Origin of the sequence: Flavobacterium cheonhonense, from assembly GCF_035671315.1 — a bacterium.
GTDB classification, from domain to species: domain Bacteria; phylum Bacteroidota; class Bacteroidia; order Flavobacteriales; family Flavobacteriaceae; genus Flavobacterium; species Flavobacterium cheonhonense.
Map to the genome: position 1 here is coordinate 1 of NZ_JAXAVY010000005.1, position 115,343 is coordinate 115,343.

103 protein-coding genes, 4 tRNA genes and 1 riboswitch (1 of these 108 running past the window's edge) are annotated in these 115,343 nt (G+C 38.1%); of the genes, 52 read left to right on the forward strand and 55 right to left on the reverse strand.

All coding sequences use genetic code 11. The features are described from left to right. Positions 1 to 592: 592 nt before the first annotated feature. Together SK086_RS10890 and SK086_RS10895 are read right to left on the reverse strand one after the other, a co-directional pair. Positions 593 to 1,324, reverse strand: a complete 732-nt coding sequence (locus tag SK086_RS10890) for a hypothetical protein (RefSeq protein WP_324691640.1) — start codon at positions 1,322 to 1,324, stop codon at positions 593 to 595. A gap of 30 nt (positions 1,325 to 1,354) precedes the next feature. Continuing rightward, positions 1,355 to 1,660: a helix-turn-helix domain-containing protein gene (locus tag SK086_RS10895; RefSeq protein WP_324691641.1), complete on the reverse strand. Its 306-nt coding sequence runs from the start codon at positions 1,658 to 1,660 to the stop codon at positions 1,355 to 1,357. 128 nt (positions 1,661 to 1,788) lie between these two features. Here SK086_RS10895 and SK086_RS10900 point away from each other — a divergent pair, with 128 nt between their 5' ends. Together SK086_RS10900 and SK086_RS10905 are read left to right on the forward strand one after the other, a co-directional pair. Further along, a complete protein-coding gene (locus SK086_RS10900) occupies positions 1,789 to 2,934 on the forward strand; it encodes an RHS repeat domain-containing protein (protein ID WP_324691642.1) in 1,146 nt (381 codons plus the stop codon). A 14-nt stretch (positions 2,935 to 2,948) separates the two neighbouring features. Then, positions 2,949 to 3,296, forward strand: coding sequence for a hypothetical protein (locus tag SK086_RS10905; RefSeq protein ID WP_324691643.1), 348 nt, complete (start codon positions 2,949 to 2,951; stop codon positions 3,294 to 3,296). A gap of 276 nt (positions 3,297 to 3,572) precedes the next feature. Here the strand turns inward: SK086_RS10905 and SK086_RS10910 are convergent, their stop codons facing one another. Continuing rightward, positions 3,573 to 3,833: a helix-turn-helix domain-containing protein gene (locus SK086_RS10910; RefSeq protein WP_324691645.1), complete on the reverse strand. Its 261-nt coding sequence runs from the start codon at positions 3,831 to 3,833 to the stop codon at positions 3,573 to 3,575. Between the two features lie 114 nt (positions 3,834 to 3,947). Between SK086_RS10910 and SK086_RS10915 the strand changes: the two genes are divergently transcribed. The 3 genes from SK086_RS10915 to SK086_RS10925 all read left to right on the forward strand — a co-directional run bounded on the left by SK086_RS10915 (position 3,948) and on the right by SK086_RS10925 (position 6,794). After that, positions 3,948 to 5,027: an RHS repeat domain-containing protein gene (locus SK086_RS10915; protein ID WP_324691844.1), complete on the forward strand. Its 1,080-nt coding sequence runs from the start codon at positions 3,948 to 3,950 to the stop codon at positions 5,025 to 5,027. A 3-nt stretch (positions 5,028 to 5,030) separates the two neighbouring features. Continuing rightward, positions 5,031 to 5,363: a hypothetical protein gene (locus SK086_RS10920; protein WP_324691646.1), complete on the forward strand. Its 333-nt coding sequence runs from the start codon at positions 5,031 to 5,033 to the stop codon at positions 5,361 to 5,363. 390 nt (positions 5,364 to 5,753) lie between these two features. Beyond that, positions 5,754 to 6,794 carry a tyrosine-type recombinase/integrase gene (locus SK086_RS10925; protein ID WP_324691647.1) on the forward strand — a complete coding sequence of 347 codons (1,041 nt, stop codon included), beginning with the start codon at positions 5,754 to 5,756 and terminating at the stop codon, positions 6,792 to 6,794. Between the two features lie 87 nt (positions 6,795 to 6,881). On the opposite strand, the gene SK086_RS10930 is transcribed toward SK086_RS10925, so the two are convergent. The 5 genes from SK086_RS10930 to SK086_RS10950 form a co-directional block, all read right to left on the reverse strand. Then, on the reverse strand, positions 6,882 to 7,163 hold the full coding sequence (locus SK086_RS10930) for a hypothetical protein (RefSeq protein ID WP_324691648.1): 282 nt from the start codon (positions 7,161 to 7,163) through the stop codon (positions 6,882 to 6,884). Continuing rightward, complete coding sequence (locus SK086_RS10935) at positions 7,156 to 7,623, reverse strand: hypothetical protein (RefSeq protein ID WP_324691649.1); 468 nt, start codon at positions 7,621 to 7,623, stop codon at positions 7,156 to 7,158. The genes SK086_RS10930 and SK086_RS10935 overlap by 8 nt, the downstream gene beginning before the upstream one ends. Positions 7,624 to 7,632: 9 nt before the next feature. Further along, entirely contained in the window at positions 7,633 to 9,387 is a 1,755-nt protein-coding gene (locus SK086_RS10940; RefSeq protein ID WP_324691650.1) for a polymorphic toxin-type HINT domain-containing protein, read from the reverse strand. A gap of 155 nt (positions 9,388 to 9,542) precedes the next feature. Further along, positions 9,543 to 13,223: a phosphoribosylformylglycinamidine synthase gene (gene purL / locus SK086_RS10945; protein WP_324691652.1), complete on the reverse strand. Its 3,681-nt coding sequence runs from the start codon at positions 13,221 to 13,223 to the stop codon at positions 9,543 to 9,545. Positions 13,224 to 13,302: 79 nt separating this feature from the next. Then, on the reverse strand, positions 13,303 to 14,799 hold the full coding sequence (locus SK086_RS10950; RefSeq protein ID WP_324691654.1) for a hypothetical protein: 1,497 nt from the start codon (positions 14,797 to 14,799) through the stop codon (positions 13,303 to 13,305). Positions 14,800 to 15,007: 208 nt separating this feature from the next. On the opposite strand from SK086_RS10950, the gene SK086_RS10955 reads away from it, so the two are divergent. The 4 genes from SK086_RS10955 to SK086_RS10970 all read left to right on the forward strand — a co-directional run bounded on the left by SK086_RS10955 (position 15,008) and on the right by SK086_RS10970 (position 17,462). After that, entirely contained in the window at positions 15,008 to 15,430 is a 423-nt protein-coding gene (locus SK086_RS10955) for a PaaI family thioesterase (protein ID WP_290876589.1), read from the forward strand. Beyond that, positions 15,431 to 16,495, forward strand: coding sequence for an isochorismate synthase (locus SK086_RS10960; RefSeq protein WP_324691655.1), 1,065 nt, complete (start codon positions 15,431 to 15,433; stop codon positions 16,493 to 16,495). It begins immediately after the preceding gene. An 89-nt stretch (positions 16,496 to 16,584) separates the two neighbouring features. Then, positions 16,585 to 17,301: a bacillithiol biosynthesis deacetylase BshB1 gene (bshB1, locus tag SK086_RS10965; RefSeq protein WP_324691657.1), complete on the forward strand. Its 717-nt coding sequence runs from the start codon at positions 16,585 to 16,587 to the stop codon at positions 17,299 to 17,301. Positions 17,302 to 17,386: 85 nt separating this feature from the next. Further along, positions 17,387 to 17,462: transfer RNA gene (locus tag SK086_RS10970), tRNA-His, on the forward strand. Between the two features lie 53 nt (positions 17,463 to 17,515). Here the strand turns inward: SK086_RS10970 and SK086_RS10975 are convergent. Together SK086_RS10975 and SK086_RS10980 are read right to left on the reverse strand one after the other, a co-directional pair. Then, complete coding sequence (locus SK086_RS10975; protein ID WP_324691658.1) at positions 17,516 to 18,541, reverse strand: M28 family metallopeptidase; 1,026 nt, start codon at positions 18,539 to 18,541, stop codon at positions 17,516 to 17,518. A 2-nt stretch (positions 18,542 to 18,543) separates the two neighbouring features. Beyond that, the gene (locus SK086_RS10980; protein WP_324691660.1) at positions 18,544 to 19,647 is read right to left on the reverse strand and encodes a DUF3667 domain-containing protein; all 1,104 of its coding nucleotides are present in this window, start codon (positions 19,645 to 19,647) and stop codon (positions 18,544 to 18,546) included. A gap of 72 nt (positions 19,648 to 19,719) precedes the next feature. Here SK086_RS10980 and SK086_RS10985 point away from each other — a divergent pair, with 72 nt between their 5' ends. Genes SK086_RS10985 through SK086_RS10995 form a run of 3 tightly spaced genes read left to right on the forward strand, consistent with a single transcriptional unit; the run spans position 19,720 to position 21,637 of the window. Then, positions 19,720 to 20,175, forward strand: coding sequence for a DUF1801 domain-containing protein (locus tag SK086_RS10985; protein ID WP_324691661.1), 456 nt, complete (start codon positions 19,720 to 19,722; stop codon positions 20,173 to 20,175). 3 nt (positions 20,176 to 20,178) lie between these two features. Further along, positions 20,179 to 20,676 carry a GNAT family N-acetyltransferase gene (locus SK086_RS10990; RefSeq protein WP_324691662.1) on the forward strand — a complete coding sequence of 166 codons (498 nt, stop codon included), beginning with the start codon at positions 20,179 to 20,181 and terminating at the stop codon, positions 20,674 to 20,676. 4 nt (positions 20,677 to 20,680) lie between these two features. Then, a complete protein-coding gene (locus tag SK086_RS10995) occupies positions 20,681 to 21,637 on the forward strand; it encodes an ion channel (protein WP_324691663.1) in 957 nt (318 codons plus the stop codon). Positions 21,638 to 21,687: 50 nt separating this feature from the next. On the opposite strand, the gene SK086_RS11000 is transcribed toward SK086_RS10995, so the two are convergent. The 3 genes from SK086_RS11000 to rmuC all read right to left on the reverse strand — a co-directional run bounded on the left by SK086_RS11000 (position 21,688) and on the right by rmuC (position 26,757). After that, positions 21,688 to 24,138, reverse strand: a complete 2,451-nt coding sequence (locus SK086_RS11000) for an FG-GAP-like repeat-containing protein (protein WP_324691664.1) — start codon at positions 24,136 to 24,138, stop codon at positions 21,688 to 21,690. A gap of 28 nt (positions 24,139 to 24,166) precedes the next feature. Beyond that, positions 24,167 to 25,297 carry a hypothetical protein gene (locus SK086_RS11005; RefSeq protein ID WP_290877185.1) on the reverse strand — a complete coding sequence of 377 codons (1,131 nt, stop codon included), beginning with the start codon at positions 25,295 to 25,297 and terminating at the stop codon, positions 24,167 to 24,169. 134 nt (positions 25,298 to 25,431) lie between these two features. Further along, positions 25,432 to 26,757, reverse strand: a complete 1,326-nt coding sequence (gene rmuC / locus SK086_RS11010; RefSeq protein WP_324691665.1) for a DNA recombination protein RmuC — start codon at positions 26,755 to 26,757, stop codon at positions 25,432 to 25,434. A 154-nt stretch (positions 26,758 to 26,911) separates the two neighbouring features. On the opposite strand from rmuC, the gene SK086_RS11015 reads away from it, so the two are divergent. From SK086_RS11015 to SK086_RS11025, 3 genes are all read left to right on the forward strand, one after another. Further along, positions 26,912 to 27,865: a DUF4476 domain-containing protein gene (locus tag SK086_RS11015; RefSeq protein WP_324691666.1), complete on the forward strand. Its 954-nt coding sequence runs from the start codon at positions 26,912 to 26,914 to the stop codon at positions 27,863 to 27,865. Positions 27,866 to 27,932: 67 nt separating this feature from the next. Then, the gene (locus tag SK086_RS11020; protein WP_324691668.1) at positions 27,933 to 28,502 is read left to right on the forward strand and encodes a pseudouridine synthase; all 570 of its coding nucleotides are present in this window, start codon (positions 27,933 to 27,935) and stop codon (positions 28,500 to 28,502) included. Positions 28,503 to 28,535: 33 nt separating this feature from the next. Then, positions 28,536 to 28,988: a tRNA (cytidine(34)-2'-O)-methyltransferase gene (locus SK086_RS11025; RefSeq protein ID WP_324691670.1), complete on the forward strand. Its 453-nt coding sequence runs from the start codon at positions 28,536 to 28,538 to the stop codon at positions 28,986 to 28,988. 4 nt (positions 28,989 to 28,992) lie between these two features. Here the strand turns inward: SK086_RS11025 and SK086_RS11030 are convergent, their stop codons facing one another. The 3 genes from SK086_RS11030 to SK086_RS11040 are packed head-to-tail and all read right to left on the reverse strand — an operon-like array spanning position 28,993 to position 31,944. Then, positions 28,993 to 29,778: an ABC transporter ATP-binding protein gene (locus SK086_RS11030; protein WP_290877132.1), complete on the reverse strand. Its 786-nt coding sequence runs from the start codon at positions 29,776 to 29,778 to the stop codon at positions 28,993 to 28,995. After that, complete coding sequence (locus SK086_RS11035) at positions 29,778 to 30,806, reverse strand: iron ABC transporter permease (protein ID WP_324691671.1); 1,029 nt, start codon at positions 30,804 to 30,806, stop codon at positions 29,778 to 29,780. Before SK086_RS11035 ends, SK086_RS11030 begins: the two co-directional genes overlap by 1 nt. A gap of 1 nt (position 30,807) precedes the next feature. Beyond that, on the reverse strand, positions 30,808 to 31,944 hold the full coding sequence (locus SK086_RS11040; RefSeq protein ID WP_324691673.1) for an ABC transporter substrate-binding protein: 1,137 nt from the start codon (positions 31,942 to 31,944) through the stop codon (positions 30,808 to 30,810). Between the two features lie 262 nt (positions 31,945 to 32,206). Beyond that, a riboswitch (cobalamin riboswitch) is annotated at positions 32,207 to 32,515 on the forward strand. A gap of 157 nt (positions 32,516 to 32,672) precedes the next feature. Here SK086_RS11040 and SK086_RS11045 point away from each other — a divergent pair. Next, positions 32,673 to 34,625 carry a TonB-dependent receptor plug domain-containing protein gene (locus SK086_RS11045; RefSeq protein ID WP_324691675.1) on the forward strand — a complete coding sequence of 651 codons (1,953 nt, stop codon included), beginning with the start codon at positions 32,673 to 32,675 and terminating at the stop codon, positions 34,623 to 34,625. A gap of 67 nt (positions 34,626 to 34,692) precedes the next feature. Here SK086_RS11045 and SK086_RS11050 read toward each other — a convergent pair whose 3' ends face one another. Continuing rightward, the gene (locus tag SK086_RS11050) at positions 34,693 to 36,093 is read right to left on the reverse strand and encodes a S41 family peptidase (protein WP_324691676.1); all 1,401 of its coding nucleotides are present in this window, start codon (positions 36,091 to 36,093) and stop codon (positions 34,693 to 34,695) included. 122 nt (positions 36,094 to 36,215) lie between these two features. Here SK086_RS11050 and SK086_RS11055 point away from each other — a divergent pair, with 122 nt between their 5' ends. The 4 genes from SK086_RS11055 to SK086_RS11070 are packed head-to-tail and all read left to right on the forward strand — an operon-like array spanning position 36,216 to position 38,256. Further along, positions 36,216 to 36,725, forward strand: coding sequence for an RNA polymerase sigma factor (locus SK086_RS11055; protein WP_290874532.1), 510 nt, complete (start codon positions 36,216 to 36,218; stop codon positions 36,723 to 36,725). Further along, positions 36,712 to 37,158 (forward strand): hypothetical protein, encoded by a 447-nt coding sequence (locus SK086_RS11060; protein WP_290874529.1) that lies wholly within the window; start codon positions 36,712 to 36,714, stop codon positions 37,156 to 37,158. Before SK086_RS11055 ends, SK086_RS11060 begins: the two co-directional genes overlap by 14 nt. Positions 37,159 to 37,175: 17 nt before the next feature. Next, on the forward strand, positions 37,176 to 37,715 hold the full coding sequence (locus SK086_RS11065; RefSeq protein WP_290874527.1) for a DUF4252 domain-containing protein: 540 nt from the start codon (positions 37,176 to 37,178) through the stop codon (positions 37,713 to 37,715). A 7-nt stretch (positions 37,716 to 37,722) separates the two neighbouring features. After that, entirely contained in the window at positions 37,723 to 38,256 is a 534-nt protein-coding gene (locus SK086_RS11070; protein ID WP_324691678.1) for a DUF4252 domain-containing protein, read from the forward strand. Positions 38,257 to 38,296: 40 nt separating this feature from the next. On the opposite strand, the gene SK086_RS11075 is transcribed toward SK086_RS11070, so the two are convergent. From SK086_RS11075 to SK086_RS11105, 7 genes are all read right to left on the reverse strand, one after another. Continuing rightward, positions 38,297 to 38,740 carry a sterol desaturase family protein gene (locus SK086_RS11075; protein WP_290874521.1) on the reverse strand — a complete coding sequence of 148 codons (444 nt, stop codon included), beginning with the start codon at positions 38,738 to 38,740 and terminating at the stop codon, positions 38,297 to 38,299. Positions 38,741 to 38,744: 4 nt separating this feature from the next. Beyond that, positions 38,745 to 39,584, reverse strand: coding sequence for a phytoene/squalene synthase family protein (locus SK086_RS11080; RefSeq protein WP_290874518.1), 840 nt, complete (start codon positions 39,582 to 39,584; stop codon positions 38,745 to 38,747). A gap of 13 nt (positions 39,585 to 39,597) precedes the next feature. Next, positions 39,598 to 41,055 (reverse strand): phytoene desaturase family protein, encoded by a 1,458-nt coding sequence (locus SK086_RS11085; protein ID WP_324691680.1) that lies wholly within the window; start codon positions 41,053 to 41,055, stop codon positions 39,598 to 39,600. Positions 41,056 to 41,103: 48 nt separating this feature from the next. Beyond that, positions 41,104 to 42,000, reverse strand: a complete 897-nt coding sequence (locus tag SK086_RS11090) for a MerR family transcriptional regulator (RefSeq protein WP_324691681.1) — start codon at positions 41,998 to 42,000, stop codon at positions 41,104 to 41,106. Positions 42,001 to 42,199: 199 nt separating this feature from the next. Then, positions 42,200 to 42,281 (reverse strand) — tRNA-Leu (locus tag SK086_RS11095). A 39-nt stretch (positions 42,282 to 42,320) separates the two neighbouring features. Then, a tRNA-Lys gene (locus tag SK086_RS11100) sits at positions 42,321 to 42,393 on the reverse strand. Positions 42,394 to 42,416: 23 nt separating this feature from the next. Beyond that, positions 42,417 to 42,489 (reverse strand) — tRNA-Lys (locus tag SK086_RS11105). Between the two features lie 127 nt (positions 42,490 to 42,616). Here SK086_RS11105 and SK086_RS11110 point away from each other — a divergent pair. Next, on the forward strand, positions 42,617 to 43,135 hold the full coding sequence (locus SK086_RS11110) for a shikimate kinase (protein WP_324691682.1): 519 nt from the start codon (positions 42,617 to 42,619) through the stop codon (positions 43,133 to 43,135). Here SK086_RS11110 and SK086_RS11115 read toward each other — a convergent pair. Continuing rightward, on the reverse strand, positions 43,127 to 43,621 hold the full coding sequence (locus SK086_RS11115; RefSeq protein WP_324691683.1) for a phosphoribosyltransferase family protein: 495 nt from the start codon (positions 43,619 to 43,621) through the stop codon (positions 43,127 to 43,129). The genes SK086_RS11110 and SK086_RS11115 overlap by 9 nt on opposite strands. A gap of 345 nt (positions 43,622 to 43,966) precedes the next feature. Between SK086_RS11115 and SK086_RS11120 the strand changes: the two genes are divergently transcribed. After that, a complete protein-coding gene (locus tag SK086_RS11120; protein ID WP_324691684.1) occupies positions 43,967 to 49,822 on the forward strand; it encodes a fibronectin type III domain-containing protein in 5,856 nt (1,951 codons plus the stop codon). Between the two features lie 52 nt (positions 49,823 to 49,874). On the opposite strand, the gene SK086_RS11125 is transcribed toward SK086_RS11120, so the two are convergent. Further along, positions 49,875 to 50,249 (reverse strand): RNA-binding S4 domain-containing protein, encoded by a 375-nt coding sequence (locus SK086_RS11125; protein ID WP_324691687.1) that lies wholly within the window; start codon positions 50,247 to 50,249, stop codon positions 49,875 to 49,877. A 78-nt stretch (positions 50,250 to 50,327) separates the two neighbouring features. On the opposite strand from SK086_RS11125, the gene SK086_RS11130 reads away from it, so the two are divergent. Beyond that, the gene (locus tag SK086_RS11130) at positions 50,328 to 51,362 is read left to right on the forward strand and encodes an FKBP-type peptidyl-prolyl cis-trans isomerase (RefSeq protein ID WP_324691688.1); all 1,035 of its coding nucleotides are present in this window, start codon (positions 50,328 to 50,330) and stop codon (positions 51,360 to 51,362) included. Positions 51,363 to 51,414: 52 nt separating this feature from the next. Here the strand turns inward: SK086_RS11130 and SK086_RS11135 are convergent, their stop codons facing one another. The 3 genes from SK086_RS11135 to SK086_RS11145 all read right to left on the reverse strand — a co-directional run bounded on the left by SK086_RS11135 (position 51,415) and on the right by SK086_RS11145 (position 53,832). Next, the gene (locus SK086_RS11135; RefSeq protein ID WP_324691689.1) at positions 51,415 to 52,368 is read right to left on the reverse strand and encodes a transketolase family protein; all 954 of its coding nucleotides are present in this window, start codon (positions 52,366 to 52,368) and stop codon (positions 51,415 to 51,417) included. 4 nt (positions 52,369 to 52,372) lie between these two features. Further along, on the reverse strand, positions 52,373 to 53,218 hold the full coding sequence (locus tag SK086_RS11140) for a transketolase (protein ID WP_324691691.1): 846 nt from the start codon (positions 53,216 to 53,218) through the stop codon (positions 52,373 to 52,375). A 107-nt stretch (positions 53,219 to 53,325) separates the two neighbouring features. Further along, the gene (locus tag SK086_RS11145; protein ID WP_290874490.1) at positions 53,326 to 53,832 is read right to left on the reverse strand and encodes a GNAT family N-acetyltransferase; all 507 of its coding nucleotides are present in this window, start codon (positions 53,830 to 53,832) and stop codon (positions 53,326 to 53,328) included. A gap of 145 nt (positions 53,833 to 53,977) precedes the next feature. Between SK086_RS11145 and tgt the strand changes: the two genes are divergently transcribed. The 6 genes from tgt to SK086_RS11175 all read left to right on the forward strand — a co-directional run bounded on the left by tgt (position 53,978) and on the right by SK086_RS11175 (position 61,248). Then, complete coding sequence (gene tgt, locus SK086_RS11150; RefSeq protein ID WP_324691692.1) at positions 53,978 to 55,108, forward strand: tRNA guanosine(34) transglycosylase Tgt; 1,131 nt, start codon at positions 53,978 to 53,980, stop codon at positions 55,106 to 55,108. Positions 55,109 to 55,204: 96 nt separating this feature from the next. Continuing rightward, the gene (locus SK086_RS11155) at positions 55,205 to 56,290 is read left to right on the forward strand and encodes an LptF/LptG family permease (protein ID WP_324691694.1); all 1,086 of its coding nucleotides are present in this window, start codon (positions 55,205 to 55,207) and stop codon (positions 56,288 to 56,290) included. Beyond that, entirely contained in the window at positions 56,277 to 57,161 is an 885-nt protein-coding gene (locus SK086_RS11160) for a DMT family transporter (RefSeq protein WP_324691696.1), read from the forward strand. The genes SK086_RS11155 and SK086_RS11160 overlap by 14 nt, the downstream gene beginning before the upstream one ends. Positions 57,162 to 57,265: 104 nt before the next feature. Then, a complete protein-coding gene (locus tag SK086_RS11165) occupies positions 57,266 to 58,219 on the forward strand; it encodes an acetyl-CoA carboxylase carboxyltransferase subunit alpha (protein ID WP_290874477.1) in 954 nt (317 codons plus the stop codon). Positions 58,220 to 58,360: 141 nt separating this feature from the next. Continuing rightward, a complete protein-coding gene (gene dnaB, locus SK086_RS11170) occupies positions 58,361 to 59,905 on the forward strand; it encodes a replicative DNA helicase (protein ID WP_290874474.1) in 1,545 nt (514 codons plus the stop codon). Between the two features lie 83 nt (positions 59,906 to 59,988). Beyond that, positions 59,989 to 61,248 (forward strand): asparagine synthetase B, encoded by a 1,260-nt coding sequence (locus tag SK086_RS11175; protein ID WP_290874471.1) that lies wholly within the window; start codon positions 59,989 to 59,991, stop codon positions 61,246 to 61,248. Positions 61,249 to 61,445: 197 nt separating this feature from the next. Here SK086_RS11175 and SK086_RS11180 read toward each other — a convergent pair whose 3' ends face one another. The 8 genes from SK086_RS11180 to SK086_RS11215 form a co-directional block, all read right to left on the reverse strand. Then, positions 61,446 to 63,578 (reverse strand): S9 family peptidase, encoded by a 2,133-nt coding sequence (locus SK086_RS11180; protein WP_324691697.1) that lies wholly within the window; start codon positions 63,576 to 63,578, stop codon positions 61,446 to 61,448. A 57-nt stretch (positions 63,579 to 63,635) separates the two neighbouring features. After that, the gene (locus SK086_RS11185; RefSeq protein ID WP_324691699.1) at positions 63,636 to 64,097 is read right to left on the reverse strand and encodes a DUF1569 domain-containing protein; all 462 of its coding nucleotides are present in this window, start codon (positions 64,095 to 64,097) and stop codon (positions 63,636 to 63,638) included. A gap of 61 nt (positions 64,098 to 64,158) precedes the next feature. Next, positions 64,159 to 66,783 carry a cyanophycin synthetase gene (cphA, locus tag SK086_RS11190; protein ID WP_324691700.1) on the reverse strand — a complete coding sequence of 875 codons (2,625 nt, stop codon included), beginning with the start codon at positions 66,781 to 66,783 and terminating at the stop codon, positions 64,159 to 64,161. 251 nt (positions 66,784 to 67,034) lie between these two features. After that, positions 67,035 to 67,877 carry an alpha/beta fold hydrolase gene (locus tag SK086_RS11195; protein ID WP_324691702.1) on the reverse strand — a complete coding sequence of 281 codons (843 nt, stop codon included), beginning with the start codon at positions 67,875 to 67,877 and terminating at the stop codon, positions 67,035 to 67,037. 31 nt (positions 67,878 to 67,908) lie between these two features. Continuing rightward, complete coding sequence (locus tag SK086_RS11200; protein ID WP_324691704.1) at positions 67,909 to 68,688, reverse strand: zinc ribbon domain-containing protein; 780 nt, start codon at positions 68,686 to 68,688, stop codon at positions 67,909 to 67,911. 3 nt (positions 68,689 to 68,691) lie between these two features. After that, positions 68,692 to 69,786: a Nif3-like dinuclear metal center hexameric protein gene (locus SK086_RS11205; RefSeq protein WP_324691706.1), complete on the reverse strand. Its 1,095-nt coding sequence runs from the start codon at positions 69,784 to 69,786 to the stop codon at positions 68,692 to 68,694. A gap of 3 nt (positions 69,787 to 69,789) precedes the next feature. After that, complete coding sequence (locus SK086_RS11210) at positions 69,790 to 70,449, reverse strand: hypothetical protein (RefSeq protein ID WP_324691707.1); 660 nt, start codon at positions 70,447 to 70,449, stop codon at positions 69,790 to 69,792. Next, entirely contained in the window at positions 70,437 to 71,003 is a 567-nt protein-coding gene (locus SK086_RS11215; RefSeq protein WP_324691709.1) for a hypothetical protein, read from the reverse strand. The genes SK086_RS11210 and SK086_RS11215 overlap by 13 nt, the downstream gene beginning before the upstream one ends. 111 nt (positions 71,004 to 71,114) lie before the next feature. On the opposite strand from SK086_RS11215, the gene lpxK reads away from it, so the two are divergent. Further along, complete coding sequence (gene lpxK, locus SK086_RS11220) at positions 71,115 to 72,134, forward strand: tetraacyldisaccharide 4'-kinase (RefSeq protein WP_324691710.1); 1,020 nt, start codon at positions 71,115 to 71,117, stop codon at positions 72,132 to 72,134. Next, positions 72,106 to 72,918: a purine-nucleoside phosphorylase gene (locus tag SK086_RS11225; RefSeq protein WP_324691711.1), complete on the forward strand. Its 813-nt coding sequence runs from the start codon at positions 72,106 to 72,108 to the stop codon at positions 72,916 to 72,918. The genes lpxK and SK086_RS11225 overlap by 29 nt, the downstream gene beginning before the upstream one ends. On the opposite strand, the gene SK086_RS11230 is transcribed toward SK086_RS11225, so the two are convergent. From SK086_RS11230 to SK086_RS11245, 4 genes are all read right to left on the reverse strand, one after another. Then, a complete protein-coding gene (locus tag SK086_RS11230) occupies positions 72,915 to 75,092 on the reverse strand; it encodes an ATP-binding protein (RefSeq protein ID WP_324691712.1) in 2,178 nt (725 codons plus the stop codon). The genes SK086_RS11225 and SK086_RS11230 overlap by 4 nt on opposite strands. 44 nt (positions 75,093 to 75,136) lie before the next feature. After that, positions 75,137 to 76,132: a type I glyceraldehyde-3-phosphate dehydrogenase gene (gene gap / locus SK086_RS11235; RefSeq protein ID WP_324691713.1), complete on the reverse strand. Its 996-nt coding sequence runs from the start codon at positions 76,130 to 76,132 to the stop codon at positions 75,137 to 75,139. 104 nt (positions 76,133 to 76,236) lie between these two features. After that, the gene (lipA, locus tag SK086_RS11240) at positions 76,237 to 77,106 is read right to left on the reverse strand and encodes a lipoyl synthase (RefSeq protein ID WP_290873398.1); all 870 of its coding nucleotides are present in this window, start codon (positions 77,104 to 77,106) and stop codon (positions 76,237 to 76,239) included. Between the two features lie 88 nt (positions 77,107 to 77,194). Then, complete coding sequence (locus SK086_RS11245) at positions 77,195 to 78,439, reverse strand: MFS transporter (RefSeq protein WP_324691715.1); 1,245 nt, start codon at positions 78,437 to 78,439, stop codon at positions 77,195 to 77,197. 158 nt (positions 78,440 to 78,597) lie between these two features. Here SK086_RS11245 and ygiD point away from each other — a divergent pair, with 158 nt between their 5' ends. Continuing rightward, positions 78,598 to 79,431, forward strand: a complete 834-nt coding sequence (gene ygiD, locus SK086_RS11250) for a 4,5-DOPA-extradiol-dioxygenase (RefSeq protein WP_456151912.1) — start codon at positions 78,598 to 78,600, stop codon at positions 79,429 to 79,431. Between the two features lie 27 nt (positions 79,432 to 79,458). Here the strand turns inward: ygiD and SK086_RS11255 are convergent, their stop codons facing one another. Further along, positions 79,459 to 80,550 carry a C1 family peptidase gene (locus SK086_RS11255; protein WP_324691717.1) on the reverse strand — a complete coding sequence of 364 codons (1,092 nt, stop codon included), beginning with the start codon at positions 80,548 to 80,550 and terminating at the stop codon, positions 79,459 to 79,461. A 127-nt stretch (positions 80,551 to 80,677) separates the two neighbouring features. On the opposite strand from SK086_RS11255, the gene SK086_RS11260 reads away from it, so the two are divergent. From SK086_RS11260 to SK086_RS11290, 7 genes are all read left to right on the forward strand, one after another. Then, positions 80,678 to 81,520 (forward strand): 1,4-dihydroxy-2-naphthoyl-CoA synthase, encoded by an 843-nt coding sequence (locus SK086_RS11260; protein WP_324691719.1) that lies wholly within the window; start codon positions 80,678 to 80,680, stop codon positions 81,518 to 81,520. 31 nt (positions 81,521 to 81,551) lie between these two features. Beyond that, a complete protein-coding gene (locus SK086_RS11265; protein ID WP_324691721.1) occupies positions 81,552 to 82,067 on the forward strand; it encodes a PH domain-containing protein in 516 nt (171 codons plus the stop codon). After that, positions 82,067 to 83,566 carry a PH domain-containing protein gene (locus SK086_RS11270; protein WP_324691723.1) on the forward strand — a complete coding sequence of 500 codons (1,500 nt, stop codon included), beginning with the start codon at positions 82,067 to 82,069 and terminating at the stop codon, positions 83,564 to 83,566. Before SK086_RS11265 ends, SK086_RS11270 begins: the two co-directional genes overlap by 1 nt. A gap of 91 nt (positions 83,567 to 83,657) precedes the next feature. Beyond that, complete coding sequence (gene menA / locus SK086_RS11275) at positions 83,658 to 84,581, forward strand: 1,4-dihydroxy-2-naphthoate octaprenyltransferase (protein WP_324691725.1); 924 nt, start codon at positions 83,658 to 83,660, stop codon at positions 84,579 to 84,581. An 18-nt stretch (positions 84,582 to 84,599) separates the two neighbouring features. Next, a complete protein-coding gene (locus tag SK086_RS11280; RefSeq protein WP_324691727.1) occupies positions 84,600 to 85,277 on the forward strand; it encodes a metal-dependent hydrolase in 678 nt (225 codons plus the stop codon). A gap of 73 nt (positions 85,278 to 85,350) precedes the next feature. After that, positions 85,351 to 86,550 carry a hypothetical protein gene (locus tag SK086_RS11285; protein ID WP_324691729.1) on the forward strand — a complete coding sequence of 400 codons (1,200 nt, stop codon included), beginning with the start codon at positions 85,351 to 85,353 and terminating at the stop codon, positions 86,548 to 86,550. A gap of 2 nt (positions 86,551 to 86,552) precedes the next feature. After that, positions 86,553 to 87,596, forward strand: a complete 1,044-nt coding sequence (locus tag SK086_RS11290) for an o-succinylbenzoate synthase (RefSeq protein WP_324691731.1) — start codon at positions 86,553 to 86,555, stop codon at positions 87,594 to 87,596. A 92-nt stretch (positions 87,597 to 87,688) separates the two neighbouring features. Here SK086_RS11290 and creD read toward each other — a convergent pair whose 3' ends face one another. The 5 genes from creD to SK086_RS11315 are packed head-to-tail and all read right to left on the reverse strand — an operon-like array spanning position 87,689 to position 90,792. After that, positions 87,689 to 89,044: a cell envelope integrity protein CreD gene (creD, locus tag SK086_RS11295; RefSeq protein WP_324691732.1), complete on the reverse strand. Its 1,356-nt coding sequence runs from the start codon at positions 89,042 to 89,044 to the stop codon at positions 87,689 to 87,691. 11 nt (positions 89,045 to 89,055) lie between these two features. Then, the gene (locus SK086_RS11300; RefSeq protein ID WP_290873434.1) at positions 89,056 to 89,373 is read right to left on the reverse strand and encodes a hypothetical protein; all 318 of its coding nucleotides are present in this window, start codon (positions 89,371 to 89,373) and stop codon (positions 89,056 to 89,058) included. A gap of 2 nt (positions 89,374 to 89,375) precedes the next feature. Further along, on the reverse strand, positions 89,376 to 89,831 hold the full coding sequence (locus SK086_RS11305; RefSeq protein WP_324691733.1) for a hypothetical protein: 456 nt from the start codon (positions 89,829 to 89,831) through the stop codon (positions 89,376 to 89,378). Positions 89,832 to 89,885: 54 nt separating this feature from the next. Next, positions 89,886 to 90,182, reverse strand: coding sequence for a winged helix-turn-helix domain-containing protein (locus SK086_RS11310; RefSeq protein WP_324691735.1), 297 nt, complete (start codon positions 90,180 to 90,182; stop codon positions 89,886 to 89,888). Position 90,183: 1 nt separating this feature from the next. Continuing rightward, a complete protein-coding gene (locus tag SK086_RS11315; RefSeq protein WP_290873443.1) occupies positions 90,184 to 90,792 on the reverse strand; it encodes a hypothetical protein in 609 nt (202 codons plus the stop codon). Positions 90,793 to 90,878: 86 nt separating this feature from the next. Between SK086_RS11315 and SK086_RS11320 the strand changes: the two genes are divergently transcribed. Both SK086_RS11320 and SK086_RS11325 read left to right on the forward strand, forming a co-directional pair. Next, on the forward strand, positions 90,879 to 92,252 hold the full coding sequence (locus SK086_RS11320) for a M28 family peptidase (protein ID WP_324691737.1): 1,374 nt from the start codon (positions 90,879 to 90,881) through the stop codon (positions 92,250 to 92,252). Further along, on the forward strand, positions 92,253 to 92,603 hold the full coding sequence (locus SK086_RS11325; protein ID WP_324691739.1) for a DUF1801 domain-containing protein: 351 nt from the start codon (positions 92,253 to 92,255) through the stop codon (positions 92,601 to 92,603). It abuts the gene before it with no gap. Positions 92,604 to 92,640: 37 nt separating this feature from the next. On the opposite strand, the gene SK086_RS11330 is transcribed toward SK086_RS11325, so the two are convergent. The 5 genes from SK086_RS11330 to SK086_RS11350 all read right to left on the reverse strand — a co-directional run bounded on the left by SK086_RS11330 (position 92,641) and on the right by SK086_RS11350 (position 102,517). Beyond that, the gene (locus tag SK086_RS11330) at positions 92,641 to 99,735 is read right to left on the reverse strand and encodes a T9SS type B sorting domain-containing protein (protein ID WP_324691741.1); all 7,095 of its coding nucleotides are present in this window, start codon (positions 99,733 to 99,735) and stop codon (positions 92,641 to 92,643) included. A 41-nt stretch (positions 99,736 to 99,776) separates the two neighbouring features. Beyond that, positions 99,777 to 100,622, reverse strand: coding sequence for a hypothetical protein (locus tag SK086_RS11335; protein ID WP_407652326.1), 846 nt, complete (start codon positions 100,620 to 100,622; stop codon positions 99,777 to 99,779). Between the two features lie 17 nt (positions 100,623 to 100,639). Next, complete coding sequence (gene kdsA / locus SK086_RS11340) at positions 100,640 to 101,458, reverse strand: 3-deoxy-8-phosphooctulonate synthase (RefSeq protein ID WP_290873456.1); 819 nt, start codon at positions 101,456 to 101,458, stop codon at positions 100,640 to 100,642. Between the two features lie 68 nt (positions 101,459 to 101,526). Further along, positions 101,527 to 101,985 carry a 2-dehydro-3-deoxyphosphooctonate aldolase gene (locus SK086_RS11345; protein ID WP_324691743.1) on the reverse strand — a complete coding sequence of 153 codons (459 nt, stop codon included), beginning with the start codon at positions 101,983 to 101,985 and terminating at the stop codon, positions 101,527 to 101,529. Between the two features lie 40 nt (positions 101,986 to 102,025). Beyond that, positions 102,026 to 102,517: a DUF4199 domain-containing protein gene (locus tag SK086_RS11350; RefSeq protein WP_324691745.1), complete on the reverse strand. Its 492-nt coding sequence runs from the start codon at positions 102,515 to 102,517 to the stop codon at positions 102,026 to 102,028. A 95-nt stretch (positions 102,518 to 102,612) separates the two neighbouring features. Between SK086_RS11350 and SK086_RS11355 the strand changes: the two genes are divergently transcribed. Continuing rightward, the gene (locus SK086_RS11355; protein WP_324691747.1) at positions 102,613 to 103,170 is read left to right on the forward strand and encodes a YeeE/YedE family protein; all 558 of its coding nucleotides are present in this window, start codon (positions 102,613 to 102,615) and stop codon (positions 103,168 to 103,170) included. A gap of 3 nt (positions 103,171 to 103,173) precedes the next feature. After that, the gene (locus tag SK086_RS11360; protein WP_290873468.1) at positions 103,174 to 103,587 is read left to right on the forward strand and encodes a DUF6691 family protein; all 414 of its coding nucleotides are present in this window, start codon (positions 103,174 to 103,176) and stop codon (positions 103,585 to 103,587) included. Positions 103,588 to 103,790: 203 nt separating this feature from the next. Here SK086_RS11360 and SK086_RS11365 read toward each other — a convergent pair whose 3' ends face one another. Further along, positions 103,791 to 104,471 (reverse strand): Crp/Fnr family transcriptional regulator, encoded by a 681-nt coding sequence (locus tag SK086_RS11365; protein WP_324691749.1) that lies wholly within the window; start codon positions 104,469 to 104,471, stop codon positions 103,791 to 103,793. A gap of 111 nt (positions 104,472 to 104,582) precedes the next feature. On the opposite strand from SK086_RS11365, the gene SK086_RS11370 reads away from it, so the two are divergent. The 9 genes from SK086_RS11370 to SK086_RS11410 all read left to right on the forward strand — a co-directional run bounded on the left by SK086_RS11370 (position 104,583) and on the right by SK086_RS11410 (position 113,527). Continuing rightward, positions 104,583 to 106,958, forward strand: coding sequence for a heavy metal translocating P-type ATPase (locus SK086_RS11370; RefSeq protein ID WP_324691751.1), 2,376 nt, complete (start codon positions 104,583 to 104,585; stop codon positions 106,956 to 106,958). Positions 106,959 to 107,031: 73 nt separating this feature from the next. Beyond that, positions 107,032 to 107,226, forward strand: a complete 195-nt coding sequence (gene ccoS, locus SK086_RS11375; RefSeq protein ID WP_121313422.1) for a cbb3-type cytochrome oxidase assembly protein CcoS — start codon at positions 107,032 to 107,034, stop codon at positions 107,224 to 107,226. Between the two features lie 2 nt (positions 107,227 to 107,228). Continuing rightward, entirely contained in the window at positions 107,229 to 109,406 is a 2,178-nt protein-coding gene (gene ccoN, locus SK086_RS11380) for a cytochrome-c oxidase, cbb3-type subunit I (protein ID WP_324691753.1), read from the forward strand. Positions 109,407 to 109,414: 8 nt separating this feature from the next. Continuing rightward, the gene (locus SK086_RS11385) at positions 109,415 to 109,582 is read left to right on the forward strand and encodes a CcoQ/FixQ family Cbb3-type cytochrome c oxidase assembly chaperone (RefSeq protein WP_290877955.1); all 168 of its coding nucleotides are present in this window, start codon (positions 109,415 to 109,417) and stop codon (positions 109,580 to 109,582) included. Positions 109,583 to 109,607: 25 nt separating this feature from the next. Further along, positions 109,608 to 110,531 (forward strand): cbb3-type cytochrome c oxidase N-terminal domain-containing protein, encoded by a 924-nt coding sequence (locus SK086_RS11390; RefSeq protein WP_324691756.1) that lies wholly within the window; start codon positions 109,608 to 109,610, stop codon positions 110,529 to 110,531. A 78-nt stretch (positions 110,532 to 110,609) separates the two neighbouring features. Beyond that, positions 110,610 to 112,034, forward strand: coding sequence for a cytochrome c oxidase accessory protein CcoG (gene ccoG / locus SK086_RS11395; RefSeq protein ID WP_324691758.1), 1,425 nt, complete (start codon positions 110,610 to 110,612; stop codon positions 112,032 to 112,034). An 11-nt stretch (positions 112,035 to 112,045) separates the two neighbouring features. Further along, positions 112,046 to 112,492, forward strand: coding sequence for a FixH family protein (locus SK086_RS11400; RefSeq protein ID WP_324691759.1), 447 nt, complete (start codon positions 112,046 to 112,048; stop codon positions 112,490 to 112,492). Positions 112,493 to 112,555: 63 nt separating this feature from the next. Continuing rightward, positions 112,556 to 113,257, forward strand: a complete 702-nt coding sequence (locus SK086_RS11405; protein WP_324691761.1) for a sulfite exporter TauE/SafE family protein — start codon at positions 112,556 to 112,558, stop codon at positions 113,255 to 113,257. Positions 113,258 to 113,296: 39 nt separating this feature from the next. Then, a complete protein-coding gene (locus tag SK086_RS11410) occupies positions 113,297 to 113,527 on the forward strand; it encodes a YdcH family protein (protein WP_324691763.1) in 231 nt (76 codons plus the stop codon). 194 nt (positions 113,528 to 113,721) lie between these two features. Here SK086_RS11410 and SK086_RS11415 read toward each other — a convergent pair whose 3' ends face one another. Together SK086_RS11415 and SK086_RS11420 are read right to left on the reverse strand one after the other, a co-directional pair. Beyond that, positions 113,722 to 114,081 carry a hypothetical protein gene (locus SK086_RS11415; protein ID WP_324691765.1) on the reverse strand — a complete coding sequence of 120 codons (360 nt, stop codon included), beginning with the start codon at positions 114,079 to 114,081 and terminating at the stop codon, positions 113,722 to 113,724. 682 nt (positions 114,082 to 114,763) lie between these two features. Continuing rightward, positions 114,764 to 115,343 carry the 3' portion of a hypothetical protein gene (locus SK086_RS11420; RefSeq protein ID WP_324691767.1) on the reverse strand. The gene runs 251 nt beyond the window's last position, so the window shows 580 of its 831 coding nt (coding positions 252-831); its start codon lies off the right edge, out of view; it ends in the stop codon at positions 114,764 to 114,766.

A 115,343-nucleotide genomic window follows, 5' to 3' on the forward strand; every position in this document is an offset into this window, starting at 1 on the left:
TTAGTGAGTCCTGACTTTATAGTCAGGACTCATTTTTTTTATAGGTGCGGCGTGTCCCTTCGGTCGATTCGCCGCCTTTTTTGTGGAAAGCCTGTCTTTAGACAGGCTTTCTTGTTTTTAAGCGGTTCGGCGCAGTCGCAAGCTCGTGTGCTTCGCCAGTTCGGGCAAAGCCCTCGGGCCGCCGCCCTGCCTAGCTGCAGGCAGGCTTTTTTTAGACCCGAGCGAAGCGAACTGACGAAGTAAACCCTGTTCATTTATTTGGATAGGTTTTTTGTTTTAAAAGCCCTTCGACAAGCTCAGGGTGACATTGTGCAGGTTTATTGGTGTTTGTTTAGCGGAGTGAGTTTTCTTTTTACAGTGATGTGATATCTTGTTGCAATAAGGAGTTTTCTTTTTGCAGTAGTGAGAAATCTAATTGCAGTAGGTATTTTTCTTTTTGCAGTAGTGAGATATGTAGTTGCAGTAAACGGGTTTCATTTTGAAGTAACAAAAAACCTTACTGCAGTTAGGATTTTTAACAGAGCAGTAAGGTGTTTTCTTCTCGTAGTGACGAGTTTACTTAAAGGAGTGGTAATAGATCTGATTTTGATTTTTACATTTTTATCTTTTTGAATTGTATTCCTTTTACTTGTGCGTATTCTTGGCTGGTAGCTCCGAATATGGATTTTATGTATTTTTTTACTTCGGTAGCGGTTTGTACTAGGCTTGTTTCATTGTTATAGAGTGTGTTATTGCGTGTTATTCTTGAATTGCTTACATTGGCATAGGCTACAGAAACGGCATTATTTTTTGCGTTTAGATTGGCTTGCTTGGCTGATAGACTAGCAATGGTTAAGTCTGTTTCGTTAGGGGTATAGCTCGCTTCGGTTTGGAGTACTGCTATTAAACCGGTAAGATGTTGTATTTGTTGGTCGTATGATTGTTGGCTTGCACTGATGGTATTGGGTGCAGGTGCGTTTGTGTCCGCTGCAGTTGTTGTTTGCGAAGCTCTTTTGCCTTGGAGTTTTCGGTTGAATGTTTTTGCGTTATTGACTTTTTCTTTTGTAGCGTCTGTAGTTTCGAGAGCATTTATGATTCTAGTTGATAGCCCTTTTAGGTTGGCGAATTCTATTATTCTTTCATTTACAGCATTGTTGTAGATAGTGTTTTTTGTAATTACTTCTTCCAGATGTGTTTGAGACAGTGTGACCAGTGCATTTAGTTGTGGAAGTTTTAAGGCGTTTTTTGATGGGTTGTAGATGGAACCGTAGCTTTCTACGAAAGCGATTAGGTCTTGAAAGTTTGCTATGTTTTTAGCGTGTCCGATTTCTGAAAATGTTGCCATAGTTTTAAAGATTTTTGGTTAGACATTATATTATTTTGTATTGATTTCTTTATTGTCAGTAGCGCTTGGGATGACAAACTTATCGACAGCCTTGAGGATAAGTTCTTTTTTGATTTTTACATTACTGTTTGATTTGTGGTTTTGATAAATTTCGATTTTATCAATGTCGAGAAGTATAGCTATCTTTAATAGGTTTTTTACGGATAGTTCTGTTTTACCGTTTTCTATTTTATTGTAAAAGCTTTGTGAAATATTGAGTTGGGACGCCATATAGTTTTGTGAAAATTTCTTTTCGAGGCGTTTTACAGTGATTTTGATTAATAAGCTTTCAAGCATTGTACACAAATTTATTGAACGGACTAGTTTGTCGTTCTAGTTGTTTATAATAAATTGTGGTATTTGAAACAAGATTAATAAAAAGGTTTTATCTTACAAAACGATATATTCAAAACTTTATTCCTTATGTGAATTATTTTGCATTTCTTATTTTTACTTTGTATAGAAAGATAAGAAGCTTTAAACTTTTTAGACTTTTTAATATATTTACCAAACGTTCTTTGCTATATGATTACACTCCGTTCGGTAGTTTAGTACCTAACCGCCACCGCAGCACCGATGATTACAGATATGGTTTCCAAGGGCAAGAGAAAGACGATGAATTAAAAGGGGAAGGCAACTCTTTAAATTATACTTTTAGGATGCATGACCCGCGAGTTGGTAGGTTTTTTACAATCGATCCTTTATTTAGAGATTATCCTCAATATACTCCATATTCTTTTAGTGGAAATAAAGTTATTAATGCTGTTGAAATTGAAGGTTTAGAAGAACAAGTAATAGTTAATAATACGAATGGCGGTAAAAGGACTAAACAAAATTATTTTGTTCTAAACGGAAAAACAGCTTTAGCAGATGACTTTATAGGTCCAGTTATTCAATCACTAAAAGATATAGATTTAGTTAATAACAAATCTAAAATTACTTTTGTTTATCACGGTTTTACAACTAGAACAGTTAAGTCTGGTCCTTGGTATTGGCGTTCAATGGATACATATTGTTTGGCTAAATATGACATTCATTTAGTTGTTGATGGGGTGACTTTAAAAATACCAGTAGAACTTAATACAGGTGAGGGTGTTAATCATCCTGGTGGCAATGCATTGGATTATGCTTTATTAACTGTAGGATCTGGTGTTTGGGGAGAGCTATTTGAAAAAGCTGTTAAGGTTAAAGTGCAACAAGCTATTGTTAAACATTTTACAGGAATATTAGCAAAAGAAGGGGTAAAATTTACTATTCAAGATATCATAAAGATTGGTAGAAACCAATTAAACAAAATTGTATTTTTAGAAAAAGGAAATGCAAAAGCTGGCTTAGAACACATTATGAAACACGCAGATGATTTTTCTAAAAATGGTATTGCTAAGGATGATATTGCAGATTTTGTATTTGATGCTACAACAAAAGGAAAAATAGTAGGTTATCAAGGAGAAGGAACTGGAAGACCAATATACGAGTATTTGTATAAAGGAGAAGTAAAAAGAGTTGCCGTAACCACCTCGGAAAATGGTTTTATAGTTGGAGCAAATCCTGTATCAGTTCCTAAAAATTAATTTTTGCAATAAATATGAATATTAAAATTTCACCTGAATATGGTTGTTTCCCTCTTTGGATAAGTGAAAAAGATGAGATTTACAGTAATGTTAATCATTATGATTTAAATTTTTCAGAAGACTTAAAAAAGAATATTGAGAACTGGAATATCAAATTCCAACAAACATTAAATAAAGAATATCCACCAGACTCTTCGTTTGGTAGTTTAACAGACTTAATAGAATTTGAAAATGAAGGGATTTTAGTTTGGAGAGATATTAATAAACAAATGTCTAACGTTAATGTCAGTTATTTTAGTTTATTAAAAGACAGGTATTATTACAATCTTGATGAATTAATTTCCGAAATTAATAATGCTTAAGCTAACCCCTTAAAATATTTTGGCTTTTAAAATAAATAGACAAAAATAAAACACGCTTACGGGCGTTTTTTTTATGAGTATAAACTGTAAAACAGATATAAAAATAAACACTATGAGTATTAAATACTCCTAATCAATGCTAAAAAATAAAATAGTTAAAATTTTGTTAAAACTACAAAGAAGAAACGTTTTTAGCGAAGAAATCTTTAAAACCGTAGGTAAGCATTTTATCAATCATTTTAAACACAATACTTTTATCTTCTTCATCGAGTTGTTCTAGGTGTTGCATTTGCTAATAATGGTTTTGACTTCAATAACTACTTCTTTAGGAATTATATTTTCGTCATAGTTCAAAATCTGGTCAGTAGTTAAATTAAAGAGTTTAGTAAGCTTTTGTAGTTCGGCTACGGTTACTTCTCTTGTTCCTCTTTCAATCTTACTATACGTTGATTTATCTACATCAATATGATTAGAGATTTCTTTTTGGAGTAGTCCTTGTTTTTCTCTTATAATTTTAATGTTATCAGCTAAACTCACAGTACCGCGATAGCTCGGATTTACAATCCCTGCCTATAAAAAACCCGATAACTCAGAAATCCTTTCTACCTTTTAAAAATTAAAAAAACTACAACTCTTTAGGTTTTAGTTTTTATATTTACAGAACGTTCTTTTACAAAAAAGTATTACCCGTTCGGTAGTTTAGTACCTAACCGCCACCGTAGCACCGATGATTACAGATACGGTTTCCAAGGGCAAGAGAAAGACGATGAATTAAAAGGGGAAGGAAATTCCTTGAATTATACTTTTAGAATGCATGACCCGAGGGTGGGAAGGTTTTTGAGTTTGGATCCTCTTGCTCCAAAATTTCCTTGGAATAGTCCTTTTTCATTTAGCGAAAATAGAGTTATTGATATGCTTGAATTGGAAGGTGCGGAAACGAAGCCATCGAAATCAAACAGCAGTAATGTTGTTGAAACAACAAAAAAAGCATGGAAATGGCTTGGCGAATATTTTGATGCCCTCCTCGAAGAAGCGTTGCCTAAAGGACGCCTCAATAAACCGGGACAATCACTTTCAATGTTTCAGGAACCAAAACAAATGAAAAAGGAGATTGAAGATGATGCAAAAGCAAAAATAAGAAAGGTTAAAGTAGTAGCTAAAAATCCAGTCAAGTCAGCCAAAAATGTTGTAACAGCTGTTATAGATAAGCATGTTAATGCATACAGGGACTTAAAAAGTGGTGATCCTAAAAGAGTTGCTCAAGGCACTATTGTAGTCGCACCCTTATTAATACCTTTAGTAGCTCCTGAGGCAGAGGCTATTACACTTGAAGAAACAGTAGGTGTATCATTAGAAACAAGAGGAGCTATTGCAGTTGAAGAAGGAGTTGCTTTATCTACAGAAGTATCTTTATCAAAAGAGGTTGAAGTAACTATAAAATCATTTGATGACTTAGTAAATAATCCTAAAGAAATTTGGGGAAAATCTGTTGATGATGTAGAGCAAATATTAGGTTCTGGATGGGAACGGCAAGCATTGAATTCGGGCGAAGGATGGAAATTTATTGAAAAAGGAGGAGATGGATTTGTTTCCTTCACAACCGGTAATTCACATCACCCTGGTTCAACCTATTATAAAATCAATAGTGGAAAGTATGGTAAAACAAAAGTTGTTGGAAAAGATTATAAACCAACAAAAGAAGATAAATCTAAAATAATTCAAGCAGAATAAATTATGGTTGAAAGGTACGCCAATTTAATTGATACGTTAATTTTATTTCTTTTACCTGAAAAAGAATTAAATACTGATTATCATTTTTTAATACAAAACCGATTAAGTGAAATTGAAGGAGATTATTATACGTTCTTACACGAAAATAACTTGGCAATATTAAATTCCGAAGGATTAATTACACAAGACAACGCAAAAAAAATCAAACAAGTTCGTTCAATGGTTTTAGGGATTGAAAAAGAATTATGGACTCCACAAAGTTTTGTAAATAATATTAAATGGCAATCCGTCAGAAACTTAGTTAAAGAAATTCTTAATTCAATCGAAATAGATTGAATTATAAAACCCTACTTAAAAGAATCAGGTTTTCTTTTTTATATTTTAGTACACATACTCCCCCTCCAGTATTAAATACTGCGAGAACCCTTTTCCATTAATAAATAATAAATATAAGTAAAAGCAACTTTTAAACGAGTTGCTTTTTTACTAAATTTATAAATGTTCTTCTTCATTTTTCACGCTATACACTCTGGTTAAAAAACATTTTTGCTAAGTATTAATTTTACATAAACTTTAGTTTTAATATTTTTTTCTCTGTTAAACTAGTTTTATGAAATTAATAAAATGAGCAATAATACCTTGTTGTTTATTGTATTTAAAATAGAACTTTACATGTAAAAGTTAATTTTATTTTGCTTTTGGTGTATTTTTGGTAAAAACCACATCATGAAAAAGGTCAAACCATTAATCCCTTTGTTCAAACAGTTTATCAAAGAATCAGAATCAGGAAAAAGACTTAAAAAAAACGGTGAGCGAATTACTAAAAATTCAATAAACAATTACAATTATGTTTTAAGAAACCTAATTCTTTTTTCAGAGGAGTTAAAAACTGATATTCGAGTATGTGATGTTATGAAACTCACCAAAAGAGAGTTACAATCTGAAAAAAATTATTGGAAAAAATTCTATAAAAATTTTACCGATTTTCTATACAAGAAGGGGTGCTATGATAATTATGTTGGTTCACAAATAAAAATTATCAGAGTTTTTTTTAATTATTTAAAAGAGGAAAAAGAAATTTATATTGGTGATTTTCACAAACAATTTTATGTCAGAAAAGAAGAAATTGACGTATTAGTTTTAACACCGGAGCAATTGAAATTTTTGATTCATGACAAAGAGTTTGAGAGTCAATTAACCCCCAGCTTAAAAAAAGTAAAAGATATTTTTGTATTTGGGTGTACTACAGGTTTGCGGTACTCCGATATTTTTTTATTAACCAATAAAAACTTTGAGCAATCGGGTGAGGATTGGTATTTAAAAATAAAATCAAAGAAAACAAAAACTTATTCAAGCATTAAGCTTCCGGCTTATGCCGTTTCTATTTACAAAAAGTATAGGCCCACAAAGGCTGGGGTAAATGTATTTGGAGAAATAGGCTTGTATACTTTTAATAAAGTATTAAAAACTATAGGTGAGAAAGCCGGGTTTACTAATGATCTTGAAGTTACAAGGGAACGTCTTGGCAAAGCCAAAAAACAAAGAGGCTCACAAAAAGGGATTCGATTTTGCGACAAAATGAGTTCACACATGATGCGCCGTACGGCAATTACAACACTTTTAATTTTAGGAATGCCGGAGCATCTTGTAAGAAAGATAAGTGGCCACAGTGCCAGTAGCAGTGCTTTTAACAGATATGTACATTATGCGCAAGTGTATATTGATAGGGAGATTGATAAGGTGCATAGTAAGTTGGAGAGTTATTGAGTTTACTTATTTCTCCACCAAAACACACAAAAAGAACACGCTCACGAGCGTGTTCTTTTTTTAATTGATCATTAAGACGCGAAAGGATTAGTGCGGAAGCGGGTTAAAGCCTTTATAAGTAAAATCCATATTCTCATTATAGGATGTAATTCTAAACATTTTATATTTGACGATGTTTTTACCTTCAATACCAACAGTTATTTTTGCATGATTATAACTCAAAACCAATATCTCACTTAAATCATATTTATTAGCACTATTTGATTTTTGAGTTATAAATGGAGTTAGATCTGAGCTCAAAAACTCTCTTGTAGAGATATTCATTAGCTTCTCCTTTTCAATAAAATCATCTAGAATGAATTTATACATTAGAAATTTTATTATATAAATCCATATCAAAAACATAGGCTTTACATAAAATATCTAATTGAGGATTTATAAATTTCAAAATAATATTACTTTTTAAGAGATGCAATTCAGTACTTTCTACTTTTTCACATTTAAAAATTTTATATTCTAAATTAAAATAGTCAAGCATTTTTTGGACATCATTTAAATTAGATTTGTAGCCAATCTTTCCGCTTAAAGTTCCATGTTTTATCTCATAAAATTTGTTTGGTGTATACTCAAAATCATAAGAAATCCCTATTACAACACTTCTGAAAGAAGTTATTTGAAAATCAATTCTTTCATATTTTAATTCAAGTAAGGCGGGAGTGCCGCCATCTTCTGATTGAATAACATCAAAATTCATTTTAGAATAAGATATATCTACTCCAATTTCTATGTCACCTACTTTACTGTCAATAATAAATTCTGATAATCCCATCTTTCAATTTTATAATTCATCAACTATTTTTTGAAGCTTTTTTTCTCTGTCTTTACCTTTAAACGCTCCACTATCTAAAAATTCTTTAGCTTTTTCTTTTAGTTCACTTTTAAAATTTGGATTTTTTAATTGAGCTTGGAAAGCTTGCTCTACTATTTTCTCTTGTTCTCTAGATACTTTTTTACCAACAATATTATAAATAACATCTCCAGATTCATTAACCTCAAAACCAATTTCAGTCAACTTTTTACCTTTAAAAAAGACATTACCATGTACCCCTTTTGTTAAAACATCTGTTAGAACAGTTTTTGCCTCTTGCCACATAAATCCAAAATCACAAGGATTCCCATTATGAACAAGCACATTAGATTTAGAAACATAATAAGTGTGGTATTCATCAACTGTAAAATTATAAACTTTAAAGTCTCCCTCCACAAGTTCAATTTTTGTTATGGGTAATGTAGTTTCATCATATAAAGTTAAGTTATCCCCAACTTTTAATTCATCCACTTTTAGCCATTTTCCGCCAATAAAAAAAGGATGTTCATTTGTGGCTTCTATGACCTCATCTCCATAGTAAATTTTATAAACTTGACTAAAGTCTCTACTGAATGTATCAATTACTTTCTTTAGTTCTAATTCACCATTTTTATCATTGTAGGCCCAAACTTTATCACCAACTTTAATCTCCTCAATATTTTTATAACCTTCCTCAACAAAAACTAAAGTACCCGCTGTAAAACAGCCACAAGGCTTCATTTGTTTAATAAGGGTCTTAGCATTCTTTTTGAGAAGATCTAATGTTTCTTTTGAAAATTTACCACTTTTACTAGCCAATTGCAACTCTTCGACTCCAACAAAAGTAGCGACGACTTCAAAAACTAGTTTACCATGAGTATATCCGGCAACGTCCATTCCCTTCTTTCCTGTTGCATCATCAATCCAAGTTCCTATGCCTTCTTCAACGGCTTTCAAGAGATTTTCTCTGGCTGTATCATCAGTCAAAATAGTTACCATTACTCTTGGTAAAGAAAGAGCTTCTTTAGTTTTCCTCCATTGATTACTAGGATCAGTAACCCAGTTTAGAGGATGCCAGTCAACTGCATGCTGTACAACTCCTTCACCTGCATCCCACATACCGTCAATAAATCCTGCTGTAAAAGCTACATCATAAGCTTTTCCTTGCCATAACCACTTAGGTACAATTGGTCCTCGTCCCATTTCGTCAATAAGCACTAAAGGGCTATTTGCAGCAAAAAGATATGGTGAAAGATCAGTATATAATTTTTTGTCAGGGTCTAGACTTAAAAACCTTCCAATCCTCGGATCATAAAACCTTAAATCAAATGCATAGCTATTTCCTTCCCCTTTTAATTCATCATCTTTCTCTTGCCCTTGGAAACCGTATCTGTAATCATCGGTGCTGCGGTGGCGGTTAGGTACTAAACTACCGAACGGATAGTAATCATTATAACTCAGAACGTCCGGTAAAAATAGTGAAACATAATCATTACTCAAACTAGGTTGCGTATAAACATAAAAATTATCAATCGTAATTCCTATATCATTTCCGGTTGTGTTATTAACTGAGAGTACAATTTTATAATCTGCAGAAATAGGCGCAGTAAATGAACCCGATACAACACCAGCAGCACTAATTGTAGTACTCCAAAAAACAGTTGTACCGGCTAAATTTCTAATCTCTAAGTTTATAGGAACATTTGATGGGAAGCCCTCTAACATATTGAGTTCAAAATTAAACATGACCGTTTGTCCCTCTTCAAACTTTAACTGTATATTGTAGGTCTTACACCTTTTACTATCCAATGTTCTATATAGGGTTGCCCTTCGACAAGCTCAGGGTAGGCCAAGGGAACACGCCATATTAAAAAACCCACTCCAAGGAGCGGGTTTTCTGTTTATTTATTTTGATTTTCTATCCATTTTCGGGCATTAACAAAGGCTTCAAGCCAAGGTGAAACTTCGTCTTTTTGTCCTCTGTCAGGGTAATATGCCCAGTTCCAAGGGAAGGTGGAGCGTTCAATGTGAGGCATCATGACTAAATGGCGCCCGGTTTTATCACACAACATGGCCGTGTTATAATCGGAACCGTTGGGGTTGGCGGGATAACCTTCGTAAGCGTATTTGGCTACGATGTTGTACTTGCTTTCTTCATAAGGTAAGTGGAATTTACCTTCGCCATGCGACACCCAAACGCCTAAGGTTGCTCCGGCAAGGGTTTTCAGCATTACGGAATGGTTTTCTTGAACCGTAACTGAGGTAAAGATGCTCTCATGTTTGTGAGAATCGTTGTGTTTCATTTTACCGTGAACTTCATGTTCAGGGTTAATGACTTCTAATTCCATAAACAATTGACAACCGTTGCAGATGCCTACTGATAAAGTGTCTTCTCTTTTAAGGAAGTTTTTCAAAGCCGTGTTGGCTTTTTCGTTGTATAAAAAAGCCCCGGCCCAACCTTTAGCAGAACCCAAAACATCGGAATTAGAAAAACCACCCACAGCACCAATAAATTGGATGTCTTCCAAAGTTTCGCGTCCCGAAATCAAATCGGTCATGTGAACGTCTTTTACGTCAAATCCGGCTAAGTACATGGCATTCGCCATTTCGCGTTCGGAATTGCTGCCTTTTTCACGGATGATGGCTGCTTTTGGCTTCTCGATACGATTCCGATTAACATCGGAATCACTCGAAGTGACGTCTTTTAGTTTTCCAGTGAAGTGGGCAGGGAATTGGTATTGTAAAGGTTGGTGACTGTAATTATTATAACGCTCTGTGGCCGTGTTGTTTTTGGATTGTTTTAGGTCTAATAAATAAGAAGTTTCAAACCAAATATCGCGTAAACTCGCAATATCTAAATTCCAAATTCCAAATTCCAATGATGGAGTCGTTGAGACTTCTCCGATTTTGAAGATTTCGATTCCTTCTAATGCTTTTTCAAAGACTGCATCGTCTTTAGCTTGCAATACCAATCCGATGTTTTCTGCAAATAGGATTTTAACCAAATCATTTTCTTCCAATGACGAGAAGTCGATTTTAGCTCCTAAATGGTTATCGGCAAAGCACATTTCCAATAGCGTTGTGATTAAACCACCGCTTCCGATATCATGTCCGGCAAGGATTTGTCGGTCTTTGATTAAATTTTGCACAGCATTGAAGGCCTTTTTAAAGAACGCGGCATCTTTAATGGTTGGCGTTTCAGCACCAATTTTATTTAAGGTTTGGGCAAAAGAACTTCCACCCAATTTAAATTCGTCTTGAGACAAATTGATGTAATAAATCGAACCACCATTTCTTTGCAACACCGGTTCTACCACTTTGGTAATATTGGAACAATTTCCGGCCGCCGAAATAATTACCGTTCCCGGTGCAATCACTTCGTCGTTCGGGTATTTTTGTTTCATGGAAAGTGAATCTTTTCCCGTAGGAATGTTGATGCCTAACTCGATAGCAAACTCAGAGCAAGCCTGAACCGCTTCGTACAAACGGGCATCTTCGCCTTCGTTTTTACAAGCCCACATCCAGTTGGCAGACAACGAAACGCTTTTTAAATTGTCTTTTAAAGGGGCAAAAATGATGTTAGATAAAGCTTCGGCTATGGCATTTCGGCTACCGGCTTTCGGGTCGATTAATGCCGAAATAGGAGCGTGGCCAATGGAAGTGGCAATACCTTCTTTTCCGTTAAAATCTAAGGCCATTACGCCCACATTGTTTAGCGGCAATTGTAAAGGTCCGACACATTGTTGTTTGGCTACTCTTCCGCCTACGCAACGATCGACTTTATTGGTCAACCAATCTTTACAAGCTACGGCTTCGAGTTTCAAAACGTCTTTTAGGTAGTCTTGAATATAATCGGAACTATACTCTAAATCAGTATAATTTCTTTGTATGGTTTTATCCGCCATGATGGTTTTGGGCGAACTGCCGAACATGTCTTCCAAGGCGAGGTCCATAGGTTTACAGCCTGTTTTTTGGCCTTCAAAAGTAAAACGTTTGTTGGCTGTTACGTGTCCCACTTGGTACATAGGCGAACGCTCTCTTTCTGCGATGCGTTGTAAGGTATCAATGTCTTTTTGACCAATGACCAATCCCATTCGTTCTTGCGATTCGTTGCCGATGATTTCTTTGGCCGATAAAGTTGGATCACCAACAGGTAATTTATCTAAGTCTATCACCCCCCCGGTTTCTTCTACCAATTCGGATAGACAGTTCAAATGACCGCCGGCGCCGTGATCGTGTATGGAAACAATCGGATTTTCATCGCTTTCTACCAAACCGCGAATGGCGTTTGCGGCGCGTTTTTGCATTTCAGGATTGGAACGTTGGATGGCGTTCAGTTCGATTCCGGAACCAAAAGCACCGGTATCGGCAGAGGAAACTGCAGCACCGCCCATTCCGATTCGGTAATTTTCCCCGCCAAGGATAACGATTTTGTCTCCTTCGCTAGGTTTCTTTTTGATGGATTGGTCGAGCTTTCCGTAGCCAATGCCTCCGGCTTGCATGATGACTTTATCGTAGCCGAGTTTTCTGTCTTCTTCCTCGTGTTCGAAGGTTAGAATGGAACCAGTGATAAGCGGTTGCCCGAATTTATTTCCGAAATCTGAAGCGCCATTTGAGGCTTTGATTAAGATGTCCATGGGTGTTTGGTACAACCATTGTCGCTCGGTCATGCCATTTTCCCATTCGCGGTTATCTTTTAATCGGGAATAAGCCGTCATGTAAACAGCAGTTCCGGCCAAAGGCAATGAACCTTGTCCACCGGCCAAACGGTCACGGATTTCACCACCTGAACCCGTTGCTGCTCCGTTGAAAGGCTCTACAGTAGTAGGGAAATTATGGGTTTCGGCTTTTAGCGAAATCACTGAATCAAATTCCTTAGTCTCGTAAAAATCCGGTTTGTCGGCACTTTTAGGGGCGAATTGAGTTACTTTCGGCCCTTTGATAAATGCGACATTATCTTTGTAGGCCGAAACGATATCGTTAGGATGTTCGGCCGATGTTTTTTTGATGAGTTTGAATAGGGAAGTTTCTTTTTCTTGTCCGTCAATCACAAAAGTGCCGTTGAAAATTTTATGGCGACAATGTTCTGAATTGACTTGAGAAAATCCAAAGACTTCAGAATCGGTTAGTTTTCTTCCTATTTTTTGAGAAACACTGTTTAAATAGGCAACTTCTTCTTCGCTTAACGCTAATCCTTCTTGTTGGTTGTAAGTGGCGATATCCTCGATTTCCAAAATCGATTCCGGTTGGATGTTGATGGTGAAAATATCTTGTGTTAACTCGTTGTACTTTTGCGAAAGCATTGGGTCGAAATCGGTAAAGTTTTCAGTTACTTTTTCGAATTCCTCAATTCGGATAATGCCTTCAACTCCCATATTTTGGGTGATTTCTACGGCATTGGTACTCCAAGGCGTAACCATAGCGGCACGTGGACCAACAAAAAAATCCGTCATGACGGATTTTTCTATTTTATGAGCGTTGCCAAAAAGCCAGTTTAATTTTGAGATGTTTTCTGCCGAAAGTTCGTTTTGCGTTTGTACGGCAAAAACAGTAGTACTTTCGTTTCCGAAGAAATGAATCATTGTGTAGTTATTAATGTTGTTGTTGTTACTGCAAATTTAGACTAAAAAATGCGAATATGGAAAAAGGTTTTTCAACAAATTAGTCTTGAAAAGTTGTCCAATTATAAGCGCCGGCATCAAAAGGAGTTGTTCTTGGATTTCCTAAAATATCAAAAGGTACGCTAACATCATCTCCAAATCCTCTGGCAGCCGAATCATCGCCGATGTTAAGTTGGTTATTTTGTATGTTTAAAAATTTAGGATTTTCGTTGCGTTTGACTTCAGGATTATCGAACAGGAAGCTGTACAACGGATTGCTACTGCTACCGAATTTCAATAAACATTTGGTGAAAGAATGGTTGAATAGGCCTGAAGTAGCCGGATCAAGTGATAGTTCATAAGTATTGCTTCCATAAATGATGCAGTTTTTAAAGTCCGCTTGCACCAAATCGAAGGGTACTTGAGCACCATTTTCATCTTCGTAATAATTATTCAGCAAAACAGCCACTTGTCGGGAACTCGACCAATTGTTGTTAAACGTACACTGTTTGAATTCGTAACTTCCACCCAAAGTACAAGCTAACGAAGCGATACCGGCGTAATTAATAACCACGTTTTCACCTCTAATCTTTGCAGTTTTGGCGTATAATCCAATCAATGATGAATTGTATATCTGGGTGTTTTTAATCGTCATAAAATTACCATCATTGCTATCGATGTTCAAACCGACTGCTGCATTTTTGATGATGACGTTATCGATTTCATTTCCGGTACTTCCGGCAGTCAGCCAAATGGTTTGCCATTGACCGGCAACATCTGAAAATCCGGGTTCTAAACGATCGCCTTCAAAAATGATATTGTTTTCTAAAGTTCCATTGGCTTTGAATGAAGCGCCGTTACCCACAATTAATCCTGAGTCGGCATGGAAATGTATACGAGCACCGGGTTGAACGTTCAAAGTTTTTCCTCCGGGAACGGCTGCATAACCATAAACGACGTAAGGTTTATCGTTGCCCCAAACGTATTCATTGCCGTTAACGGGATCATTTTCATCTAAAAAGAAACCATACACCGGTTCTTCTATACCTTCAATGGTGAGCGTTTCGGTAGTGCCGTCGGAAAATCGTTTCGGATATAAGAAATACGCATCTTGGATTAGTGTCACTAAATCTACATCTTGCACTTCTCCGTTGGCGTGGCGAAATTCGATAATATCGGTATATAAGAAATCGGTTGGATTGGCTTCGGCTACATCCGCAGTCACTTCGATGAAGATGTACATGCTGTCTTTGGCCAACAACTCTACATCATTAAACACTCGGTTGTTATTGCCTACCATACCATCAACGGTCATGCGGTATTTAGAAGCTTGTCCTTTTCCTAATTGTATGGTTGGTATTTTGATGTCTTTATCGCTTCGGTTATACACTTTTAGGGTGTAAGTGCTCGATCCGATATTGGTAAAAACAGTATCTAAATACACGGTATCTTTCGAGAAAAACAAACCGCCTGTACTGGGTTCAAATTCAAAATCTTGTCGACAAGAACTGGTGAATAAAGTTAAACCAATTATAAAAAAGAATATAAGATAGCGCATCAGTATTATGAATTTTTACTTTGTACAATTCGACCTAACAGTCTCCGGTCGTAAATGTAGGTATTATAGTTTAATTTGAAAATAAGTCGATTTGAAAATTTGACTATAGTCTTGGTAAATAACGGTAAAAATACCATTATAGTATATTCGTGGTGTTGGCTTTTTTCCTTGTGGGAAATAAGTAGTAATTTCGTGAAAAATTTAAGCTATGGCATTGGATAGAGAAAAAGTGTTACAACTGTGCAACGAATGGAGCAAAAACACTTTGATGGAAACCTTAGAAATAGAATATATAGACGCCGGTGAAGGCTTTTTAAAAGCTAAAATGCCGGTAAATTCAAGAGTGCATCAACCCATGGGATTGTTGCATGGCGGTGCCACAGTGGCTTTAGCAGAAAGTGTTGGTAGTGCGGCTTCACTCATGTTTATCAATACTGAAAAGCAAGAAGTGCGCGGGATTGAAATTTCGGCTAATCATTTGAAAAGCAAACGCGAAGGAACTGTATTTTGTACTGCCAAAATTATTCATCAAGGAAGAAGTATTCATTTGTGGGAGATTAAAATAACGGATGAAAACGACAAGCTGATTTCGTTGTGTAAGTTGACTAACATGATTTTACCCAGGAGATAAATGACAGATGTGTTTGTAAAAGTCAAAGCGCAACTGGAAAAACAATTGCCGTTTGTGCTGTATGCGAAGCCCAAAGCTGACCGCATGATTGCTTTATTTCAGGAGAACGACAGCTTACACTTTTTAAAAGATTTTAGTGAGAAAGGTTTTGTTTTTGCCCCTTTTGAGGGCGATGCCATTCCTTATATTCCACAAGCCGAATCAGAAGTTTATGTCGAGAAGATAAAGGAAACAGACTTTTTAATAGCTCCTAATCCGATCATTGAGGCTGACGAAGCCGCTAAAAGAGATTTTGAAGCCTTGGTGACAGCAGGAGTCGATGCCATTGGTCAAGGCGCATTTGAGAAAGTGGTTTTGTCTCGTAAAGCGATGGTTGCTATACCTTCTTTTGAGTTGGAAACTGTATTTAAAAAGTTGGTGGCTTTTTATCCGACCGCTTTCAAATATTGTTTTTTTCACCCCAAAATAGGGCTTTGGTTGGGCGCCAGTCCGGAACAGTTTTTAAAAATCAATCAGGTAACATTGCAAACCGTGGCTTTGGCCGGAACGCAAGCGGTAACTGAATCTACAGATGTCGTTTGGCAAGAAAAAGAAATTGAGGAACAACAATTGGTAACCGATTTTATTACCCAAAGTTTGAGCGATAAAGTGTCAGAACTCACTGTTTCGAGTCCGTATTCGGTGCAAGCCGGAAATTTGTGGCACATCAAGACTGATATTGCAGCGACTATTGGTAGCGATAGCAACTTGGAGGAAATTATTAAATCTTTGCATCCGACATCAGCTGTTTGCGGATTGCCGAAAGCGGCGGCAAAGGATTTTATCTTGCAAAACGAATCGTATGACAGAAGTTATTATTCGGGATTTTTGGGTGAGTTGAATATCGATTTGGCCACATTCCGAACCGAGCAAACGGATTTGTTTGTTAATTTGCGTTGTATGAAAATCAACGACAAGCACGTCGAATTATTCATCGGTTGCGGCATTACTAAAGACAGTGTGCCGGAAGCGGAATTTATCGAAACGGTCAACAAATCGATGACCATGCGGAAGGTTTTGAATTAAAGCAGTTGTATGTTGTGGGTTCTATGTTGTAAGTTAAAAGTAATAGACTACGACTCATAGTTTACATGATACTATAAAAAATAAAAAGTATGAAATTAGATATTTTAGCGTTTGGCGCACATCCTGATGATGTAGAATTGGGCTGTAGCGGCACAATTGCCAAAGAAGTTTCCTTAGGAAAAAAAGTAGGTATAATCGATTTAACGCGTGGCGAACTCGGAACTCGAGGATCGGTGGAAATTCGTGATCAGGAAGCTGCTTTGGCGGCTGAAATTTTGGGGATTTCCATGCGAGAAAATTTAAACATGCGCGATGGTTTTTTTGTGAATGACGAAGCCCATCAGTTGGAAATCATTAAGCGAATTCGCAAATACAAGCCTGAGATTGTAATTTGTAATGCCATCGAAGACCGTCACATCGATCACGGCAAAGGCAGTAAGTTGGTTTCTGACGCCTGTTTTTTATCGGGTTTGCGAAAAATTGAAACCGAGCATGAAGGCGTGCAACAGGAAGTGTGGCGTCCGAAAGTAGTGTATCATTACATCCAATGGAAAAATATAGAGCCTGATTTTGTGGTAGATATTTCTGAATTCATGGATATAAAAACAAAGTCTATTTTGGCTTATGCCTCTCAGTTTTATTCTGAAAACTCTAATGAACCGATCACACCGATAGCTACTAAAAACTTTTTGCAAAGTATTCATTACCGCACGCAAGACTTCGGTCGATTGATTGGTGTGGATTATGCTGAAGGTTTTACAACCGAGAGATACGTGGCAGTCAAGAGCTTAGGAGATTTGATTTAAAAAATCTAAAAAACCTTTGCAAAAGTTAAGTTTTGCACTATATTTGCACTCGCAAAAGCAACTTAGGTTCTTTGCAAAAATAAATGGTGATTGTAGCTCAGTTGGTTAGAGCGTCGGATTGTGGTTCCGAAGGTCGCGGGTTCGAGACCCGTCTTTCACCCAAAATTCAAAAGCCCCGTATTTCGGGGCTTTTTTTGTAACTGTAATTTACCGTTTATTTATCGGTTTTGTCTACTACTAAACGTTGCTCTCGGTTGGCAATTTCCCAGGCAATAGCAAAAGCGTATTGCGTTCTTTTGGTGAGCGCGTCGAATTCAATTTTTCCCACTTCATCGCTTGGTTTGTGGTAATCGGCGTGCGTTCCGTTAAAAAGGAAAACCGATGGGATATTGTGTTTGGCAAAGTTGTAATGGTCGGAGCGGTAGTAAAATCGATTCGGATCTTTTTTGTCGTTGTATTTGTAATCAATAGCGAGCTTAATGTATTGTTGGTTCACACTCTCGCAAATGTTGTATAAATCGGTCGATAAATAATCGGAACCGATGACATATACATAATTATTGCTGTCTTTGTGAAAATCATCACGGCGGCCAATCATGTCAATGTTCACATCAGCCACTGTATTTTTTAACGGGAAAAGCGGATTTTCGGAATAGTAACGAGATCCGTGTAAGCCATGTTCTTCACCGGTTACATGTAAAATTAAGATAGATCGTTTCGGACCGTTGCCTTCGTTTTTGGCTTTTTGAAAAGCAGCAGCCATTTCCATTAAAGCTACAGTTCCCGAACCGTCATCGTCGGCTCCGTTATAAATCTCACCGTCTTTAACTCCTACGTGATCGTAATGTGCTGAAATTACAACAATTTCATCCGGTTTTTCAGAACCTTCTATAAAGGCCCAGATGTTCTCTGAGTCGGGTAAGTTTTCGTTTCTTTTGGCATTTAAAAACGCGGCCGGTACTTTTTGGTAGTAATCGTCGGCACCTTTGGGATTCGAAATACCGTTTTTCTTGTAAAAATCGATGATAAACTTGCCGGCTTTCTTTTGGCCTTCGCTGCCTGTTTCCCGTCCTTCGGTTTCATCGGAGGCAATATAGGTAAGGTTGGTGCGCAAACTTTCAGTATTAATTGCAGAGAGATAAGTACTAACATCAGCCAACTTTTTATTGCCGGATTTTGAAGGGCTACAGCTGGTTACTAATGTAAATAGTGCTAATAAGAATAATATTTTTTTTGACATGATTAATGTATGTTAATGAATGAAAAGAAGAAAAGCCCAATCAGGATAAAACTTAAGATGAACATGTTGATGAAGAATATTAAAATACCCTTGATGATGGTCTTGAATCTGCTTTGCTCATAAAAGCGATGATGCGCCGGGAAAAAGTAATACAGCATATAAATAATGATAACTGTATCTGCTATAGTAATAATGGTGTCTAAAAACCAATGATTCCCAAATAATCCTACGAAAAAGTTAATTAATTCCAAGATTAATGACGCAAGCAGCAAAAAGGAAAAATAATGCAAAGTAAAAATACCATGGTCAAAATAGTACCAGCGTTTTTTACTTTGGAACAACCATAATACAAAGGCAAATAAAGGCATATAAATGAACAAAGCCTTTGGGATGTTGTGGATAAATGCTTCGGAGAGTTTGTCGAAAATTTCATCTTTGGTCTTTCCTTTTTTGGCTAACAGTATCTTTTTGTGAAACCAATAGCCAAAATCTCCGAGCTTTTCCTCCGGTTTACCATATTGCTGGATCGAATCTAATTCTTTGATGGAGCGGTATCCGAAGTTCATATAATCGCCGTTTTCATATTCTTGATTTCTTTTGGAAGCTGACAGTTGCAAAGAATCGGCTGTCTGTTTATCAATATGTCCGTCTTGTTCCAACTTTTTAATCCATGCTTCTTTTTGAAGCGTGTCTTTAGCATGCGCAACGGTATCAATAGGAGCTGCAGTGATTTTTTCGGTAGATTTATGGTTGTTGACTTCGTTAACATTAGTCACTTCTTCCCCTGAGCTATCAGGTAGAATTGAGAAAAGAAAGAAGGTCACAAAACTGATAAAAATGTACAATCGAATAGGCGCCAAATAAGACATTCGCTTACCGGAAAGGTATTCTTTAGTCAGGGATGCAGGCTTAAAGATTAAGTTTCGAATAGTTTTCCAAAATGAATTTTCGTAATGGGTTAAATCTTCGAAGAAGTGGACAAATAACTGTACAAATGTTTTTCGGGTATCTGTATTTTCCTGACCGCAGTTTGGACAAAAACGGTTTTCTACCACATGCCTACAGTTCAGGCAGGTTTTATCTTTTCTTAATGGGCTTTTAGACATACTACAGTAATGTGATTGGATACGTAAAACTATTAAAATAATTTCTATTTTTGAGGAACTAAATACAAAACGATGCAATCAAAAGCACTTACACCATCAGACTATATCGCCGAATTGCCGGAAGACCGTAAAAAGGTTATGGAGCAACTCAGAAAAACCATTACGGATAATTTACCTGAGGGTTTTCAAGAAGGAATGGGTTACGGGATGTTGGGTTATGCTGTACCACATTCAATTTACCCAAAAGGCTATCACTGTAATCCCAAAGATCCGCTACCGTTTATGGGATTGGCTTCGCAAAAAAACTTTATCGCATTTTACCATATGGGCGTTTATGCCGATAAAAATTTGTATGATTGGTTTGTGGCTGAATATGGTAAACGTTGCAAATACAAGCTCGATATGGGTAAAAGCTGTGTTCGTTTCAAAAAGATGGAAGATATTCCGTATGACTTGATTGCCGAATTGACTCAGAAAATATCAGTTCAGGATTGGATTGCCCTATATGAATCTGCTTTCAAAAAATAGCAGATGTTTACAATTGTTCCCAACACTGATAACCAATTTACAGCCGTAAGAGCTATTGCTTTCGAAGTTTGGCCTAAAACCTATGGTGCAATTTTAACGGAAGCGCAACTAGCTTACATGCTTGAAATGATGTATAGTGTTGCCGCTCTTCAAGAACAATCTACTCTTAAGCAACATCATTTTGTGCTGATTTATTCTAATGATGAAGCCGTTGGATTTGCTTCTTACGAACACAATGTAAACAATTCCGGCAAAACTAAAATTCACAAAATTTACATTTTATCTTCCCAACAAGGCAAAGGAACCGGTAAAGCTTTGGTAGATTATATTGAACAACAGGCTTTAGCTTTTGGAGATGAGGCTTTGTTTTTAAACGTTAACAAATACAATTCCGCTATTCAATTTTATCAAAAAACAGGCTTTGAGATTGTAAAAGAAGAAGTAATCGATATAGGCAACGGATTTGTAATGGATGATTATGTAATGGGAAAACAACTGTAACTACATGGCATTTTTAAAAAAAATTAACGCGAAAGCAAAAACAGATAGCAATACCGGTTTTGGTGTCAACCCGGGAAGTTACGGAGGTCGTTTTTTGACGAAAAACGGAAACGCCAACATTAAAAGAACCGGGATTGGTTTTTTTGACGGCATTAGTTGGTTTCATACCATGGTTAACATCCCAAGATGGAAATTCATGCTCATTATACTATTGTTTTATTTTGTTGTAAACCTATGTTTTGCAACTGTATATTACTTGATTGGAGTGGAGCATCTTAAAGGAATCAATGCTGAAAATGCTATGGATCAATTTGGTCAAGCTTTTTTTTTCAGCATTCAAACGTATACTACTGTCGGGTATGGTCATATTAGTCCGAGTGGTTTTTTAACCAGTTTTGTGGCTGCCTTTGAGGCTTTGTTTGGCTTGTTGAGTTTTGCCATAGCTACCGGTTTGTTTTATGGGCGATTTAGTATGCCAAAAGCTTTTTTGCGTTTTTCTGAAAATGCCTTGATAGCACCTTATCAATCAGGCACTGCTTTAATGATTAGAATGAGTCCTTATAAAAATACCCATTTAACAGATGCTGAAGCAAAAATGACAGTGGGTTTGACCGTTGAGGAAAATGGTAAAATGGTCAATAAGTTTTATAATCTTGACTTAGAGTTGTCTAAGATTAATGCCTTAACTTTGAGTTGGACTTTGGTACATCCCATTACCGAAAGCAGTCCTTTTTATAATTTATCTAAAGAGGATTATGTTAATATCAAGGGAGAAATAATGGTTTATGTCAAAGTTTTTGATGATCGTTTCAGTACCACGGTTGTTAAACGAACGTCTTATATATTTCAAGAAGTGGTGTATGGTGCCAAGTTTGTCCCGATGTTCTCCAGAAGTCATGATGACAATCATACTTTACTGCACCTTAATAAATTGAATGCTTTTGAAAATGTAGCCATATAAAAAAGTCCCGAACTATATTCGGGACTTTTTTTATTGTATTTCAAAGAAATTTATTCTTTGATGAATTTCTGAGAGTAATCTTTACCGTTACTGTCTCTTAACATCAAGATGTAAGTTCCTTTGGCAAGATGATTAACAGTTACAGTTTGATTAGCCACTTGTGTTTGGTGAACCATTCTTCCGCTTAAATCGTATACTTGAGCCGTAACAAATTCAACAGGATTGGCTGTATTGATTGCAATGTTGATGGTGTTTTTTACAGGGTTTGGATATACTGTAAATACAGAACTTTCAAAAGCATCAATTCCTAAAGTAGCACCTTCCACTGCGCTTAATGGTTGGTTGGCTGTAACGTTGTTGTAAGTGTCAACTATACCGGATGGCCATTTGATAATTACTTGGTTGATTACTGTGGAAGTTCCAAGGCCGAAGTGTGCATTTAATGAACTCATATAACGGAAACCTTCACCACTACGGATATCTCTGATTTGTTTGCCCCATGGGCCATAAATTTCAACGCGAGCACCAATACCGTTTCTGTTGCTTTGAATACCTTGTAAGGTTACTTTCAGCCAGTTGTTGCCATTAGGCACACCGTAACGAATAGTAGAACCGTTTTGAATGTCTAAGAAACCGTCGTTATTCAAATCGCCAACGGCACCAACACTAATAGCGTTGTAGCCTACAGGAGTGAAAGAGTTGTTTCCTTGGTTGAACATGATTTTGTTACCACCGCCTAAAACATCAACTTTACCATCGTTGTCAAAATCGTAAGCAATATTGTCAATGTTTGTTGCTGTATTGGTATCCCAACCTGAACCGGCTGTGATATTAGTAAAGGCAACTGTATTGGTGTCTTTGTTGTTTCTGAAGAATTTATGAGTTCCTGCACTTGCCGTGATGATTACGTCCATATCGTCATCGTTATCAAAATCAGCAATAGCTGAAGACCAGGTTTGAATAGGCGTAACATTAATCCCGGCTTGGGCAGAGATGTCTGTGAAAACTCCATTACCGTCATTTCTGTGTAGTTCACAAGGAGGTCCTGAACATTTGGAAATAAACATATCTAAATCACCGTCATTATCGAAATCTGTCCATAATGAAGCATAGTTACCACCACTGGCAGTAACACCTAACATATAAGCACCCGAAGTACCTGATTGGTAGTAATTCATATTAGCACTTCCATCGTTCATGTAGTACACATTTGGAGCAATATCATGACAAGAGAAAGCATCTAAATGACCGTCGTTGTTGATGTCAACAAAGTTAGTTCTTTGACAGAAAATGTAATCTGAAGGGTTGATGTTGGTATAAGAAGTACCATTGTTGGCAGATCTCCAAAATGTTAATCCTGATCCGCTTCCTAATAGTAAGTCATTGTATCCGTCTTTGTTGTAATCTCCGGCAGCCATACTCCAAGACGGCATATCGCTGGTTCCTGTAATTGGGAAATCAGTAACTGTGAATGTACCCGGAGTGTTTCCTTGGAAATGAACTCTTAAGTTATTCCCACTTACGCCTACAATATCATCTTTATAGTCGCCATTCATATCTACAATACAGATGTTATAGCTACTGTTGATAGTTGAAACAGTTTGGTTGTTATAAGTAATCGGTATTACGATTGGCGTTTCATTGATTTGGAAATCAAATCCGTTAGCACTCCATTTATTGTCCCAAACAATGTAATAAGTAGTACCTGCAGAAGCAATAAAGGAATAAGTTGATAAATATGAATTGGTATTTCCGAAATTACAAGCTAAAACACCTGAATTGTCATCACTTCCAACACAAGTTAAACCTGAGGTACAGTTTCCGGAATATACACTTACGTTAGTATCCTTGCATAGGTTAACAGCTAAATCAGAGGTAATAGTCACGTTAGCATTTACAGCTGGTGTATAAGAATACCATTTGGATAAAGTTGCTGTAGAACAACTGGTGTTGATATTGGTTTGATCAATAGCAGCAACAGTGGTAGTTCCTGCGCTAACTGCAACGGCTCCATTACATGGATTGTATCCGGCTGGGATTTCACTTACCTGAAAGTTGAATCCGGTTGATTCATAACGGTTGTCCCAAACGATATAATAAGTTTGACCCGCGACAGCATTAAAAGTAGCTTTAGATAAATACGAATTAGTATTTCCTGAATTACAAGCTAAAACACCGGAGTCGTCATCTGCCACAACGCAAGTCATTGTGGTACAATTACCTGTGTAGATTCTTACCCTCGTGTCTCTACATAAATTTTCTTGTAAATCTGCTGATACTGTAACGGTGTAGTTTTGAGTTGGTGTGTAAGCATACCACTCAACTGCTGTTACATTTGCATTCGTGTAATTACAAGTTGTCGCCGGTAAACCGGTACCATCTATGGTACTAATAGTAAAAGTTCCTGCAGCTGTGATTGGTATTGCCGTTGCACAAGTATTTTGTGCAAAAGTTAAACTGCTCACCGCTAACAAAAAAAATAAAAATGTAATTTTCTTCATGTTTCTAGTTATAAGGTTGGTTTTAATATTATGGACAGTTTTGTAGTGAATTAATCCACTCTTCAATTAAGGCAACACCTTCGTCATGTATTAAAGATCGGCCGTGTAATGGCATCATATAGCTTTCATTAGTGGTGTTAATTCTGAAGAACAGCATCGATTGCGAAGGTTTACTTGGTGTTATCAAGTTGCTCAATTCAGGGTCAAAGTCTTGCATGTCAACAGTAGGCACACAAACCCCCATGTTACTGTGACCATTAACACCACCTGTTTCTGTAAAGCTCAATCGAAGCGGTCTGTAATCACAATGACCTGTTTCTTTGTGGCAGTGGGCACAGTTGATGTCGAAATAAGAACGAACCCTTTTTTCCAAAGGTTGTGTAGCATCACTGTAATTTATGGTAGTATGTTCCGGAGTAGGGAATGCAAAATTGTTTTCCAAATATCCTTGTTCAATCCACTTGGTTAATTGGTTTTTGGTTTCATTACCGTAGTTGTAATTGAAGTTTAAATTTTGTGGTTTGATACCAATCGGAATGAAAGTAGTCACTTCTTGTCCGCCAACATCTTGTTTGTATTTATGACAAACTATACACTGCGCTTCGGAAGGAATTCTGTAGTTTACATTGCGAACCACGTTATTGTCATCTTTAAAAGTAAGCTGTTTGTAGCTTCCGTTCAAGTCTAAATAGGCTTCTGTTTGATCGTCATTCCATACATAATCCGCAAAAATCCATCCGTCAACTTTGCGAATCATAATTCGTGTTTCGATGATTAAAGGTGTATCAGTAGGTTGGATTTTATCGTAGTAGAAATTTTTAATGATGGCTGCCCCAACCGGTAATTCTAAAATTTTATCATCACCATTGAAGGTAGCTTTTGTACCTTCCGGCATCCAAACAAAACGTTTCTTGTGCGCATAATCACTGAATAAAATGCTGGCAGGCTCATAAGGAATTACATTTAAGGAAGGCGTTAGGTTTTTTAAATCACCTTCAAAAAAATGATAATCGGATAATTTAGGATAAGGAACCTGGGTTAAATCAACAACTACAGGTGAAACCGGCGTGTAACTCTCTTCGTCGTCGTTGTCAGAACAAGAAGAGAAAATGGTGAGTGTAAAGACTAAAAGCAGCGCTTGTAAGTAATTCTTTTTCATATGATTTTTAAAATGCTGACCAAATATAATAATATTTTGGTAACAATCTAAAAATTAACAAATTTCCCTATGTTAAGTTCGAAATTTTTATGAAAAAAATGCGTTTTGTGTTTTTTTGTGCAGAATAATGGATTTTATTCAGAATCCTTATTGGCGCGCTGTAGTATGTTCTCCGGTAAGGCTTTTTTGGCTTTGGCACCCATCTTTTTCAACTTTTCAACGCTGTTAATTAAGTTTCCTTTACCGTCAAAAAGTTTGTTCATGGCATTGCCGTATTCTGCTTTTGCTTCATCCATTTTTTTACCAATTTTTACTAAATCGGATACAAAGCCTTCAAATTTATCATATAAAGCACCGGCTTGACGTGCAATTTCCACTGCATTTTCCTGTTGTTTTTGGTTGGTCCACATGCTGTCTATGGTTCGCAAGGTAGCCAACAGAGTGGAAGGCGTTACGATTACTATGTTTTTTTCAAAAGCTTTATTGTACAAGCTGGTATCTTCGTTTAAAGCCAAGGCAAAAGCCGATTCAATCGGGATGAAAAGCAAAACGAAATCCGGACTTTCCATTTGGTACAAATCGTGATAATTTTTTTCACTTAGTTGATCCACGTGTCGTTTGATGGCGATGAGGTGTTCTTTAAGAAATTGCACTTTTTCAGTCTCATCTTCAGCGTTGATATATCGTTCATAAGCGGTTAAGGTTACTTTCGAATCGACTATCATTTTCTTGCCATCGGGCAAATTAATCACTACGTCAGGAAACAAACGATTGCCTTCTTCGGTTACAAAACTTTGCTGTACTTCGTATTCTCGCTCTTTTTCCAGTCCGGATTTTTCTAAAACGCGTTCTAAAACCAATTCGCCCCAATTGCCTTGCATTTTACTGTCGCCTTTAAGTGCTTTGGTCAAGTTTAATGTTTCCTTACTCATTTGTTCGTTCATCTCACGCAAGCCCAAAATTTGTTGGCGTAAAGCGGCGTGATAATCAATACTTTCTTTATGCGTGTCTTCAACTTTCTTTTCGAATAATTGGATTTTATCTTGTAAAGGGGAAAGTATGTTTTTGAGGTTTTCCTTGTTTTGCTCAGTAAATTTAACCGTTTTTTCTTCTAGGATTTTATTCGCCAAATTTTCAAACTCTTTGGTGAATTTTTCCTGAAGTTTTTCCACTTCTTCCTTTTGTTCTTTATGGCGTTCCCAAAGATGATCAAAGTCAGTTTCTTTTTTCGACAATTGAATGGCTAGTGTTTCTTTTTCGGTGCGAATTTTTTCGCGCTCCTGAACAATTTGATTCATTTGGTTTTTGAGTTGCTCTATTTGTTGCAACAAACTGTTTGTCTTTTCTTCTAACGAAGCTTTATCCGATTTGGATTGAGCGGCAAATAGTGTTTTACCCAAGAAAAATCCAATAGCTAGGGCAATAATAAAGGCGATGATTATCATTAGATTATCGTTCATGTCATTCCACAAAATTAAGGTCTAAATATACAGCGTTTTATGAGATAAAGTTATAGTAATTTCAAAATTGTTTCCTAAATTGGCATCGTTTTTGAAAAATGCTTTTTTAGAGAAAACAAACTAATAATAAACCTATTTAAAACCACAGTAAGCTATGATTAAAAAAATTACTTTTTCAGCCTTAATGCTCTTTGCTTCGCTTTCTTTTGCACAATTAGGACCTGTAGGTCATTTGACCATCTTTTCGGAAGACGGCGACAAGTTTACCTTAATCCTTAACGGAGAAGTGATTAATGATGTTCCGCAAACCAATTTGAGAGTGGAAGATTTGAACCAGCCTTATTACAATGCTAAAATCAAGTTTGAAGACAAGTCCTTAATGGATATCTCCAAAAACAATTTGATGTTAACTGATGTTGACGGAATTTTTGCCGATGTGACTTATAAGATTAAGAGAGACAAAAACAACAAAACCAAAATGAAGTTGAATTATTTCTCTTCTATTCCAGTGCGTCCGGATTTTATTCCACCTTCCAACGTACATGTAATTCATTACGGTCAGCCTCGCCCAGTTCAGGTAGTTGCTCCGGTGCAACAACCGGTTAGAGGTGTTACTCAAACAACCACGACTACCACTACTCAAACCGGCGGTACTGCTGTAGGTGTTGGTGTAAATGTAGGTGGTGTTAATATGGGTATTTCTATCAACGACAACATGGGTGGCGGAGCTGTTACTCAAACTACTACTACCACTACCACTGTAGGTGGAGGTCACGTAGTGGAAACAGTTGAACCAGTTAGAGGTTGTAACGGAAGAAGTTGTATGACTGCCGGGAATTTTAATGCAGCTTTAGCCACTATTAAAAAGCAAAGTTTTGAAGACACTCAACTAAAAACAGCCAAACAAGTAATTGCGGCTAACTGTTTGAATGTTGACCAAATTATCCAAATTGCTAATACTTTTAGCTTTGAAGATAACAAATTGGAGTTTGCCAAGTTCGCCTACGATTACTGTATCGAACCAAGAAACTATTTCAAGTTAAATGGCATTTTCTCTTTCAGCAGCAATGTAGATGAGTTGTCTGATTACGTCCAAAGCAGACAATAACAGAAAAATATTTTAATCTGAAGACCATCCTTAGTGATGGTCTTTTTATTTTTGCTCAAATTCTGTCATGAAACACCATCATTTTTTACTCCACAAACCGCATGGTTTTTTAAGCCAATTTGTTTACGAAAAAAAACGGCACAAGAAGCTTTTGGGCGAACTGTATAATTTTCCCGAAGGCACTATGGCTATCGGCCGTTTGGATGAAGATTCGGAAGGCTTACTATTGCTAACCACTGATGGGATGATGAGTGAAATCGTGCGCAGCCAAACCATCGAGAAAGAATATTATGCCCAAGTGGACGGCATTATCACACCGGAAGCAGTAACACAGTTGGAGAACGGAGTTGAAATTGGTTTTAAAGGGATTCGCTATACTACGAAACCATGTCAATCCAAAATTATTACTCAGCTACCCGAATCTATAGGCGAGGGCAGGAGAATACGTGATGAACGCCACGGGCCAACCAGTTGGGTTTCTATTACTTTAACGGAAGGTAAATTCCGTCAAGTACGAAAAATGACAGCAGCGGTTGGATTTCCTACTTTGCGATTGGTCCGAATTCGAGTAGGAAGCCTAACTTTGCAAAACTTAAAAGCAGGAGAAGTACTGCCGGTAAGTCAATTCAATCTTTAAATTGTCTAACAATCTAATCATCTAACAATCTAAATGCTTAACATAGTTTTAGTTGAACCAGAAATCCCCAACAATACCGGTAATATCGGTCGACTGTGCGTGGGAACCGAAAGTCGTTTACACTTAATCAAACCATATGGTTTTGAAATTACTGATAAAAATCTAAAGCGTTCCGGTTTGGATTATTGGGTGCACTTGGATTGGAAGGAATACAATAATGTTGAGGAATGGATTGCCCAAATTCCGGACAAATCAAGAGTGTTTTTAATGAGCTCTCATGCTGCAAAATCGATATATGAAGTTGTCTTTCAAGACGAAGATTGGCTGGTTTTCGGCAAAGAAAGCGTAGGATTAAGTGAGGAAGTTTTAGCCCAATTTGAAAACCACTTGACTATACCGATGTCGAAACTTATTCGCAGTTATAACATCGCTAATTCTGTCGCGTTTGTGGTTGGTGAAGCCAAGCGACAAATCGGTACAAAGTAATCGATTAGGAAATAATAAACTTCCCTTTTTCACCATCAAACGCAATGGATTCATCTTTGAAAAGCGAGCTGAAAACACCTTGCGTAATCAAATTACAAGGTTGGTCTTGGTGAACTTGGTTTTCAGTCATCACTATCATTTGGTCACTGAGTTGAATGGCCAAATCAATGTCGTGTGTAGAAAACAAGATGCACTTATTCGTTTCTGAAGACAGTTTTTTCAGCAATTTAAAGACCGATACTTTGTGAACTAAATCTAAGTGCGTAGTCGGTTCATCTAAAATAATTATTGGCGTATCTTGTGCCAAAGCCCTGGCAATAAGTACAATTTGCAGTTGCCCGTCACTGATTTCGTAATATTTTTTATTAGTCAAATGCTCAAGTTGGGTGAGTGCAATGGCTTGCTTTATTTTTTCGCGATCTGTTTCCGAGAGTTGTCCCAGCCAATTGGTGTAAGGTTGTCTGCCTAAGGCAATCAGTTCATATACAGTTAGGTTGTTTGACGGTAACTTTTCGGTTAAAACCAAACTTAGCTCTTGTGCTATTGCTGTCGTTGGAATATCATGAATGTTTCTTTCATGCAAAAAAACGGAACCCTGTAATGGTTTTTGAATACCTGTAATGGTGCGTAGTAAAGTTGATTTTCCCACGCCGTTCGCACCAACTAAAGAATAGAGTTGCCCCGAAGTTAATTCTAAATTCAAGTTGGAGGCAATGGTGTTGGTTATCCTTTTGGAGTGGTAACCAATACTCAATTCTTGGGTGCTAATGATGTTGGTGTTGGTACTCATTAAGACATACTTTTTTTGCTGACAATTAACCAAACTACTACAGGTGCTCCGATTATAGAGGTTATGGCATTGATGGGTAAGGTAAACTCAAAGCCGGGCATCTGGGAAACGGTATCGCAAACCAACATGATGATAGCCCCGATGAACAATGTACCCGTAAATAAAATTCGGTGGCTACTGGTTTGGAATATTAATTTCGACAAATGTGGTACCGCTAACCCAACAAAGGCAATAGGTCCGGCAAAAGCGGTAATACTTCCGGCTAAAATACTGGTCGCCAAAATCAGTAATAATCGGGCTTTTTTGATATTCAAGCCCATACTTTTAGCATAGTTTTCACCCAACAATAGCGCATCTAATGGTTTTAAGGTGAGTAAACTCAGCAGCAAACCAAATGCGACAGAAACGCTGAGTATCATGATGCTTTCCCACGACAAATTACCGATGCTTCCCATCGACCAAAAAGTGTATTTCTGCAATTGTTCGGCCGAGCTGAAGTAGCTGAAAACACTCACAATAGCGCCGGTAAAACTACTGAACATCAAACCAACGATAAGTATCGACATCGTATCTCGCAATCGTTGAGAAACCACTAAAATCATTAGTAAAACAAACAGACTTCCTAAGCAAGATGCTAAGATGATTCCGTAAGATGACAATAAGAATTCTGAAAAAAATGAAGGCAAAAATCCGGCACCCAACAACACAAAAGCCACGCCCAAACTCGAACCCGAACTCAAACCCAATACATACGGTCCGGCCATTGGATTTCGGAAAAACGTTTGCATCAATAAACCGCTGACAGACAATCCCATGCCAACTAAAATTGCGGCAATGGCTTTGGGTAATCTGAAATTCATTATGATGTATTCCCAAGTTTCTTTTTCGGCTTGGCTGCCCAACAAACTTTTAAAGACTTCTTTCATCGGAATAGCGACTTGTCCCATGGAGATATTCAGAAGCAATGTCAGTAACATCGTTAAAGACAAAAGGGAAAAGAGTAATGTATTTCGACTTCGATTGTTCAAATTATTGTAATTTCTGGAAAAAATAAGGCTTGTAGCTTTTTAGGAGTTCCGGATGTAAAATTGCAACGATGTCTTTTAAAACAATATCCGGTCGGTTAGGCGCTAATTCATAATATACGATGCCACCGGTTTTACCTTTTCTACCGCTAAACGAATATACATTTTTATTTTGGAATGCTTTAAACTGACTGTAATGAGGATTGGCGGAAGTCATTTCTCGCAATGAAGAAAATTGTCCCGAGGTTATCCAAATTTCGGCATTTTTGGCTTTTTCCAATACGGTTTCAAATGAGAGCGATAAGCTACCGGTTCCTGAGGTTTCAGCCCATAAGTACTGACCTTTAGCTTCTTTCAACAGCAAACTTCCCCAGCTGTTGCCTTTGGGTAAATACCAACGGTCTTCAAACATGTCTCCGGCCAATATGGTTGGTGTTTCTTTGGCGTTTTGGGCAATTCGGATGGTTTTTAAATACTCTTTTTCTATTTTGCTGAAGATTTGCTCAGCCTTTTTTTGCTGTCCGTATAAAGCACCGAAAAACTTGATCCATTCGGCTTTACCCAAAGGAGTTTCTTCATTCCAATCGCCATTCAGCAGTACTTTTAAACCGCTTTTTTGCAAATTATCCAAGGTTGGATTGTTGTTGTCGATGCCGTAACCAATGATCACATCGGGTTGTAAATTGAGCAGTACTTCAGTGTTTAAATTTTGATTCATCCCCAATTCTTTCACTTTTCCGGCTTCAATTCGAGCTCTGACTTTTTCTGAAGAAATGTAATCAAGATTTGGGAAACCGACCAAGGTTTTTTCCTTTTCCAACATTTCCAACGATGGAATATGTGTAGTTGAGGTTACCACGATACTTTTTATCGGAACAGCAATAATTGGGTTTTGTTTAAGGCTGTCCGGGACTATACCGTTTTTTTCTTTTAAGACATAAGTATAGGTTTTAGTCGCATTAGGCCATGGATTTCGAACCGTTAGTACGGTAAAACCTTCATAATTTTGAATCGAAAAACCTTTGGCGTGGCGAATGGTATTTTGGGAATCGATTTGCTCAACAGTTACAATTTCTTTTTTGCATTGTGCGAATAGGATACTTAGCGCCAAAACGAACAACAGTCGAAAATAAGTTTTCATTCAATTATTTTTTGCAAAAATAGAAGATTGTTACCGAATATTTTGACTCTTGTAACATTTGATGCCAAACCAAAGTTTTTATCTGTGTAATTTTACATAAAAATAAAACCATGAGAGACGATTCAAATACCTTTATGTACCTCGTTGGCGGAATTATCCTATTGCATTTTTTGATTGGCTTCATTTGGTTGATTGTCAAGTTTTCTAAGAAAAAAGACGAATAAATTCGGCTTGTTGGGATTAAATTACATTATTTCTACTACATTTGCAGCCGAATTATGGTTGCGCATTTTGAAATTCAAAATCGCATTAAAAGGGAATCGGGTGATTGATTAAGTAAGATGAACAATTGAAGATGGCAGAGCTCTAATCTGAAATCAGCAATAGAAAATCAACAATCAAAAATCCCGAGCTGTTCCCGCAACTGTAAGCTATCAAGCTTGTTGTTATCTGCAACACCACTGTTCATGTTGTTTGATTTTAAATATCAAAAATTTAATATCTAATATTCAGGACGGGAAGGTCAACAACAAGACGCAAGCCAGGAGACCTGCCTAATTCATTGAGTAACAAACTTTCGGGAAAAAAGGTTTGGGTATGGGTAAATTCTATGCTTTTCTCCCAAGATTAGTAATTCAGTAAAATTAAAAATTAGTTTTCGGGCTTTTCTGAGTTTTCAGTCTTGCAGTAAATGATGGTTTGATTTTATTGAGAGTGTTTAATTTAAAATGAAAAAAAACAGTACAACCAGTGCATTCTTCGCATTGGTCGCAACTTGTGCTTGGGCGCAAGAACAGGATTCGGTAAAAGTGAATCCTTTGAAAGAAGTGGTCATTTCTGATACCAAATTTGCACAACGCAAAGAAAAATCGGGAAAAATCATTGAAGTCATTTCGGCTAAAGACTTAGCGCAAAAAACGGGTCAAAGTTTGGCCACCGTTTTGTCGCAAGTTACCGGAGTAGAAATCAATGGTAACCAATCGGCCAACGGTAAAAACCTCGGCTACTATATTCGCGGTGGTAAAAACCGACAAGTTTTAATTTTAATTGATGGTATTCCGGTGACTGACGCTTCAGGCATTAGTTTAGAATACGATTTGCGTTTGCTTCCGGTAGAGCAGGTGGAAAGCATCGAAGTAATGAAAGGCGCTGCCAGTACTTTGTATGGAACCGGAGCAGCAACCGGAGTAATCAATATTACTTTGAAAAAAGGGTCGAAAAAAGAAATTGAAGGCAACGCTTATCTGAACATAGGTTCCAACAATACTTCGAACAATAAAAAATACAACGGTCAGGATTTTAACCAAGGTATTTCGGTAAACGGCAACTACAAGAAAGTGAATTATTTTGCAGGAATCAATAGTACGGAAACCGCAAACATGTCGCAAATAGCGTCGCCTAATGAAGCGTTTACCTATGAAGATGATCGATTTTCCCGTCAGAATGCCATCGCTAAATTCGGCTTCAAAGCAACAGAGAAATTAAGCCTAAACTTTTTTGGGAATTACGACCGATTGAAAAACGGTTACGACTTAACGTTCGATAATACCGGTTTTAACGATACGGCTATCAACACGACGACTTCGGAGCAAGTGCGTTTTGGCTTTTCGCCTAAATACCAATACCGCAAAGGCGAATTTATCCTGAATTCAGGTTTCAACAAAATTGTACGCGATTACACAGAGTTCAATAGCTTTTCGGGTACTACGGATTATTCGGTTTACGAATCCAGAAATGTGGTGCTTGACGGAGTGAACAAGTACAATATCAACAAAGAATTTGCAGTGATTTTGGGTGTGAATTACCAATTCAATGATATGCTGAGCGAAACGCCTTTTGGGAATATCGAGAATCAATCAACTAAATTCAATATCATCGACGGCTATTCCACTTTGGTGTATCATTTTGATTTCGGTTTAAATCTTAATGCCGGTGGTCGATTGAACAACCACAGTGCTTACGGCAATAATTTTGTGTATAATTTTAATCCGTCTTACAATTTCAAAACGGCTTTTCCCTTGAAGTTAGTGGCTTCTTACAGCACGGCTTATATTACGCCAAGTTTGTACCAATTGTATTCTGAATATGGAAATGCCAACGTAACCCCGGAGAAAAATGCTACTGCTGAAGTAGGTTTTGAAACCCAATTGTTATCCGGCAAATTAAAATGGGATGCGGTAGCGTTTTATCGTGATCAAACCAATTCCATCGACTTCTTTTACAATCCTACAACCTTTGAATCGTACTATGTAAATATTAACGGAACCAACAAAGCCAAAGGCGTTGAGACGGAAATGACTTATGAATTGACCGCGAAAATCTCGCTGAATGCGAATTACACTTTTACGCAAGTGGATAAGGCTTTAGACCGATTGATTCCGAAACACAAAGCCAATGCGAGTTTGAATTATCAGCCCAACAGTAGAACTTTGTTCAATGTGAACTACCAATATTTTGACGCCCGAAAAGATGTTTTTTTTGATGGCAATACCTTTGGCGTAACTGGTGTAGTATTGGACTCATATCAGTTGGTAAATTGCTTAGCCAAATACGAACTGGTGAAAGGGCGACTGAGCATTTTTGCCACAGCAACCAATATTTTTAACGAAACTTTTGTCGAAAATATCGGCTATGCTACTCGTGGTCGAAACTTTAAAGTAGGTTTGAACTTTGTTTTGTAATACAGTAAAAGGTCAAACATTTTGTTGAAAAAAAGGCTAACTTTAAGGTTAGCCTTTTTTGTTTTATTTAGTTGCGCTCAATGTACATTTCAGTTCTTAATGGCGATAGGGATTTGAGATCAGCAAAATTGCGTTGCAGGTTGCTTGGTCTTGACGGAGTTGGTCGGCCGCTGCCAATAATTTGGTTGATGGCGGCATTGAGCAAAGGTTCGCTAGGGTTACCCAAAATGCCCAAATCATCCATACTTTCCGGTAAAGGCGTAGTAGGAGCAATTCCTGAAGTATAATCGCCAAAACCATTTTTATCTACTATTTTTAACACTATAGGTTGCATGGCATATTTATGACGCGGATTTACATTTTGTTTGGCAAAGGTTGGCGAATCATACAAAGTAATCGAACCCACATTTTTTCCGGTAGTGGTGGTGCCGATTTGTACTACCGTAATATAAGGTTTCAAGCAATTGATTACCAATTCACTAGCCGAAGCTGTGGCGTTCGTAGTTAACACATATACTTTGTTTAGGTTCAAACTGTTGAGGTTGCCTACAAATCGATTCTCTAAACTTGAAGGGCTGTTACTTTCATAATAGCTTTGGGCTTTGGCATTCCATTGTTGTTTGGCAAAAAGTTGTCCGGTAAATTGTCCGGTAATCATACTGGCTAATTTGGTGGCTGTGCTGATAGAACCACCCGAGTTGTAACGCAAATCCAAAACCAAATCGGTTACATTTTGCGTTTGGAAACTGCCAAAAACGCTATTCAATTGGTTATCGTAAGTTGAATAAAAACCGTTGTACATTAAATAGCCAATCTTGTGAGAACCGTTCGTAATAACGGTGTTTAATAAAATCGGATTTTCTGCTAAAGCGGTTTTGGTAAGCGAAACCGTTTGTCCGTTTGGCGTAATATTACCACCATCGTAATCGGCTAAATTGATGGTGTAAGTGTCGTTAGCTAATAAAGAACGGTAATTGTCAACTGTGAGCGGCGTTCCGTTGATGGCATAAAAAATCGTACCGCGTTGTATCGGTTTGGTAGCCGCATCAGAATTTGGAATGATGTAACGAACCCAACCATAAATATCGGTATTACTACCGGTTTTATAGCGCAGGGCGAAATCCATTCCGTTGTTCAGTGTATTTCCGGAAAGTACGCCTTCTAACACCGAATAATCACTGTAAATAACACTAAATCGGTCGATAGAAGTATCTACTCTCAAAGCATTGAACAAAGTTGTAGGTTCGTCAAAACCTTCCAAAAAAGTATTCAATTGACGCTGATTGGCAAAACGGTCATCCGCCAAATCGGGTACATCACCTTGCCACAAATAATATAAATTCATCCCTTTCCATACAAAATCTTTGACCTCTAAACTTGCCGGGACGGGATTGTCATCATTGTCTGTGCAACTGAAAGTAAAGGTCAGTAAACACAGATACAATGCGGTTTTAAATAAGTTTTTCATAGCAGTTCTTTATTTAATAAACGTAAATTTAATAAGTTTAGATTAATTATTTGTATTTTGTTTGTAACAAAAAAAATCATGGTTCGTCTTGCTTGTATAACCGTTAACCAAATGTTGTTTTAATGAACCAAAAAGAGTTTATGCAATTGGTAAATCCTTTTAAGGATAAAGTCTTTCGAATGGCGAAGCGATTGCTGGTCAGTACGGAAGAAGCCGAGGATGCAACTCAGGAAGTTTTGGTGAAGCTCTGGTACAAGAACGACAATTTAGACGAGTATAAAAGTATAGAAGCGGTGGCCATGACGATGACGAAAAACTACTGTTTGGATCAGTTAAAGTCGAAACGCGCCGGGAACATGCGCATAGTGCACAACAATTTTACGGACAGAGAAGCCGGTTTGCAAAAGCAAGTTGAAGACAAAGATACTTGGCAATGGGTAGAAAGAATTATGAACGACTTACCGGAACAGCAAAAGTTAATTGTACAAATGCGTGATATTGAAGAAATGGAATTTGAAGAAATCAGCGCTATTTTGGGTATGAACGAATCGGCCGTGAGAACCGCTTTGTCCAGAGCCAGAAAAGCCATCAGAGAAACAATGACAAAAACCCATCATTATGGCATTGGATAACATAGAAAAATTAATAGAGAAATACTTTGATGCAACCACCACTTTGGCAGAGGAAAAAGAATTAAAGGCCTATTTTTCCTCCGATAATGTTGCTCCGCCTTTAGAGCAATATAAGCCTATATTTGGTTACATGGCACAAGCAAAACACGAACAATTCACAGGAACCATTCCTTTAAAAGCTAAAAAAAGGCATACTGTACTTTGGATCTCTGTGGCAGCATCTGTGGTTGTTTTATTGGGCGTAGGTTTTTTTACTTTCAATCATTATAACCAACCTGTATCAGAAGATTTCGGGACTTATGATGATCCGGAGGTAGCTTTCAGAGAAACGCAGAAAGCGCTGGAAATGATCTCGCAAAGTGTAAACGAAGGTATCGAAAGTATGGACTATTTAAGTGAATACGAACAATCAAAAAACATCATTTTTAAATAAAAAAAAATCAAGAAATCATGAAAAAAATATTTTTAAGTCTGTTAATTCTAGTAGTAACCAATGTTGCTTTTGGTCAAAGTGTCTTTGATAAATTTGAAGACCAAGAGAAAATCAGAACGGTTATCGTAAACAAAAAAATGTTTTCGCTTTTGAGTAAAATGAAAGTCGAAGACAAAGAAACACAGCAATATGTGAATTTGATCAAAAAGCTGGAGAATCTTAAAGTTTTTGCGACTCAAAGCGATAGCAAAGCCGAGGAAATGAAAGCTACTGCGGAGAAATACTTGAAAACTGCCGGAATGGAAGAGTTAATGCGCATTACCGATAAAGGAAAGAGCGTGAAGATTTATGTGAAATCAGGTGCTACCGATTCTCAAATCAAGGAGTTGTTGATGTTTGTTGACGGCAGCGGCACTGAAGAAACCGTATTGATGTCGTTAACAGGGAACTTCGATTTGGACGAGCTTTCAGTGCTTACCGAGAAAATGAAATTACCCGGAGGAGAAGATTTAAAGAAAGCTTCTAAAGGCAGTAAAGGACCGAAAGGCGGCAAATAGTATAGTTATGAAAATTACCATTTTTACGGCTGTATTATTTTCATTACTGTTGCTAAGTTGCAGTAACGAGCCGAGTATTCAGAAGTATTTTGTAGAAAATTCAGGAAAGAAAGATTTTATAGCGTTGGATATTTCTCCAAGTATTATCAATATTGATAAATCCAAGTTGACTCCGGAACAGCAAACGGCTTTGAATTCTTTTGAGAAGATGAACGTTTTAATTTTTAAATCGAATGGAAAAAACGAAACGCAATACCAATCAGAAACCCAAAAAGTAGGCGACATCCTTAAAGATGAGACTTACCAAGAATTGATGAAAATCGGTTCCGGAAAAGACGGTGCTTCTGTAAGTTTTGTGGGTGATGAAAACGACATCGACGAGTTTATTTTTTTTGCCAAAAACCAAGACAACGGATTTGCTGTAGTCAGAATTTTGGGCAACGATATGAATCCGAATAACATTATGAACATGATTGGTATTTTACAAATTGCCAACGTTGATATGGAGCAATTAAAACCACTTCAAGGTTTGTTAAAATAAATTTCCCTCAAAAAAAATCCCGATACTGTCGGGATTTTTTTTAATTCTTGAAATATTTAAAAGGAACAATCAGCATTCCGAAGCATTCGCCATCTTCTTTGCCGATGTGTTTATGGTGCATTTTGTGCGCTCTTCTAACGGCTTTCGCATAACGATTGTTTGCATTTCGGAACAGTTTAAATCGTTGATGGATGAAAATATCATGCACCATAAAATAAGCCAATCCGTAAGCAAAAATGCCCAATCCTATAGCTAATCCAATCTCCAAAATATTGTTTTGCCACAATAAAAAGAATCCAACGCTAACTACCGCGTAAAAAATAAAAAAGGCGTCATTGCGTTCAAACCAAGAGTCGTGGTCTTTTTTGTGGTGATCCGCATGAAGGTTCCACAAAAAGCCGTGCATAATGTACTTATGACTAAACCAAGCCATAAACTCCATTCCGCAAAAGGTAATTAAAAAAACAACTATATGTAGTAACATAATTTTAGATTAAATTTAAACGATAATTCACATAACACTTTGCTAGTAAACCAATTTTCTCGTAATCCGGCACTCTGATTCGGGTATTTTTGATTTCCATAGAAGGTGTCTTTTTTAATTTAGACAACAACTTTTTATAGTACACAAAAGCCGTGTAAACTCCGAATTTGGCTTCCAAAGGCAGTTTTAAAATGCCTTCAAAACCTACTTGAAAATCAGCTTCAATTTCTTTGATAATTTCGTTTTTCGATTGTTCATCTAAACGAGATAAATCGGTGTTAGGGAAATAGGTTCTGCTCAAATCTTCAAAATCAGCTTTCAAGTCACGTAAGAAATTCACTTTCTGAAACGCCGATCCCAATCGCATGGCTGAATGTTCTAATTCGGCATATTTTTTATCATCGCCGTTTACAAATACTTTCAAACACATTAAACCTACTACGTCCGCAGAACCGTAAATGTATTCATGGTATTCATCATAGGTTTGGTATTCTTTTTTGTGCAAATCCATCTTCATGCTTTTCATGAAGGCCGCAATCAAACTGTTCGGTATTTGATATTTGTTTACTGTGTGCTGAAAAGAATTTAAAATCGGATTCAAGCTGATTTTATGTTCTAAAGCCTCGGCTAAATCTTTTTCAAATCGCTCAAATAATAGTTCTTTATTGTAATCGTGAAAAGTATCCACAATTTCATCCGCAAAGCGCACAAACCCATAGATGTTGTAAATGTCTTGACGAATGCTTGGTGCTAACATTTTTACGGCAGCAGAAAATGAAGTACTGTAAGACTTCGTTACATTTTTGCTGCAATCAAATGATACGGTGTCAAAGATTGATTTCATAGCATGGTATTTTTTAGTTTTTTTCTATAAGTTCAGCTACTAATTTTCCGGAAATTAACGACGGTGGAACGCCGGGTCCAGGAACAGTTAATTGACCGGTAAAAAATAGGTTTTTGACTTTTTTACTTTTCAATTTAGGTCTTAAAAAAGCGGTTTGCAATAGGGTATTGGCTAAGCCGTATGCATTCCCTTTGTACGAATTATAATCTTTGATGAAGTCGTTGACACAAAAAGATTCTCTAAAGATAACATTTTCTTTTACAGTTTGTTGTGTTAATCTTTCAAAGCGAGAAATAATCTTTTCAAAATACAAATTTCTCAACTCGGCGGTATCTTTCAATCCCGGAGCTAAGGGAATTAAGAAAATACCGGCTTCTTTGCCTTCAGGCGCTGCATTATCGTCTGTTTTCGAGGGAAAACTAGCATAAAAAAGCGGTTCTTTAGGCCACTGTGGATAATCGTAAATGGCTTCTGCGTGTTTGTCGAAATCTACATCAAAAAACAACGAATGGTGTTCTACGTTCTCAATTTTTTTGTCAAAACCTACATAAAACAGTAGGGAAGAAGGTGCAAACGTTCTCTTGTCCCAATATTTTTCAGAATAAGCTCTGTAAGGCGCATCTAGTAAACTTTCGCTGTGATGGTAATCGGCACCGCTTAAAATAACATCGCCTTTAACGATTTCTCCGTTTACAACCAAAGCCTCAGCAATTCCATTTTGCACCATTATTTTTTCGACATTGGCATTCAAGTGGAATGTTACTCCTAATTCTTTGGCTAAACTTTCCATAGCTAGGATAACACTGTACATCCCGTTTTTAGGATGCCAAGTACCCAAACCAAAATCGGCAAAGTTCATGAAGCTGTAAAAAGAAGGTGTGTCAGAAGGTTTAGCGCCCAAGAACAAAACCGGAAACTCAAGGATTTGGATGAGTTTGGTGTTTTTGAAACGGCGACGAATATCTTTGGAAATATTCCCAAAAAACTGATTGACTTTTTTGGCTGTTTCCAATGTTACCAATTCTAATGGTGAAACACCGGGGCGATAGACCAAATCTTTGATGGCGATATCATAATTGCTTTGGGCTTCTTTCATGAATTCCGCCAGTTTGGCACCACTGCCTTTCTCAATGGATTCGAAAACGGTGATGATTTCAGGAAGATTGTCGGCTATGGTCACAAAGTCCTTCACGCCGAAATACACTTGATAAGCCGGATTCAATTTGATTAGTTCGTAATAATCTGAAGGTTTTTTACCAAAATCGGCAAAAAAACGTTCAAATACATCCGGCATCCAATACCATGTTGGTCCGATGTCGAACGTAAAGCCTTCTTTTTTGAGCTGACGAGCTCTGCCTCCGATAGTGCTGTTTTTTTCGTAAACTGTTACTTCATTACCTTGTTGTGCCAGATAACAAGCTGCGGCTAGTGACGAAAAACCGGATCCGATTATTTTAATTTTCTTTCTCATATTGTTTAACAAAAATAGAAAAAAGTTAAACAATAAAAAAATATTTGTCTAGATAAATTCTACTAATTCTTTAATGGAGTTGAAGGTAGTGATTTTTTCTGATATTAACTTAGAATCTACATGTTCAATCATGCGACCAATAAGCCAAAGTCTCGAAGAGTCCACCATGATTTCAGTTTGCAGTTCCTTCACATAGGCATTGATTTCTGATTTTGTTGGTTCTACAGTAGTGTAACAAATGTAAACAATGTTGTCAAAATGTTTTTTTAGATCTTTTAAGCTTTCTGTGGGTACACTTTCTCCTAAATATATCGTTTTGTAACCGTGGCTCAGTATTTCATAATTCAAATACATCAAGCCTAGTTCGTGTACTTCATTGTCTGGAAGATACAACACAAATACTTTGTCATCTCTTGTGGGCTCTTGAGATTGAACTACTTCAGTATTGGTTAGAATTTTTTGTTTGATTAAGTAAGTGATGAAATGTTCATGTGCAGGACTAATGGTATTGGTTTGCCACAATAGTCCAAGCTCTTGAATCAGCGGAATGAAAACCTCGTAAAAAACGTCACGGAATGATTTTTCTGAAAGTAATCTATTGTAAGTGTTGAAAAATAACGCTTGGTCAAAATTCATCATGGCCAATTTAAACGAACTAATGGCGTGATGTTTGGCACTTTTCTCAGAAATGATTTCATTTACTAATTGTGGAATTCGATCTTCCGATAATTTTGAAATTTTCGAAATTTTATAGCCGTGATTGTGAAGCAGCGTAATGTTTAATAGCTTTTGAAGATTCTCCAAATCATACATTCGGATATTGGTTTCTGTTCTCATAGGTTCGAGCACATTATACCTTTTCTCCCAAATTCTGATTGTATGTGCCTTAATACCGGACAGGTTTTCCAAGTCTTTGATACTAAAAACACTTTTTATGTTGTTCATCTTTTATTGAAATTAGTTAAACAAAATTAATAAAATTAATTTACCACAACTGTTTTTATGCTAAAACTTTCAAAAAAAGAGTAATAGATTGAAAAATCACTTACAAAATACTTTTGATTGAGATGTATTTATAAGTAAAGAATGGGGAGAATTGTGCAAAAAAAAACACCCCTAAAAGAGTGTTTTCTAATTTAAAGTGTGACCACGATCAGATTCGAACTGACACGTCTTGCGACACCACCCCCTCAAGATGGCGAGTCTACCAATTTCTCCACGTGGCCGTAAAAAAAAAAGTCATCCGCTTGGCGAACAACTTTTTGTGACCCGACTGGGGCTCGAACCCAGGACCCCAACATTAAAAGTGTTGTGCTCTACCAACTGAGCTATCGAGTCTAATAGCATGACAAGAAAAATTGTGACCCGACTGGGGCTCGAACCCAGGACCCCAACATTAAAAGTGTTGTGCTCTACCAACTGAGCTATCGAGTCAATTTCATTTCTTGAATGCGGGTGCAAATATAAGACCTTATTATTTATATTTCAAAGCAAATTTGCTATAAATTTGCCTTTTTTCAATGATGGTCTGTAAGGGCTTAATTTATAAGGTTTTATTGCGATGGTTAAAATTGTTTTAGTGGGTTATATGGCAGTAGGGAAGTCGACTGTTGGTAAAATAGTAGCTGAAAAATTGAAAATTGCCTTCGTTGATTTGGACGAAAACATCGAAAAAAATGAAAACCTATCGATAAGTGAGATATTTGCAAATCATGGCGAAATCTATTTTAGAAAAAAAGAACATCTCGAATTAAAGAAATGGTTGGAAAATCCCAACTCATTGGTTATCGCTACCGGTGGCGGAACACCTTGTTATGCCAACAATCATTTGTTGTTGAACGGAGACGGCATTACTTCTTTTTATCTCAAGGCTTCTATTCCCGTACTGTATGAACGTTTGTTGTCAGAAAGCAATAAGCGTCCTTTAGTTACCGGAAAAACGGAAGAAGAGTTGAAAGAGTTTATCGCCAAGCACCTTTTCGATCGCAGTTACTTTTACCATCAGGCCACCCACAATGTGTCGGTTGATGGAAAAACGTCTCAGGCAGTAGCCGAGGAAATTCTGCAACTTCTAAACTAAATAAGCGTGATCATTTTGAGGCTCAAAAACCACTTGCACATGCTCTTTCAAAGATGTGGAAAGGGAAAGTCCTTTAAAATCAGCTTTTACAGGATATTTTTTGTGGTTGCGGTCAATCAGAACCACCGTTTTGAATTTTTTTACAGGAACCTCCAAAAAGTGCTTTACGCCGTAAATTAAAGTCGTTCCCGAATTCAATACATCGTCAACTAATACAATGCATTTGTTTTGATATACTTCAGGAGCTACAGAAGTAGTAATGGGATTGGCAGGATGGATTTTATCTATTTTGACTTCACACAAAATAATATTGCTTTTAGTGATTTCATTTAAAACAAGTCCGATTTTTTGAGCTAAAACGAAGCCGTTACTGGTAATACCGGCAATGACTACTTCTTGTTCATCGGCAAAAGTTTCGTATATTTGGTAAGCAATTCTCTTGATTTTGTGCTCAATTTCCTGGTGGTTGAGAATAATATTTGTCATCTTAATTTTTTTATCAAAGATAATGGCTTCTTTTTACTTTTATAAACCCATTAGTTAAAATGATGTTTAGTATGTAAAAATACTTACCGAAAAGTAATAGATGTTTTTTATGGATGTAAGTTATTTATTGCTACATCTACAGTTGAGTGCTTTTTGTCGATTTTTTAATGTCTTTTGGCGATTATTTAAAACAATTTTTTTGAATCACTTAATAATTTAAAGTTTTGCTATAAATTTACCAGTGATTATCTATTGGGCTGGTTTTTATTGATTTATGATAATCATTTTTTGTTTTGATTTTAAATTTCGTTATTGCTTCACGTTGAATTATACCTATTGATTTGTATGTTTTTTAGAAAAGGATTTGGTTTTAAGTATAAAAAAAGATGGATTGATTTGGTTGGTGTCATAGTGTTGTTTTGCTTTTATCAAACAACCAAAGCGCAAGTTGCCACTTATTCATTTAGTGAATCAAATGCTGTATACAATGCTTTAACTAGTCCTTCGGTTGCCTACACAGCACCTTGGGATGATCATACTCCGGGATCAGCTTTTCAAGCCGCTTTGGGGTTTGATTTTGTTTATGACGGCATAACACAAACCCAATGCTTCATCAGTCCTAATGGTTATATATCATTTGGAGTTCAACCAACCGCTAATAATTATCTTCCTTTAAGTGTTGCAACAGTTTTTACTAATGGAGGAACGATTAGTGCTTTAGGTCTTGATTTGATTGCTACAACGGATAATATTACTTATCAAACTATCGGTTCTGCCCCAAACAGAACTTTCGTTGTTCAATGGAGTAATGTCAGAAGGAAGTCTAAAACAGGGAACTTCAATTTTCAGATTAGATTGAATGAAACTAGTAACACAATCGAATTCTCTTATGGAGTATGTGCTCCTGATGATGTTACGGCTCTAAATGCACAAGTTGGGATTAGGGGAGCATCAAATAATTTTACCCAAAGAGATGTTCAAAACAGATTACAAACCGGGGTTAATACTAATGCTGCATGGTTGGGTAAGACAACAAACGGAACTGCCAATTCTAGTACTGTCAGAACCAGTCTTACAGAATATCCTAACAATGGTTTAAAATATACTTATACACCTTCATTACCTTGTACAAGCCCAACAGCCGGACCATCATCTTTGGTTGTGGGTAATACCAATGTAACACCAACTTCTTTTGTGGGTAATAGTTTTACAGCTGCCAGTCCGGCACCTACCAATTATTTAATTCTGAGAAGTTTATCAAATACTCCTCCAACTATCACTGATTTACCTAATCGAACATACTGGGCAGTTTCAAATGTTATATCTGGGACTTACACTGTACTTAGTGTTACCAATGCAACTGCATTTACACAAACAGGGTTAACACCTAACACAACCTACTATTATTGGATTATTCCATACAATGCAGGATGTCTAGGAGGACCTTATTACAATTTAGGGGCAATGATTTCTGCTTCAAAAACAACTTGTATTGCAGCTCCAACAGGTTTAACTGCATCTACTGTAGAAGGGAATTCATTTACTGCTTCATGGAATGCAGTTACAGGAGCAACAGATTACCTTATAGATGTATCAACTAATAGTACTTTTACCGCTTTGCTACCTGGTTTTTCCGCAGTATCAACTTCGGGGTCAACCAACTTTGTTGTATCTGGTTTGTCCTCTTTAACAACTTATTATTTTAGGGTTAGAGCTGTTGGGATAACTTGTAATGTCAATAGTGCAACAGCAACATGTACAACTATTTGCGGTGCTTATGATATACCTTACTTTCAAAATTTTGATACTACTGCGGTAAATTCTATCCCAAGTTGTTTTACTACAGCCGATAACAATTCGGATTCAACTAGTTGGAGTACTCAAAATGTTCAACCTGCTTCTAATCCTAACGCATTGCATTTGGTTACAAGTACTACGACAGATTCTGATGATTGGTTTTTTACTCCGGGGTTGAATTTAACAGCAGGTGTTACCTACCGTTTAAGGTTTAAATACAATACGCAAAGCGTCGGTATTTATTCTGAGAATTTGAGAGTTCGTCTGGGAACAGGAGCAAGTGAGAGTAATATGAACAACACTATATTAGATTTATCAAATTTTCAGAATACTGTTTATCAAACAGCCACTGTAGATTTTACTCCGGTATCTAATAATGTTTATTATATTGGTTTTCAAGGGTATAGTTTTGCGAGTCAGAGTAAAATATTGATCGATGATATTAGTATTATTGTATCTCCAACATGTTATGAACCGAATGATTTATCAATTCTTTCTGTAAACAGTAATTCAGCAGTCATTGCTTGGTCTGCCTCAGTGCCTGAACCAGCCGATGGTTACGATGTTTACGTTAGTACCTCAAATATTACTCCCGGGTTTTCAGTAACTCCTAATGCAACAGTTGGTTTTGGTGAAACTACAGCCACGGTCTCCGGATTGGCTCCGGCTACTTTGTATTATGTTTGGGTTAGAGGAAACTGTAGTAGTTCTGATAAGAGTATTTGGAGTAATATCCAAACCTTCAGTACAGATTGTGCAGCTGCACTACCTTTAAATGTAACTGCGGGTACACTTTGTGGAGGAGGTTCTGCCAGTTTGCAAGCCATTGGGTCACCAGGATCAATTATTGAATGGTATGCTGATTCAACGGGGACCACATTATTGTCAACCGGTACTACTTTTGTTACACCAACTTTATCAGCTACAACGGTTTATTATGCACAATCTAAAGCACCCGGCGGATTGGTTAGTTTGGGGCCAATTTCACCTTCTTTGCAAGGCGGCTCGTTAGGCTCTCAAACTACACAAACATTGATAAGCTTTTCGGTGACATCCGCAACAACATTACAATCTTTTGATATCTATCCAATGACAGCGGGTCAAAATGGTACGATTGAAATTCGGAATTCAGTGAATGTTATTGTAGCTACCTATACATACATAACAAGTGCAGCCGGAGGTAATACACCCCAAACAATTCCATTAACTTTAGATTTGGCGATAGGCAATTACTTTTTATATTTCGAGACACTACCAGCTTCCGGATTGATTGGAAACATAGACAATGCATCTTACCCTTACAACTCATCCATTGCAAATATTAATGGAAATGATTATGATAATACCTTCTTCTTTTATGCTTACAATTGGAAATTATCAAATATTTGTAGATCGTTATTAACTCCGGTTACTGCAACAGTAACTGCTCCACCGGTAATATCTTTTAGCGGGACTTCATCAACCATATGCAAAGGAGAATCGGTTGGTTTGATAACTTTAACTGGAGCAGATTCATATGATACCTTTGCATGGAATACAACGGTAGGCTTATCTGGAAATATTACTACAGGCTTTAATTTTAACCCTTTAATTACAACAAATTACATTTTAACGGCATCTCAATCAACAGGTAGTTTGTGTTCCTCTGTTATTGCTTACACTGTTGTAGTGAAACCTGATCCTCCTGCAATTGCAATTGTTCCGGCTGCTATAAGTTTGTGTGAAGGAGCCATACAAACCTTAAATGCCAATTTGGATTTATCTACGCCGGTGGTTATTTTCAGTGAAGACTTTAATGCACCAACTAATAGTTGGAATAAAATAAATGCTTCTGTTGGTGGTATTGTTGCCAATGCAGCTTGGACTTTGAGACCAAGTCCGTATCCTTACTCAAGTTCTTATTGGAATATTACTATGAATAGTAATGATGTTTCTCAATTTTATTTGACTAATTCTGATGCACAAGGAAGTCCGGGGACTAATAGAACTTTGACTTATTTGGAATCTCCATCGATTAATTTATCTGGTTACACTAGTGCAACTTTAAGTTTTTTCCATTTCTTGAGGTATATACCGGGAAACAAAGCAAGGGTTGAAGTCTCTACAGATGGCGGGAGTAGTTGGACAATTATTGGAAATTATCTTTCTAATCAAGGTTCACCTTCGAGTTTTACAAATGCGTCTATCAGTATGAATGCTTACGTTGGCCTTGCTAATGTAAAAATCAGATTTTTATATGATGCTACTTGGGATTTTGGATGGGCTATTGACAATGTTAATATTACCGGAAATTTAGCGGTAGAAGTGACATGGAATCCCCCAACAGCACTTTTTTTTGATGCAGCAGCTTCAATTCCGTATATTGCCGGTACACCAACGGGAACTATATATACAAAGCCAACTGAGACAACAATTTACACTGGCAGTGTGGTTGGTTCTAACGGTTGTTCAGCAAGTTCTTCAACAAATATTACAGTTATACCAACTCCGATAGCAGGAGTACTCTCGGATAGTCAATCAGTTTGTGCGACTTGGCAAGCTGGGAACTTAGTTCTGACAGGTTTTTCAGGAGGTAATATTGTGCGCTGGGAGTATGCCAACGATTCCGCTTTTACCTCAGGTTTAACATCTATAGCCAATACAAACTCTATATTAACTTCTAGTGAAATTGGGACTTTTTCCGGTACGCGTTATTACAGAGTCGTTATCCAAAATGGAAGTTGTCCTGTTGTTTATTCTAATTTCGTATCAATTAACTACGCTTCGACTCGTTGGGATGGTGTTTCATGGAGTGATGGATTACCCAATTCTAATACTAAAGTTATTTTTGACTGTGGAGCTTCCACTTTTTACTCAACAGGTGATATCGAAGCTTGTTCCATAGAGGTTTTATCAGGTAATGTTGTGATTAATTCTGATCATACTTTACATGTTCAAAACGATGTTAAAATAGTAAGCGGTACGTTAACTTTTGAGAATAATGCTAGCTTAGTTCAGGTAAATTCTCTTAATAATTTAGGCTTGCCTTTCTCTAATACCGGAAATATCACTTACAAGAGAATCAGTACTCCAATTAAAAGACTTGATTATGTTTATTGGTCATCACCTGTTTTTCCGCAAACGTTACTGTCATTTTCACCTTCAACAGCATTGTTTTTTTATTACAATCCATTAATAACCAATTGGGCATACGCAACAACAAATGTTCCAATGATTCCGGGAAAAGGTTATCTTGTCAGAGCTCCTGATGTATCTCCATTTAATTTTACAACTCCTAATAATTTTAATGGTGCCTTTGTTGGTGTTCCTAATACTGGTGATATTTCTTTGCCAATTATAGGTAATGCAAATCAATTCAACTTAATCGGAAATCCTTACCCTAGTGCGTTAAGTGCAGATGCCTTTTTATCAGATGCAACCAATACTCCATTAATTGATGCTACGATTTATTTATGGACACATAATACTCCTATAACTAACAATGTTTATAATACGGGTGATTATGCTATGTACAATTATGCAGGAGGAGTCGGTACAGGTTCTCAAGCGATTAATCCAGGATTGAATAACAGTGTGCCTAACGGTAAGATTGCATCAGGACAAGGGTTTTTCGTTAAGGGTTTATCTTCTGGAAACATTATTTTTAAAAATAGTATGAGGCTTTCTGGAAATAATGACCAATTTTTCAGGATGAGTAATCAAAACAACCAAAATACAGTTGTTTTTGACCGTCATCGTTTTTGGCTAGATGTGTATAACAATCAAGGTGCCTTTAAACAAACACTCGTTGCCTACATTCAAAATGCTACCAATACAGGAATTGACAGGGGATTTGATGGTGAAATGATTGATATGGGTAATGTGGTAACATTATATATTCCGCAAGAAGGAAAAAAGTTATCCATTCAAGGTAGGGCATTACCATTTAATCAAACCGATGTAATTCCTTTAGGGTTTAAATCAACTGTTGCCGGTGTTTATAAAATAAGATTGTCAAATTTTGATGGATTATTCAACAGTCAAAATATTTATTTAGAGGATACACAAATCAATATTACCCACGATTTAAGATCCGGCGATTATGAATTTTCTACTCCATCAGGAACTTTTGATGATCGATTTAGAATTAAATTTGAAACGGGAACATTAAGTGTTGGTAATACTGATTTGTCTTCTAATGAGGTCGTAATATATAAAGATTCAGAGCAGAGCTTTGTTGTTAATACTGGGCAATTTACCATGGACTCGGTAAAAGTATTTGATGTTAGAGGTCGTTTACTGTATGAATTAAACGAAATTAACGCTAATCAAACAATTATTAATGTTGGACTTAGTAATGAATTGATTTTGATCCAATTAAAATTGGAAAACGGACAGATTATTACCAAAAAAGTAGTAAAATAATCAGGTTATAAAAAAAGACATTGTATTATAATTTTTCCTAATTTTTTTTTGGTTATTCTTCATTGTCCAGGTCAAAATTTTCAAGATCTCTTCTGTCTTTTTTGGTTGGTCGTCCAACACCGGATTTGCGATAATGTTCTTTTGATAGCTTCAACATCTCCAAATGGGCAAATGCTTCAGCTGGTGTTTCATCTTTTCGATAAATATCAACCAACTTGGCTCCGACACGGTTTAAAGGAATGTCTAATACTGTAATGCTGTAGGTGATTTGGTCTTTACGAAAAGTGATTTTATCCATCGGGAAAACTTCTCTGGAAGGCTTGGCTACCTGGCCGTTTACCGTAATTTGATTCTTTCGGCAAGCTTCAGTTACCATATTTCGGGTTTTGTAATACCGAACACACCAAAGATATTTATCCACTCTCATTTTTTTTCCAAAATCAACGTTAAATACTTCACAAAAATAAATCAATATTGTATCTTGCGACCTCAAAAATAGTATAAAATGAATAATTTTTATAGAATTGCTTTACTTTTTATTACAGCAATTTTTATTGTGTCTTGTACGCCAAGCGATCGTAATCCTACAGTTCCAAAGCGAGATTATGCTGAACAGTATGCAACAGATTTAGCCAATATGGAAGAGTTTTTACAAACTCATTATATGGAGGTAACGAACAACCCCGGTAACACAGATGATCAAGACGTCTCTTTTTATGAAATACCTGAAGGCGGTACCCAAACTTCAGTTTGGAACCAAACACAATATCCTTTACAGGCCCATTATGTATCACAAGATGATATCACTTACAAGATATATTACATTTCATTGCGTCAAGGATCCGGACCAACGAGCAGTTCTCCTTGTAATGTAGACAGAGTGCTGACCTCCTACAAGGGAAGTTACATTTACACTAAAACTGAAACAGTGAATAGTGAAGAAGTAGAAACGTTGACTTTCAAACAGTTTGAAGAATCAATCAATCCGGAATCATATCTTACTTTATCTTCACTAATTAAAGGTTGGCAAGAGATATTCCCTAAGTTTAAAACAGGTAGTTACAATGCTAATCCCGACGGAACTGTGTCTTATAATGATTTTGGTGCCGGTATAATGTTTATACCTTCAGGGTTGGGTTATTACAACAACTCTTCAGGCACCATACCATCCTATTCTCCTTTAATTTTCAGTTTTAAATTGTATGAAATTCAAAGGGTGGATAACGATAGCGATGGCATCCCGTCATATTTGGAAGATATCAGTTCTTCTATTGTAAATGCCGATGGTTCTGTTACTGTTATCAATGGTGTTCCGGATGGTTATGTGAGAGTTTTAGCGGAAGATGTTGACAATCCGGATGATACGGATGGTGATGGCGTTCCTGATTTTCTGGATATTGATGATGATGGTGATTTCTTTACCACCGCCAGCGAAATCAATAATCCACTTACAGACGACCCTTATCCTTTTGCCGATATTCCGCTTTGCAGCGATGGCAAGAAAAGACATTTATCCAATCTTTGCAATCACAATCAATAAAAAAAAGCCGCTAATTTTAGCGGCTTTTCTTTTTATAATGAATGATGAGGAATTATTTTCTTTTCATCACTCGCTCTGTAGCTTCTACTATAGCTTGGTGATTCAATTTGTATTTTTCCATCAATTGCTCCGGTGTACCACTTTCGCCAAAGCTGTCATTAACGGCTACAAATTCTTGAGGTACCGGCGTATTCAAAGCCAGCACTCTGGCAACGCTTTCTCCTAATCCGCCCAAAATATTGTGCTCTTCAGCGGTAACTACGCAACCGGTTTTGGCAACCGATTTCAAAATGGCTTCGTCATCTAAAGGTTTAATAGTATGGATGTTGATGACTTCAGCAGAAATTCCTTTAGCTTCTAATGCTTCTGCAGCAATTAAAGCTTCCCAAACCAAATGTCCAGTAGCAATGATCGTTACATCAGTACCTTCATTGAGCATGATGGCTTTTCCAATAATGAACGGTTCATCAGCCGGTGTGAAATTAGGTACAACCGGACGCCCGAATCGCAAATAAGCCGGACCATGATGCTCCGCTAAAGCAATAGTAGCTGCTTTAGTCTGATTGTAATCACAAGTATTGATTACCGTCATACCCGGTAACATTTTCATCAATCCGATGTCTTCTAAAATTTGATGCGTAGCACCATCTTCTCCTAAGGTTAATCCGGCGTGTGAGGCACAAATCTTCACGTTTTTATCAGAGTAAGCCACCGATTGGCGAATTTGATCGTAAACTCTTCCGGTAGAGAAATTGGCAAAAGTACCGGTAAACGGAATTTTACCACCAATGGTTAATCCTGCTGCTATACCTATCATATTAGCCTCGGCAATTCCAATTTGGAAAAAACGCTCCGGATGGTTCTTTTTGAAATCGTCAAATTTCAATGAGCCAATCAAATCGGCACAAAGTGCCACCACGTTTTCATTCTTTTGTCCCAATTCGGTCATTCCTGCTCCAAATCCGGAACGGGTATCTTTACTTCCTGTATTTGTATATTTTTTCATAATTTTAGTAGTCGCCTAAGGTTTCTTTATTCTGAGCTAATCCATTAGCCAGTTGTTCGTCATTTGGTGCTTTTCCGTGCCAAGCGTGCGTGTTCATCATAAAATCAACACCATTCCCCATAACGGTGTGCATCAATACACAAACCGGTTTTCCTTTTCCTGTTCTGCTTTTCGCTTCGGCTAAACCGTCTTTGATTGCTTCGATATTGTTACCTTCTGTAATTTCCAAAACATCCCAATCAAAAGCTTCAAACTTGGCTTTTAAATTCCCCAAACTCAAAACATCATCCGTAGAGCCGTCAATTTGTTGGCCGTTGTAATCAATTGTAGCGATTAAATTGTCCACTTTTTTAGCAGAAGCGTACATGATGGCTTCCCAATTTTGACCTTCCTGTAGTTCACCGTCACCGTGTAGTGAGTAAACCAAATGTTGGTCACCGTTCAATTTTTTGGCTTGTGCAGCACCAATCGCTACGGATAAACCTTGTCCCAAAGAACCCGAAGCCATGCGAATGCCCGGTAAGCCTTCGTGAGTAGTAGGATGGCCTTGCAAACGAGAGTTTAGTTTGCGGAAAGTAGCCAATTCCGATACCGGAAAATAACCGCTACGGGCTAAAACGCTGTAAAAAACAGGCGAAATATGGCCGTTAGAAAGGAAAAATAAATCTTCACCAATACCGTTCATATCAAATCCGGCTTTGCGTTGCATTTGGTGTTGGTACAAAACGGTGAAAAATTCAGCGCAACCCAAAGATCCTCCGGGATGTCCCGAATTTACGGCATGAACCATACGAAGAATGTCTCTTCTGACTTGGGTTGTAAAATCTTGTAAATGTTGTGTGTTTGACATTATAAAAGGATGTATAATTATGCCTCAAAAGTACTTCTAATTTTATAGGAAGGCAAATGATTTTAAAACAAGTTATTAAAGGTTTATCAATAAGCTTTAGGGTAGCTCTAAGTGTTAGGTTTTTTCAACTCATATTCTGTGTAATTGTTTTCCAAATGGGCTATTTCAACAAAACCTAAACGTTTCAAGAGTTGAATAGCCTTGTTATTGTCTTTTTTGGTAATCGAAATAATGCGACTCAATTGCAATTGTTTCCATCCGAATTGAATAGCCAATTGCATGGCGGATGTCATTAATCCTTTGCCTCTGAATGCTTCATGTAAAATACAGCCCAATTCGCCTGTCCCGTTTTCAAATCCTCTGTAAAATCCACAAGAACCCGCAATTTTTCCGCTGGCAACTTCAACGATTCCCCAATTGATTGCATTACCCTCTCTGTAATCTTTTCGGATTTTAGCCAGCATCAGTAATACATCATCTACAGTAGTCGCTTTTTTACCATTATAATAGGAAATATCAATAATGGCCTCAGCTTCTGTAGGTAAAATATCTCTTAACAAAACAATAGTGTTTTGAATCTCCGGAAAAGAATCGTAGGGTGGCAACTGTGTCATTTGTTTTTCGTTTTTTTTGTTGTCTAAAGTAACAATAACATTTTTACCATCGCAATGTAAGGATAGGATAACCTGTTAAATAAAATCCTAAATCCTGAATCCTGAAACTGAAATCTTTTATCTTTGCCGACTGTAAAAGCGTTTTATGAAATTTGATTTATTAGCCAAAGACCCCAATTCAAGTGCCCGTGCCGGAAGTATTACTACTGATCACGGTGTAATTGAAACCCCAATATTTATGCCTGTTGGTACTGTGGCGTCTGTGAAAGGCGTACACCAACGCGAATTGAAAGAAGAAATCAATCCCGATATCATTCTGGGAAATACCTACCACTTGTACCTTCGTCCGCAAACCGATATTTTGGAAAAAGCCGGCGGATTGCATAAGTTTATGAATTGGGACCGAAATATTTTAACTGACAGCGGTGGCTACCAAGTGTACTCACTCTCAGCTAACCGTAAAATTAAGGAAGAGGGTGTAAAATTTAAATCACATATCGACGGTTCTTACCATGTATTTACTCCCGAAAATGTGATGGAAATTCAACGCACCATTGGTGCCGATATCATCATGGCTTTCGACGAGTGTACGCCTTATCCTTGCGATTATCGCTATGCCCAACGATCGATGCACATGACGCACCGTTGGTTAGATCGTTGTATTAAACATTTGGAAAAAGTGCCAACCAAGTACGGTTATGACCAAACTTTTTTCCCTATAGTTCAAGGTAGTACTTATAAAGATTTGCGCCAACAATCTGCCGAATACATTGCCAATGCCGGTGCGCAAGGGAATGCTATCGGAGGCTTATCAGTAGGAGAACCAGCTGAAGAAATGTACGCCATGACCGAAGTCGTAACAGCCATTTTACCACAAGATAAACCAAGGTATTTGATGGGTGTCGGAACGCCGATTAACATCTTGGAAAATATCGCTTTAGGTATTGATATGTTCGATTGCGTGATGCCAACCCGTAATGCCAGAAATGGTATGTTGTTTACGGCCAACGGAACCATCAACATCAAAAATAAAAAATGGGAAGCCGATTTTTCTCCCATTGATGAAATGGGTCACACCTTTGTAGATACCGAATATACCAAAGCATATTTGCGACACTTGTTTGCTGCCAATGAGTTTTTAGGCAAACAAATTGCTACCATACACAACCTCGGATTTTACATGTGGTTGGTTCGTGAAGCCAGGAAACATATCTTAGCAGGTGATTTCAGAACTTGGAAAGACATGATGGTGAAGCAAATGAGCCAGCGACTCTAGTAGCGGTTGCACCGCTTAGACTAGGCTTCGCCTTTCAGATATATAGAAAGTCTAAGTCAGTCTAAGAAGTCTAACAGTCTAATAATCAAATAATCAATGCTGAAAATAATAGACAAATACATCTTAAAACGATACTTGGTAACTTTTTCTGTAATGTTACTGATGTTTATTCCTATTGGTATCGTGATTGATGTTTCGGAGAAAGTCAATCGAATGATTGAAAACAAAGTGCCTTTCAAAGAAATTGCACTTTATTATCTCGACTTTACCATCTATTTCGCTAACTTGTTATTTCCGATTTTTTTGTTTTTGTCGGTGATTTGGTTTACCTCTAAGCTAGCCAACAATACCGAAATTATTGCCATTCTGAGTTCCGGAATTTCCTTTAGTCGTTTTATGCGACCATACATTATTGGGGCTACTATTATTTCTGTTTTTGCTTTAATCATGAGCATTTTTTTGGTGCCGAGTGCCAGTGCCGGTTTCAAAAGTTTCCGGTACAAATACCTTATCGGAAATGGTCAAAATGAAGTCAGAGACAATTCCGATGTATTTCGACAAATCAGCAAAGACGAATATATTTTCGTTAGTAATTTTCAAGAAGTCAATCAAACGGCTTATAATTTTTCCATGGAGAAGTTTGAAGGCGATCAATTGAAATACAAACTCATTGCCAACCGTATCAAATGGAACCCGAAAGAGAAAAATTATACCTTGTTCAATTACACCAAACGCAAAGTAGGGGCAATGGGTGATATCATTGAAACTGCCGAGCGAAAAGACACCGTTTTTAATTTTGATTTGGAAGATTTAACGCCGGTGGTTTACATAGCCGAAACACTACCACTGAACGAATTGCACAAGTTTATCGATAAGGAAAAAGCCCGTGGTTCATCTAATATCAATACTTATTTAGTGGTATTGTACAAAAAATACAGTATACCGGTTTCGGCCTTCATTTTAACGATTATTGCCGTAGCGGTTTCCGCAATGAAGCGTCGTGGTGGAATGGGAGCCAACTTGGCTATCGGTATCGTTTTGGCTTTTGCGTTTGTCTTTTTAGACAAGGTATTTGGCGTTTTAGCTGAAAAATCCACAGCGCCACCTTTGTTAGCTGTTTGGACACCTAATATTGTTTTCGGCATTTTAGCGCTTTACCTCTTACGAAATGCCAAACGATAACTTAAAAAGCTATTTGCACCTTCATTTGATAGTTTTCATTTGGGGATTTACAGCTATTTTAGGCGCTTTGATTACTTTGGATGCTTTGCCGTTGGTTTGGTTCAGAATGCTATTTGCTGTTGGGTTTATTGCGATTTACCTCTACTATAAAAAGTTGCCATTACGCGTTCCTTTCAAAATTTTAATGCAGTTTTTGTTTTCCGGATTGGTCATTGCCTTGCATTGGTTTACTTTTTTTCATGCGATAAAAATTTCAAACGTTTCCATCACTTTGGCCTGTTTGTCAACCGGCGCCTTATTTGCTGCTATCTTAGAACCAATTTTGTACGGAAAGAAAATAGTCCCTTATGAGTTGTTTTTCGGTTTGTTGGTTGTAGTGGGATTGTATATCATTTTCAATGTAGAAGGGAACTATTTCTTGGGTATTTTAACGGCTTTGTCTTCCGCCTTTTTATCGGCTTTGTTCGCTGTTATTAATAGCCGATTGGTTCAATCTTACGACGCAACCGTAATCTCATTTTACGAACTCAGCGGTGGCGTAGTTTTCTTTTCTTTTATTTTATTGTTCTTCGGAAGTTTTTCGGTATCGTTCTTTCAGTTGTCTGTGAAAGATTTATTGTATTTACTGATTTTGAGTTCGGTTTGTACGGCTTATGCCTTTATTGCTTCCACATCGGTGATGAAATTTTTAAGTCCGTATACCGTAATGCTTACCATTAATTTGGAACCGATTTATGGCATCATTTTGGCCGTTTTGATCTTTGAAGAGAAAGAAAAAATGAGCTTTGGCTTTTACATCGGTGCCTTTATAATCTTACTGACAGTTCTTTTGAATGCTGTAATTAAAAGCCGAAAAAAGACTGCTTCCTGAAAAGACTGCGACTTTTGATTGTTTAAAACTAATCCGTCGGAATTGCTTTTTATCACAATTTAAAATTTTATATTTGCTACTCGTTTAAACAAAACTAACAACCTATGGAATATTTAGATTTTGAACTCCCTATCAAGGAATTAGAAGATCAACTAGATAAATGCCAGTTAATCGGTCAAGAATCTGATGTAGACGTGACCAACACTTGCAAACAAATAGAGAAAAAATTAGAAGAAACTAAAAGAAAAATCTATAAAAATTTAACAGCTTGGCAACGCGTGCAGTTGTCTCGTCACCCTAACAGACCTTACACTTTAGAACACATTACCAACTTAACCAATGGTACTTTCTTAGAATTATTTGGCGACAGAAATTTCAAGGATGACAAAGCCATGGTGGGCGGTTTGGGTAAAATCGACGGTCAATCGTTCATGTTAATCGGACAACAAAAAGGAATTAATACCAAAATGCGTCAGTTACGCAACTTTGGTATGGCCAGTCCTGAAGGTTACCGAAAAGCACTTCGCTTGATGAAAATGGCTGAGAAATTCAACATTCCTGTAGTAACCCTAATCGATACTCCTGGTGCTTTTCCCGGATTAGAAGCTGAAGAGCGCGGACAAGGAGAAGCCATCGCCCGTAATATTTTGGAAATGATTCGCTTAAAAGTGCCTATTATTTGTGTGATTATTGGTGAAGGTGCTTCCGGTGGTGCTTTGGGCATTGGCGTTGGAGACAGAGTATTAATGATGGAAAACACTTGGTATTCCGTGATTTCTCCTGAATCTTGTTCGTCTATCTTATGGAAAAGCTGGGAATACAAAGAGCAAGCTGCCGAAGCTTTAAAACTGACTTCTGCGGATATGAAAAAAATGAAATTGGTTGATGATGTTATTCCGGAACCGCTTGGTGGCGCACATTACGATAAAGAAACTACTTTTAAAACAGTAGAACAATATATCATGAAGGCCTTTAACGAATTAAAAGACTTATCAACAGCCGAATTAGTGTCGCAAAGGATGGATAAATACAGTAAAATGGGCGAATTCAAGGAATAAATTCTCACAAAATTTAACTCAAATCCGAAGCCCTATGGTTTCGGATTTTTTTTGGGTTATCAACAAAAAAAGCAAACTTATAAACATCGTTTTTGAATAACTCAATCTCATTAATTTGACCAAATTGGTTACTTTCGTTTCATGGAAAATCTCAGAAATATTAACCCGATTAAGGTAGATAAAACTACCATCATCAATTTAGAAAAAGGCAAACTCCCGCCGCAAGCACTCGATTTAGAAGAAGCGGTTTTGGGTGCTATGATGATCGATAAAAAAGGGGTAGATGAGGTTATCGATATCTTGCAACCCGACGCTTTTTACAAAGACGCTCACAAACACATATTCGAGGCGATTTTTCAGTTATTCACCGATTCTCAGCCTATCGACTTGTTAACAGTTTCCGCTCAGCTCAAAAAGAACGGCAAATTAGAATTGGCGGGTGGCGATTTCTATCTCATTCAACTCACTCAAAAAATCTCCTCGTCGGCGCACATCGAGTTCCATTCGAGAATTATTTTGCAGAAATACATCCAAAGAAGTTTGATTAAAATTTCTTCGGAAATTATCGAAGAGTCTTATGACGAATCTACAGACGTGTTCGATTTGCTCGATAAAGCCGAGTCCAAACTATACGAAGTAACGCAAGGCAACATCAAACGAAGCTCGGAAACTGCGCAAAGTTTGGTTATCCAAGCCAAGAAAAGAATCGAAGAGATTGCCAATAAAGAAGGATTGAGCGGTATTGCTACCGGTTTTGAAAAACTGGATAAAGTGACTTCAGGTTGGCAACCGTCGGATTTAATTATTATTGCCGCACGTCCGGGTATGGGTAAAACAGCTTTCGTATTGTCGATGGCCCGTAACATGGCAATAGACTATGGTGCACCGGTTGCGCTATTTTCGTTGGAGATGTCTTCTGTACAGTTAATCACCCGTTTGATTTCCTCTGAAACCGGCTTGTCTTCCGAGAAATTGCGTACCGGAAAATTGGAAAAACACGAGTGGGAACAGTTGTCCACCAAAGTAAAAGACCTAGAAAAAGCACCTTTATACATCGATGACACACCATCGCTTTCCATCTTCGATTTAAGAGCGAAAGCCCGTCGTTTGTCTTCCCAACACGGGATCAAAATGATTATCGTTGATTACCTTCAGTTGATGACAGCCGGTGGTAACGGTAAAGGTGGCGGAAATCGTGAACAAGAAATTTCTACCATCTCAAGAAACTTAAAGGCTTTGGCCAAAGAGTTGGAAGTGCCGGTGATTGCCTTATCTCAGCTTTCCCGTGCCGTAGAAACGCGTGGTTCCAGCAAAAGACCTTTGTTGTCCGACTTGCGTGAATCGGGTGCGATTGAGCAAGATGCCGATATCGTTTCGTTTATCTATCGTCCGGAATATTACAAAATTGACGAATGGGACGACGAAGAACAATCGCCAACCGCCGGACAAGCCGAATTTATCATCGCTAAACACCGTAACGGTTCTTTGGAAAACATCCGTTTGAAATTCATCGGTAATTTGGGTAAATTTGACAACCTTGAAGAATACGGCAGTAGTTTTGACGATTTACCGTCGCGCATGAACAGCGATGATAATCCGTTTTTTACCAAAAACCTGCCATCTGCCAATGAAGCTTTTGGTAGTAATATCAATACCAATGACGACGATAGCGACGTTCCGTTTTAAAATAACAATCCCGATTCAGTCGGGATTTTTTTATGATTATTTTCACAGAAAATCGGTTATCTTTGAGTAAAATATTGCTGCGAATGTTTAAAAAGTCACTTTACATTTTCTTCCTATTGCTTTCCTTTTCCGCTAAGGCCAATTTTTTATTATTGCCAATGGATGAAGTAGCGCAGAAAAACCATCTAAAAGCTTATGGTATTACCTATTGGGCACTCGACAAACAATACAAAGCGAGTTGGTTGCTTAACTATCGCGGCGGTTCTTTTTTGTTGCCCGATGTACCTGAAATTCGCAAAGAGTGTCAAATTCGAGGGGTGAGTTTCGAAGTGATTTCCGATGCAGAGATGCAGTCCATTTTAGACGATATTTCGAGTCCGTCTCAAAATATGGAAACCGTGGTGTTAGAGAAAGCGCCTAAGATAGCCGTTTATTCACCTCCGGGCAAACAACCTTGGGACGATGCGGTTACGATGGTGCTGACTTATGCGGAAATTCCGTTTAAAGTGATTTATGATGAAGAAGTATTGAGTGACCAACTTATTCTATACGATTGGTTGCATTTGCACCACGAGGATTTTACCGGTCAGTATGGTAAGTTTTATGGCGCCTACCGCAATGCACCTTGGTATATTGAGCAAAAAAAAGAGGCGGAAGCTTTAGCTGCTAAATTAGGCTATGGTAAAGTATCGCAAGAGAAATTAGGAGTAGCCAAAAAAATACGCGACTTTGTGATTGGTGGCGGTTTTATGTTCGCCATGTGTTCGGCGACGGATAGTTTTGACATAGCGCTATCGGCGGAAGGTGTGGACATTTGCGAACCGATGTTTGACGGCGATAACAGTGATGCCAACTACCAATCGCAAATTGATTACAACAAGACTTTCGCGTTTAAGAATTTTATCCTCGACAGAAAACCGGAGCATTACGAGTTTTCGGATATAGATATGACGGAGAAACGCCGCATTCCGTTTGAAAAAGACTATTTCACTTTGATGGAATTCTCCGCAAAATGGGATGTGATTCCGAGTATGTTGTGCCAAAATCACACGCAGTTGGTGAAAGGTTTCATGGGACAAACCACGGCTTTCGACAGCGAGTTAATCAAATCGAATGTTTTAATTTTGGGCAAGAATGAGCTCAATGATGAAGCCCGTTACATTCACGGTCAAAAAGGAAAAGGCTTCTTTACGTTTTACGGTGGACACGATCCTGAGGATTATCAGCATAGAGTAGGCGATGAGCCAACGGTTTTAGACTTGCATCCAACGTCTCCCGGTTTCCGGTTGATATTAAATAATGTGTTGTTCCCGGCAGCCAGAAAGAAACCACAGAAAACCTAACGGTAACGTTTTAAAGGAGAAATCCCAAATTCCAATTCACTTCGACAAGCTCAGTGTGACAATTGGAATTTGGGATTTTTTTAGCCCCGATAGTAGTGGAAATCCTTTTTATTGTTTTAAAGATATTCCCTTCGACTGCGCTCAGGGTGACAAAACAATAAAAAGATTGTAACGAATAGCGGGATTAGCTTCTGATATTATTTATTATTCTCAATCACGTAGTTCAATACTTTTTGAATCAAATGCACTCGGTCTTTACCGGTTACGTTGTGTTTGTGCATTGGGTAAGGGAAATAATCGACTTGCTTCCCGGCTTCCACAAACTTTTTGACTAACGATAAATTGTGTTGTTCTACTACTACGTCATCGTTTGTGCCGTGGATTAAAAGCAATTTTCCTTTAAGGTTTTTTACGTAATTGTACACGGTGTTTTCTTCAAATCCTTTAGCATTTTCTGCCGGTGTATCCATATAGCGTTCGCCATACATCACTTCATACCATTTCCAATCGATTACCGGACCACCGGCAACGCCTACTTTAAAGGTATCAGGTTTGCGCAACATTAGGGAAGTGGTCATGAAACCTCCGTAACTCCAGCCGTGAACCGCCAAGCGATTGCCATCAACATAAGGCAACGATTTTAAGTATTCCACACCTTTGAGTTGGTCGTCCATTTCGTTGTTTCCGAGATTGCCGTGGATGATGCTTTCAAAAGCAAAACCGCGATTGTCCGAACCTCTGTTGTCTAACGTGAATACCAAATAGCCTTGTTCAGCCATCCAATACATCCATAAATTGGCGCCGTCTAAATAGGAATTGGTAATCATTTGCGCATGCGGACCGCCGTAAACATACACTAAAACCGGATATTTTTTGGTTGGATCGAAATGACTTGGTTTGATCAAACGCGTGTATAAATCGGTTGTCCCGTCGGCTGACTTGATGGTTTTGATGTCGGCTGTTCCGATTTCGTAACCGTCGTATTTATTCGGGCTTACTAAAAGCGTTTTAGCTTTAAGGTTTTTATCGTACAGTAATGATTTTGATGGCGTATCATGGTTTGAAAATTCGTCAAAGAACCAATTTCCGTCCGCACTCGGCACTACGTTGTGAACACCTTGGTCTTTGGTGATTAAAGTTTGTTTGCCTTTTAAGTCAACTTTATACACCAACATATTCGTTGGGTTTGGTCCGGTAGCTTTGAAATAAATTTCGGTTCCGGCAGTGTTGGTACCGATGATATCACGAGTTACAAACTGGTTATTGGTCAACTGCTTAATCAATTTACCTTCTAAAGTGTAGTAATACAAGTTTTGGAAACCGTCTTTTTCGCTGAACCAAACAAAGTTATTCGATTTGGCATTCGGGAAAAAGGCTTCGTGTTCCGGTTCTACCCAACGTGGATTTTTTTCGTTTAAAATGGTTCTGATAAACGTTCCGGTTGCAGCATCGTATAAGTTTAGGCTCATATCGTTTTGACCGCGATTCAATTCGGCTATCAAAACATATTTTTCGTCCGGTGTCCAAGATAAGTTGGTTAAATAGTCGTCTTGATTTCCTTTTGGAGCTATGAAAACCGTTTTACCGGTGGTTACATTGTAAATCCCAACGCGTGGTTTTTCGCTTTTTTGACCAATCATCGGGTATTTGATGTTGACCAATTTACCCGGTGTTTCGGTGATGTTTAGCAAAGGATAATCGGCTACTTCGGTTTCGTCTTTTTGGTAGAAAGCCAAATAGCTGGATTTAGGTGACCAGAAAATACCGCCGCTTATACCAAACTCGTTTCTGGCAATCGATTGTCCGGATACGATACCTTTATTGGTTTCGTTGGTTACGGTTACTTTTTCGCCTTTGCTGTTGATGAAGTACAAGTTGTTCGATTCTGTGAAAGCCAAGTTTGCTTTGTTGCTGTCGAAAGTTGCATTTTCAGCCGTTTCCGGTGCTTGTATTGTTTGTTTTCCGGTTTTGGTGGATAAATTGTATTGGTAATATTTACCATTTTCTGTCACCATAAAAGTGTTAGCATCTATCCATTGCAACCCAAAGAAGTTTTTCAATTTGGTGCCAAAGGCAGTATTAATATCCGCTAAAGAAACCAATTCGGCAGCAGCATCATTGGTGGTGGAAGCCGATTTTATTTTGGTCCAAGCATCGGTGTAAAACACGTATTTGTTGGTGTTGGGTATCCATTGAAAACCGGTTAAACCATCGGCTCTAAAGGCACGACCTTGCTGTAATACGGCTTCTTCTAATGTTATTTTTTTCTTTTGCGCTTGTAGAGTCACAGTCAGTAACAAGCTGAGGAAAAGGATAATCTTACGGTTCATGAAGTAAATTTTTTGTTGACCGTAAATGTATAAAAAAAGGATAATCTTTACTTAGAATTATCCTTTGTTTATGATGTTGTTAACGATTTTCAAATGATGTCGGGTATGCAATTTCAGGAACCAAATGGTTGCTTTCAAATTCAAGTCGCCAAAATACGGATGTGTGAAATAACTGTTTTTATCAAGTTTTTGAAGCAAGGCCATATTGTTTTTAGCGGTTGCTAATTTATTTTGTAAGTCTTCTATGGAAGTGTTGTCAACCGGTCTCACTTGTTTTGGCGCTTTGGCTTTGCCTCTGGGAATCGCATTGCGACATTGGATATAAATCCGGCTCAGATTAAACCTCCATTTATAATTATTGGGATTAGATTTACTTAATTGAGAAATAATACCATTAATAACCAATAAGCTATGGTCTAATTGCCAACCTACGGTGGCTATGGAAATGGTCGTATTTTGTTTTTCCCAATGCGGAATTGCATTTTCTATTTGGGATAATAAATTGTTTAATTCTTTCATAATGATTGTATTCAAAAAATCCCAAACCTGATTGGATTTGGGATTTTTAGTAATGCATCTTTTATAAATGGCCGCCCTCGTTTTCTTTATCCAAGTATTCTTGAACAATTTCGATAGCATTAGTCACTACATCACTTAAAGCAGTGATGAAAGTACCTTCTTGAGCGCTGTTGATGGCGTGTTTGATGGCTTCTACTTCTTTGGTGATGATTTCGTGGGTAACGTTTCTGCCGGAGGCATTGATGCCGTCCATGATTAATCCTATGATTTCTTCTTCAGTTCTGCCGCGCAAGTGTTTTTCTTGGCGGATGATGATATGGTCAAACATGCGAGCGGCGATAGTAGCGCATTCGCGGATGTCTTCATCACGTCGGTCGCCTACACCAGCAATGATACCGATTTTTTTGCTGGCTTCAACAGTCGATAGGTATTCTTCCACACCGCGATAACCGGCCGGATTGTGCGCAAAATCGATAAGGACTTTGAATTTTTTGAAGTCGAATATGTTCATACGCCCCGGTGTTTGAGCGGCACTAGGGATAAAGGTTTGGAGCGACAAACTGATGTCCTCCGTTTTGAATCCCCATAAATAACTGGCTAAAGTCGCCGCCAAAGCATTTGCTATCATGAATTTGGCTTTTCCGCCTAATGTTAACGGTACGTGTGTAGCGCGCTCCACTCGGATTTTCCATTCGCCTTTTTTGATGGTAATGAAACCGTTTTCATATACTGCTACAATTTTGCCCTCTTTAGCGAACTTTTGTACCGTAGGATTATTTTCATCCATACTGAAGTAGGCGATGTTGCAACTCAGTTCATTGGCTATTTTCAAACACTGTTCGTCTTCGGCATTAAGAATGGCCCAACCGTCTTTTTTTACCGAACGTACTACTACGCTTTTTACGCGTGCTAAATCGTCCAGCGTATGAATGTCGGCCAAGCCTAAATGGTCTTCTTGAATATTGGTAATAATGGCAATGTCACAACGGCTGAAGCCTAAACCGGATCTCAAAATACCACCGCGGGCGGTTTCTAAAACAGCAAATTCTACGGTTGGATCTTTTAGGATGTATTCGGCTGATAATGGTCCGGTTGTATCGCCTTTTTCCATCATGTGGTTTTGGATGTAAATCCCGTCGGAAGTAGTGAATCCTACTTTGTAACCGTTGTTTTTTACAATATGTGCGAGCAATCGGGTAGTGGTGGTTTTACCGTTGGTTCCCGTTACCGCTATAATCGGAATTCGGCTTGGTTTGCCCGGCGGATAGAGCATGTCAATTACCGGTGCGGCCACGTTTCTTGGTAAACCTTCACTCGGTGCTAAGTGCATGCGGAATCCCGGCGCAGCGTTGACTTCCAAAATACAACCGCCATTTTCCTTGAGCGGTTGTGTTAGGTTTTCCGCCATAATATCAATCCCGCAAATGTCTAAGCCGATGACTCTGGAAATTCTTTCACACAAGAAAATATTTTCCGGGTGCATCATGTCGGTTACATCAATCGATGTTCCTCCGGTGCTTAGGTTGGCAGTCGATTTTAAATAGACTATTTCTCCGTTTTTCGGCACAGAATCAACCGTATAGTTGAGTTTTTCCAATAAATCTAAAGTATCTCTGTCAACGTCAATTTGGGTTAATACGTTTTCGTGTCCGTAACCGCGTCGCGGATCGCGATTGGTTTCGTCGATGAGTTGTTGGATGGTTTGTTTGCCATCGCCTATTACGTGTGCCGGTTCGCGTTTGGCTGCGGCTACTAATTTGTTGTCGATGACCAACACTCGGAAATCAAATCCGGTGATGAATTTTTCCACGATAACGCGTCGGCTGTATTTTTTAGCATATTCTAACCCGGCTACAGCATCCTCCCAAGTGACTACGTTGATCGAAGCACCTTTGCCGTGATTTCCATCCAGCGGTTTGATTACGATGGGGTAACCAATTTTTTTGATGGTGTTTTCCAAATCTTCTTTGTCTACGCAAATGCTGCCACTGGCTACCGGAATGGAGGCCAAGTCGAGCATGCGTTTGGTTTCTTCTTTGTTACAAGCGATATCAACGGCTATGTTACTCGTTTTACAAGTAATGGTTGCTTGGAAGCGCATTTGATTGACGCCGTAACCCAATTGTACTAAGGAATTAGTACCTAAGCGAATCCACGGAATATCTCGGGCAACGGCTTCGTCTACGATACTTCCTGTGGAAGGACCGAGGCGCACACGTTCCCGAATTTCACGCATTTTTTGAATATCGGCTTCCACATCGTAATCGGTGCCGGCAATTAGGGCTTCGGCTATGGCCACTGAACTTTCCGCGGCAAACATACCCACGCTTTCTTCGGTATAGCTAAAGACTACATTATATATGCCCGGTGTTTTGGTTTCTCGGGTTCTTCCGAAACCGGTTTCCATACCGGCTAGGGTTTGAATTTCTAATGCAATGTGTTCAATAACGTGTCCCATCCAAGTGCCTCGTTCGATGCGGGAAAAGAAACCGCCACGAACGCCTTCGGAGCAGCGATGCTCAATCATAGTAGGAAACATGGCTTCTATGCGTTCGCGAAAACCTTCGATTTTATTGGTTGGAAATTGTTCCATTTCCTCTAAGTCTAAACGCATTTGGATTAATTTTTTGCGTTGGACACTCCAAAGATTCGGTCCGCGTAAAGCTTGTATTTTTAGAATTTTCATAAAGTAGAAGGAATTGTAATGTGATTGTGTAATGATTTTGTTAAAAATAGGAAATAATTGTTTTTATCCGACACTTTTTTTTAACAAAACCCAAAAAAGAAATTTTAGTGCTTACTGTTTGTTTTTTTAATCTGATAGTCAGTGGTTTAAAGTTTGCTGAAACAAAAGACAAAACCTAGCTAGCCCCGATAGAAGCTAGCTACCTTGTAGCGCGTATAGCGGGAATATGGATAGCAAGAATGCGCGAGCTTTTACGCTCTGACAAATTCGGCTATTTGTTGGTAGAGTGTTTTGTCGTGCATGCTGTGGCCTAAGCCTTGGGTTTCGATGTAGATGGCGTTTTTCCAGGCGGCGGCGTATTGACGGCCTTCTTCGACTTTGATTACCGAATCGTCTGCATCATGAGCAATGATGGCTTTTTGGGTGAAGTTTTGGGCAAATAAGTGTCCGGCAAAATCGTTAATGTGGATGTTGAACTTTTGGTGATAATATTGTTCCAAACGATTTTGTACTTTTTTGTTCAAACTCAATAAACTGATAAAGTTATCGCTGATTTTTTTAAAGCTGGACGGTGCGCCTAACAAGACAATTTTGTCGATATGATCATTGGGATATTTGTTCAAATAAAAGGCAATAGCAGCACCGCCAATGGAGTGACCGATTAGCGTTTTAGGCTGATATTTTTGAAGTAACACATGGATGAATTCGGCATAACGAGGTGCGTTGAATTCTTTACCGGTACTTTGGCCGTGCGCCGGCGCATCGATAGCGATGATGGTTTTCCCGAGTGGTTTTAGGTATTGCAATAGTTTTTTCCAGCGTGAGGCATTACTTTCCCAGCCGTGGAGCAGAAGAATGATTTCGTCATTGCCCGACCAAGTGTAGACTTGGAAATTTTCGCCATCGTAGTGTAGTGTTTCTTGTTGGGCGCTTTGCAGCGTTTTGGGGAGTTTTCCGTTTTTGATTTTGCCTTTTCGGGGTTGGCTGAAAATGGTATAGGCGATTTGCTTGGCTTTTTCGGGATGGAAGAAGCTGATGAGGTTGATGTACAAACCAACCAATTTGGTGAGTAGAAAGTATTGGATTTTCTTCATAAAAAAATCCCGAACTGGTCGGGATTCCTTATTATAAGTTAGCAAATAATGCTTGCATTTTTTCTCTTTCTTCTTGCGCTAAGGCAGCATCTACTAAGATTCTTCCTGAATGCTCATCGGTGATGATTTTTTTGCGGGCTGCAATTTCCACTTGTGTTTGCGGCGGAATCGTGAAGAACGAACCGGCAGAAGCGCCACGCTCGATAGATACTACGGCCAAACCGTTGCGCACGCTGGAACGGATTCTTTTGTAAGCAGTTAATAAACGTTCTTCGATTAAGGCTTCAAACTCGGCTGATTTTTCCATTAAGAAGTTTTCTTCTTTTTGAGTTTCGGCCATGATATCGTTTAATTCAGCTTTTTTGTGTTTTAAGTGCGCTGTTTTTTGTTCCAAACGCTCTTTAGAAGAAGCGATTACTTCTTTTTTGTGTTCAATAGAAGCTTTTAATTCTTTGATTTGTTTTTCAGCCAATTGGATTTCCAATTCTTGGAATTCCACTTCTTTGGTTAACGAGTTGAATTCTCTGTTATTGCGAACATTTTTTTGTTGTTCGGTGTATTTTTTAATGGCCGCTTGATGCTCTTCGATGGCACTTTTTTTGGCTTTGATTTGTTCTTCTATAGTAAGTAAATCGCTTTTTAATTTGTCTAAACGAGTGCTCAAGCCGGTAACTTCATCTTCTAAATCTTCCACTTCTAAAGGTAATTCTCCTCTAACGTTTCTGATTTCATCAATTCTGGTATCTATGATTTGCAAGTCGTAGATAGCTCTTAATTTGTCTTCAACACTTAGTTCTTTTGTAGTCGCCATATTTTATAAGTACTTAACTGGATTTGTATTTTCTTCCGAAAAAATGATGGCAAAATTAAGAATTTTTTCCTTAAGAAAATCAACAATATAATTTTTTGTAAATCTTTCACTTTCAAAGTGCCCGATGTCGGCTAAAACCAACTGATTTTCAGCTTCGTAAAAGTTGTGGTACTTTAAATCGGCCGTCAGAAAGATGTCGGCGCCTGCTTGTTTGGCATTGCCGATGGCAAAACTACCCGAACCGCCTAAAACGGCTACTTTTTGAATGGATTTTCCGAGCAAAGCACTGTGACGAATGCCGCCGCATTGCATTTTATCTTTCACAAAGGCTAAGAAATCATCTTCCGTCATTGGTTTTTCGAGTTCGCCTATCATGCCAAGTCCGATGTTTTGGTGGGCATTTTGCAATTCGTATATTTCGTAAGCTACTTCTTCGTAAACGTGATTTTTGAAAAGTGCTTTCAGTATTTTAGACTGTAAGTGTTTCTCGAAAGTGACTTCGATTTTAATCTCTTCGTTTGCTACAAATTCGAAGCGTTGACCGATTTCCGGATTACTGTCTTCGTTACCCATATACGTACCGATACCTTTGGAGTTGAAGCTACAATCTTCGTAATTGCCAATTTTTCCGGCTCCGGCGTCGAATAGGGCATTGCGCAGTTGTTCTACATTTTCGGGGATGGTGTAAGTGACTAATTTTTGGATGAAATTCTTTTTGGGAACCAATATTTTGGTGTTGGTCAAGCCAAGTGCATTGCAGAAAATTTTGTTCACGCCGTGTTTGTGATTGTCCAAAGCCGTATGAACCGCATAAATGGCAATGTCATTTTTGATGGCTTTGAGTACAGCGCGTTCCACATAATTTTTTCCGGTAATTTTTTTCAAGCCCGAAAAAAGAATAGGATGGAAGCAAACCACCAAGTTGCACTTTTTAGCAATGGCTTCATCAATTACGCTTTCTAACGCATCGTGGCAAACTAAGATTCCGGTAACTTCGGCATTGGCATTGCCTACGAGTAAGCCTACGTTGTCAAAATCTTCGGCATAAGCTAAAGGCGCCATTTCTTCTAAAACCGATAGTATTGCTGTTATTTTCATATTTTATTTGTAAGCGTCAATTTTGGTAAGTTTGATTTGCCAGTTTTTATCCACATCGAAAAAGTAACGGATGTCATCAAACCGTTTTGTTCGGTAAGCTTCGAGTTCTGCTTCGGTGTATTCCGTTTGACTCTTATCGTTTTCATCTCTTATATGAATGGTATTTTTTTCGATGTACAGGAAACAGATTTGGTTCAGTTTGGCTTCATAAATACATTCCACTTCATATTCTTTGCCTTCCTCATCAGTGAAAGACAAAGAGATGTTCTCTTTTCTTACCAGTTCGTCTATAGTGACATTTTTAATCACGGCACATAAAGCTTCCGGAAAAAATTGTTCCATGTTGAGGTCATACTCATCACTGGTCAACGAAATGTCTTCGCCACCTTCGGCATCTCGCTCCTTGGCATAATGCCAAGACATATAAGTGTCGGTTTCTATAGGGAATCGCATATAGGATTTTAGCGCTACCAAGTCGTTTTCAAAAAGGGCTGTTTTGAACGCATCAAAGTTGGATTTGGAATAATCATTTTGCGTTTGAACTTTTCTTTTAGGTACCGGGTTGCTTATCTGAATGGCTTGGTTATCTTGCTTACAAGAAAAGCAAGTGATGAAACCTATCAGGCAAATAATTTTTTTTATGTTATAATTTACGTTGCCCATTCATTCAAGTATTCCTTTATAATCCATTGGTTGTTGACTTTTTCGAGCAATAAGAATCGGCCACTATTGTGTTCGATGTTTCTGTAAAAAGCCACTTTAACCAAGGCAAAATGGTTTTTGGCAAAATAAATCGGTTTATTGATGATGAGCAAACGCTGGTTGTTTTCACCGAATTTTTTACTGATTTCTTGAAATGCTTCCAGGGAAACACAATCGTTGACTTTACTCTTCAAATATTGGTGTTGATTATCAAACAGCAAATTGTATTCTTTTGACCAATCTTCGTTCAAGCCAATGCTGATTTGCATTTTGATTTCGGCAGCATTTTTTTTCAGGAGTTCATGTCCGTTAATCACTTCAATAACTTCTTCATTATTGGGTGCTTTGTGGCAATAAAGACTCAATAATTGGAGTCGGCCTTTGGCAATAACCTTTTCAGTTTTATAATATTTGGTGAGTATGATTTTGAGAATAGCCGCATTGTCTGCTTCCTGAGCGAAAGCAGTAATTTGGAACAAGCCTATAAAAAAGCACAATGCAATTTTAGTTTTCATGTTGAATGGTTCAGCTGAGTTGATTCAAGTTGGCTGTTTGACATTATAGCTTCAAAGATAAAAGATTTAAAAATAATTCGTGCATTCGTCCTAAATAATTACTTTCGTAGTATGACTTGGTTGCGAAAATTATTGTTTCCGATAGCTGTATTATACGGCTTTATTACTTCGATTCGAAATTATCTGTATGATAAAGGGATTTTAAAATCGCATGCTTTTGATGTTCCAATTATAGCTGTTGGAAATCTTAGTGTTGGCGGCACCGGAAAAACACCGCAGATAGAGTATTTGATTCGTTTGCTTTCACCACAATATAAAGTGGCGACTTTAAGTAGAGGTTACAAAAGAAAATCGAAAGGCTTTATTCTGGCGGATGCCAGTGCCAATGCGGGAGCCCTCGGAGATGAACCGTTTCAGTATTTTCAAAAATTCCCTCAGATACAAGTTGCCGTTGATGCCGACAGACGAAACGGGATTTCCCAATTACTGGCGCAAAAAGATAAGCCCGATGTTATTTTACTCGATGATGCCTTTCAACACCGCAAAGTAAAAGCCGGATTTTACATTCTCTTAACGGCTTATGACGATTTGTTTTGTGACGATTGGATGCTGCCAACCGGCAATCTCAGGGAAAGTCGCTCCGGAGCCCAAAGAGCCGATATGATAATTATCACCAAATGTCCCAATACGATTTCCGAAATTGCGCAGGAAAAAATCAGGCAAAAGATTGGATTGGACAAACCGATTTTTTTCAGTTTTGTAGATTATGACGATCAAGTTTACAGTGCAACGGATAGCTTGTCGGTATCAGAAATTAAAAATAAAACGAAAATTTTGTTGGCCGGTATAGCCAAACCCAAACCTTTCTTCGATTTTTTGAAGGCTGAAAATGATATGGTTATCTCATATCCCGATCACCATCATTTTTCCAACGCTGAGATTGAGGCTTTAAAATCGCAAGCCGGAGAAAAAATTATTGTCACAACCGAAAAGGATTTTGTACGTTTGGAGGCTGCAATTTTGCGAAAACAATTATATTATTTACCTATCAAGAGTCGGTTGGTTTCAAACGCAACGACTTTTGATCAAATTATTTTAGATTATGTGGGAATTGGTACAGGAAACCGTTAGTTACATTAAGAATAAAACCAATTTTACACCGGAATATGGTGTGATTTTAGGCTCAGGATTGGGTAGTTTTACCGATGATATTACTATTGAATTTACATTGCCTTACAACGAAATTCCCAATTTCCCGGTTTCTACGGTAGAAGGTCACAAGGGTGCTTTGGTTTTCGGAACCATAGGTGATAAGAAAGTAGTAGCCATGCAAGGGCGATTTCACTACTACGAAGGATATTCTATGCAGGAAGTGACTTTCCCGGTTCGTGTAATGAAGTATTTGGGTGTTACTAAACTCGTTGTTTCCAATGCTTCCGGCGGTGTTAATCCGAATTACAAAGTAGGTTCGATAGCGGTTATAACTGACCACATTAATATGATGCCTGAACATCCGTTGCGCGGTAAAAACGATCCTCGTTTCGGTCCTCGTTTTGTCAACATGAGTGAACCGTATAGTTTGAAAATGATTGCCAAAGTAAAAGATATTGCTCAAAAAGCAAGCATCGAATTGTTCGACGGTGTTTATTTAGGATTACAAGGACCAACTTTTGAAACCTTACACGAATACAAAATGGTGAAAACCATTGGAGCCGATTGTGTTGGTATGTCAACCGTTCCCGAAGTTATAGTGGCGCGTCACATGGAATTGGAAACGTTCGGCATCTCTGTTATCACGGATATCGGTAGTGAAGAGCATTTGGAATCCATTACTCACGAGGAAGTTTTAAAAGCCGCCAATGCTGCAGAACCTCATGTTCGACACTTAATTAAAGAGTTGATTTTGCAATATTAGTATTGCTTGGAAAGGCAATAGGCAATCACTCGGTAGAAATTCTCAGGATCAAAAGGTTTCGTAATCACATCTGTCATCCCGAAAGACAATAGCATTTCCCTATTTTCGTTCAAGGAGATAGCGGTTAAGGCTATAATTGGAATTTTGGGATCGAATTCACGTATATTTTGCGTCGCAATGGTACCGTTGATGCCCGGCAGATGTACATCCATCAAAACCAAATCAAATGTATGTTGGCTTTTGAGCACTGCCACGGCTTCTTCGCCATTGTCGATGATTTTGCATTGTATTCCTTTGTTCTCCAACATTTTTTTGGTAACCATTTGGTTGATTTTATTGTCTTCTACCACCAAAATGTATTTGCCGTCTAAGATTTCATCCGAATAAGTAATCTCTTCTTTGGGTTTGATTTCTTTAGTGCTGTTAGATAGGTTGAGTTCTACTTGGAAGACTGTACCAACTCCGACTTCACTTTCGAGTGAAATTTCTCCGCCTAATAAGTCGACTAATTTTTTTACGATGGTTAAACCCAATCCGGTGCCACCATATTTGCGATTGATTTCGATCGAACCTTGAGAGAAACTGTCGAATATAGTTTCTTTTTTCTCTTCGGGAATGCCTATGCCCGTATCACTTACACTGATTTTGATTCGGGAAAAATCGGCTTCTTTTTCGATTACGACTGCACTCACTTTAACTTCACCTTTGTGGGTAAATTTAAGCGCGTTGTTGATTAAGTTGATTAATATTTGCGAGAGTTTAGTAGGATCGCCTAATAAGGTTTCCGGAATAGTGTCGTCGATTTCAAGGACAAAGCGATTTTCATTTTTGGCGGCGATTTCATTCATTGAGTTTTGAATATCGACCAACAGTTGCTTGAAGTTGAAGTCGATGTATTCAATTTCGATATTAGTCGACTCAATTCGGTTGATCTCCAATATTTCATTGATGAATGTCAGCAAATAATTACCCGAAAATTTAAGTGAATTAAGGTAATGCAATTGGTTTTTTTTCGGATTGTCTTCAATTAGTAAGTGCGTAATTCCGTTGATGGCGTTTAGCGGTGTACGCAATTCGTGACTCACAGTAGACAAGAATTCAGCTCTCGCTTTAGAGGCTTTTTCTGCTTTGTCTTTGGCGATTTGCAGTTCTTTGTTTTTATCTTGGAGCAGTTCGTTAGATTTTCTGCGGATGATGTTGTTTTTGTACAAAGACAAACTCAATAGCGAAAGAATCGAAATAAGCGCAATCCCCAAAATACTGATGAGTTTGATAAACTTGTTGGTTTTTTGTTGGATTTCACTCTCTTTGGTCATCTGTTCTATCGTTTTGAGGCGTTCACTTTCTTTGAAGTCCATGAAATCATCACTCGATAATTTGGCGCTGTTGTTTAGGAGTAAGCTGTCTTTTATTTGCAAATGGGCTTTCAGGAATTGATGTGCTTTTTCAGTGTTCAAAAGTTTTTCATATGCCAAGCTCAATTCTAATGCTATGGCTGCTTTTTGCTCCAAGTCACTGCTCTTTTCATTGAGCAGTAACGCACGGTTGAGGTAGTTCACCGCCAAATTGTTGTGGTTTTCTTCGCGTTCAATCATCCCCAACTGGTACATTGCTTCTGCCTTAATTTTATAGACGTCTTTATGATCCGGTTTGGCTATAATTTGATTGAAGAGTTTGGACGCCAATTCATTTTTACCACGTTTTTTATATAGGATTGCTTTTTGCAAATTCAAAGGTTCTGTAGCGTCAATTTTTAAGAGACTGTAAACCGATTGGGATTTGTTAAAGAAGATTTCCGCTTTGTTGAATTCATCTAAATTCATATAGCACATGCCAATATCGTAATAACAAATGGCTTGTTGCGTGGTTGGCGGATAGGCACTCAGGAGCTTGATGCACTTTTCAAAAACATCAATGGCATCTTCAAACTTTTTTAATTCGTAGTAGGTTGTGGCCAATGAATATTGGGCTAAGGCTTCCGATTTTTTATCCCGATTAGCTCCGGAAAAATTAATGGCTTTTTGCGAAAAGTACAAAGAGGATTTGTAGTTGTCCGTTTTTCTATTGAATACAGCCAAATCGATGTAGTATTTAGTGCTGTCAATTGTAGCGACAGATTTCTTTTGTGCAAAACACATCGTTGGCAACCATACGCATAGCCAATACCACTTCATAATCGGATAGTTTACAAATCGTTAGGGCTATAAATATAGAGAAATTATTTTTTTAACAGCCTAATTAGGTCGATTATTCGTGAGGAATAGCCAATTTCGTTGTCGTACCAACCAACAACTTTAACCATTTTGTCAATGACAGAAGTGAGTTGGGCATCGAATAGGCAAGAGTTGGGATTGCCTAAAATATCAACTGAAACTATAGGGTCTTCGGTATAAGCTAATATGCCTTTTAGGTGCGTTTCTGCAGCTTTTTTGAAAGCAGCGTTGATTTCTTCTATGGTCACTTCTTTTTTTACGTAGCAAGTAATGTCAGTCAGAGAACCATCGGGTACGGGAACACGAATACCGCTACCACCGATTTTTCCATCCATTTCCGGGAAAATTTTGGTCAGTGCTTTGGCGGCTCCGGTTGTGGTTGGTACAATAGATTGACTGGCACCGCGGGCACGACGCAAGTCTTTGTGAGGCTGATCGTGTAAACTTTGATCGGTTGTATAGGAGTGAACTGTGGTGATGTAAGCTTGTTCAATACCGCACAATTCGTTGATGACTTTGATCATTGGTGCCGCATTGTTAGTCGTACAACTAGCATTGGAAACGATGACTTCAGAACCATCCAAAATGTTTTCATTTACACCTAAAACTACCGTTTTAATTTCGGGAACTTCGCTGGGAGCGGAGAGTATTACTTTTTTGGCTCCGGCCTTGAGATGTTTACTGATTTCTTCGAAAGTTTTGAATTTCCCGGTGGATTCTATGACGAAATCGACATTATTCCATTGCAAATTAGCAATGTCTTTTTCGTGGAAGAAGGTGTAATGTTTGCCGTCCACCATAATAGAGTGCTCATCATGCGATACTTCGCAAGGCAAAACCCCATGAATGCTATCGTATTTAATCAAATGCGCCATCGTTCTGTTGTCGGCAATATCGTTAATGGCAACCACTTCGATAGTAGGATGATTCAAGAGTAATCGGAATACATTTCGGCCGATTCTCCCAAAACCGTTGATGGCGATTTGTGTTTTTTGGTTCAAGTTGGAGATGGTTTAAAGTTGTTTAATATTGTTTGAAATGGTTTAATGGTTAAACAACAATTGTAAACCTTTTAAACCCTTAACCTTTTAAACATTTTTTTCTTTTACAAAATATGTTTTTCCGCGTGGTAAGAAGAACGAACCAATGCGCCGCTTTCTACGTGACGGAAGCCCATAGCTTTCCCGATTTTTTCGTATTTCTCGAATTGTTCCGGTGTGATGAATTCTTTTACCGGTAAGTGTTTTTTACTTGGTTGTAAATACTGACCTATAGTTACTATGTCAACGTTGTTATCTCGCAAGTCTTGCATGGTTTGAATGACTTCCTCTTCGGTTTCCCCTAAACCTAACATGATACCGGATTTGGTTCTGCGGATGCCTTTTTCTTTTAAGTATTTCAAAACGGCCAGACTTCTATCGTATTTGGCCTGGATTCTTACCTCGCGAGTCAATCTTCGCACGGTTTCCATGTTATGCGATACTACTTCAGGATTGGCTTCTACAATGCGATCCAGCATACGTTCGTTGCCCTGGAAATCGGGGATAAGCGTTTCTAAAGTCGTTTGCGGATTCATACGGCGAATGGCTTGTACCGTTTCAAACCAAATGATGGAACCCATATCTTTCAAATCGTCGCGATCTACACTGGTAATTACCGCATGTTTGATTTTCATGATTTTGATGGAACGCGCTACTTTTTCGGGTTCATCCCAATCCACGGTTTCCGGGCGACCTGTTTTTACCCCGCAGAAACCACAAGAGCGGGTGCAAATGTTCCCTAAAATCATGAAAGTAGCGGTGCCTTCTCCCCAGCATTCGCCCATATTCGGACAACTGCCCGAAGTACAGATGGTGTTGAGCTTGTATTTGTCTACCAAACCACGAAGTTCGGTGTATTTTTGGCCTATAGGTAATTTGACTTTAAGCCATTTTGGCTTGCCAATCGGTTGGTTGCTTTCGATTACTGATTCCATAGTCGCTTTTTTTGCCTTGCAAAGATACAAAGGATGATTGAAGAATAATGGTTTTTAAATTCAGAAATTGTTGTTAAAAAGCGGATTTTTACTCAACAAAGTCCATGTGTTTGTTATGGGTTTCACTGATGGTTAAAATCGCATAAATTCCTAAACCGAAGGCTATCAATCCTACAATTGCCGCCGATAAAATAATGGAGTTGTATTGTTTCAGATAATCATAGCCCAATAGCATAATCGGAACGGTACCGCGCACCATATTCGGTATACTCGTGGTTGCTGTACTTCTTAAATTGGTGCCGAATTGCTCTGCAGCTACGGTGACAAACATTGCCCAAAAACCACAACCCAATCCAATCCAACCGCAATAGAAATAATACATATTTTCGGTTTTAGTGCCGCCGAAAAGAAGCAAAAACACTCCGATTAGCGTGAATAACAGCATGTACAAAATGGTTTTCTTTCTGGAATGCAAAGCATGAGAAATGAATCCGCTGGAGAAATCGCCAACCGAAGTCGTAATATAAGCCCACATAATGGCTTTTCCGGGATCTATACTTTTAATGCCTAGCTCGGGTGCAAACTGGTTGGCCATAAAGACTAAAATACCGATGCAATACCAAATCGGAACACCAATAAGAATGCACTTTAGGTATTTGATAAATAGTATTTTATTGGTAAAAAAAGCGAAAAAATTACCTTTTTTAACCGTATGATTTTCTTTTACAGCTTGATACATGCCGCTTTCAGCCACACTAATACGAAGTACCAGCAACAGCAAACCCAATCCGCCGCCAATGAAGTAAGCGGTGGTCCAACTGCCAGCCAATTCAACGGTGAATTGTGCCACTACAGCGCCCAATACACCAAATCCGGCAATAATGGAAGTGCCGATAGCACGGAGTTCTTTAGGTAGAGTTTCGGAAACTAAAGTGATACCGGCGCCTAATTCGCCTGCGAGTCCTATGCCGGCTATAAAACGCAGCCAAGCATAAATCATTCCTTTATCAGCAAAATCCATTTGAGGTAAAAAACCACAAGCAATATTGGCCAAAGAATAAACGATAATGGATCCGAAAAGCACGGAAAGGCGTCCTTTTTTATCGCCAAAAACGCCCCAAATGATACCGCCCAAAACTAAACCAACCATTTGATAATTCAGAATCATGGTGCCTACAGTATCAGCTTCTAATCCCATATCTTTCAAACTGGGAATACGAACAATGCCAAATAATAATAAGTCATAGATATCTACAAAATATCCCAGAGAAGCTATAATTACTGGAAATCCCAGCAAGTGTTTGATTTTTTCCCGTCTTGTAAAATGTTGCATAGTTTACCTATTTAAAATCAAATATATACTTTTTTTGGTGACTGTTAATTTTTTTGTAAATCGGTTGTTGCTTAGATATTTATTGTACATTTGTATATACAAATATCAGTATGATGAATAGAAGCAATTTCATCAAATTAGCAATAGGAGGAACAACAATGATGGCTTTAAATCCTTTATACAATTGGTCTAAGGACTTGAAAGAGACGGATGGTAAGATGCCGGTATTGTTTATTGGTCATGGTTCACCTATGAATGGGATTGAAGACAATGCCTTTTCAAAAACCTGGGTGAAACTTGGTACTGAAATTCCCAAGCCAAAAGCGGTATTGGTCGTTTCGGCGCATTGGTTAACTAACGGAACCCATATTACAGCCATGGAAGCTCCTAAAACCATACACGATTTTGGTGGTTTTCCGCAGGCGCTTTTCGATGTACAATATCCGGCTCCGGGAAGTCCGGAGTTGGCTCTGGAAACCAGTAAATTAATTACGTCGACTTCCGTTGGTTTAGATCACGATTGGGGTTTGGATCACGGTACTTGGACAGTAGTGCGACATATGTATCCCAATGCCGACATACCGGTGTTACAATTGAGTATTGATTATAGTAAACCACCACAATACCATTATGATTTGGCTAAAGAATTGGCTGCTTTAAGAAAAAAAGGAGTGTTGATTATTGGTAGTGGAAATATGGTGCATAACCTGAGAATGGTTGCTTGGGACAAACTGGATGAACCGGAATACGGTTATGATTGGGCACGGGAAATCAATCAGGTTTTTAAAGAAAAAATTGTAGCAGGCGACGTCCAATCACTAATTCAATATGAACGACTAGGCAGCGCTGCTCAATTGGCCATTCCGACACCGGATCATTATTATCCGCTATTGTACACTTTGGGATTACAAGATAAAACTGATGCCATTGATTTCTTCAATGATAAAGCAGTTGGCGGTTCATTGACGATGACTTCGGTAAAAATAGGATAAAAAAAGGAAGCTGTCAGCTTCCTTTTTTTATAACCCTAAGGCTTTTTTAGTTGGTGCAGTCAAGGCATCTTTATGTAGTAATACCGAAATGGCTTTCAATCGTAAATAGGCAACACTCATGTAGATAAAGCCGTCTCTACCGGATGTGGCACCCCAAGAGTTTTTAACTTTATAATAAACATTCCCTTTTTGGTCTTTGGCCTTACCTACAATGTGCATCAAATGATCATCCATGGTATTGTAATTCTCAAACTCGGCTTGGCGGAATTCCGGTGTGATTACTTTCTCAGGTTTGATTTCGGTTAAGATAGAGGTGATGTCAGTCTCGTTCTGCGGAATAACAGCTATACCAGTTTTTGCCGAAAAAGTCGTTTCACTAACATCACTGTCTAGAGCAACTGTATAGCCTTTATCTAATGCATTGTCAATATTTTGAACAAATTCATCTAAAGTCAGATTGTAAAAATACCCGTTGGAGAAATTATCAGGGATGTTTAAGATGAATTTAGTGTAATATGGTTGGTGTTTAAAGGATGTGATAGTGATGTAGTCGTTTAAGTTCAACTTGAAATCTCGGTTTAAAATTTCAGCAGTTATGGTCTTTACACCTTCGATTTTACCCATGTATTTATCGAGGACAGTATTATAATCCGATTTCCAATTTGGGTAACCTTTTGGGGTAAGTGCGACCGCTTTTTTTACAATTTCTTCAAGTTCTGTCACCATCTGAGAATGATCATATTTTCCGTTTGCTTCAATTTTTCCCAAATATTCCGATTGTGTGGTTAATCCGTATTTTAAGGCACTGTTCATTACATCGTGATTCAAACCGCCTTCGCCAAATTGTGCTTTTCCTTGACGCATAACATAATTTTCGGCTTTGTCAAGGTAAATGTTTCTTACGGTGTACATCTCAGATAAATCGACTGTAGTGCCGGTTTTGCGAATAATTTCCGCTTCTAAAAACGAAGTCGATGAAAAACTCCAACAAGTTCCGGTATTTTGTTGTGCCGTAACAGGAGTGCATTTTATCTCCTTAATAATATGAAATTCATACTTTTGAGAAAAAGCAGTTAAAGTCATAAATAATGCTGAAACAGCTATAAAAGTTTTATTCATAAGAATATGTTTAGTAATGAGGTTAAACCCGAAAAATGATTTATTTTTACGCTAAAATAATGGTTTTCCTCGGCTAACTATTATTTTTAACTAATTAAATGAAAAATTAAATACAGCTAGTTTTATTATGAGTACCATCCAATGGGTTACGGCCAAAGAATACGAAGATATCACTTATAAAAAATGCGACGGTGTTGCGCGTATAGCTTTCAATCGTCCTAATGTTCGCAATGCTTTTCGCCCTAAAACCACTAGTGAATTATACAATGCGTTTTACGATGCTATGGAAGATACTTCTATCGGCGTAGTATTGCTTTCGGCTGAAGGTCCTAGTACTAAAGACGGTATTTGGTCGTTTTGCAGCGGCGGCGATCAAAAAGCACGCGGTCATCAAGGTTATGTAGGCGAAGATGGTTACCATCGTTTGAATATTTTAGAAGTGCAGCGCTTAATTCGCTTTATGCCCAAAGTGGTTATTGCTGTAGTTCCGGGTTGGGCTGTTGGCGGTGGACATAGTTTACATGTGGTTTGCGACTTAACGCTGGCCAGTAAAGAACATGCTATTTTCAAACAAACCGATGCCGATGTGACTAGTTTTGACGGCGGCTACGGTTCGGCGTATTTGGCCAAAATGGTGGGTCAAAAGAAAGCCCGTGAAATCTTCTTTTTAGGTAGAAATTACTCGGCACAAGACGCTTTTGAGATGGGAATGGTGAATGCCGTAATTCCACATGATGAATTAGAAACGACTGCTTATCAATGGGCGCAGGAAATTTTAGAAAAATCACCAACGTCTATCAAAATGTTGAAATTCGCCATGAATTTAACCGACGATGGTATGGTTGGACAACAAGTGTTTGCCGGAGAAGCCACGCGTTTGGCGTATATGACTGACGAAGCCATAGAAGGAAGAAATGCCTTTTTGGAGAAAAGAAAGCCGAACTTCGGAAAGAACAAATGGATTCCGTAAATAGCGCTCTAAAGTAAAATCGCATTCACTTATGACAGACTTTACAAACGAAAAAATCGACACTACGCAATTGCCTAGGTATGAAGCGGTGCCATTGACTGCTTTGCATCCGAATTATTGGAAAGAATTGTTGGTAGCCAGAGGATTGTTGGTTTTAGTGCTGACCATTGCCTTAGTTTCGGCGCTGATTTTTATCGAAGAATTTATCGATTACCGCTGGATTGCTGCAACCGGTTTTATAGTTTTTGTTGTTTTACTGTTTTTGATTACCAATATCACCTACAAGAAAAAAGCCTACGCTTTTAGGACTCATGATGTGATTTTTCGCAGTGGTATCATTGCAACCAATACCATGGTGATTCCGTACAATAGAGTCCAGCACGTGGCACTTCACGAAGGTTGGATAGCGCGCTTTTTCGGGTTGGCTAAAATTGAAATCTTTACCGCTGGCGGCATGTCGAGTGATTTGGAAATCCCGGGAATTGCCAAAGAAGAAGCCGAAAATATCAAACAATTGTTGATGGGTAAAATTCAAAAGCAATTGTAATGGAAGTCAATTTTAATCAGCCGCAACGCCAATCCGCTATCGGAGTTTTGGTGATTTTTCTGGAGATGATTTTTGTCTTAGTGAAGAATATTTGGCCGATTATAGTGATTACTTTATTGAAAGCCGAAGATAAATCGGTTTGGATTGGGCTTCTGATTGCTCTTGCTATAATGGTTTATTTTGGCGTCTATTCTTTTTTAAAATACCGAAACTTTACTTTTTATATCGATGCCGATAACGATGAGTTTGTTATTAATGATGGCATCATCAACAAAACCAAGACGGCAATCCAATTGCACAAAATTCAGCAGGTGAATATCAAGCAGAATTTTATCCAACGCCTGATTGGCGTGTATGCTATGGATGTTGATACCGCCGGAAGTGATCAAAAAGAAGGTAACATCAAAGCTATATCACATACTTTGGCATTGGCCTTAAAATCGAAGTTATTGGAAAACGAAGGCAAAGCGGTAATCGATCAAGCCGAGGCTGAAGTTGCTCAAGCAGTTCAAACAACAGCTCCGTTCTTAAAAATCAATTTGGTGAGTTTGCTCAAAATCGGATTTACTTCGAATTATGTGAAAAGCATCGGTTTGATCTTGACCTTTTTCTTTACCATATACGAAAATCTACACCAAGCCGGTGCCGAAGATTTGGTAGATACGGATCGCATCAAAGGTTTGGTTGATGGCTATTCGTTGCTGTACACAATGTTGGTTTTTGTTTTAATGATGTTTACTGTCATTTTTGTTATCAATGTCGTTCGGACATTAATCAAGTTTTTCGACTATACGGTGACAAAACAAAAAGGCTCTTTGATGTTGACTTACGGTTTGATTTCTACTCAAAGTACCATCTTGAAACCTGAAAAGGTTCAAATAGTTAAGGTTTCTGAAAATTATTTCCAACGAAAGCTGAATGTGCTCGAAATCAAAATCCGTCAAGCCATAAGCGATGGGAAAAAAGACAGCAAATCACTCATTGAAATTCCGGGTTGTAACACTGCTGAACGCGATGAAATTTTAAAGTTGTTGTTTCACGAATTGCCTCTAAAAGGTGTTATGATGTTGCCCAATTTTCGCCGACTCATTTTTTCGGTATTCCTGATAATAATCCTACCTTTAACCGCTTATTTTACACTGGGGAAATTTGTTTCTCCGGAGGTTTTGGAATACCAAACCGGCGCATGGATTTATGCTTTGTTGATGACAACGCTCTTGTTTTTCGGGTATAGAAATTACAGACTGTTTGTAGCAGACAAGCACATCATCAAACAAAGCGGCGCTTGGGATGTAGACCAAGAAATAATACAAATCGATAAAATACAAGCCATTACAACCTCACAATTGTTTTGGCATAAGAGTTTAAATATAGGTTCGTTAACCATGCACACGGCGGGTGGAAACATTACGTTTCATTTGGGACAATTCGACCAAATAAACGAATATGTCAACCGTTGGTTGTATGAAATAGAAACCTCAAACAGTAATTGGATGTAGCCATAATATTAGATTTCAGATTTGAAATATCAAATATGATGATTAGGTATAAATCACATCTAATATTTAAAATTTAATATTTAAAATTATTATGAAACATTGGGTTGAAGCCGCCAGAGTCAGAACGTTACCGCTATCAGTGTCCGGTATAATCGTTGGGAGTTTTTATGCTATGTCGCAAGGCATGTTCAATTGGAATATTGTCGTTTTTGCTTTATTGACCACTTTAGGCTTGCAAATATTGTCCAATTTTGCCAACGATTACGGTGACGGTATCAAAGGAACGGACAATCAGGATCGCGTTGGACCTATGCGCGCCATTCAAAGCGGTGTCATTTCTCCGGCTGCCATGAAGAAAGCGATGGTGCTGACTTCCGCAATTACCTTGTTGTTTGCCGTATTGCTGATTTACTTCGCGTTTAAAGACCATTATTTGCTTTACTCGTTTATCTTCTTTGTGTTGGGAATATTAGCTATCGCTTCGGCTATTCGTTATACGGTTGGAAAAGGCGCTTACGGTTACCGAGGTTTCGGCGATGTGTTTGTGTTTGTCTTCTTCGGTTTGGTAAGTACTTTTGGCGTGTATTTTATGTTTTCCAAAAGCATTGATTGGTTGTTATTATTGCCGGCTATTGCGATTGGTTTTTTAAGCGTTGGCGTTTTAAACTTAAACAACATGCGTGACGAAGCCAGTGACAGAAAATCGGGAAAGAATACTTTAGTGGTGAAAATGGGTGGTGCTGCAGCCAAGAAATACCATTATTTTTTGGTGATTTCAGCCATGATTTTGGTTTTGGTTTTTGCCTTTTTAAACGACTTCCATTTCGATCAATACATCTTTGTAGTGGCTTATTTCCCCATGATTAGCCATTTAATCACAGTTTACCGAAACCAAAACCCGAAGTTCTTAGATCCTGAATTGAAAAAATTAGCCATCAGTACATTTTTACTGGCGGTATTGTTGGCATTGTGCCTTATTTTCTTCATTTCAGATGTCGTAGTGAATTACGTTTAATAAAAATATTGTACAGTTATGAAAATTACCTTTTACGGTCACGCAACCATCGGCATAGAAATCGCAGGTAAACATCTTATTGTTGATCCGTTTATCTCCGGAAATCCAAATGCTGCTCATATTGATGTGAATGCTTTAAAAGCGGATTATATCTTACTAACACACGCACACCAAGACCATATTTTAGATGTAGAAACCATTGCCAAAAACAACAATTCAATTATCGTGTCCAATTGGGAAATTGCCTCTTATTACGGTAATAAAGGGTTTCAAAACCATCCGATGAATCACGGTGGTAGTTGGATATTTGATTTCGGTAAAGTGAAATATGTTTCGGCTATCCATTCCAGCTCGTTTCCCGACGGTTCTTATGGCGGTAATCCTGGTGGTTTTGTGATCGAAGGCGAACACAAAAACATCTATATTTCAGGCGATACAGCCTTAACCATGGACATGAAGTTGATTCCGATGCGTACTAAATTAGACTTGGCCATTTTACCTATTGGAAGCAATTTTACTATGGACGTAGAAGACGCCATTTTAGCGGCTGATTTCGTTGATTGTGATAAGGTATTGGGTTGTCATTACGATACTTTCGGTTACATCGTCATCAATCATGAGGAAGCTAAGAAGCAATTCTTCGACGCCGGAAAAGATTTGATGTTGTTGGCTATCGGTGAAAGTATTCAGCTATAATTCAAAGTAATCTTCTAAAACGAGAGTGTCATTTTTTGGCACTCTTCTTGTTTTTTAAACGAAAAAAAATACCATGAAATTTTATCTTACCACATTCTGTTTGTTCTTTACAGCTGTTTTATTTGCTCAAAATAGCGAGGGTTATTGGGATAATGTTCGCACCACCAACGAAACCATTATTGTAGAGGCCGGAAAGCGCAAAGCTATCAAGTCGGCCGATTTTCCTGCAGGAACTACAGAAATGGTTTTTCGCATTTCACTACTGGACGACAATCAAAAAATCAGTTCGAGTTTGGTCTCGCTCTTAAAAGCAATTCCGGATCCGAGCGGCATTAGTCAAGGGACAGCGGGAGCGGTTTTTTTGCTTTCCACCATTACAGGCGAAGACAAGTGTAGGTTTTATGTTTTTGCCAACGAAACCGATGCTTTACAATTTGAAAAATCCGGGGCTGTTAAAAATGCCTGTTTTGCTCAAGAAGAACCGGTAAATAAAGCAGCTAAACTTTTGTCTGAAGATTCCAAATGTTTGTCGGCTACCCCTAAAAACCTTTGGTTTGCCTTTGAAAGTGACAATTGGGTAATGAAGCAAAAAATTGTCTTAGAAGTAGTGCCTTGGGTAGATAATAGTTTAAAAAGCGGCTGGTCGACTCAAGCCAAAAAAGAACTTTTGAAAACGATTCAGCAGTCGGATATCGCTTTAAAAGTAGCGAATAAAGACTTGTGGTTCGGAACATTTTTAGAGTTGTTTACTAAGAAATACAATTATGCCGAGTACCAAAAACTATTGACTGCAGAGAAAGTAAAAGCGATGGAAACGGCTTCGGAAGAGAGTTTGGTCAAATCAGGGCAACTCAATAGTTATTTGGAAAGTCTGCGCAAAGAAGCACAACAACTTCGTTTCAGCACCAAAACGCCTGAAGCAATTCTAACCATTCAAAAAGAAATTATCGAGAAAAAAAGAGCCACGGCCGCTGATTACGGCTTGTTAGGTAGTTTGTATTTGTCGTCTAAGCAATTTGTTAAGGCGGAAGAAGCTTATTTGAAAGCGGTTAGTTTGGATAAAACAGCGTTGAATTACCAATTGCAATTGGCACATGTTTATTTGTTTACCAATCAATTGAGTGAGGCGAAAGACCTACATATAAAATACCAAAACAATCATTTATCTGATGGGAAAAGCTGGGCTGAACAAACTAAATCCGATTTCCAACAATTCGAAAAAAACGGATTTGATACTTCCGATTTTAAAAAGATTTTACGCCTTTTAGACTAAAGATGAAAGCAACCTATCATAAATACATACTGCATTTTAAACAACCATCCGGAACGTCACGCGGTGTTTTAACCGATAAAGAAACGTGGTTTTTGGTCTTGGAAGAAAACGGGAAAAAGGGCATAGGCGAGTGCGGAATTTTACGCGGACTCTCGGCAGATGACCGACCGGATTATGAAGAAAAATTACAATGGGTTTGCGACAATATTCATCTCGGTGCTGAAAAATTATGGGAGGAATTAATGGAATTTCCTTCAATTCAGTTTGGAGTAGAAATGGCTTTTTTATCGTTGCAAAGTGAAAATCCATTCGTTTTGTTACCTTCAAAATTTACTTCCGGAGCTGCTTCTATAGCGATAAACGGATTGGTTTGGATGGGTGATGAAGCGTTTATGAAACGTCAAATTGAGGAGAAAATTGAACAGGGTTTTCGTTGTATCAAAATGAAAATCGGCGCCATAGATTTTGAAAAAGAGAAGGCGTTATTACGCTTTATTCGTCAAAATTTCGATGCGGAAACTATGGAGATTCGGGTTGATGCAAACGGTGCTTTTTTTGAAAATGAAGCTTTAGATAAAATCAATCAAATAACTGGTTTTCAAATTCATAGTATAGAGCAACCAATACAAAAAAACAAGACTGACATGATGTCAGTTCTCTGTAAAAACACCCAATTACCCATTGCTTTAGACGAAGAACTCATAGGCGTTTTTTCTTTGGCTGATAAAGAAGCGTTACTGCAAAAAGTTCGTCCGCAATACATCATTTTGAAGCCGAGTTTTATTGGTGGATTTCGAGGTACTTCCGAATGGATTGCCTTGGCCGAAAAATACCAAATCGGTTGGTGGATAACTTCGGCTTTGGAAAGCAATATCGGTTTGAATGCGATTGCCCAGTTTACCTATTTACAAAATAATCCAATGCCGCAAGGTTTAGGAACGGGCGCTTTGTATACTAACAATTTTGAAAGTCCGTTACAAGTTGCCCAAGGCCAACTTTGGTATCGAAATGAACTCGAGTGGGCATTTGATTTGGACCAACTTTAATCGCTTCGAATCAAAAAAAATACTCCGTGAATCTCAGTCACATTTTTTAGTTACACAGAGATTCACGGAGAAAAAATGAGATTCACAGAGTTTTATTTTCCCCAATCAATTTTTCGAGAGAAATACATCACGGCTCCGAGGATTAAAAATAAGCCTATACTTCCTACCAACAGCGCATAATCTTCCATTTGAATAATCACATAAATGAAGCTGTACAAAACCGTCAGTGCGGCGGCTATAAACAGCGCGAATTTTCGGTTCTTTAAAATCGATATTGAGTAGAGCGTAATCATCGTAATAACTGCCGTTCCGGCTATCGCGTAAGCCAAACTAAAGCTACTGTGTTCCGTAATTGAAATGAGCAAAGTGTAAAACATGATGAGTGCGATTCCAATCATAGAATATTGGAAAATGTGAATGTTGATTTTGCTCACCGACTGGATCAGAAAGAAAATCAGAAAGGTCAAGCCAATGACCAAAAAGCCGTATTTAGACACGCGTTCGTTTTGTTGGTATTCGTCTACTGTATCAATTAATTTGACGCCGAATTTATAATCGTCTAAATTGGGTAAAGAAGCCGCGTATTGTTGGCTAAAAGTTCGGTTGATATCGAGTATTTTCCAATCGGCGTGAAACCCGTCTTTGTTGACTACTTTGGTCGCATCATTAGCGGCAAATGAACCTTCTAAACTGGGCGATTCCCAATCGGAGTTCATGGAAACCTTTGTGATTTTCCCAATCGGAATAAAGTTGATGCTGTTGCTGCCGTTGTACTGAATATCGAAGTGAAACTGTATCGGTTTTCCCGCTGCCAAATTGGTATAATTAAATAAGGTCGTGGCTAAAATACTGTAGTCGGTTTTGTCTTCCGGCTGTGGTTCAAATAGCAGTTTTTCGTTGTTGAGCTTGATAGACAACTCGCTTTTGATGCTTTTTAAGTTGGTCGTTCTCACCAAAACAGCCGCTTTGTCCCATTGTACATTTTCTGTCGGAATGTTGAGTTTGGCAAAATTAGGCGCAGTAAAACTTCCATTGAACTTCATATTTGCCGTAAAGACTATCGGATTGAAGATGCCGCGTTTTAGCGATTCGTTTTTCTTTACCTCGGAAACGTTGTTCAGTTCATTCGGAAAGAAGTAGGCATATTGTGTGAAAGCCCGTTTCTGAATTGTAGTCGCGCCGGTTTTGGTATCGGTGACGTTATAGTTTTCATACGTTTGATACGGAATTCGGAGTATAGGTCCGTAGAACGTGACGTCGCTTCCCCAAAGTGTAGCAATTTCTTGGTCAACTTCGTTTTTTCGCTCAGAGCGTTCCCGAATCAAATCTTGCACAAACAGAAGCGGAATGAGTAAAAAGAGGGTTAATAATCCCACCATAATCATTTTGGCGGTATTGGATTGTAAAAATGATTTTGGCTCGTTGCCTTGATTTTCTTGATTTTCCATGAGGTTGATTTTTAAAAGTGACTGTAATTAAATATAATGTTGAGGTATAAAAAGGCGATTGGAAGATTGGCTAACATGATGAGCATTTTGATGGCAATTTGTTCTCGGTTGTCCCAATGAAGCAGTAGCTCAATTATCAGACTGATAAAAGCAACGGTGTTTACCAATAACGCGCATATCACATAGCAAATTCCGATGTAGATTAGAGTTGGATTAGGATGAAGCATAAAGGCGAAGAACAGCAAAGAGCCTACGCCAAAGGAACCTAAAGCCAAGTACGTGGTAAACTTGCTGTCGTTTTCAGCATTGTTTTCTAAGGTAGTTTCCATAATTATTTGATATTAAAAGTGTTTTGAATGTTTTTGAGTGGCAGTAACAGCATTTTCTCAAAGGGTAAATCGTAAAACTGATGTGCCGATTTTCCGCGTCGGTAAAAGGTATGGAAGCGTTTCCATTGCATAGGGTAGAAGAGTGTTCCGATAACAATCACAGCAAACTGATACGGGCTTCTCTTGCCGTTACCCAATAAAAAATATTGCATTCCTATTTCTTCTGTTACCGAAACACCGGTATTGGTTAGGACATGAAATACATCGTGATCTTCCAATTTGGGTTGGATTTCAAAATTGTATTTCAATAAAAAACAGCCCATGTGAAAGCCTAAACTCTCCGGCGGATAACGAATTAACTCTTTAGAAGTTATGGGCCAGGGTTCGTTCTTTTTAAAAAACTTTTGATAAGGCTTTTTGCTCCATTCGTACATTTTCTCGATGATTAAATCTCTCATAATTCTTAATTAAAAGTACTTTGAAATACAAAGTAAATAGATAAAAAAATAGCGTTAACTTTTCTGTATTAATTTTTCAAGCGCTTCAATGTGTTCTTGAAAGGCTTTTTTCCCGGCAACTGTGGCGATGTAGCGTGTATTTGGTTTTTTACCAATGAATTGTTTTTCAATCATGATGTAGTTTTCGTTTTCCAGCGCTTTGGTATGACTGGCCAAATTGCCATCGGTTACGCCCAATAATTCTTTGAGCATGTTAAAATCGGCACTCTCATTGACCATCAATACCGACATAATCCCCAAACGGATTCGGTGATCAAAAGCTTTGTTGATATTTTGTATGAGGTTTTTCAACTTAATTTCTGTCGTACTTATAATACATCACGGCGCCGTAAACGATATGACAAATTCCGAATCCTACTATCCATACATACAAGCCGTAACCGGAATATTCTACGGCAATCAATCCCAAAATAATCTCGGTGATTCCCAAGTAGCGCACATCACGCAATGTATACTTACTGGCATTAACACAAGCCAATCCGTAAAATATCAATGTAATAGGTGCTATAAGCCCGTATACACCGTGTCTCAATAAAAGTAGGGCCAAAATACCTCCGGTGAACAACGGGATGCAAAAATTAATTAACAGTCTTTTTGACGATGGATTCCAAACTTTTTCACCTACTTTTTTAGCTTTCTTTGCGGTTAAGAAATAGGCAGTTACTAAGGACAAAACCAAAACTACTATGGCTACCGCTATGATCTGTTTGAAAGTAGTGCTCTCTAAAGTTATGAATTCAGCATGATGATTGTCGATTAAAAAGTTAACGACTACAGCACCACACAAAGCATACAATCCGGCTAATATCCCCGACAATCCGCTTAAGGAGATAAATTGTGTCGATTGCGCCATCATTTGTTTGATGTCTTGTATGTCTTTTAAATAATCTTTCGCTTCCATTTTAAAGTACTTTGAAAAACAAAGTAAATGAAATATTTTTCCGTGACCAAATGTTTTTTCAATTATTTTTGAGAAAAATTAGTCTCATGAAAAAAGTGCTCTTCGGTGGCTTGTTATTATTGACATCGTTAGGTTTTTCGCAATCTAATGACGAACAAATGTTGCAATCGATTTACAAAACCGCTCTAACGAATTCCCAATGTTATTCGTGGTTAGACGATTTATCCAATAAAGTAGGCCAACGTTTATCAGGTTCCGAAGGTGCTCAAAAAGGAGTGCTTTATACCAAACAACAACTGGAAGCTTTAGGGTTGGACCGCGTATTTCTGCAAGAAGTGATGGTGCCCAAATGGGTGAGAGGCGACATGGAAACCGCCTATATCATCGATGCTAAAACTAAGATTAAGGTACCGATTTGCGCTTTAGGCGGATCGATAGCTACGCCAAAATCGGGAATTACAGCAGAGGTGATTGAAGTCCACAGCTTAAAAGAATTAGAGACTTTAGGCGAAGCCAATATCAAAGGGAAAATTGTTTTTTTTAACCGTCCGATGGAACCCGACAATATTGATACCTTTTTGTCCTACAGTCGATGCGGCGATCAAAGATATGCCGGTGCTGCCGAAGCGGCTAAATTCGGAGCCATTGCTACCATAGTGCGTTCCCTGAATTTAAGATTAGACGATTTTCCGCATACCGGAGCCACCAGTTATGGCAGTTTACCAAAATCACAATATATTCCTGCTGCCGCTATCAGTACCAATGGCGCGGAATTGTTGAGTAAAAAGTTGAAAGAAAATCCGAAGTTGACTTTCTTCTTCAAACAATCTTGTCAACTTTTCGAAGATGTACTGTCCTACAATGTCATAGGTGAAATTAAAGGTTCGGTTCATCCGGAGAAAATTATGGTGGTGAGCGGTCACTTGGATTCTTGGGATTTAGCCGATGGTTCACACGACGACGGCGCCGGTTGTGTGCAAAGTATGGCGGTTTTGGAACTCTTTAAAAAACTGAATTACCAACCTAAGAATACGATTCGTGTGGTTTTGTATATGAATGAAGAGAACGGTGGTAGAGGTGGAAAACAATATGAAGCGGAGTCCAAACGCAATAATGAGAACCATATTTTTGCCGTGGAAAGCGATGCGGGCGGTTTTACTCCGAGAGGTTTTTCTTTAGAGTGTGATGATGCGAATTTTGCTAAAGTCAAAAGCTGGGTACCGCTATTTGAACCTTATTTGATCCATCTTTTTGTAAAAGGTTATACGGGTGCCGACATTCATCCGTTAACTTCAGAGAAAATTGTAAAAGCCGGTTTGCGTCCCGACTCGCAACGTTATTTTGACCACCATCATGCGGCTAACGATACTTTTGACGCCATTAATAAACGAGAATTAGAACTGGGCGCCGCCACTATGGCTTCCTTGGTGTATTTGTTTGACCAATACGGAATTGATTAATTGAAACCCGCTGAACATTATATCATCAATCAACCATCTCATTACAGAGATATTCTTCTTAGTATAGTTGATGTGGTGAAACAAACTTTGCCCGAAGCTACTTTAGAGTACAAATGGGGTATACCTTATTTTTATTACAAGAGAAAACCTTTTTGTTATTTGAATGCGAGTCACAAAAAGCAATATGTAGATGTAGGCTTTGCTAAAGGATTCCAATTACAAAATCACTTAGATCATTTAATAGCGGATAACGGCAGAAATACGATAAAATCGTTGCGATATTATACTTTAGAATCGATAGACATCAAAGTGTTGACACAAGTAATTTTGGAAGCCGAAAAATTATATTAAATAAAAAGTCCCGAATCATATTCGGGACTTTTTATTTTTAATTCTCTTTTGCTTTGTAAATCCAACCGGTTTTGGCTTCGCTGCCGTTGTTGAATTCGATGACATAATAATACGTTCCGTCCGGAAGGTCATCGCCATCGTCTGATTGGCCTTTCCATTCGTCTTTATATTGGTTTTTGCTGTAAACTTTCATACCGTAACGGTTGAATAAAGTTAAATTTTTCACATCCAATAAACGCAAATCGAAGAACTCGTTTTTACCGTCATTATTAACTGAAATACCTTTTTGGATACCACAGAAAATTCTATCTAAGGTAATCGGCTCGTTTCTCCAACAACCATCCGGAGTAGTCACGGTTAATGAGAACGTAATAGGTAAAGTTGGTACAGATGACAAACTAAATAAGTATTCTGTTACATTGAACGTAGTAGCATTTGATCCTACCAATTGCAGGTTACTGTTGTACCAAGCGTAGCTGGCATTATCAGTATTAAAGGTGTCGTTAACGGCGGTAACTTCCAATGTGAAATTATTGCCGATACAACTGCCGCTAATTTCAAAATCGAAACCACTTTGAACGGTTACGGCTAATGAACCGTTGGTGGCACATTGACCGGCATTCGGTACAAAATTGTAAGTACCCGAAACCGTATTGTCTATTACAGCCGGAGTCCAAGTTCCTGAAATTCCTTCTAATGAAGAAGTTGGTAAAGATGGTGCACTTTCGCCTATGCACAATTGACCAATAGAGGTAAAAGTAGGTGTTATATTAGGATTCACCACTACAGTCATAGTAGTTGTGCTGGCACATTGACCGCCGGTAGGAGTGAACGTATAAGTTGTAGTTGCCGTATTGTTTAAAGCCGGTGTCCAAGTTCCGCTAATGGTATTGTTGGAAGTGGTTGGCAAAGCATTCAAAGTACCGCCGCTACAGATAGGAGAAACCGCTGTAAATGTTGGTAAATTCGGCATATTTACGGTTACCGTTAAACTACCGCCTGTGGCACACTGACCGGTATTCGGCGTAAAGTTATAAGTGCCGGTTTGTGTATTGTTTACTGTCGACGGTGACCAAGTGCCGCTAAATCCTTCTATAGAAGTTGCAGGTAAGCTTACTGCATCACCTTGACAAATAACGATGTTGTTGAAAGTAGCCGCAACAGTTGCATTTACATTGATAGTACCATTGGCTACCACTACATTACAGCCACCTGAAGTAGTTACGGTATAATTGAAAATACCTGATGCCGTAGGTGTTCCGCTAAGAATAAACACTCCGGTAGTATTGTCGTATGAACCATTAACTCCAGCAGGTAATCCGCTTACCGTTACATTAGTAGCATTGGTTGCGGTGTACAAAATATTTTGAATGGCAGTATTGATACAAACGTTTTGCGTGTTGTTAGCCGAATCTAAAGTCAAGGTAACAGCCGGTGTTAGCGTTACAGTTCCTGAAGCCGGTGTAGAAGAACATTCTGTTGAGGTTACACTAACCGCATCCAGAAGATTCCCCACAGTAGCATCTCCGCCTGAACTTGATACTGATACAAATCGCAAGGAATAGTTACTACCTCCTGAGGATGGAACAGTATAAGTTAAAGTATGGAATACCCAAGCAGCGTTACCATCGTTAAACAGACCTAAAGAAGTGTAAGGTCCGCCAACAGGGCCTATTTCTACGCGAACCACATCATTACCCCAACGGCCTTTGTGGGCGAATGAAATTTGCAATTCGGCACCCGGATAAGTCGTAAAATCTTGGAAAACAGTGGCAGTAGAATTGCCATTAATTTCAATTAATTGTGTGCCTTGGTAAGCTACTGAACTTTCAAATCCTTGAGGCCATACTTCTAAAATGCCGTCAGATGCATTGGTTTCCCAACAAGGGACAGCACTTTCATTCAGCATATTAGGGAAAGCACCGGTAGTAGCAGGGTTTTCAAAACTTCCGTTACAAAAAATGGTACCGACTGGAGTTACCGTTACTGTATAAGTACCGGCCACATTGGTGGTAAAGCTTGCGACATTACCAGGATTGGCAAATCCGGAAGGTACAGTCCATGAATAGATGTAATTGCCCGGAGTTTGTGGTGTAGCAGTTATCGTCGTAGTTTGGTTAAAACAGATCGTTTCGCTATTAACCGTTACTACAGGTACATTCGGATTGGTTAAAGTAATTACCTGATTTGAAATAAAAGTACAGTAAGTGGTTGCCAGACTAAAGTTAGCATAAATTCCGGCATTTAATCCTGTTATGATGATTTGACCGTTGCTGTCAGATGTCAAATTCAGTGGGCCAACAGGAACAGTATCATCAGTGTAACTTACACTCAAGGCCTGATTTGGATTAAGACCGTTGATAACAATAGTTCCACTGGTTCCGTTACACGTTAACGGATTAGTGCCTGAAACCAATACGTTGGATTGTGCGTTTAACGTAATGGTATTTGTTGTGTTAATGTTACAACCATTGGCTACAAATGTAAATCCGTTATAGCTTCCTATGCTCAACCCTGGCATTGTATAATTTCCTGAAGCATCGGTACTGATTGTGTTTGGACCAACGGATGAACTGTTATAAGAATAAGTGAAATCGTAAGTAGTATTTGGAGCTAAAGCGCTAATAGTTATACTACCGTCTGCTGCACTACAATCAGTAGGATTTACAGCCGTGTAAGTCGGATTAGCCTGAAGTGTATAAGTAGCTATAAAGTTAGTTCCGTTATTATTGATAACAACAGTGTCGTCACATTGTGTAGTAGAATTGACATCACCGGTAATATCGTAGTATACTTCAATTACATAATCTCCCGGAGGGAAAGCGGTTAAATCAACCGGTGATTGACTGTCGTTTAAAACCATTTGCCATTTTTGATCACCCGGACTACATGGACCACCGCTAGGGAATGAACCTGAAATACAATCGTTGAAGAAAGGTAAATTCAAAACTGTAAAAGCGCCAGGTGTTCCTGAGGCAGGATAAATGCGGTAATTCATTCGGGCACTACAAACATTAGCTGTAGCAATTTTGAAAGTTTTTACTTCGCCACCTCTCAATTTAAAGGATCCTGAATTGGTTAAATAGGTTCCGAAGTCGGTGTTAGGGAAAATATTTTGAGCTGGTCCGATGATAGAAGTCCCTGAACCAACAGTGTTAAAGAAGTTGTTATCTTCACAATTGGTCAACCACGTAGCGCTGGCAAAACTTCCGAAGGAACAATTTTGATAAACCGTAACCACCAAAGTTGTTGGATCGGCACATTGACCGGCATCCGGTGTGAAAGTATACGTTGCTGTTTGTGTATTATCTACCAAAGCAGGTGACCAAGTACCTGTAATGTTATTTAAGGAGGTAGTTGGTAACGTTGGTGCTGAATCACCACTACAAATTGGTGCAGGTGACAAGAATGTAGGTGTAATAATTTGGTTTACCACTACATTTTGGATTACACTCAAAGCACATTGATTTGCATCCGGTGTAAAGGTGTAAGTACCCGATTGTGTGTTGTTGATAGTTGAAGGCGACCAAGTCCCGTTAATATTGTTATTAGATACCAATGGTAAAATAGGAGTTGTTTCTCCGTTACACAATGGAGCAATTGTTGTAAAAGTTGGAGTAATATTGGTATTTATAGTAACATTAATAGTCAGAGGTGAAGCACATGAACTAGCCACTGGAGTAAAGGTATAGGAACCGGATTGGGTATTGTTAATCGCTGAAGGAGACCAAGTCCCGTTGATACCATTATTGGAGGTTGTTGGTAGAATTGCTACCGTAGCTCCTTCACAGTAAGGGCCAAAAGTGTCAAATGTAGGCGGTATATTGTCATTAACCTCTATGGTTACGCTATCGGTTACGTCTTGCGGACAAACGGTATTGCCATCTGTTGAAGTTGCGGTAATGGTATAAGTACCTGCAGTAGTTGGCGTAAAGTTTACCGTAGCGCCGGTTGTAGCATTTAAGCCAGTGGAAGCAGGTGATGTAGTCCAATTATAACTTCCGTTTCCACCTGTTGAGTTTAATGTTACGGTTTCTCCCAAACAGATTTCAGTGTCGGAGGCGGTTGTATTGACTTGTGTTTGTATACCACTATTAGCGGCAATTACATAGTCGCAAACATCTCCTCCATAACCATCTATCATAATATAGTATGTATTTCCAACTACCAAACCATTGGCGGAGATATTGGTTGAACCGCTTGGTACAATTCCGGGACTCCAGCAAGTTAAATTGTTTACTGCACCTGAACAGTTATTGGCACTGAAAATCATAATTTGAATTCCGCTGTTATCTTGTGAACTTGTTACCCAAACATCAAATGAAATCGTGGTTGATGTTGCCACAAAAGTCAAAAACGAATTGTTTTCAATAGAACCACAAAAAGTACTGTTTAATTGTGACCAATAATCAGCAGTGTATGTAGAAGAAGTACTTCCGCAATATCCGTTAAGGTTACAAATTGGAGTAGCAGTTTGACAAGTATTTCCTGCCGGTTGATTATTGATGCAGTTAGGTGGCGGAACAGGTGTACCAATACAAACATTAAAAGTAGAGGTTTGTCCAGTAGTTGAGGTATAGGAGTAAACTCTAACATAATATACTTGACCAATTGTTAAATTGTTGGCTGTACTGTTGTTAGGATCGCTACAGTACAATTGTGTTAAGGCTCCGCAATTTCCAGAGTATAGTACATGATACAGATCTGTAGTACTTCCGCTTACGTTAAGTAAGGAGATTAAATGTTGTGTACTGGTAGCAGTAAACTTAAACCATACATCATCATCGTCAGTGCCGTTACAAGTATTGCCTTGGGCTGAAGCGGTTGCCCCTAGAACACTTCCTCCTGTAACCAACGAACAAGTGGTTGTACTATTGACAGGTACATTAACGGCATTTATACATTCATCATTAGCGATTAAAGTAGTAAAGGAAGCTTTATTAGACCAAAAACTGATATCTGCAGGGTTACAGATGGCTCGAACATAAACATCAAAAGCAGTAGCAGAAGTTAACCCGCTAATAACATAAGAGTTGGTATTTGATATGGCTCCCGTTGAAGTTGCGGTCGGCGCCGGTGAACCTGCCGGTAACCAGATTACCTCCCAGCTAGTTGCCGTACCGACCTCCGTCCAATTTACTGTAGCACCATTTTGTCCTATATTGGAAATGTTTACGGCTGTTGGTTTCGGACAAGTTGGAGGTGGTCCACAAATGATAGTGGCGTCCCAACCGTCCGCAGTCAAACTAGTATCGGAAGTAAATACAAAGGTTAAACACCCATTAACAGCACTTGAGGTAAATGATGGCGGTATTGTTGTCCCGGTAAAGTTTCCTAACAAGGTTCCTGTTGCACTATTTCCGTCGTAAATTTTTAAAAAGTCAAAACCACTTTCCAGATTGAAAGTATTGAAAACAACAGTAACTTGATCTCCGGGTGTACCGGGACAAATTACAGTTGTCACGTTAGCATTATTGTTATAAGTACCGGTGGCTCCTCCGGTATCATAAAAATGATTACCGGCACAATAATTTGCTGCTGTTGTGAATAAGAATGGTCCTGTCCAAGCACTAAAAGTTCCGTTACCACAGTCGGCTCTGACATAGAATTGGTAATTGGTACCCGAATTTAATCCGATTGCCGGATAATTGGTATTCACATTTGTTTGTACTCCTGATCCCGATGGTATGGCTGAACCTGCTGTTTGTACAGCAACTTCCCAAGAAGTAGCTCCACCTGGGTTAGCCCAACTCAAGTTAGCAGAAGTTTGTGTGATTCCTGAAGCTGCCAATGTAGTTGGCGGCGGACAGTTAACGGTTTGAAGTGTTAAAGTATAGCCTGTGGTTTGTGGAGTAGCCCAAGTTGAAATTACTATGTAATAGGTAGTACCTGCGGTAACTGTCAAATCGAATGTTCGCACACCTGTACCGGAATTTCCAACTCCTGCAACACAGTTAACACCAATATTGGCACAACTATTATAAACAAATATTCCAGAGTAAGTAGCGGTTGGTGTCATACTAACATTGATTACACCATTAGTAGTAGCAGTATAGGCGTATACTACATCATTTCCGTTTAGATAATTATTGGTGGGACCACAGCTTGTACCGGGAATTCCTTCAATAGCAGTATTATCACTATAATTAGAGGTATTGTCTGTTGTTGTGTATGGCAATGTCGGTATCACTATAGGTGCGCTGCAACTTAACCCCGGTGAAGAAGTAGAAAACGCAAATGGCCCTACCCATTGACTGCTGGCTCCGTTGGCACACAAAGCACGAACGTAATATTTGTAGTTGGTAGTTGGTGTAAAGGCTACACCCGTTGCCGTAGCAGTAGCAGTATACGGAGGAAGTCCGTTGTACACCACTCCGGTTCCGGTTGGGGTATTGGCAAAAGGCAATACTTCAATCTCCCATGAGTTAGCCCCACTGGTGTTGGTCCAAGTTAAGTTAGCAGAGGTTTGTGTAATTGCATTAGCCCCCAAATTTGTTGGGTCTAAACATTGTTCAACTATACTAACATTATCAACCAACCAACGGTCTCCGTCCAAAACTCCGAGTGGTTGTGTATAAACTTTTACAAACGACACATACACTTGTTGTCCGGCATAAGCCGCAAGACTCACTACCTTTTCTTCGTAAATATTGTAGGTAGCCGTTAAAGTTGTTTCGTCCCATTGCTGTACTAAAGTATACGCTGCAGGATTGGTTTGTGAAGCAGTAGCGGGAGCAACCTTAATTTGATAAAGCGTTCCTTGATTACCCGTGGTAAAGCTTCGAGTGTAAAAACGAAGCTGACCATTCGTAGGAATGGTTACCAATGGAGTTGCCAAGTAATCCTCGGAAGTATTGTTCTGCCCGATGTTTTCACGATTTACATAGGCCGCATTAGTGCCTTGATAAACAATCGGAGGTGTTGGAGGTGTAACCACAGTTGAGTTGATTCCCCATCGCTGAACGGTTCCTACTCCGTTGTCAAAAACGGCCCAGTTTCCCGTTCCTAAAGTCCAGGTCGTAGAAGGAAGTGCAGCCGGACCGGTTGTTGATTCGAATCCTTCCAAAGCCATTTGTGAGTAGCCACAAATTGACATCAATGAGGTCAATATTAAAATTGTAATTTTTTTCATAATGGGTGGTATTTGGTCGAGGGTAATAGCGGGGAAGGGAATCAGACTTTAAAAATGCCTCCTATGGTCACAATTCTCTGTAAAAAGAAGAAATGTTGGGAAGCCCGGTCTGCACTGCTATGCGTGGTTCTGATGTCATTCATGTCAATGTAACCACCTTTAAATTCAGTCTGCAAAAAGAAGTGTTTGAAGAAAGTAAAATTCAATCCTACTTTGGCAGAAACACCATACCCGGCAATGTGAAAATCGTCATGACGTTCTTTTCCCATCAGCATGGCATTTGTTTTCGGGTATAAGATTCCGGCGCCAACACCCTCTGTGACGTTGATTTGAAAGATATCGGTATTATTTATTTTAAATAATTTAGAAATATCGTCAACACGACTGAATTCGGTATTGATATAATTTAACCCATCGGTGTGTTCGAAAGTCAAGAAATTTTCGGTAAGGATTATTGGGTCATTGTTATAAGTACCGTCAAAAGGGCCTCCCTCATTGATGGTTCCGTTGATGGTAACAGTTTGATTCTGGTTCATCACATATTTCATGTGGTCAACACCGATAGAGATGTTGTAGTGATCGGAAATAAAATAGCCAATTCGTAAATTCGTTTGAGGAATGGTCATTCTTGCCGGATTAAAGTAATCGATGTGCCATCCTTTGGGTTTATCATTGGCGGAAACATCGTTTAGGGTAAAATTGTAATTCTCACCTTTGAAATGAATATCAGATTTTGAGAAGCTTTCACGGTTTCCACCCCAGAAAATGTACATTTTTCCTTTGTTGTGAGCGGTATATTTACTTGGATTTACTTGTTGGTCTTGCGCTGATACTGGTTGCGATAAGGCACAGAATGTCAGTAATGAAATTAAAAATAAATTTTTCAAGGCTTTGGGTAATTAAATTAGAAAGAGTTAATGGTTTTTCGGATAGCCACCAAACGTGTCATTAGGTTTTCAAAATAGTCTAAGTGTAACATGTTAGCGCCATCGCTTTTTGCATTGGCAGGATCAAAATGGGTTTCGATAAAAATCCCGTCAACTCCTACAGCAATTCCGGCTTTAGCGATAGTTTCTATCATGTCCGGTCGTCCTCCGGTTACACCGGCGGTTTGATTGGGTTGTTGAAGGGAATGCGTTACATCTAAAACTGTAGTAGCATATTGTTGCATGGTTGGAATACCTCTGAAATCCACTATCATATCTTGATAGCCAAACATGGTACCTCTATCGGTTACCATTACGTTTTCGTTGTGGCAATCTAAGACTTTTTGTACCGCATGTTTCATGCTTTCCGGACTCATGAATTGTCCTTTTTTCAAGTTAACTGTTTTCCCGGTTTTGGCTGCAGCCACTACCAAATCGGTTTGTCTGACCAAAAAGGCAGGGATTTGCAATACGTCTACATATTGAGCAGCTCTGTCGGCATCTTCATTGGTGTGGATGTCGGTTACTGTTGGAATGTGAAATGTTTCGGAAACTTTTCTAAGTATTTTTAAAGCTTTTTCATCTCCTATACCGGAGAAACTGTCAATTCGGGAGCGATTGGCTTTTTTAAACGAGCCTTTAAAAACATAAGGGATGGCTAACTTATCGGTAATTGCAACTAATTTTTCGGCAATTCGCAATGCCATTTCTTCGCCTTCAATGGCACATGGACCGGCTAGCACAAAGAAATTTCCACTATCAGTATTTTTGATTTGTGGAAGGGTATTAATATTCATAAAATAGAGGTTTTAAAAACCGCTAAGTTATGAATAATTTGCTTACTCTGAGCAGATAATTTTCGGACTTATTTTTTGATACTCAGGCCTACAGGAACCAATAAATACCCTCGTTCGTAAATGTTTAAATACAATTTTGCAGGACTTGTTTGGCCTTCCCAGTGCAATTCGTAGACGTCTAAAAATCCGGCTCCCATTTCGCTTCTTTTGGAGGGAAACGGACAACAACTTTCAATTTTAGTAAACGTAATTTTTTCACCGTTAGGACCGGCTAAAGCATTTAAGAATCGTTCGGCATTGAGATTTTCATCTTTGGCATTTTTGAAAAAAACATTGATCGGATAATCAGGGTCGTAACCGTATTTTTTATCTTTACTGTATTCCGTCAGCACAAACGTATTGTTTTTGGTAAGCACAGGAATAGGAGCGTTATCGTCTACATTCTTTAGTGTTGATTTGGTACTGATACAAGAAGCAAACAAAACCACAATGGCCAACAGCGATGAAATTTTATACAATCGTTTCATAATAAAAATGTTTTTAAAACCGTTTGCAAGAACCGTGCAATTATTTTTTGGTTCGCAAAAAGAAAGCGGCAATCGCACCCGAAATAGTGCCCATCGACAAAGCACTGAATACGCTCTGTATCATAAAACTTTTCAAGTTGAAGTAGGCTAGAGCGTCTTCTGTGGTGATATGACGGGTTAGTAACGGACTTTTAGTTTTGTATTCGATTATGGTTTCAAAAAAATGAGGTGTGATACTTTTGTAAATCACCAATTGTGCTATCGGCATTAGTATCGCTATAAAAAAAGATAAAACAACGCCACTTATAAAGCCTTGTGACCAGGTCATTTGATTGTTAAAGAAGTACTTCTTCTTTTCTGCCAAAGCCAAGAAGTAAAATAACAAAGCCGGAATCCCGAAGAGATTCGTGTAAACAGCGTATTGATTAATGTGTTGGTCGTGCAGTCCCATAAATTTTTCACCAATAGCCCAAGCCAAAACCAACAATATAAAGCGCAAGGTCCACTTTATTTCAATGCTGAAATTTTTCATATCAAAGTCGAATTTGATTTCAAAAGTACTTCATTTCGATAAAATTTCATCTTTCCGACATTTATATTTCTATTTTTGCGTAAAAATGAGCTAATATGGAATTTATCAGTCAAACTTGGCATTGGGCCATTTCCGGTTTTTTGATTGGAATGGTGATGCTGATACTCAATTATTTTGGTAAAGTTTTCGGAATGTCCTCCAATTTAAGATCGCTTTGTGCCATGACCGGCATAGGTAAAAAAGTCCCTTTTTTCGATTGGGATTGGAAGTCACAACGTTGGAATTTAGCTGTAGTAGCCGGCGCCATGTTAGGTGGTTTTGTAGCTGTACATTTTATGAGTGATGCTTCGAATGTAACTTTGAATCCGAAAACGGTTGAGCAATTAGCCACTTTAAATATTGAAGCACCAAACGGAAAGTTACTGCCTGAATCTGTTTTTGGTACAGCAGCTTTACAATCGCCTAAAATGATTTTTATCTTACTGCTGGGTGGCGTTCTGATTGGTTTCGGATCTCGCTATGCCGGTGGCTGTACTTCCGGTCATGCCATATCTGGTTTGAGCAATTTGCAGTTACCTTCTCTAAAAGCGGTTATTGGTTTCTTTATTGGCGGATTGTTGATGGCACATTTTATTTTACCCTTAATTTTCTAAGCTATGAATTTATTGAGATATATAATAGTAGGTTTTATTTTCGGAATAGTGTTAACAAAGGCCGAAGCCGTTTCTTGGTATCGAATTTATGAAATGTTCCAATTTCAATCTTTTCACATGTATGGGATAATTACGGTAGCAATTCTCACAGGATTGGTGGGCATTCAAATTATTAAAAGAAAACAATTGAAAGACATTGATGGTAATCCTATTGTCATCCAAGACAAAGAAAAAGGAAACATGCGTTATTGGATAGGCGGCATCCTTTTCGGATTGGGTTGGGCTATGGTTGGTGCTTGTCCCGGACCTATATTTATACTGTTAGGCGCCGGATTTTGGAGTGTTGGACTTGTCTTGTTCGGAGCAGTTTTCGGTACTTTTTTGTACGGTTTAGTCAAAGACAAATTACCGCACTAATCGGATTCACATCCATAAAGCAAAAGACAAGATTGGGTTTAAACAGATTTTTTGGTCACACATCGACAATTTGACCATTGGCATATAAGTTATTATTACATTTAAAATAACAAACAACTCAAAAAACAATCTTGTTGATACCATAACTAACCCTGTTATCTTATCAACTTTGCCACCTCTTTCTTCGGAATCAGGTGGTTTTTTTAATCGGCCAAGCGGCGTAGTTTGTTTCTGTCTGTTATTTTGATGCGTTTGCCGTCGAGTTCTATCAGTCCGGCTTTGTTGAGTTCAGATAGTAATCTTATACAACTTTCCGTGGCTGTTCCGATCATTCCGGCTAATTCTTCACGAGAGAGTTGTAATTTCAAGCAACCATCTTCTGTTTTTCCGAAGTTTTCTTCCAAGTATATTAAGGTTTCCGCTAACCGCTCTTTAACGCTTTTTTGTGCCATAGAAACCATGTGATCGTCTGCTTCTTTCAAATCTCCGCAAATGGTTTTCATTACATTCATGGAGAAGTTATTGTTTTGATTGAAGAACTGCATGATTTCTGTTTTCGGGATAAAGCAAACCTCCATATCTTCTAAGGCAACGGCACTTAAGTTGGTAGGTTCTTCACTAATCATGGAACGCTGTCCTAACAATTCGCCCGGCTTAACCAATTTAACAATTTGATCTTTGCCGTTAGCACTAAGTTTGGTCATTTTACAAACACCGTCTTTCACACAATAAATCCCGTGAGTGGTTTCGCCTTCTTCAAAAATAACTTCCCCTTTTTTAATAGTATAAGAGGTTTTACAATCGGCCATTCTCAGCAATTCATCCTTATTTAAGGCTTTTAGCGAACTGAATTGTCTAACGATACATTGTTCACATTTACTCATGGTATTCTTTATTGGTTACTACAAATATATTTAAAGTATGACAAATATCATATTTTAATTTTCATACTTAAGTGACCTTTGTTACAGGTAAAATGAGCAAATTAAAAAAGTATGAATCCATCACAGTGTTTCCATTGTGGTAATGAGATTGTAAAAAAAGACGAGATCTTATTTGACGACAGACATTTTTGTTGTAACGGTTGTAAAACGGTTTATGAAATATTCAGTCAGAATGATTTGTCTTGTTATTACGATTTTCAGGCAGCGCCGGGCGCTACACCACCAGATATTAAGGGCAAATATGATTTTTTAGCCAATGAAGAAATTGTTACTAAACTCCTCGATTTCCAAGAAAGTGCAACAGCCATTGTTTCATTGTACATTCCTCATATACACTGTAGCTCGTGTATTTGGATTTTGGAGAATTTACAAAGGCTTCAGCCGGGAATAATAGCCTCTCAAGTTAATTTCCCCAACAAGAAAGTCCGCATTACCTATCATCCTGAAAAAACCAACCTCAAAGAGATTGTTGGATTGCTTTGTGCCATTGGTTACGAACCTTACATCAGTTTAGAAAATTACACCGAAGGCAAAAAGAAAGTCGATCGTACCTTAATCTACAAACTTGGAGTAGCTTTTTTCTGTTTCGGCAATATCATGTTGTTGTCGTTTCCGGAGTATTTTGAGGTAGGCGAATTTTGGATAGAGCAGTACAAAGGCTTTTTTCGATGGTTGATTTTTGCTTTGTCTTTACCGGCTTTTGTTTACTCGGCCTCGGGTTATTATGTAGCTGCTTGGAAAAGCATGAAACAAGGATTGCTCAATATTGAGATTCCGATTGCCTTAGGAATTGTAGTGATGTTTATCCGCAGTACAGTTGATATCGCTTTCGATTACGGTCAGGGCTTTTTCGACAGTATGTGTGGCTTGATTTTCTTTATGTTATTAGGGAAATTATTCCAACAAAAAACCTACGATTTCTTATCTTTTGAACGCGATTATAAGTCTTATTTTCCTATTGCTATTACCAAAGTATTGCCCGATGGTTCGGAAGAAGCTGTGCAGGTTTACGATATTAAAAAAGGAGACAGATTGCTGATTAGAAACCAAGAGTTGATTCCGGTTGACGGGATTTTGATATCCGAAAAAGCTTCTGTAGACTACAGTTTTGTAACCGGTGAAGCGGTGCCGATTGAAAAAAAATCGGGCGATAAAATTTTTGCCGGCGGAAAGCAATTGGGGAAAGTCATCGAAATGGAAGTCTTATTCTCCGTTTCTCAAAGTTATCTGACCCAATTATGGAGCAATGATGTCTTCCAAAAAAGAGTGGCTCAAAAACACAAATCCATCACCGATAAAATCAGTCATTATTTTACACCGGCTTTATTATTACTGTCTGTGGTGGCTTTTATTTATTGGATATTTATTGATGTTTCCACCGCTTTTAATGTATTTACCGCTATCCTAATTGTGGCTTGTCCGTGTGCGTTGGCTTTAACAGCGCCATTTACTTTAGGCAATGTGTTGCGCATTATGGGGAACCGAAAATTATACCTCAAAAATGCCATCGTTATTGAACAATTGGCCAAAGTAGATACCATCGTTTTTGATAAAACCGGAACGATTACCACCAATAAAAAAACAGCCATCACTTATGAGGGTGAAGCTTTAAATGAGTTCGAATTGCGACTCTTAAAAAATGCCCTCAGAGGTTCAAATCATCCCTTGAGTCGCCGATTATACGATTTTATTCCACCTCAAGAAAAGCAGGAAGTCAAACATTTTGAAGAAGTGATTGGAAAAGGTGTTTTTGCCGAATTAGAGGCCGGAACGGTAAAATTAGGTTCTTCTCAATTCTTGCAACACATGAGCGAGAATACCCATAAAAAAACAAAAGTGCATGTTGAAATTAGTGGTGTTTATAAAGGAAGCTACGTCTTCAATAACCAATACCGACAAGGCTTGGAGCAATTGTTTGAGGCATTGGCTAAAAAGTACCAATTGGTAGTATTGTCGGGTGATAATGACGGAGAGCGTCGGATTTTAGAAAAGATGTTGCCGACCGGAACGCAGTTGGTTTTCAATCAAAAACCGGAACAAAAGTTGGCTTATATCGATGCCTTACAACAACAAGGTAAAAACGTAATGATGATAGGCGATGGGTTAAATGATGCCGGAGCTTTGGCACAAAGTAATGTTGGGATTTCAATCTCAGAAAATGTAAATGTGTTTTCACCGGCCTGCGACGGGATTTTAGATGCGAGTCAGTTCCACAAGATAGCGTTCTTTTTAAAGTATTCTAAAAATGCGATGCTGACCATTTATATGAGTTTCGGCTTGTCATTATTGTATAATGTAGTTGGTTTGAGTTATGCGGTAACCGGAAATTTATTGCCTATAGTGGCGGCTATTATCATGCCATTGAGCACTATAACTATTGTAAGTTTTGTAACGGTAATGAGCAATCTTTTCGCTGCAAAGAAATAATAATCGAAGTATGACAAATGTCATATTTTAACCCATAGGCTAAAGGTAACTTTGTCTAACACAAATTAGAGGTATGAGTGTCATTTATATGTTAATCTCGATAAGTATTGTAGTAGCTGTTTTCTTTCTCTACGCTTTTATTAAAGCGGTAAGAGGCGGACAATATGACGACGATTATACGCCATCCGTCAGAATGCTATTTGACGACGAGCTAGTAAAGGAAACTAACAAAAATCAAATTAATATAACCGAAGAAAAACAATTATAATTATGGAAATGCAACAATTTCAGTATGACAACAAAATTGTAAGGAACTTCATTTACGCCAGTATCGTTTTTGGTGTAGTAGGTATGTTAGTTGGGTTAATATTAGCATTTATGTTTTTATTTCCCAATGTGACCAGTGGAATTTCCTTCTTAAGTTTTGGACGACTCAGACCGCTACACACTAATGCGGTAATTTTCGCGTTTGTGGGTAATGCCATGTTTGCCGGAGTGTATTACTCTATGCAACGCTTGCTCAAAGCCAGAATGTTCAGTGATTTTTTAAGTAAACTGCACTTTTGGGGATGGCAATTAATTATTGTAGCTGCAGCAGTTACACTGCCTTTAGGTTACACTACTTCTAAAGAATATGCCGAGTTAGAGTGGCCAATAGATATTGCCATCGCTTTAATTTGGGTGGTATTTGGGATCAATATGATTGGAACTATTATCAAAAGAAGAGAGCGTCATATTTATGTTGCTATCTGGTTCTATATTGCCACTTTTGTAACGGTAGCGGTACTTCATATTTTCAACAGTTTAGAATTGCCGGTTTCTTTTTCCGGTATGAAATCATATTCTGTTTACGCCGGTGTACAAGATGCTTTGGTGCAATGGTGGTACGGTCACAATGCGGTGGCATTCTTCTTGACCACTCCGTTCTTAGGAATGATGTATTACTTTGTGCCTAAAGCTGCTAACAGACCTGTATACTCTTATAGACTATCTATTATCCACTTCTGGTCTTTAATTTTTATTTACATCTGGGCCGGACCTCACCACTTATTGTATTCTGCTTTGCCGGACTGGGCTCAAAACTTAGGGGTTGTTTTCTCTGTGATGTTGATTGCACCGTCTTGGGGTGGTATGATTAATGGTTTGTTAACCCTACGCGGGGTTTGGGATAAAGTACGTACCGATGCTGTATTGAAATTCTATGTAGTAGCGATTACCGGTTATGGTATGGCGACTTTTGAAGGACCAATGTTGTCTTTGAAAAACGTAAACGCTATTGCGCACTTTACCGACTGGATTATTGCTCACGTACACGTTGGTGCCTTGGCTTGGAACGGATTCTTGTCTTTCGGTATGATTTATTGGTTGATCCCAAGAATGACTAAATCTAAACTATATTCTGAAAAATTAGCCAATTTCCACTTCTGGATTGGTACTTTAGGGATCATTTTATACGCTCTTCCAATGTATGTGGCCGGATTTACTCAGGCTTCTATGTGGAAACAATTCAAACCGGACGGTACGTTACAATACGGTAACTTCTTAGAAACAGTAACCCAAATCATCCCAATGTACTGGATGCGTGCTATTGGCGGTACTTTATATTTGGTTGGGGTTTTGGTATTGGTTTACAACATTGTTAAAACCATCAAACAAGGGGCTGCTATTGAAGACGATGCTGCAGAAGCTCCTGCTTTAGCAGTGATTAGTCCGAATCGTTTAAAAGGTGAAAAATGGCACTCTTGGTTGGAAAGAAAACCGGTGCAATTTATGTTGTACACTACCGTAGCCATTTTAATTGGTGGTGCTGTTCAAATTTTACCAACCATTTTGGTGAAATCTAATATTCCAACCATAGCTGCGGTGAAACCATATACACCATTGGAATTACAAGGTAGAGATTTATACATCCGTGAAGGTTGTGTGAGTTGTCACTCTCAATTGGTAAGACCTTTCCGTTCAGAGGTTGAGCGTTACGGCGAATATTCTAAATCAGGTGAATTTGTTTACGATCACCCATTCCTTTGGGGTTCTAAACGTACCGGTCCGGATTTAGCACGCGAAGGCGTTCCGGGAAGACCGTTCAACGGAGGTAGAGATGACATTTGGCACTTTAACCACATGTACGATCCGCAAAGTATTTCTCCGGGATCTGTAATGCCGAGATACCAATGGTTGATTAAAAACACTATTGATAACTCTACTATCCAAGATAAGATGAGAACAATGGTAACATTAGGAGTACCATATACCGATCAGGAAATTGCCGACGCTATGAAGTCAATTGATGCTCAGTCTTCTAAAATTGAAGCCAAATTGTTAACGAATCCTGATATCAAAAAAGCTTTTGGAAATGATACAGCTGCTCCGTTAAAAGACAGAGAAATTGTAGCCTTGATTGCTTATTTGCAACGATTAGGAACCGATACCCAAGTTAAATCTAAATAATAACAGTCATGTTAAAGTTTGTCAAACACAATTTGGAAACGATTGCCGGAGTAGAAATCTACCCGATAATCTCACTGACTATTTTCTTTACCGCTTTCGTTTTGTTCACCGTTTGGGCAATGACTTACAGTAAGGAAACCATCAAAAAAGTGAGTGATCTTCCTTTAGAAGACTAAATAATGACCTTTAAATAGTAAAAAAATGAAAAAATTATTTCCATCATACGTAAGAGTTCCTCTGATTTTTGCCATCGTTATGGCGGCTTTGGAATATTTTATTGACTCAGGCGATCGTCCGGCTTTTATTAAGCATCCCATGGTTGCCTTGTTCTTAGTGGTTTTCCTGTTTTTGTTGGTAGCCATTGAAGTAGTAATTAGTGCTGTGGATAAGGTAACTTACCACATGCTGACTGAAGAGCAAAGAAAACAATTGGAAGAAGTGCAATCTGTTTCTTTCACCGAAAGCAAATGGGTACAAAACCTGATGAAATCTATGACACGTTCTAAATCTATCGAGCAAGAAGCCGATGTGATGTTAGAACATGATTATGACGGTATCAAAGAGTTGGACAACGTTTTACCGCCTTGGTGGGTGAATTTGTTCTATGCAACGATTATTTTCGGTGTCATTTATTTGGTGCGATTCCACATAGTAGGCGATTACAATCAAGGACAAGAGTTTGATCAGGAAGTAGCTGCAGCTCAGTTGGAAATTGAAAAAAACAAAGCCAATTCGCCTAAAGAAGAAATTACCTTCGATAAAGTAACTTTGTTAACCGATGCGGAAAGTTTAGCCAAAGGGAAAGAAATTTTCACCAATGCTTGTGCTGCTTGTCACAAACCTGATGGAGGTGGTATAGTAGGGCCTAACTTAACCGATGAATATTGGATTAACGGTGGCGGTATCAAAAATGTATTCAAGTTGATAGCCGAAGGAAGTAAAAATAATCCAACCATGGTAGGTTGGGCAAAAACACTCGGAACTACCGAAGTACAAAAAGTAGCCAGTTATGTGTTGAGCTTACAAGGAACCAAACCGGCAGGAGGTAAAGCTCCTGAAGGAGAAAAATGGGTAGAAGAAGCTGCACCGGCAGCTACTGATACTACCGCTGTAGCGGCAAAATAAGAATCAAAAGAAAGGTTTTGGGTTATGACTCAAAACCTTTCTAAATCATACGAATTAGCAATTTAATGCAACTGCAAAATGGCAACAAATCTTCCAGATGATAGTTTTAGAGACAGTATCGCAACTATTGATGCCAAGGGGAAAAGAGTGTTCATTCACCCGAAAAAACCTTCGGGACCTTTTTATGATAAGCGTAAAATATTGAGTTATGTTCTATTAGCTTTCTTATTTTCTGCTCCTTTCATAAAAATAAACGGCAACCAATTTTTAATGTTTAATGTCTTAGAAAGACGTTTTAATATTTTCAGTTTTCCGTTTTGGCCGCAAGATTTCCACTTGTTTGTAATCTCAATGATTATCGGAGTAGTGGGATTGGCTTTGTTTACGGTGGCTTTCGGGCGTATTTTTTGTGGTTGGTTCTGTCCGCAAACCATCTTTATGGAAATGGTGTTTCGCCGAATTGAATTCTGGATTGACGGCGACAGAGCGCAACAAATCCGTTTGAGAAATCAGGCTTGGGATGGTGAGAAAATCAGAAAAAGAGTCACCAAATGGATTGTCTTTTTTATCATCTCTTTCATCATTGCGAATGTTTTTTTGGCGTACTTAATTGGAAGTGATGAGTTGATCAGATTTATTCAAGAAGGTCCGGCTAAAAATGCAAGCACGCTAATTGCCTTGTTGATTTTTACTGCGGTTTTCTATTTTATCTATGCGTGGTTTAGAGAACAGGTTTGTATTATTGCTTGTCCTTACGGTAGAATGCAAGGGGTGTTGTTAGACAATAAAACCATCAATGTTGCTTACGATCACGTTCGTGGTGAAGGAGAAACCGGTAGAGGAAAATTCAACAAAAACGAAGACAGAAAAGCTACAGGCAAAGGTGATTGTATTGATTGTAAAGTTTGTGTACACGTTTGTCCTACAGGAATTGATATTCGAAACGGAACTCAGTTAGAGTGTATTAACTGTACCGCTTGTATTGATGAGTGTGACTCCATCATGGAAAAAGTAGGCTTGCCTAAAGGTTTGATTCGCTATGCCAGTGAAGATGAGATTGTGAAGAAAGAGCCTTTCAAATTAACCACCAGAATGAAAGGTTACATAGCGGTTTTGTCTATTTTAATTGGGGTTTTTATCGGAATGTTATTCTTAAGAAATGATGTAGAAGCGACCATATTGCACATGCCGGGACAATTGTTTCAGCGTGAAGGCAATAATGTAATCAGTAACATTTATAATTACGATATCATTAATAAAACGGAACGCGAATTTGACAATGTAACTTTTAAGCTTGTGGAGCCTAAAGGCGAAATTAAATTGGTCGGCAGTCCGTTTGCTAAAGTGCCAAAACAAGGTGCTACCAAAGGAACTTTCTTTGTAAAAATCAAGGAAAGCGATTTGAAAGAGGAAAAAGTTGTCTTAAAAATTGAGGTTTATAATAACGGTAAAGTCATCGAAACCGCCACCACCAACTTCTTAGGACCACGAAATTTTAACTAAAATAAAGTAAAATGAAAATCAATTGGGGAAAAGGAATTGTTATAGCTTTTGTGTTGTTCATGAGCTTTATACTGTACTTTGTAATCAAAGTACAATCCGATCATAAATACGACAACGAATTGGTTACTCAAGAATATTATAAAAAAGAGAAACTGGTTCAAGGTAATATTGAAAGTATTCAAAATGCCAATAGCTTAAACGTAAAAGTGGCTATCACCAAAACAGATGAAGGTTTGGTTGTTAGCTTCCCGGATTCTTTAGACCCAAAACTTATAAAAGGAAAAGTATCCCTATACAGACCGTCCAACCAAAAACTGGATTTTGAGACCCTCATCTCATTGTCCGGTTCCGATTTGCTCATACCTAAAAACAATCTGGTTGGCGGTCTATGGGGTATTACTGTTTCCTGGGAATACGAAGGTAAAACGTATTTGAACAAAGAAGAAATTTATTTCTAATATCTAATATCAAATATCAAATATCAAATATCAAATATCAAATATCAAATATCTAATATTAAAATGCTATACACGGCTATCATATTCGGTTTAATCTCCAGTTTGCACTGCATAGGTATGTGCGGACCGATTGCTATGATGTTGCCGGTAGATCATAAAAACCCGTCTAAAAAAGCCCTTCAAGTGCTGATTTATCATTTGGGGAGATTAACTTCTTATGGTATTTTAGGATTGGCTTTCGGCTTGTTGGGTAGAGGATTTTATATGGCCGGTATTCAACAACAATTGTCTATTGCGGTTGGCGTTGGGATGATAGTTCTTGCAGTAGTTCCGGAAAAAATATTGGCTAATTATAACTTTTCTAAACCCGTTTACCGTTTGATTAGCCGAATTAAAAGCAGTTTAGGCGCACAGTTCAAACGCAAAACACCGGATGCGTTTTTCACAATCGGTCTTTTTAACGGTTTGCTGCCTTGCGGATTGGTTTACGCGGCCTTATTCGGTGCCATTGCTATGCAAAATGTTACATTGGGCATTGCCTATATGATTTTATACGGATTAGGCACAATTCCGATGATGAGCGCCGTAGTTTACGTGAGTTCATTATTATCTATGCCGTTCAGAAGCCAACTACAAAGAGTGGTTCCGATTGTTACCGTTGTGATAGGCGTGTTGTTTGTATTGCGCGGGATGGGATTGGATATTGCTTACATTTCTCCCAGCAATTTGAATCTGTTTGTACAAGCCAACGCTAATTGTCATTAAATTAAATAACCCTTTTCAAACCAATTATAAACTAAACACATGGAAAAACACGATTTATTACACGAGTTTCCTCAATACCAGGAAAAAATACACGAACTGAAAGTGTCAGATGCTCATTTCAGAAAGTTGTTTGATGAGTATCACGAAACTGAGCATCAGATTCACAGAATTAACATGGGTTCTGAAGTAGCCAATGATAATTTTTTACACGAATTGAAAACCAAATTATTGTCCCTTAAAGACGAATTATACGCCCTTTTGAATAAATAGTAATTGAGTTAATTGATTGAAAAACCACGCCGACAAGCGTGGTTTTTTTATAGCATCAAGTAGCCTTTAAGATTTTTATATCGTTTAGAAGTAGAAAAAAAAGAAACCGCCCGGTTAAAGGCGGTTTTCTACCAAAAAACATGAACACTATCTTCCATTGCCCAATATTGGAAAATAGTATGAGGTATATATGGTTATGCTACTTCTTGTGTAAGTTTACTATTGATATATGCTATCATTTCTGTTTTGTTTAGTTCAAAGTTTATGTTGTAAATATTTTGCAGATTCATCTCATAAACATTTGCTGCTATTTTGTTTTGTGTTACTCCCAAAAATAATCGTATTCCTTTGTATGACGAGTGTATTTTTGAAAACAACTTTAATTCCTCAATTTCATTAATGATAAATATAATAGTGTCATAATGGAAGATATCTATATTTTTTAAATCAGTAAGATTAAAAGCTGAGTTGACTTCATGTTTTTTCTTATAAATTTTTTCAAAGTATCTCGCATATCCTACAGAGCCGTCATAAACCAAAATTTTTTCCTTCATAGGACTTTATTTATTTAATACTCGTTCGGGATTAACATAATGTTTATAAAAATTATTAGGTTTTCTTGTAATAATTGTATCATCTAATCCTTTATCTTCTCATATTGCTTTCAATATAGTTTTGTTGGGTTTGATATTCCTTTTTATATGACTGATCAGTTCGCGAGCTTCATTTTTGTATTCCGAATCTATATTCGTTTTAATTATATCTTGATTTTTGGTGGTTATTATAATTTTATAATTGTAATATCTAATTAATAAAGCCGATGTAGCCATTACTGAGGCAATAAAATAACCTCCGATTCTATACTCAGAAGAAATTGATTTTTCTAAGATTATCAAAGCGGTAAAAAGTAACAGACTTAAGATTAAAAGCCTTATATTGTTTGATATTACTTTCTCTTTTTTGAAATAAACATTTCTGACTTGTTTGCATTCCAATCGGGTTATTGCATTGTTATTATTGATATATAAGTACCCGTCTGAAATTAATCCTAACGGGTTATAGTAATTAGTATTCATTGTAATTTAGGGTAGGGTAATTGGGGTGATTACAGTAAAGGTAGTTATTGTTTGAATTACTGATTTTGTAATTCGTTGAGTTAAAGAAAAAACCCGCTCAACGTATTTAATGTATCGCTGACTGGGTTTATTTACCATTAGGTGGTTTTGAACAATTCGTTTATCGGCTTGCCAAAAACTTTTTCGTCACCGGAATACCATCTGCAGTAACCGCTTTGATCAATATGGCTTGGTAGTTGGTATTTAAACCGGAGATATTTAATCTAACATCGTTTACATTGTTGTTTTGGTATATCATTTGTCCGTTCAAATTATATACAGCTACCGTTTTTAATTGTGCATAGTTAGATTGCACTAACATATCTCCTTGGTCTTGATAAACCGAGATATTATTGGTAGTAAATTGGTGGTCTGTATTGCCTAAGCTTGAAGTTTGACCAGGATTATAGAAAACCAATTTAAAACGATCATTGAACATGCCTACTTGACAGTTAAAGGTGTAATTAGACGTTTTGATGTTAGTGTACACATTGGTTTCAGTATCTAAGATATAGATAGGTTGATTGCTGTTTAAAAAGAATCCGTCGGCATGATCAAAGGCAAAAGTGAAGCTTCCCTCATAATCACATTTGAAACTTAAAGCAATCACATCATTCGGACTGTAATTTAATCCTCGGAACTGAATTGCATAACGATCGTTTCCTATTAATGAAGTTAGTGCAACAACGCCGTCATTAAAG

Coding starts and splice junctions, on each gene's coding strand:
- SK086_RS11370 (WP_324691751.1), top strand. CDS start 104,583: ATGAATCCATCACAGTGTTTCCATTGTGGTAATGAGATTGTAAAAAAA.
- SK086_RS11165 (WP_290874477.1), top strand. CDS start 57,266: ATGGAATATTTAGATTTTGAACTCCCTATCAAGGAATTAGAAGATCAA.
- SK086_RS10940 (WP_324691650.1), bottom strand. CDS start 9,387: ATGTTTAATTTTGAACTCAATATGTTAGAGGGCTTCCCATCAAATGTT.
- SK086_RS10935 (WP_324691649.1), bottom strand. CDS start 7,623: ATGGGATTATCAGAATTTATTATTGACAGTAAAGTAGGTGACATAGAA.
- SK086_RS10895 (WP_324691641.1), bottom strand. CDS start 1,660: ATGCTTGAAAGCTTATTAATCAAAATCACTGTAAAACGCCTCGAAAAG.
- cphA (WP_324691700.1), bottom strand. CDS start 66,783: ATGAAAATTCTAAAAATACAAGCTTTACGCGGACCGAATCTTTGGAGT.
- SK086_RS11065 (WP_290874527.1), top strand. CDS start 37,176: ATGAAAAAAATATTTTTAAGTCTGTTAATTCTAGTAGTAACCAATGTT.
- SK086_RS11290 (WP_324691731.1), top strand. CDS start 86,553: ATGAAAGCAACCTATCATAAATACATACTGCATTTTAAACAACCATCC.
- SK086_RS10920 (WP_324691646.1), top strand. CDS start 5,031: ATGGTTGAAAGGTACGCCAATTTAATTGATACGTTAATTTTATTTCTT.
- SK086_RS11070 (WP_324691678.1), top strand. CDS start 37,723: ATGAAAATTACCATTTTTACGGCTGTATTATTTTCATTACTGTTGCTA.
- SK086_RS11385 (WP_290877955.1), top strand. CDS start 109,415: ATGTTAAAGTTTGTCAAACACAATTTGGAAACGATTGCCGGAGTAGAA.
- SK086_RS11085 (WP_324691680.1), bottom strand. CDS start 41,055: ATGAGAAAGAAAATTAAAATAATCGGATCCGGTTTTTCGTCACTAGCC.
- SK086_RS10890 (WP_324691640.1), bottom strand. CDS start 1,324: ATGGCAACATTTTCAGAAATCGGACACGCTAAAAACATAGCAAACTTT.
- SK086_RS11025 (WP_324691670.1), top strand. CDS start 28,536: ATGCTTAACATAGTTTTAGTTGAACCAGAAATCCCCAACAATACCGGT.
- tgt (WP_324691692.1), top strand. CDS start 53,978: ATGAAATTTGATTTATTAGCCAAAGACCCCAATTCAAGTGCCCGTGCC.
- SK086_RS11265 (WP_324691721.1), top strand. CDS start 81,552: ATGACAGACTTTACAAACGAAAAAATCGACACTACGCAATTGCCTAGG.
- SK086_RS11040 (WP_324691673.1), bottom strand. CDS start 31,944: ATGAAAACTTATTTTCGACTGTTGTTCGTTTTGGCGCTAAGTATCCTA.
- SK086_RS10995 (WP_324691663.1), top strand. CDS start 20,681: ATGGCATTTTTAAAAAAAATTAACGCGAAAGCAAAAACAGATAGCAAT.
- SK086_RS11320 (WP_324691737.1), top strand. CDS start 90,879: ATGAAAAAAGTGCTCTTCGGTGGCTTGTTATTATTGACATCGTTAGGT.
- SK086_RS10905 (WP_324691643.1), top strand. CDS start 2,949: ATGAATATTAAAATTTCACCTGAATATGGTTGTTTCCCTCTTTGGATA.
- SK086_RS11140 (WP_324691691.1), bottom strand. CDS start 53,218: ATGTCAAACACACAACATTTACAAGATTTTACAACCCAAGTCAGAAGA.
- purL (WP_324691652.1), bottom strand. CDS start 13,223: ATGATTCATTTCTTCGGAAACGAAAGTACTACTGTTTTTGCCGTACAA.
- SK086_RS10960 (WP_324691655.1), top strand. CDS start 15,431: ATGACAGATGTGTTTGTAAAAGTCAAAGCGCAACTGGAAAAACAATTG.
- dnaB (WP_290874474.1), top strand. CDS start 58,361: ATGGAAAATCTCAGAAATATTAACCCGATTAAGGTAGATAAAACTACC.
- SK086_RS11285 (WP_324691729.1), top strand. CDS start 85,351: ATGAAATTTTATCTTACCACATTCTGTTTGTTCTTTACAGCTGTTTTA.
- SK086_RS11185 (WP_324691699.1), bottom strand. CDS start 64,097: ATGAAAGAATTAAACAATTTATTATCCCAAATAGAAAATGCAATTCCG.
- SK086_RS11000 (WP_324691664.1), bottom strand. CDS start 24,138: ATGAAGAAAATTACATTTTTATTTTTTTTGTTAGCGGTGAGCAGTTTA.
- SK086_RS11060 (WP_290874529.1), top strand. CDS start 36,712: ATGGCATTGGATAACATAGAAAAATTAATAGAGAAATACTTTGATGCA.
- SK086_RS11280 (WP_324691727.1), top strand. CDS start 84,600: ATGAAAATTACCTTTTACGGTCACGCAACCATCGGCATAGAAATCGCA.
- SK086_RS11300 (WP_290873434.1), bottom strand. CDS start 89,373: ATGGAAACTACCTTAGAAAACAATGCTGAAAACGACAGCAAGTTTACC.
- SK086_RS11180 (WP_324691697.1), bottom strand. CDS start 63,578: ATGAACCGTAAGATTATCCTTTTCCTCAGCTTGTTACTGACTGTGACT.
- SK086_RS11120 (WP_324691684.1), top strand. CDS start 43,967: ATGTTTTTTAGAAAAGGATTTGGTTTTAAGTATAAAAAAAGATGGATT.
- bshB1 (WP_324691657.1), top strand. CDS start 16,585: ATGAAATTAGATATTTTAGCGTTTGGCGCACATCCTGATGATGTAGAA.
- SK086_RS11270 (WP_324691723.1), top strand. CDS start 82,067: ATGGAAGTCAATTTTAATCAGCCGCAACGCCAATCCGCTATCGGAGTT.
- SK086_RS11315 (WP_290873443.1), bottom strand. CDS start 90,792: ATGGAAGCGAAAGATTATTTAAAAGACATACAAGACATCAAACAAATG.
- SK086_RS11225 (WP_324691711.1), top strand. CDS start 72,106: ATGTGGGAATTGGTACAGGAAACCGTTAGTTACATTAAGAATAAAACC.
- SK086_RS11330 (WP_324691741.1), bottom strand. CDS start 99,735: ATGAAAAAAATTACAATTTTAATATTGACCTCATTGATGTCAATTTGT.
- SK086_RS10955 (WP_290876589.1), top strand. CDS start 15,008: ATGGCATTGGATAGAGAAAAAGTGTTACAACTGTGCAACGAATGGAGC.
- menA (WP_324691725.1), top strand. CDS start 83,658: ATGAAACATTGGGTTGAAGCCGCCAGAGTCAGAACGTTACCGCTATCA.
- SK086_RS11160 (WP_324691696.1), top strand. CDS start 56,277: ATGCCAAACGATAACTTAAAAAGCTATTTGCACCTTCATTTGATAGTT.
- SK086_RS11125 (WP_324691687.1), bottom strand. CDS start 50,249: ATGAGAGTGGATAAATATCTTTGGTGTGTTCGGTATTACAAAACCCGA.
- SK086_RS11305 (WP_324691733.1), bottom strand. CDS start 89,831: ATGAGAGATTTAATCATCGAGAAAATGTACGAATGGAGCAAAAAGCCT.
- SK086_RS11195 (WP_324691702.1), bottom strand. CDS start 67,877: ATGAAGAAAATCCAATACTTTCTACTCACCAAATTGGTTGGTTTGTAC.
- SK086_RS11155 (WP_324691694.1), top strand. CDS start 55,205: ATGCTGAAAATAATAGACAAATACATCTTAAAACGATACTTGGTAACT.
- SK086_RS10990 (WP_324691662.1), top strand. CDS start 20,179: ATGTTTACAATTGTTCCCAACACTGATAACCAATTTACAGCCGTAAGA.
- SK086_RS11110 (WP_324691682.1), top strand. CDS start 42,617: ATGGTTAAAATTGTTTTAGTGGGTTATATGGCAGTAGGGAAGTCGACT.
- SK086_RS11365 (WP_324691749.1), bottom strand. CDS start 104,471: ATGAGTAAATGTGAACAATGTATCGTTAGACAATTCAGTTCGCTAAAA.
- SK086_RS11005 (WP_290877185.1), bottom strand. CDS start 25,297: ATGAAAAAGAATTACTTACAAGCGCTGCTTTTAGTCTTTACACTCACC.
- SK086_RS11410 (WP_324691763.1), top strand. CDS start 113,297: ATGGAAAAACACGATTTATTACACGAGTTTCCTCAATACCAGGAAAAA.
- SK086_RS11245 (WP_324691715.1), bottom strand. CDS start 78,439: ATGCAACATTTTACAAGACGGGAAAAAATCAAACACTTGCTGGGATTT.
- SK086_RS11390 (WP_324691756.1), top strand. CDS start 109,608: ATGAAAAAATTATTTCCATCATACGTAAGAGTTCCTCTGATTTTTGCC.
- rmuC (WP_324691665.1), bottom strand. CDS start 26,757: ATGAACGATAATCTAATGATAATCATCGCCTTTATTATTGCCCTAGCT.
- SK086_RS11355 (WP_324691747.1), top strand. CDS start 102,613: ATGGAATTTATCAGTCAAACTTGGCATTGGGCCATTTCCGGTTTTTTG.
- SK086_RS10925 (WP_324691647.1), top strand. CDS start 5,754: ATGAAAAAGGTCAAACCATTAATCCCTTTGTTCAAACAGTTTATCAAA.
- SK086_RS11405 (WP_324691761.1), top strand. CDS start 112,556: ATGCTATACACGGCTATCATATTCGGTTTAATCTCCAGTTTGCACTGC.
- SK086_RS11045 (WP_324691675.1), top strand. CDS start 32,673: ATGAAAAAAAACAGTACAACCAGTGCATTCTTCGCATTGGTCGCAACT.
- SK086_RS11055 (WP_290874532.1), top strand. CDS start 36,216: ATGAACCAAAAAGAGTTTATGCAATTGGTAAATCCTTTTAAGGATAAA.
- SK086_RS11360 (WP_290873468.1), top strand. CDS start 103,174: ATGAATTTATTGAGATATATAATAGTAGGTTTTATTTTCGGAATAGTG.
- creD (WP_324691732.1), bottom strand. CDS start 89,044: ATGGAAAATCAAGAAAATCAAGGCAACGAGCCAAAATCATTTTTACAA.
- kdsA (WP_290873456.1), bottom strand. CDS start 101,458: ATGAATATTAATACCCTTCCACAAATCAAAAATACTGATAGTGGAAAT.
- ccoN (WP_324691753.1), top strand. CDS start 107,229: ATGGAAATGCAACAATTTCAGTATGACAACAAAATTGTAAGGAACTTC.
- SK086_RS11015 (WP_324691666.1), top strand. CDS start 26,912: ATGATTAAAAAAATTACTTTTTCAGCCTTAATGCTCTTTGCTTCGCTT.
- SK086_RS11205 (WP_324691706.1), bottom strand. CDS start 69,786: ATGAAAATAACAGCAATACTATCGGTTTTAGAAGAAATGGCGCCTTTA.
- SK086_RS11210 (WP_324691707.1), bottom strand. CDS start 70,449: ATGGGCAACGTAAATTATAACATAAAAAAAATTATTTGCCTGATAGGT.
- SK086_RS11400 (WP_324691759.1), top strand. CDS start 112,046: ATGAAAATCAATTGGGGAAAAGGAATTGTTATAGCTTTTGTGTTGTTC.
- SK086_RS10975 (WP_324691658.1), bottom strand. CDS start 18,541: ATGTCAAAAAAAATATTATTCTTATTAGCACTATTTACATTAGTAACC.
- SK086_RS11030 (WP_290877132.1), bottom strand. CDS start 29,778: ATGAGTACCAACACCAACATCATTAGCACCCAAGAATTGAGTATTGGT.
- SK086_RS11345 (WP_324691743.1), bottom strand. CDS start 101,985: ATGAAACGATTGTATAAAATTTCATCGCTGTTGGCCATTGTGGTTTTG.
- SK086_RS11115 (WP_324691683.1), bottom strand. CDS start 43,621: ATGACAAATATTATTCTCAACCACCAGGAAATTGAGCACAAAATCAAG.
- ccoS (WP_121313422.1), top strand. CDS start 107,032: ATGAGTGTCATTTATATGTTAATCTCGATAAGTATTGTAGTAGCTGTT.
- SK086_RS11200 (WP_324691704.1), bottom strand. CDS start 68,688: ATGGCGACTACAAAAGAACTAAGTGTTGAAGACAAATTAAGAGCTATC.
- SK086_RS11020 (WP_324691668.1), top strand. CDS start 27,933: ATGAAACACCATCATTTTTTACTCCACAAACCGCATGGTTTTTTAAGC.
- lipA (WP_290873398.1), bottom strand. CDS start 77,106: ATGGAATCAGTAATCGAAAGCAACCAACCGATTGGCAAGCCAAAATGG.
- SK086_RS11415 (WP_324691765.1), bottom strand. CDS start 114,081: ATGAAGGAAAAAATTTTGGTTTATGACGGCTCTGTAGGATATGCGAGA.
- ygiD (WP_456151912.1), top strand. CDS start 78,598: ATGATGGCTTTAAATCCTTTATACAATTGGTCTAAGGACTTGAAAGAG.
- SK086_RS11130 (WP_324691688.1), top strand. CDS start 50,328: ATGAATAATTTTTATAGAATTGCTTTACTTTTTATTACAGCAATTTTT.
- ccoG (WP_324691758.1), top strand. CDS start 110,610: ATGGCAACAAATCTTCCAGATGATAGTTTTAGAGACAGTATCGCAACT.
- SK086_RS11255 (WP_324691717.1), bottom strand. CDS start 80,550: ATGAATAAAACTTTTATAGCTGTTTCAGCATTATTTATGACTTTAACT.
- SK086_RS11350 (WP_324691745.1), bottom strand. CDS start 102,517: ATGAAAAATTTCAGCATTGAAATAAAGTGGACCTTGCGCTTTATATTG.
- SK086_RS10950 (WP_324691654.1), bottom strand. CDS start 14,799: ATGCGCTATCTTATATTCTTTTTTATAATTGGTTTAACTTTATTCACC.
- SK086_RS11215 (WP_324691709.1), bottom strand. CDS start 71,003: ATGAAAACTAAAATTGCATTGTGCTTTTTTATAGGCTTGTTCCAAATT.
- SK086_RS11075 (WP_290874521.1), bottom strand. CDS start 38,740: ATGTTACTACATATAGTTGTTTTTTTAATTACCTTTTGCGGAATGGAG.
- SK086_RS11050 (WP_324691676.1), bottom strand. CDS start 36,093: ATGAAAAACTTATTTAAAACCGCATTGTATCTGTGTTTACTGACCTTT.
- SK086_RS11080 (WP_290874518.1), bottom strand. CDS start 39,584: ATGAAATCAATCTTTGACACCGTATCATTTGATTGCAGCAAAAATGTA.
- SK086_RS11145 (WP_290874490.1), bottom strand. CDS start 53,832: ATGACACAGTTGCCACCCTACGATTCTTTTCCGGAGATTCAAAACACT.
- SK086_RS11175 (WP_290874471.1), top strand. CDS start 59,989: ATGTTTAAAAAGTCACTTTACATTTTCTTCCTATTGCTTTCCTTTTCC.
- lpxK (WP_324691710.1), top strand. CDS start 71,115: ATGACTTGGTTGCGAAAATTATTGTTTCCGATAGCTGTATTATACGGC.
- SK086_RS10980 (WP_324691660.1), bottom strand. CDS start 19,647: ATGTCTAAAAGCCCATTAAGAAAAGATAAAACCTGCCTGAACTGTAGG.
- SK086_RS11260 (WP_324691719.1), top strand. CDS start 80,678: ATGAGTACCATCCAATGGGTTACGGCCAAAGAATACGAAGATATCACT.
- SK086_RS11135 (WP_324691689.1), bottom strand. CDS start 52,368: ATGAAAAAATATACAAATACAGGAAGTAAAGATACCCGTTCCGGATTT.
- SK086_RS10930 (WP_324691648.1), bottom strand. CDS start 7,163: ATGTATAAATTCATTCTAGATGATTTTATTGAAAAGGAGAAGCTAATG.
- SK086_RS11230 (WP_324691712.1), bottom strand. CDS start 75,092: ATGAAGTGGTATTGGCTATGCGTATGGTTGCCAACGATGTGTTTTGCA.
- SK086_RS11090 (WP_324691681.1), bottom strand. CDS start 42,000: ATGAACAACATAAAAAGTGTTTTTAGTATCAAAGACTTGGAAAACCTG.
- SK086_RS10985 (WP_324691661.1), top strand. CDS start 19,720: ATGCAATCAAAAGCACTTACACCATCAGACTATATCGCCGAATTGCCG.